Origin of the sequence: Mycoplasma sp. 06067-C1-B144P-99-0482-3, assembly GCF_051053925.1 — a bacterium.
Classification (GTDB): domain Bacteria; phylum Bacillota_I; class Bacilli_A; order Mycoplasmatales; family Mycoplasmataceae; genus Mycoplasma; species Mycoplasma leachii.
Genome location: NZ_CP144017.1, coordinates 403,701 through 519,043, shown reverse-complemented (window position 1 = coordinate 519,043; position 115,343 = coordinate 403,701). Strand labels below are relative to the sequence as shown.

The following is a 115,343-nucleotide window of genomic DNA, read 5'->3' as shown; positions in this document are numbered from 1 at the left end:
AATATTTCTATGTCTTCCTTCAAAAATAAATGGTTTAGTTACAATTCCAATTACTAATGCTCCAGATTCTTGAGCAATTTTAGCAATTACAGGAGCAGCACCAGTTCCAGTACCTCCTCCCATTCCAGCAGCAATAAAAATTAAATCAGCACCCTCAACTACTTTTCTTATTTCTTCTTCACTTTCAATAGCTGCTGCTTTTCCTACTTCAGGATTTCCTCCAGCTCCTAGTCCTTTAGTAGTTTTTTCTCCTAATATAATTTTGTTTGGTACTGGTGAAGATTCTAAAATTTGTGCATCAGTATTTATAATATAAAATTCAACACCTTGAACATTTTCTTCAAACATTCTTCTAATGGCATTGTTTCCAGCTCCACCAACACCTAATACTTTAATTCTTGCTATTTGTTTAAATTGGTTTGTCATATTTTAGCCCTTTCTAATAATAATGATATATTGATTTTTAAAAATATTTTTATCTTAGTAGTGCTTTTTGGAATTTATAAAAAAACCTTTATAGAAATAGTATTTTTAAAGAATTTTAACTAGTAAATTCGTTATTTTTAAAATATAAACTAGCTGCTATAAAAGCACTTGAATCTTGTTCAAAGTTTAAATCTCCTAAAAAATTGCTAGTTATAAAATGATCATTTTTCAAATCTTTTAATATTGTTTTAATTGCTAAAATTTTATTAATTAATCCAAAATTATAAACTTGATAAATATTTATGTCTTGATCTTTTAAAACATTTTGTTTAATTGCTAAATAAATTTCACTGATAATATTTTTAATGTTATTTCTTAATTGTTTTCCATTAGTTATCTCTAATTTATTTTCTGAATTATTTCATAAACTTAAAACATTTAAATTATCTATATTAAAAGAAGAAAAATCTAGATTATTAAATAAATAATCTTTACTCATTTCTAAACTAATGTTTAATAATTGACTAAGATTTTTAATAATTTTATTTATTCCAAAAGAAAATTTTAAAATTTTTAATAAAACATTGTTTTGAAAAACACCAACTTCAATTTGATCTAAATTTCAATCAATTATTAATTTATGATCTTTACATTGATTTTTTACTAGTTGATTTAAACACAAAATTCTTGGTTTAACAAAAGCAATTTGTTTATTTAATTTTGAAAAAAGCTTTTCTAGTGAATAATAAAGATCATAAGTAATTGATAATTCTAAAAAAATCATTATTAATTTATTATCAACACTATTAATGTAATATTTATCTAATTTTTGATAATCAATTATTTTATTATTAACTTGTAATTCTACTAATTTAGAATCTAATAATTTTAAATTTGAATCTTGAGTTTGTAACTTATTTATTTTTTTAATAATATAGTCTAAATTTGTATTTAAAATTGTTTTTTTGTCTTTAGATTTTAAATCAAAATTTGTTATTTTTCTAGTAATATTAACTGAGTTTGAAATCATCAAACCAACTTGTTTGATCTTTGAAAAATTAGAGTTTTTTTCAAATTCATTAAAACAACTAACTAAAAATTTATAAATATTTAAATTATCTTTAATTTGATATTTATCTAGAATTTCAAATTCATCTGATATATAAGTATTTTTATACATAATAATAGCTTGGTCATTAAAATATTTTACAATTTGAAAATTAATAACATTTTTATTAAATTCAATAATTGGAAATATTTGCTTATCCATAAATACCTCTAATTTTTTTCAATAACTCAAAGTTTTGCACTATGAGAACGATGATTATTTTCTAACTCTAATAAACTTGGTTTAATCGGTTTTTTGATTACTAATTTAAATTGAGAATTTAAGTTTGCTTTAATTGGCAAATTATTAAATAATTGTTCTTGAAAATAATTTGTACTATTATTAAAAATATTTTTAACTATTTTTTCTTCTAAAGAATGAAAAGTAATAACACAAATTCTTCCCTTACTATTTAATAATTCTAAAGCTTGTTTTAAAGAATTTTCTAAAACTATTAATTCATTATTTATAAAAATTCTTAATGCTTGAAAAGTTTTTTTAGCTGGGTGTTTTTTTTGTTTTAAAACTTTTTGAGGCAATGCGGATTTAATTACTTCAACTAATTTTAATGTTGAATTAATTGGACGGGATAAAACAATTTTTTTAGCTATATTTTTTGCAAAACTTTCTTCACCATATTTAAATAAAATATCTGCAATCTGAGTTTCTGGATATTGATTAACTATAATATCTGCTGTCAAACTGTTGTTAGTAATATCCATTCTCATATCTAATGGACCATCAATTTTATAACTAAATCCTCTAGATCCAATATCTAACTGGGGCGAAGAAACTCCTAAATCATATAAAATACCATCAACATTAAATACATGATTAATAGCTAGCAAAGCTGATAAATTTGAAAAATTACCTTGAATTAGAAAAAAATTGTTACTAATTTTTTCTAATTTTTCTTTTGCTTGATCAATTGCAACTTTATCTTGATCAATTGCATATAAAAAACCATTCTGACTAAGCTTTTGTAAAATCTCACTAGCGTGTCCAGCTCTTCCAAGTGTACAATCAACATAAATACCATTAGGCTTGATATTTAAATATTTAATACTTTCATCTAATAAAACTGGAATATGTTTATCCATATAATTTCCTAACTATTTTTTATTTTTTATAAATTCTTTTTTATGTTGATTATATTTATTTTTACTTCATATTTCTAAGTGATTTACTAACTTTAAAATAAAAACATCTTTTTAAATGTTTAAACTTTGAATTAGATAGTAAGGAATTTTAATTCTTCTTAAATTATCAATATCAATTTCAACAGTATTTGATCAAATAATTCTTTCAAGATTTCTAATATCTTTTTAATCGCTCATTTTATTTAAATGTTTCTTTATTTGTAATAAAAAATCATCTTTTGATCAAATTTCTAAATCAGCATCAAATCCTTTGGTTAAATAAATTGGATTTGAAAGTTTATTTCTTAATTTAGCTAGTATAGTTAAACGTTATTTTGCATCAATACAATGTTCATATGTATCAAATAACATTTATTTATCACTTTTATACACTGTTCATTATTAATATACCACTTTAGATAAAAAATAAAAAAAGGTTGTATCAAGTACAACCAAATTAAAAGATATGTTATTATGCTTCTACTACTTTAACTTCTTTGTTTTTGTAAAATCCGCATTCTTTACATACATGATGAGGTTTAATCATAGCCCCACAATTAGTACATGACACTAAACTAGCAACTGAAAGTGCTAAATGACTTCTTCTTTTATTTTTTGCAGATTTACTAGTTTTTCTAAATGGTACTGCCATGTTAATACACCTCCTTATTTAGTTTTATCTAATTTAAAATTATCAAGTTGTTCTCATCTTGGATCTATTTGATCATTTTTAGAATGTTGAAAGTCATCTTCGCTTTCTAAACTTCATCCAAGACCATACTTTTTAAGTATATCATTATTTAAAGATAAATTGAAAGGAATATTAAGATTTATTTGCTCAATTATATAATCTAATAAATTAAATTGATCACTAATAATAATGTTAGTATTAAAATCACTATTATTAGTAAAACTATACTCATCATTTCAGTCAATAGAATTATTATATTTAATCTCATTTCCTATTCTTGAATCAATACCAGTAATTGTATAATTAATTATTCCATTAATATAAATAGTTTTAATTGATTCATTATAATCAAGATCTAAATCATAACTAATATAATCATATGACTTGATTAAAATATTATTTGATTGGTAACTATTTAAATCAGTTAATTCATCTTTAAGTTTATAATGTTTTTTAGTTTTAAAATCATTAATACTAAAAACTAATTTCATTATCTAATCACTACTTTCATTTTTTTAACATTAGAAATAATTTTTTCAAATTCTGTATTAATTTCAGCTTCAGTTAATTGATGTTCTAAGTCATTAAATATAAATTGAATAGTTAAAGCTTTTGTATTATTTTTAGCTAGTTTATCATCTAAATATAAATCTACAACTTTGTTACTAGTTATATATTTAACATCCCTAATAGCTTTTAATAAAATGTCTTGATAATTTAAATCATTTGAAATTTCTATTGTTAAATCTCTTGAAGAACTTTGAAATTTACTTAGTGTTTTTGCTTCTATAATATTATTTTTTAATTTATTTAAAATATCTAAATTAATTTCACAAACAAAAGTTTTATTTAATTTATTTTCAGCTTCAAATTTGGGATTTAATTGATAAATAAAGCCAATTAATTGTTCTTGATAATAAATAGATGCATTAATATAAGGATGAATTTCTTTAATAACATCCAAATTATTAACATATTTAATTTGACTAAAATCTAAATTATATAAATCAAAAATATTTTCTAAAATTTCTTTATTATAATAAAAATTATTTTCAATTAATTGATGATTTAAGACATTTTTATAAATATGATGACTTGTTAAAAATACTAAATGTCTTTGTTTTGATTGATTTAAATTATAAATATCTGCAATTTCAAATAATTTTAATTCTTTGTTATTAATAGAATGATTATAAATAGCAGTATCAATTAATGATTTACTTAAACTAGTTCTATAAGTTTGTCTTAAATTTGATAATGGTGATAATAAATTAATAAAATCTGAGATATTAAATAAGTTTCAATGACTTGCATCAATTTGATTTGTTAAAGAATAAGTTTTAGTATTATTAAACCCTAAACCAATTAAATAATTAGTTAATTTATTTTCTAATTTTAAACTTAAATTTTTAGGTTTTTTAAAACTAATAAAACTTAAAGCAACTTCTTGAATATTATCATATGAATATAATCTAGCAACTTCTTCACATAAATCATTTTTACTTAGTATATCAATTCTGTTTGGATCAATACTAAAAGTTAATAAGTCATTTTTATTATTAATTTTAAAATCTAATTTTTTAAATAGATTTTTAATTTGATTAATAGTTAAATCAGTTCCTAGTAAATCATTAATTTCAGATATTTTAATTTCAAATTCAGTTTTATTTTTATAAGTTTGTTTTAAAACTTTGACTTTATAAGCTTTATTAACTAAATTATAGCTATTTAATAAATTAGCTAAGTTCGAATTAGCTAGATCAAATAAATTAGGGTTAATTGGTTTAATGTATCTTTGTAAATTAATATTAGAAGTATTTAAAAGTTTTTGTTGTTTTCTCATTAAATTAGGTTTAATATTTAACATAATGTTTAAAACATTTTTAGAATTACTATCAATACTAAAGTTAGATTCAGTTTGTAAACCTATAATATTAACTATTTGATTATCACTAGTTAAACACAAAAGTTCTTTATCATTATGATTAATTAATTCTAATTTTAAATTAAAATTTTTTAATTTATCTAAATCAATTAAAATATTAGCTTGAGCTGTTGCAAGTGTTGAAAGTAAACTTAGATCATTTATCAAATTATTAGTTGAACTAATTTGGTTTAATTTTAAAAAAATATCATCAATTGAGTCTAATTTGTTTAAATGATTGTTTAAAACAAAATTTGAATAACTAATAGTTCTTATTTGTTCTTCAATCTTTTTATTAATTGTTATTTTTAAATCTAAATTATTTTCTTTAAAATCATTAAATTTATTATCATAATTTTTAATTTCTAAATCAAAATAATTTGCAAGTTCTTTTAAAATTTGAAAACTAGCTAAACAATCACTTCTATTTAAAGTTAAATCAACTTCAAATAAATAATCATCTAAACCAATAATTTGTTTAACATCTTTTCCTAAATATTTTTTCAAATCTAATTTTTTATCAAAAAGATTATAAATTTTTAACTGGTCTTCTTTATTAATAACAGATTGGCTAATACCAATTTCATTTAAAGCACAAATCATTCCTTGTGATTCATAATTTTGAATTTTTTTATTAGTTAAAGTTAAACCATTTGCAATAGTTGCATTGATTGGGGCTACAACTACAAATTGATCAACATCGACATTACTAGCTCCACAAACAATTTGTAAACTTTTGGTTCCTATATTAACTTTATTTAATTTCAAATGAGTATTTAAAATTTGTTTTGATTCTTCTATATAACCTAAAATTAGTTCAGAATTTAGTGAGTTTAAATCATAAACATTATCAACTTCAAATCCTAAAGAATTTAAAGCCATATTAATTTGATCATTTGAAATGTTATCTAAATTAAGATATTTTTTTAATCAATTTCTTGTAATAATCATACAAAATCCTATTCTGAATAAAATTTAAATTGCTCTAAAAATTTAACATTATTTTCATAAAAGTTTCTAATATTTGAAATACTAAATTTTAACATAGCAATTCTTTCAATACCAATACCAAAAGCTAGTCCTGAGCATTTAGTTGGATCTAATCCGTTTAATTTCAAAACTTGTTCATTAATCATCCCAGCACCTAGTATTTCAATTCAACCAGTTTTTTTACAAATAAAACATCCTTTAGAATCACATTTAAAACAACTTACATCAACTTCAACACTTGGTTCAGTAAAAGGAAAATAACTTGGACGTAATCTAATATTAATATCTTTGTTAAATAATCTTTGGCACATATATTTTAAAATTCATTTTAAATTAGCAAAGCTTATTTTATTTCCAACAACAAATCCATCTATTTGCACAAATTGATGAGAATGAGTAGCATCATCATCATCTCTTCTATAAACATTTCCATAACTAATTACAGCTAAATTATTTTCATCAGTTTTTAAACTAGCTAATTTAGTTAACATTCTTGAAGTCATATTAGTACAATGTGTTCTTAAAACCAAATTATTATCTAAATAAAAAGTATCTTGCATATCTCTTGCAGGATGATCTAGTGGTAAATTTAGTTTTTGAAAATTATATAAATCAGATTCGATTTCAGTTCCACTAACCATTTCAAAACCAATTTCAGTAAAAATATCACTAATTTCTTCAATAACTATATTTAAAACATGTTTTGAACCAAATTTTAAACTAGAATTTTTTAAACTAACATCAATTTTTTCTTTTTCTAATTTTATTAATAATTCTTTATTTTTTAATTTTTCTTGTTTGTTGTTTAAATTATCAATAATAGTAGTTCTAATTTGATTTGCTAATTTACCAATTTCTTGCTTTTGTTCATTACTAATAGTTTTAATTGATTTTAAAATTGTAGTTAAACTAGAATCTTTTCCAACAAATTCTTTTTTTAGCTCTTCTAAATTATTTAGATCTTTAACTGATTTTAATTTAGTTTTAAAACTATTTAAAATTTCATTTAATTGTTCTATCATATTTTTTTCTTTCTAAACACATTTTATATTTTATATTAATTTTTTTTGAATTTGATTTAAATAAATTTGCTTATTATTAATATCTTCAATATAAGCTGAAATTAAGATTCTAATTATAGGATCATCTATTTTTTTATTAATTGCTTTAATAATATTAAATAAGTTTTTTTGAAAATCTAATTCTAGTCTTTCAAACTTATATTTAAACATTAAATTATTATCATAACTTTTGTTAAATTCAATTCAATGATTTTTTAAAGCATCATTAAAAATTCAATAAATAAAAACTTCATTAATAAAAGTTTTTAATAAAGTATAACTTGTTAATAAAAAGTTTTTATAGTTAATTTCTATAAAATTATCATTATTTGTTTTTAATAAATATTTAATACAAGCATCATTAGTTTTATTAAATAAATCTCTAATTTGATCAATTTTTTGTTCAATTACATTAATCATCAAATAAGAAAAAATTAATTTAGATGAGTTTTGTAAATAAGTAATAAAATCCGGTTTATTTAAAATTTTATTAAAATCAAAAAAAGTTCAATTAATATTAATATTTAAATATTTAGTTTTTTGTTTTTTAGAAACATTGTTTTTAAAAAAGTTTTTTTTAATTAATATAAAATCAACCATATTTACCTACTTTATTCAGCTTGAGTTATTTGAGTTAAAGGAGTTTTTTTAACTTGTTTATTTGAAAATACTCAACCTATAAATAATATAAGAGCAATCACAATAAATGTAACAAATAAAGTTTTAAAATCAAATCCTAAAAAAATATAAATATGTCATTTATGACTTACATAATATAAAAATGATCATCAAATTAAATTAGATAATAAATAAGCAATAATAAATGAAACAATAACCCCAATTATATAACTACCCATAACAATTCAATTTACTTCACTATTTTCATACCCAATAGCTCTTAGTGTTAAAATAGTTTTTTTAGCTTCATCAACAACAATATTCATCACAACTACTAAAATAATTGTTAATAACAAACTTACTAATAAAATAAATAACAACATTACTTGATTTGTAATTTTTGTAATTTTATCAATTGTTTGTTTTATTAAATTAAAGTTAAATAATTTTGAATTTAATCTACTTAAATTTTGAATAGCAGGATTTGGAGTATTATAAATATCGTTTGCTAAATCTAAAGTTTTGTATTTTGAAATAAAACTATTAAATTCAGTAAATATAGTTGAATACATTGATAAAAAAATTGGCGCAGATTTGTTAATATCAATTGCTAAATTGTTTCCATAGTATTTAATTGTTTTAAAAGAATCATCTAATTTAGAAAAATTAATTGTTCCTTCTAAAATTTTATTTTTACTTCACAACTGATTAAAAATTAAAGGATTGTTATTTTTATATAAATCTTGAGAAAACATTTCACTAGCAAATAAGTCATAATCTAAAAATATATTAGGAGTTTTTGAAATTGATAAAGTTTCAGATTTATTAATCCCAACAACATTTAAAACAAATTTTTTTACAAAAGTTGATTTAGTTTCAACAACAATTTTACTATCAATTACTAAATTATTTGCTTGTGCATAATAATAAGGAACAATAACATTAAATGTCGGTAAATTTTTATATCTTTTTGGTAATTTTCTTAGATCTTGAAAAGCTTTTAAACTTACTCCTTTAAAATTTAAAAATTGATTAACATCACCAAACTTATGATCTTTTAATCTATATAATACTAAAGCATAAGAACCAGGATTTAAAACATCACTATTTGAAGCAAGCACTGTAGCTGATAATAAATCTGTAGTTGAATCATAAAACATTTGATTAAAGCTAACAATAGGATTTTTTTCAAACTTATTATCTAGATTTTGCATAATCATAGAAGCTAATAAAATACTTTGACTAGCATTTGATAAATTTGTTGAATTTAATAAAGAATCAATTGAAAAATTAGGATTAGAATCTAAAACATTTTTTTGTTCTTTTTTATTTTTATTATTTTTTAAATTATCATTAATAATTTTTTCTAATAAGGGATTATTTGCAATAGTTCAGTATTTTTGATCATTTGGATTAAATTTTAATAAATCATTATCTTTAATTAAAAGATCTCAAGCTTTTTGTATATTATTTTTTGACTCTTTATAATTATTAAATATTTTATAAAAACTATAAGCTTGTACTAATTTATAAGAAAAAATTTTAGCAAATGAACTTAAAAAGATTGAATTATTTAAATTATTTTTATTTGCTTGTAAGCCTATAATAGTGTTTTGTAATTGTTCATCAGTAGCTGAATTTAAATCATAAAATATTTTATTAAGATGATTATTGTCATTTAATAAATCTTTTATTGTTAAATTGATTTTTTTATTATTTTTAAAATCATTTAAAGCAGTTATTCATTTTGGATTTTCATTATACAAATTAAATTTACTAATATAACTTAAATAATAATCATTTTCTTTAGTTAAAACTTCATAATCATTAGTTTCTGTTTTACCTGGTTGTAAAAATGGAACTAAAGTTTTTTTAGCATACTCTAGTGGTAATATCATTGAAATTTTTTTGTCATTTGAAAGTGAATTAAAAGTATTATTTAAAATTTTTAAAAATAATTCTACTCTATATCTACTATCAGTTTGTTTAGGATCACTATTTAAATAATTATTAATATTTTTTTTACTTAAATCATGATAAGTTAAAGTTTGTCTTGTATTAGGATCATTTGGATTAACATAAGCTAACTTATCATTTTTACTAGTATTATCAATTTTTTTATTAACATTTCAAGCTGACTTAGTAATAACATCATCTTTAATTACTAATAAACTTTGGTTAATTGATTGAAATAAAATAGCTTGAGCAACAAATAATAAAGTATAAGTTAGAGAAGCAAAACCAAAAAGAATTTGAACAACTGCAAATTTACCCTTAGCATTTTTAATAAAAGATAAACGCATTCTATAATTAAACCCAATATTGTGTTTGGATAATAAGTTTGTAAATGCACCACTTTTTGTTCTTTTTAATTTTTTAGAATTATTCATTAATGATAAAACCTGTTCTTTAATATAAATAATTGAAGCTAAATAAGAACCCATTAAAAATATTAATGGAATAATTAAAATCAAAAAAATTAATAATAATGGTGAAATATAAATATTATTAAAAGTAAATGTTATAGAGTTAATAAAATTTGAAGATGAATATATTTGAATTGGAATTGATAAAATGTATCCAATAATTAATCCAAAAAAGATTGTTAATCAAGTCTTAAAAGCAAATATTCAAGAAAGTTCAACTACTTTATAACCAAAAGATTTAAAAATTCCAATTTGTCTTCTTGTTTCGTTCATTTCTTTTTTTAATGCAAAATTAATAAAAACAAATGAAAGTAATAAAACAAATACACCTATAACAATATAAATTATTACTTGAACTTTTATAATACTAATTGCTTGAGAAGTTCTTAGTGAATATCATTCAGTAATTAAAGAATTAGTTTTGTCAAAAACTGAAAAATTTTGACTAGAATTATTATCAAATTTAATAATAAAATGTTGATTTAATTGACTTGTTGAAACATTATTTAAATTTTTAACTCTAAAGTTTACTTGATATGAAGTATCAATTTTGTTTGCAAAGTTTCATCTAGAGTTTCTTATTGAATTAATAAATTCTTTACTAGTATATCCAACTACATAACTAGTTTTATTTTGAAAATAGTCAGTAGCTGAGTTTTTAGAAACTATATCATCAAAAGTTGAACCAATTCCAACTATTTTGCTATTTATTGAATTTAAATAATAAGCATCTTTTTTGTTAATTAAATTTAAATAAATATCAGAAATATTAGAACTTGGAATAACAAATTTAGCATTAATTTTTAAATTTCTTGCTTTTGCATATGAAGATGAAATAACTATTTCAGTTGGATTCACTTTTTTTTGATAACTAATGTTTGGATTTCATTTATTAGCTAATTTAGAATTTTTATGGTTTTTATCAAACTGAATTTCGTTAAAGTCTTTTTTAGTATTTTTAAATACTTGATTATCTGAGGTTAATTGTAATGTTAAAAAGGGTAGTAATTGTCCAACTGAACTTTGTTGAATTTTAAAACTTTTTTTGATTTGTAATGAAAAATTATCAGTGTTATTTAATAACTGATCAACAATATAAATACGATCATCATATAAAAATTTTTCATCAGCTAATTCTCTTGTAAATTCTTTTGAAAAAACTAAAAAAGAAGGCAAATAAGTTTTTTCTTTTTTATAGTTTTTGATTTGTTTTTTTAATCATCTAATTGTTTTTTTAAAAAGCTTATTATTTCATCTATTTTATTATTATTAAACTTACTTAAAATATCAGTAAATTTTAAAGTTAGAATAGGTTTATCAATTAATTTAATTTCATTAATTGTTAAAAAACTATTAAAACGAGAATAAGCTTTATAAAATTCTGAAATAACATAATCATATTTAGATTTATCATCTAAATAAAACCCATCAGTCATACTTTGATGAAAATCAGCAATTATTCTCTTTAAAATTTGATTAGAAATATTTAAAAAACTATTTTGGTTATTATTACTTTCATAATTTTTATTTAATATATAAGATTCAATTTTAATTAAAGCGCCATTTCTATATCTAAATAAATCACTATTAATTAAATTACTAATGAAATTAATTTTAATTTTATCATCAGTGCTATTAACATCATAAATATACAAATTATTATCTTTTTTATCACTACTAGTATCAAAATTACTTTCTAATTGAGAATTAATAGCTTTAATATAAAGATCAGATAATTTTGTACTATTAGTGTCTTTATTATTAATTTCTCTATTTAAATAAAAAAAATTATAACTAAATTCAGGATTATAATTCATTGATTTTGTATCTAATACTGAATCATAACTAGTATTGTTTTTTGCTAAATAATTGATTCTATTATTTAATTGCAATGGTGTAGCAAGCATTCCTATAATAACAGTTACTAAAGTAATAATAAAAAGAAGAATCCCAAATGTTGAAACATAATTTTTTTGAAAAAAAGTTTTTAAATAGCTTTTAACTATATGTTGCATTTATTTTCTCTTTTCTTTTAGTCTAATATTATTATAAAGTAAGAGATTAACCTATATAAATTATTAATAAAAGATTAGTAATTTTAAAAAGAAATAAAAAAAGAACCACTAGGGTTCTTATAAACTGGCAGCTTGCTATTTTCTCACATAAGTAATATCTTCACCGTAATAGAGCTTAACTTCTGTGTTCGGCATGGGAACAGGTGTGACCTCTATGCTATAACCACCAGATTATTTTTTGATTGTTCTTTGAAAACTGATTATTAGTTTGAAATGTAAGTTAAAATTGCTTTTTTCTAAAATTCTCTCGATCTATTAGTAATGGTTAGCTTAATGCCTCGCAGCACTTACACATCCATCCTATCAACCATGTGGTCTACATGGGATCTTACATCTTATGAATGGGAAAATTCATCTTAAAGGAGGCTTCTCGCTTAGATGCCTTCAGCGATTATCCTTTCTGCACATAGCTACCCTGCTATGCCACTGGCGTGACAACAGGAGCACCAGAGGTGCATCCATTCCGGTCCTCTCGTACTAGGAACAGCTCTTTTCAATTTTCCAACGCCCACAACAGATAGGGACCAAACTGTCTCACGACGTTCTGAACCCAGCTCGCGTACCGCTTTAATGGGCGAACAGCCCAACCCTTGGAACCGACTACAGCTCCAGGATGCGATGAGCCGACATCGAGGTGCCAAACCTCCCCGTCGATGTGAACTCTTGGGGGAGATAAGCCTGTTATCCCCGGGGTAACTTTTATCCGTTGAGCGACGGCCCTTCCACACGGGACCGCCGGATCACTAAGTCCTACTTTCGTATCTGTTCGACTTGTAAGTCTCGCAGTTAAGCATCCTTCTACCTTTACGCTCTATGTATGATTTCCAACCATACTGAGGATACCTTTGAGCGCCTCCGTTACTTTTTGGGAGGCGACCGCCCCAGTCAAACTACCCACCAGACACTGTCCTTAATCCAGATAATGGATTCAAGTTAGAAATCCAATATAACGAGGGTGGTATTCCAAGGTTGACTCCACTAGAACTAGCGTCCTAGTCTCATAGTCTCCCACCTATCCTCTACACGTTATACCAAATTTCAATATCAAGTTATAGTAAAGCTCCACGGGGTCTTTCCGTCTAGTTGCGGGTAACCGGCATCTTCACCGGTACTAAAATTTCACCGAGTCTGCAGCCGAGACAGCGAAGGGATCATTACACCTTTCGTGCGGGTCAGAATTTACCTGACAAGGAATTTCGCTACCTTAGGACCGTTATAGTTACGGCCGCCGTTCACCGGGGCTTCAATTCAAAGCTTTGCTTACGCTGACTTCTCCTTTTAACCTTCCGGCACTGGGCAGGTGTCACCCCCTATACATCGTCTTGCGACTTAGCAGAGAGCTGTGTTTTTGTTAAACAGTTGCCCCTCCCTCTTCACTGCGGCTCATCATAAATGAGCACTCCTTCTTCCGAAGTTACGGAGTTATTTTGCAGAGTTCCTTAGCTACAGTTATCTCGCTTGCCTTAGGATTTTCTCCTTGACCACGTGTGTTCGTTCTAGGTACAGGCAGTTAATTATTAAGTTAGAAGCTTTTCTTGGAAGCGTGGAGTCATATACTTCGTTACTAGGCGAACCGTTCACTCCCCTATTTTCACACTTCAATGTTAATACAATGCGGATTTGCCAACATTGCCATCTTTGTGCTTAGCCCGGGATATCCAGCACCCGGGATATACTATCCTTCTCCGTCACTCCATCACTAATTAACTGGTACAGGAATATCAACCTGTTGTCCATCGACTACGCTTTTCAGCCTCGCCTTAGGTCCTGACTAACCCTGGGTGGACGAACCTTGCCCAGGAAACCTTGGTCAAACGGCATGGAAGATTCTCACTTCCAAACGTTACTCATGCCGGCATAATCACTTCTAAACACTCCACCAGTCTTCACAGTCTGACTTCATTGTATTTAGAACGCTCCCCTACCACTGTATTTACATACAATCCGTAGCTTCGGTGGTAAACTTAAGCCCCGGTACATTTTCGGCGCAGAATCACTCGACTAGTGAGCTGTTACGCACTCTTTAAATGATGGCTGCTTCTAAGCCAACATCCTAGCTGTCTGTGCAGTTCCACATCCTTACACACTTAGTTTACACTTAGGGACCTTAACTGACGATCTGGGCTGTTTCCCTCACGAGCATGGACCTTATCACCCATGTTCTGACTGCTGTGCAGAAATTATGGCATTCGGAGTTTAATTCTAATCAGTACCGCTAGGTGCAGCCATCATAGATTCAGTGCTCTACCTCCATAACAATTCACACAACGCTATCCTTAAAGATATATCGGGGAGAACTAGCTATCTCCAGGTTCGATTGGAATTTCACCGCTAGCCACAAGTCATCCAAAGTCTTTTCAACGAATACTGGTTCGGTCCTCCATTAGGTTTTACCCTAACTTCAACCTGCTCATGGCTAGATCACCTGGTTTCGTGTCTACTACTACATACTAAACACCCTATTAAGGCTCGCTTTCACTACGGCTCCGTTTATATCAACTTAACCTTGCATGCAATAGTAACTCGCCGGCTCTTTCTACAAAAAGCACGGTATTACCCATTAACGGGCTCTACCTTCTTGTAAGCATATGGTTTCAGGGACTATTTCACTCCCCTTTCGAGGTGCTTTTCACCTTTCCCTCACGGTACTGGTTCACTATCGGTAAAATGGTAGTATTTAGGCTTACCAAGTGGTCTTGGCAGATTCCGACAAAATTTCACGTGTTTCGCCGTACTCAGGATACTTTATTGAGATCATTACATTTCATATACGGGGCTATCACCCTCTATGGCGCTACTTCCCAGTAGCTTCTATTATATAATGATTTTCTAACTCGAACAAAAGTCCTACAACCCCATTCCGTAGAATGGTTTGGCCTGTTCCGTTTTCGCTCGCCGCTACTAACAGAATCATTATTATTTTCTTTTCCTCTAGGTACTAAGATGTTTCAGTTCCCTAGGTTCCCATCATATAAGCTATGTATTTACTTATAGATAACATGAGATAAATCATGTTAGGTTTCCCCATTCGGAAATTCCGGGATCAAAGCTTACTTCCAGCTCCCCCAGACTTATCGCAGGTAGTCACGTCCTTCTTCGGCTCCATTTTCCAAGGCATTCACCATATGCCCTTACTATTTTTTAGAAAATCTTTCTAGCAATTTGTAACTCAATTAATTTTAGTTAATTGTTTTTGATGTCATTACGAATTTAATATCGTAATAATTATCTAATTATAAATATTGTTATAATCAGAAAATTGCATTTCATCTAATATTCAGTTTTCAAAGAACAATCTATATTTTTAGAGATGTGTGACGATCTCTGAAAACTAAATAGAATTAAATAGTCAGTAATGTAAATATCTCCATAGAAAGGAGGTGATCCATCCGCACGTTCCCGTACGGATACCTTGTTACGACTTCACCCCAATCGCTAGTCCTACCTTGGGAAGCGCTCTCCAAATGGTTAAGCTACCTACTTCTGGTATTACCAACTCTCATGGTGTGACGGGCGGTGTGTACAAGACCCGAGAACGTATTCACCGCGACATAGCTGATTCGCGATTACTAGTGATTCCGGCTTCATGAAGTCGAGTTGCAGACTTCAATCCGAACTGAGACTGGTTTTTTGAGATTAGCTCCCCTTCACAGGATTGCAACTCTTTGTACCAGCCATTGTAGCACGTGTGTAGCCCAGGACATAAGGGGCATGATGATTTGACGTCATCCCCACCTTCCTCTAGCTTACACTAGCAGTCTCGTTAGAGTTCTCAACTTAATGTTAGTAACTAACGACAAGGGTTGCGTTCGTTGCGGGACTTAACCCAACACCTCACGGCACGAACTGACGACAACCATGCACCACCTGTCTCAATGTTAACCTCTACTATATCTCTATAGCTTTGCACTGGATGTCAAGCCCTGGTAAGGTTCTTCGTGTTGCTTCGAATTAAACCACATGCTCCACCACTTGTGCGGGTCCCCGTCAATTCCTTTGAGTTTCACTCTTGCGAGCATACTACTCAGGCGGAGTACTTAATGCGTTAGCTGCAGCGCTGAGTTACCCCAACACTTAGTACTCATCGTTTACGGCGTGGACTACTAGGGTATCTAATCCTATTTGCTCCCCACGCTTTCGTGCCTCAGCGTCAATAACAAGCCAGTAAGCCGCTTTCGCCACAGGTGTTCTTCCATATATCTACGCATTTCACCGCTACACATGGAATTCCGCTTACCTCTCTTGCATTCTAGTAATACAGTTTTCAAGGCGAACCGGAGTTGAGCTCCGGACTTTAACCTCAAACTTGCAAAACCGCCTACGCACCCTATACGCCCAATAAATCCGGATAACGCTTGCCACCTATGTATTACCGCGGCTGCTGGCACATAGTTAGCCGTGGCTTTCTGGTAAGGTACTGTCAAGATAAAGTCATTTCCTACTTTATTTTTTCTTCCCTTACAACAGAGCTTTACAACCCGAAGGCTGTCATCGCTCACGCGGCATTGCTTCATCAGACTTTCGTCCATTGTGAAAAATTCCCTACTGCTGCCTCCCGTAGGAGTCTGGGCCGTATCTCAGTCCCAATGTGGCCGATCAACCTCTCAGTTCGGCTACGTATCATCGCCTAGGTGGGCTATTATCTCACCTACTAGCTAATACGCCGCATCCCCATCTCATAGTGAACCAAACGGTTCTTTTGATCTTTTTTCATGCGATAATAAGATCTACATGCGGTATTATCTTTCGTTTCCAAAAGTTATCCCCCGCTATAAGGTAGGTTAGATACGTGTTACTCACCCGTTCGCCACTGAGGTGCAAGCACCCCCGTTCGACTTGCATGTATTAGGCATGCCGCCAGCGTTTATCCTGAGCCAGGATCAAACTCTCATTTTAAAATTTTTGTTAAATAAAAGTGATTCTGACTATTTTTATTGTTATAAGTTTTTTATTACTCAAATAAATCTTTTGACAAGATTTGTACAATAATTATTCTATTTAGTTTTCAAAGATCGTCTCGTTAAGAAGCAAGCTTCTTAACACACAATGATAAGTATATAAAATCAAGAATAGATATGCAATATTTTTTGCTATTTTTTTTAAAAAATTTTTACATTTCTATAACTGGTTCAATTCCAATAATAAAAAAGGCATTTTTTAATACTTGTAAAACAGCTTTTATAAAACCTAATCTCAACTTAGTTAATTGTAAATTATTTTCATCAATAATTTTAATTTCTGCATAATAAGAATGAAAAATCTTACAAATGTTTTGAATATAATCGCAAATTTGCTGAGTTGAACGGTTATTTGCACTATTTTTAATGACTTCTTTAAAATTATCTAATACTAATAATAATTCAATTTCTTTAGGATTATTTAATAAATCAGTCTCTTTAACTAATGGTGTTATTTTTTTAGTTTTAGCTTGATTTAAGATTGAATGACATCTAGCTGTAGCATACTGAGCATAATAAATAGGATTTGATGAATTTTTTAAAGTAATCAAATCTAAATCTAAATCCATATGTGAATTAGAAGACTTACTTGCTAGCATATATCTTAATGCATCAACACCGACTAATTCTAAAATATCAACTAATCAAACAGCAGTTCCTTTTCTTTTAGACATTTTATACTCACTACCATTTTTAATTAGTCTTACCATTTGAACCATTTGAATTTCTAAAATATCTGGATCATTTCCTAGTAATGCCAAACCAGCTTGCATTCTTTTAATATAACCATGATGATCTCCACCTCAAACATTAATTAACTTATCTGCTTTAGTTCTTTTAATTCTCAAATGATGAGTAGCAAGATCTGGAAGTATGTAAGTATAAGTCTTATCTGATTTAACTAAAACGCGGTCTTTATCATCACCAAATTGAGTAGTTTTTAAAAACACAGCACCATCTTTATAATATGTAGCATCTTTAGATTTATATAGTTTTAAAACTTCTTCTATTTGATGAGTATCATAAACTTCTTGTTCACTAGATCAATGTCTAATTTTTACATTAAAATCAGCTAATTGTTGTTTAATAATTTTTAAAAAATAATCAATTGAAATTTGTTTAAATAATGAATGTACATCATCATCTAAAATTTTATTATCAGTATAGTTAATATCTTTAAATTGATCATTATATTTATTAATAATTATTTTTGCTAAATCATCATACATATCACCAGCATAACAATTTTCTGGTTTTTTAGCATCAATATTTAAAGCTTGTAAATAATGAACAAACACAGTTACAGCTAAAACATTGATCTGATTTCCAGCATCATTTACATAATATTCAGTTTGTACTTTATATCCAGCCTTTTTAAATAAGTTAACTAACACAGAACCAATCACAGCATTTCTAGCATGACCAACATGTAAATAACCAGTAGGATTAGCTGAAACATATTCAATATTAATGGTTTTATTTTGTTTTTCTAAATTTCCATATTTAGACTTTAGACTTAAAACATTATTAATAACACTTGATAAAATTTCAGGTTTAACTAATACATTTAAAAATCCAGGAGTAGCTATTTGTATACTAGAATAATTATTTGTTAATAATAATTGTTCTTTAAAGTCATTTGCTAGATCTAGTGGTTTTTTATTTACTTGTTTACTACTAATCAAACATATTGAACTTGATAATAAACCAGGAGTATTATTTTTATTAATTTCAATGATTGGTTCTTTTGATATATTAAATTTTTGACAAATGTTTTTTAAATCATCATAAAACATTTCAATAATAGTTCTATTCATATTAAATTTTCATCAACTCTTTTTCTTTTTCTTTTGTTAAATCATCTAATTGTTTAATAAATTTATCAGTTATTTGTTGGATTTTATCTTCGTTATCACTAATTAAATCTTTTGAGATGTTTTCAATTTTTTTAATCTCATCAATAGCATCTCTTCTAATGTTTCTAATTCTAATCTTATAACCTTCTAATTCTTTATGAACTTTTTTAACTAAATTTTTTCTCACATCTTCAGTTAATGGTGCTATTGGAATTCTAATTAAAGTAGCATCACTTACTGGGTTTAATCCTAAATCAGCTTTATGAATAGCTCCAACTGCTTCAGTAATTACATTTCTATCATATGGTTTAATAATAATTAAATTAGGTTCAGGAGTTGTAATTTGAGAAATTTGGTTTAATGGCATTAAACTTCCATAATAATTTACCATTACTTTATCTAAAATAGCTCCACTTGCTTTTCCAGTTCTAATTTGTCTTAAATGTATTACATATGCATCAATAGTTTCTTTCATTTGTAATTCAGCATTTTTTAAAATTAAATCAGTCATAAATTTGTTCCTATTCTATAATTGTTGATTCTAATTTATTTTCTAATACTTTTATAATATTGTTATCTCCACTCATATCAAAAACTTCAATCTTTAAGTTAGCATCTTTTGCTAAAGTAGCTGCTGTTAGATCCATAATTCTTAATTGCTTATCAACAACTTCTTGATGAGTAAGACGTTTAATAAATTTGGCATCACTATGTTGTTTTGGATCTTTATCATAAACTCCTTTAACACCATTTTTTGCCATTAAAATTACATCAGCTCCAATTTCAATTGCTCTAATTGTTGCATTAGTATCAGTTGTAAAATATGAATAACCAGTTCCACCTACAAAAATAGAAATAAAACCTTCATTCATTTTAATTCTTGCTTTTTTAAAATTATAATCATCAGTTACTGTTTTAATTGGTAGTGAAGAATAAACTTTAATTTTGTCATAACCCATTTTAGTAATAGTGCTTTCAAGTGCTAAACCATTCATAACGGTTGCCAACATACCCATATAATCAGCATTAATAGCATCCATTCCAATGTTTTCACCTAATTTGCCTCTTCAAATATTTCCTCCACCAATTACAATTGCTAGTTTTAAACCATTTTTAGCAAGATGAACTATTTGACTTGCAATATTATCTAAGCACTTTTTATCATAAACTTCAGCATCACCTTTTAAAGCTTCACCACTTAATTTTAATAGCACCGTTTTATATTTATAATTCATTTTTCACCTCAAAATACTTCAAAATAACTCTTTATAATTATACAAAAACCTAAATACTCTTTAGTATAAGATTTAAAAAATATTAATAAGTTGTTTATAAAAAAAGTATAATTTATAATCATACTTTGCTGGATTACAAATTCAAGTGCAACACAAGTAAATAAAGTAAAATTTATTTGTAAGAACACTTGTTTTTCTTTTTTTAGAAAATAAAAAAGAGCTCTCACAAGTGGATCTAGAGAACTCATATGAATTATATAAAAAAATATAACCATTTAACAGAATCAGAACGTTATGTTGGATTATTAAACAAAATCAGAACGTTATATTATAGAAAAAATGCATAATGACGGTTATTCTATATCTAATATTTCTCGTTTTTTAAAGAGAAATAAATCTACTATTAGTCGTGAACTTAGAAGAAATTTAAATCACAATCTTGAATACACTCAAAGGTATGCAAGTTATAAATATAAAAACAGGAGAAATCATAAACATCTATTTAAATTTACAGAAAACAGTCCGTTTAAAGAATTTACAGACATTTTCTTTAAAATCTATAACAAAAGATTCTTTGGTGTTAAAGCTACATATAATTTTATTAAGATTAATCACAATGTAAAAACACCTTCAATTAGAACTGTGTTTAATTGAATAAAAACTAATAAATGATCTATTAAAAAGAAAATAGATTAAGACAATACTATAAAAAAGGTGGGAAAAGAAGTGGGTCTGTCATAGATAGACTTATTAATACAGAGTATGTTTTTCCTATATGAGCAAGAGAAAAATCTATTGATCTTAGAGAAGAATTTGGTCATTGAGAAACTGATTTAATAATAGGTAAAAGGGCTAAGAATTTTGATAATATATTAGTTTTGACAGAAAGAAAAAGTAGAATAGGTTTTTCTGTTAAAGTTAGAAGTAAGACTCCTATGAAAATAATTGACTAAGAAACCTTATCAATAGCAACAATTTATATGTAAAAACAATAACTATTGATAATGGTATCGAGTTTGAGAAAATAGGAATTTTAGCAAAATGATTAGATATTAAAATTTATAGAGCTGAGCTTATGCCTCTTTTAAAGGGATTCAAATGAGAATTGAAATGGTATGGTTAGAAGAGTATTCAAAAAAGCTTTTGATTTCAATACAATAACAAATGATGAATTAAATAAAGTTGTTGAACAAATAAATAAAATGCCTCGTGAAATATTTAATTGAAAATCTGCCCAAGAAGTTTTTGAAACATTAACCAACTCATTATAAAAGCATTTTCCAATAAAATTTCTCACTTTTTTAATAATAAAAGTGCTTTTTCATTGTGTCTAAAAATCTATAGAAAATAACTTTTAATGATTTTTCAGAATTAAAAAAGTATAATAAACTATTTTTTAGAAACTTTAGATTTGAATCAAGATCATCCTTCTTTAATTTGGTTCCAAGTTCTTTTATATCAAGGTTGTTTTAAATTCTTCATGCCTTCTTCTTTAGTTTTTGTTTTTTCTTTTTGTTGTTGTTGATCATCACTAGACTTATTACTGTCATCAGGTTTCATACTATTTAATTGATTATTTCCAGCTTTTGTAGTATCTGGTTGACCTTGATTTTCACTTTTTTGTGTCATTTCATCTGAACTGCTAGAATTTGGTTCTTTATCAGTTTGTTGTTGATCATCACTAGACTTATTACTGTCATCAGGTTTCATACTATTTAATTGATTATTTCCAGCTTTTGTAGTATCTGGTTGACCTTGATTTTCACTTTTTTGTGTCATTTCATCTGAACTGCTAGAATTTGGTTCTTTATCAGTTTGTTGTTGATCATCACTAGACTTATTACTGTCATCAGGTTTCATACTATTTAATTGATTATTTCCAGCTTTTGTAGTATCTGGTTGACCTTGATTTTCACTTTTTTGTGTCATTTCATCTGAACTGCTAGAATTTGGTTCTTTATCAGTTTGTTGTTGATCATCACTAGACTTATTACTGTCATCAGGTTTCATACTATTTAATTGATTATTTCCAGCTTTTGTAGTATCTGGTTGACCTTGATTTTCACTTTTTTGTGTCATTTCATCTGAACTGCTAGAATTTGGTTCTTTATCAGTTTGTTGTTGATCATCACTAGACTTATTACTGTCATCAGGTTTCATACTATTTAATTGATTATTTCCAGCTTTTGTAGTATCTGGTTGACCTTGATTTTCACTTTTTTGTGTCATTTCATCTGAACTGCTAGAATTTGGTTCTTTATCAGTTTGTTGTTGATCATCATTTGAAATTTGAATATTATTCTTATCACTTTGTTTAACACAAGAAACTGCAAAAACAGCAGATCCGGTTATTAGACCAAATGATGTTAATAGTGTTAATTTTTTTTTCATAATGTTTACTATTTTTCTTTTGAATTTTAAATTATTTTTTTAATACCTTTTTATATTTTATACATTTTTATTTAAATTGGTATTTTCTTTATATTTAATTTAAAAAAAGTATGATTTATAATCATACTTTTTATTCTAAGATAATTCTTTAATTTTTTTAAAATATTCATTAGCATTTTGATTAGAAATTTCTAATTTAATATTTTTAGAATTATCTAAAATTAACTGCTTAAATGAACAAGTATTTGAGTATTTAATTCTTTTATATGTTCTTTTAGTTGGTTTGTAATTAATATATAAAGCTTGAGAATCATTATCTAAAATAATTTTTGTAATTGCTTGAAAATCAATTTTTTCACCTAAATATAAAATTTCATTTTCAGTAATTTTAATAGCAAATTTAGGTAAAAAGATAAATAAAATAATAATTTTACTAATTAAAAATACAAAAGATATTACATTTAAAATTATAGTTGGATATAATTTTTGATTTTCAGTACTAGTTTGACTAAAAATTTTATCTTTTAAATTAAATAAAATTAAACTAATGATTGCTAAAGCTAAACTAATAAAAGAAAGAATATAAAAGACCACAAAATAAATTTTATTATACTTTGTAACTAATGCTTGTTTTTTATTAAATTTAAACAAATAGAAATTAAACATCAAGTTAATTAATAAAACAAAAGTAACTAATAAACCTGAAATAATTCCAAAATATTCTGTATTAAAACTAATCATTGTTATTTTAATTGAGCAGCAACTTCATCAGCAAAGTTAGTTACTACTTTTTCAATTCCTTCTCCAACTTCATATCTAATCATTTTAACTAATGAAACATGTTTAGATTTTAGAAAATCTCCAACTTTAAAACTTTCATCAATTACAAATAATTGATCTAATAAACTAACTTCAGCTAAACGTTTTGATAACTTTCCTTTTAAAATATTTTCTAAAACATTTGCAGGTTTTGCTTGTAATTTAGCATCATCTTTAGCTTGTTCTTTAATAATATGCATTTCTGCATTTTTAAAATCTTCAGGGATTTGATCCATATTAATGTATTTTGGAGCCATTGCAGCAACGTGCATTGCAACATTATAAGCATCAGTTGAATCAAGTTTATTATCAAAAACTAATAAAGTAGAAACTCTTTTATTAGCATGATTATAAATTACTGAACTACCAGATGTTTTATTAACTAATTCAAATCTTCTTAAAGCAATTTTTTCACCAATTGTAGCAGTTGCTGAAATTAAACTTTGTTCAATAGTTAATCCAGAATCAGCTTTTACTTGTAAACCTTCATTTAAATTTGAAGCTTGAGAATTTAATAATGCATTAGCAATTTCATCAACTAAATTTAAAAATTTTTCATTTTTTGCAACAAAATCAGTTTCTGAATTAACTTCTAAAATTACAATTTTTTGTTCATTTTCTTTAGCTAAAACGATTCCTTCAGCTGCAACTCTATCAGTTTTTTTAGCAGCTTTTGCTAAACCATTTTCTCTTAGTCAAACAATTGCATTATCAATATTATTATCACTTGCTTCTAAAGCTTTTTTACAATCCATCATCCCTGCTTGAGTGATTTCACGTAATTCTTTAATTAATTTTGCATCTACTGCCATATTTTTTCTCCTTACTCAGCTTTTGGTTCACTTGGTTTTTCAGTTTCAACTACTTGAATAGTTGGTTCACTATTCATTTGTACATTTTCATTTGCTACACTAACTTGTTGTTCAGTTTGATTTTCACTAGTTACTATTGGTCTATTAATTTGTCTTGGTTCTCTTTTTGGAGCAACAGTTCTTAATACTGATGGGTTCATTTTAATTTGTGCACCTTCAGCATATGATTCAACTAAAATATTAATAATTAAATTTACTGATTCTTGTAAATCATCATTTCCAGGAATTACATAATCTACCATATCAGGATCAGCATTAGTATCACAAATAGCAATTATAGGAATGTTTAATTTTTTTGCTTCTTTAACTGCAATTTCATCACCTTTTGGATCAACAACAACAATAGCTGCTGGTAATTTATGCATTTGTTTAATTCCACCAAGTGCTTTTTCTAATTTAGCTTTTTCTTTTAAAATTTTAATTTGTTCTTTTTTAGTTCTTAAAGATAAACGACCTTTTTTTTCTTCTTCTTCAATTTCTCATAAAGCTTTAATTCTAATTAAAATAGTTTTTAAATTAGTTAAAGTTCCACCTAATCATCTATTATTAATATAGAAGTTTCCACTTCTTAAAGCAGCTTCTTTAACAGCGTTTTTTCCAGAACGTTTAGTTCCTACAAATAAAATTTTTTGTTGTTTACTTCCTAAAAATTCTAATAATTTTTGAGCTGTATTTAAATGAGTAATAGTTTTTTCTAAATCAATAATGTGATTTTTATTTTTTACTCCATAAATATAAGATTTCATTTTAGGATTTCATCTTTTAGTTTGGTGTCCATATTGAACTCCAGCTGCAGATAATTCTTCTCTTGTTATTTCTCTTGACATAATAACCTTTCTTTATTTGTTAAACTTCAAAATAATTCGAACATTTTCCACTCTTTTTATTTAATTTGAGCACTAGGAAAATGAATCCTTATTTTTGATTGAATAATTTTTTTAAATTAACCAACTTTTATATTTTATCAATTTTTTCTAATTTTACAATCAATAAACAAAAGCATTAATTAAAAAAGCAGAAATTAATCTGCTTATTGATTTATATTATTTTCTGGATTAAATGAAGTTTGTTCATAAATTTGTTCAATTAATTCTTTTTCTTTTTTAGTTAAGCTTTTAGGAACTACAATATTTACTTTGATTATTAAATCTCCTCTTTTATCTTTATTTATAGATTTATATAATCCTTTGTTATTAATAATAATAACTTCATTAGAATTAATTGATTTTGGTAATTTATATTTAATATCACCATCTAAAGTTTTGATTATAATCTCATTTCCTAAAATTGAATCTAAATAACTAATATTATAAGTCATTAAAATATCATTATTATTAACAATTTCAAATACCTTAGATTCTTTTAAATAAATATCAATAATTAAATCACCATTAACTCCATTATTAGTTGAAGCATGACCTTTTTGAGAAAGTTTAATTTGTTGATTTGGTCTAATTCCTTTTGGAATATTAACTTCAATTTTTTTTCTTTCTAAATATTTACCTTTACCTTTACAGTTTCTACACTTATTTTTAATAATTTTTCCAACACCATTACATACATTACATTTAGCTGATTGTTGAAATTGGAAAAATCCCATATTTTTTTGAATTAAAACTTCTCCAGATCCATGACAATTATTACAAATGCTTATATCATTATTTGACTCAGCACCACTTCCAAAACAAACATTACAATTTGTTAATAAATCTAATTCAATTATTTTATCAACACCAAATAAAAGTTCTTTAAATGTTAAATAAATATCTATACTGACACTTTGTCCTTTAGTTGATCTTTGATAATCAGATTTATTAGATCCAAAAAAATCAGAAAATATATTAGTAAAAGATGAAAATCCAGAAGAACCCATATTAGAAAATAAATCTTCAAAATCAGTAAAATTTGAAGAAAATCCAGATGAATTATCAAAGGCACGATGACCAAATTGATCATATTGTTTTCTTTTATCTTTATCTAATAATACATCTGCTGCTTCATTAATTTCAACCATTTTATCATGAGCATCAGGAGATTTATTTAAATCAGGATGATATTGTTTTGCAAGTTTTCTATAAGCTTGTCTGATTTCTTGTTCACTAGCAGTTTTTGATACACCTAAAACTTCATAATAATCCTTTTTTTTCATATTCTCTCTTCTTTTCTATAAAAACAAAAACTAACTAGTGTTAGTTTTTATATATTTAGTGTGATTAATTATTTTGTTCTGGTGAATTATTATTTGAATCTGAATCATTGTGTTTGTTAGCAAATTCAGCAGCTGCAGCCATTGCTTGTTCTAATTCAGTCATTTTTTGTTCTAAAGCTTCATAGTTTTCATTTTTAACTAGTTCTTTAATTTCATCAACCATTTTTTGTGATTGTTCTTTTTGCTCAGCACTAATTTTATCACCAGCTTGTAATAATGAAGTTTCAATAATATTAATATAATTTTCAGCTTTGTTTTTTAACTCAATATTTTTTTTCTTAGCTTCATCATTTGCAGCATTTTCTTGAGCTTCTTTTATCATTCTTTCAACTTCAGCTTCACTTAAATTCCCTGAATTTGAAATAGTAATAGTTTTTTCTTCATTAGTATTTTTATCTTTTGCTGAAACACTTACAATACCATTAGCATCAATTTCAAAAGTAACTTCAATTTGTGGAATACCTCTAGGAGCTGGTTGAATTCCTGTTAGTTGGAATTGACCTAATGATTTATTATCAGCAGCCATTGCTCTTTCACCTTGTAAAACATTAATATCAACAGCTGGTTGATTATCTGTTGCAGTTGAAAAGATTTGAGTTCTTTTTGCTGGAATTGTAGTATTTCTTTCAATTAATTTTGTCATAACTCCACCCATTGTTTCAATACCTAATGATAATGGAGTTACATCTAATAATAAAATATCAGTAACTTCACCAGCTAAAACTCCACCTTGAACAGCAGCACCCATAGCAACAACTTCATCTGGATTAATTGATCTATTTGGAGATTTATTTAATAAACTTTTTACTAATTCTTGAACGGCTGGTATTCTTGTTGATCCACCAACTAATAAAACTTCATTAATTTCACTTGGAGTTTTTTTAGCAGCACTTAAAGCATCTTTAACTGGTTGAATAGTTAAATCAACTAAATGTTTTGTAATTTTGTTAAATTCACTTCTTGTTAGAGTTGTTGCAAAAGAAATTGGACCACTTTCATTCATTGCAATAAATGGTAAATTAATTTCAACTTCTAATTGACTAGATAAATTAATTTTTGCTTTTTCTGCTTCATCTTTTAATCTTTGTAAAGCCATTTTTTCTTTAGATAAATCAATATTGTATTCAGCTTTAATTTTACCTAGTAATCATTTGATAATTTCTTCATCAAAATTATCTCCACCTAATTTATTATTTCCACTAGTTGCAATAACATCAAAACTTCCACCACCAATAGCTAGAATAGAAACATCAAAAGTTCCACCACCTAAATCATAAACTAAAATTGTTTCTTCTTTATCTTGTTTATCTAATCCATAAGCCAAAGCAGCAGCAGTTGGTTCATTAATAATTCTTTCAACTTGTAATCCTGCAATTGTTCCAGCATCTTTTGTAGCTTTTCTTTGCGCATCATTAAAATAAGCAGGAACTGTAATAACAGCTTTAGTTACTTTTTGTCCTAATTTAGCTTCAGCATAATTTTTCATATATCTTAAAATTTCAGCTGAAATTTGTTCTGGACTATAATCTTTTCCTTCTAAATTAACTTTAGAAGTAGTTCCCATTTTTGATTTTATTGATTGAACAACATTTGGATTAGTTACAGCTTGACGTTTAGCAGCACCACCAACAATAATATCTGAATTTTTAAAAGCAACAACACTTGGTGTAGTTCTTTGACCTTCAGGATTTTCTAAAATAATAGGTTGTCCACCTTCAATAACTGAAACAACTGAATTAGTAGTTCCTAAATCTATTCCAATAATTTTTTCTTTTGCCATGATTTTATTTCTCCTTGTATCTTTTTTACTGTTTATCTATTTATTATTGTTTTATTTATTTTGCAACTTTAACTATTGCATAAACTAGTACTTTATCATGAATCATATATCCATCACTTAAAACACCAACAATTTGATTTGTTTTATATTCATCTGATTCAACTGCTTCATTAGCATCATGAAGATGTGGATTAAACATATCACCAACTTTAACATTCATAGCTTTAATATGATGTGATTCTAAAATGTTATCTATTTGATTAACAATCATTTCAAACCCTTTAACATAAGCTTGAACTACTTCATTATTACTAGGAGCATTAACAACTTTTTTTAAAATTTCTAAAGGTTGAATTAAGTCTCTTGCTAATTTACTAGAACCATATTTTTTAATTTCTAATTCTTTTTGATTATACTTTTTAGTCAAATTACTAATTTCAGCTAAATTAAATTGTTTTTCAGATTCAATATCTTTTTTTAAAGTTTCATTTAACTCTTTTAAATTTTGAACTTCTAATAAAACAGTATCAAGTTTTGTTTTTAACTTTAAATATTGATTTTTTTTAACATGAGGTTTTTGAAATTCAGCTTTAGTTTTATTTTTATTTTGACTATAATAGTTTTTATTATTTTTTTTATTTTTTAATTCTTCAGTCATTTTAATTCTCCTTTGCATTAATAATTTCAATAATTAAGTTCATTAACTGGTTTACTTGGTTATAATCTACTCTTTTTGGTCCAACTAAAGTTAAAACAGTAGAAGAATTACCAATTTTTAATTCTGTAGCAATCATTGAAATATCATCATTTATTTGATCGATTTCATTACCAATTTTAATTGCTATTTTATTCATATTTTTATTAGATTCATAAGCAATATTAAATCAATCAAAAGGAGATAATTGTTCAACTAACTTAACTGCATTTTTTAATTTATTAGTATCATTAAACTCAGGATTTTCTAACATATATCTCATTCCATGAGTTTCTTTTTGTTCATTTTTTGATTCTAAAATAGTATTTATAAATGTATTTAAAACATAATCATATTGTTTAATACTTAAAGATAATTGATGTTTTAAATCATTTAAATATCGATCTATTTCATCTAATTTAACATTAACTAAAAAATCTGAAAATAATTTAATAGCAATTTTTAAATCAGATAAAGAAATATCTTTTAAATTAAACATTTTATTTTGCACATCACCATCAGAAAAAATAAATAATACACTTGCTAAAAATTCTGATAATAATATTAGTTCAATTTTTTTTAACTTTATATTTTTTATATTTTGTTTTTTAATTATAACTGCTGTCATTTTAGTTAATTCACTAATAATTTCACCAGCATAATTAATCGTTTTATCAATATCATATTTTCTTAAATCTAATAACTGGTTTAAATAAATTTTTAATCTAGTATAATCAGCTGAATCTAATTTCATAATATTATCAACATAATATCTATAACCTTTAGTTGAAGGAGTTCTTCCACTTGAAGTATGTTGTTTTTCTAAATAACCCTCATGTTCTAAAATAGCTGATTCATTTCTAATTGTTGCTGAAGATATTTTAATATCTAATAGTTCTAAAATTCTTTTAGATCCAACTGGTTGATTAGTTTTAATAAATTCTTCAACAATAGTTTGTAAAATTTTAACTTGTCTTTTAGTTAACATAAAACTAATTAAATTGTTTAAATTCTTCTAAAACAAATTGGTTATTTTCAACATCAATTAGATATCTAGTACTTTCACTTATCAAACCACTAATAATATAATGTGCTATTAAAGTTTCAATATTTTTTTCAATATATCTTTTAATAGGTCTTGCTCCAAATAATCTATCATAACCTTCATTAATAATTTTGTTTCTAGCTTCTTCTGAAAAATTAATAAAGTAGTTTTGTTCATCTTGTAATCTTGTAATTAATTCATCTAAAAGTTTATCTACAATTTCACCAATTGTCTGCACTGATAAAGCATTAAAATAAACAATATTATCAATTCTATTTAAAAACTCAGGTCTAAAAGTTTGATTTAATTCTGCTTGAATTTTTTGATCATCAATTTGCACATAATCATCTGAAGTTAGTAAGTATTGACTAGCTATATTTGAAGTCATAACAATAATTGTATTTTTAAAATCTATAGTTTTTCCTAATGAATCTGTTAATCTTCCATCATCTAGTATTTGTAATAAGATGTTAAATACATCACTATGAGCTTTTTCAATTTCATCAAATAAAATAATTGAATAAGGATTTCTTCTTACAGCTTCAGTTAGTCTTCCTCCTTCTTCATACCCAACATACCCAGGAGGAGCACCAATTAGTTTAGCAACAGAATGTTTTTCCATATATTCACTCATATCAAGTCTGATCATTTTTTTAGGTGAATTAAATAAAATATCTGCTAAGCTTCTTGCAACTTCAGTTTTTCCAACTCCAGTTGGTCCTAAAAATAGAAAACTACCAATTGGTTTATCTGGATTTTTAATTCCACTTCTACTTCTCATAATTGCTGAAGTAACTGCTTTAATTGCTTGATCTTGACCTTTAACATATTTTTTTAGTAGATCTTCAAGATTTAAAAGTCTTTCTTTTTCTGAAGAAATTAGTTTATCAACTAAAATTCCTGTTGATTTAGAAACAACTTTTGCAATTTCTTGCTCAGTTACTTCTTCTGAAATCATTTTTGTTCCAGATTGTATTTCAAATAAAACTAAACTTTTTTCAAGTGATGGTAATAATGAGTATTGAATTTCTCCAGCTCTTTTATAATTTCCATCATTTTGAGCAGTTTCTAATTCTTGTTTTAAGTTTTCAATATTTGATTTTACTGAATTAATCTTATTCAATTGTTCTTTTTCTTTTTCTCATTTTTGATTTAAATTAGCTTGTTCAATTTTTAAACTATCTAATTCTTTTTTAGCTTCTTGTCATCTTTCTTTAGATTTATCATCTTTTTCTTTTTCTAAAGCAGAAGTTTCAATTTCTAATTGCATTACTTTTCTATTTACTTGATCTAGTTCAATTGGGACACTTGCTAATTCTGTTTTAATAGAAGCACAAGCCTCATCAACTAAATCAATAGCTTTATCTGGTAAATATCTATCAGTTATATATCTACTAGATAGCTTAGCAGCTGAAACTAAGGCATTATCATGAATTCTTACTCCATGATAAGTTTCAAATCGATCTTTTAAACCTCTTAAAATTGAAATAGTTTGATCAACAGTTGGTTCATTAACTAGAACTCTTTGAAATCTTCTTTCTAAAGCAGCATCTTTTTCTATATATTGACGATATTCATTTAAAGTAGTTGAACCAATTGCTTTTAATTCACCTCTAGCTAAAGCTGGTTTTAATAAGTTAGAAACATCCATTCCACTATTATTTCCAGTTTTTCCAGCCCCAACTATTAAGTGTAGTTCATCAATAAATAAAATAATTTCACCATTAGATTTTTGAATTTCATTAACAACTGATTTAACACGAGATTCATAATCTCCCATATACATAGCTCCAGCCATTAAACTACCCATATCAAGTTCTAATATACGTTTGTTTTTTAATAATGTTGGCACATCACCTTTAACAATACGTTGAGCTAATCCTTCAACAATAGCAGTTTTACCAACTCCTGGTTCACCAATTAAAACTGGATTATTTTTTGTTTTTCTAGATAGTATTTGAATAACACGAGAAATTTCTTCTTCTCTTCCAATAACAGGATCTAATTTATTATCTTTAGCATCTTTTGTTAGATCTCTTGTATATTTTTTTAAAGCATCAGTTACTTTTCCTTTTTCTTGAAATTCCACTATCTCAGCTCCTTTAAGTTAAAATCTGTTTTTAACTATTTCTATTGTAACACATTTTTAGCAATTGCATATAGTGAGTGCTAAAAAAATAAAAAAGACCTTTTGGTCTTAAATTATTAAAATATTTTCAATTAAGTATACTAATCAAAAAGCTAAAAATAAACCTATTTTTTATTTTGAACTTCTTTAATAATCTGTTCTATTTGTTTAGCTACTCCATCATTTTCTAAACTATCACAAATTTTAAATGCAACTTTTTTAAGTTCATCAACACTATTTTCAACACAATATCCTTGTTTAACACCTTTAACCATTTCAATATCATTATGATTATCTCCAAACACAATAATATCTTTGTAATTAATATCTAAAGCTTTGGCTAGATGTTTTAATCCAGATAATTTATTAACTTTCTTTTTCATAATATTAAATAATTTTGGTAATGATTGAACTAGATCAAATTTATCTTTAATACATTCTTTAATTAGGTTTAATTTTTCATTTGCTATTTCATCTGAAAGGTTTTGTAAACTAATAATTACTTCAACAATTTTTAAATTGTTATTTTTTAATTCATTTGAAATTTCTAATAAATCGTTATACTTTTTAATTTCTCAGTGATATTTTTTCTTAGTTTTATTCATATAATTTTGTCAAGAAATTCCTCTTTCAGAATTAAAAGTTCCAATCATTGTATTATGAGTATATCCAACAATATCAATATTATGTTCATAAGCTAATTTAAATAACTCACTTGCTAACTTATTATTTAAATAATCAGCATGTAAAACTTCATTAGTCTTTAAATTAGAAATTAAAGCTCCATTACAAGAAATTACAGGTAAATTAACTTTTAGTTGTTTTGCTATTTTTTTATTAGCACCATCAACTCTTCCTGTACAAAATGAAAAACGGTTATTACTTAATTTTTGATATTTTTTAATTACTTTAATAGTTTTTTTACTAATAGAAAAATCTTTTAAACAAATAGTTCCATCAAGATCAGATAAAATATATGGATAATTATTCATTATTCTTCAATTCCTTTTCAACGTTCACTTAAAATATAATCTTTACCTTTTTGAGTTTCGTATTTAACTAAATCTAAATAATCTCATTGTCTTAATACTTCATAACTAGCAATTCCAACAGTATTTGCAATATTTAAACTTCTAGTCTCACTCATCATTGGTATTCTAAAAGTTGTATTGTAATGTTCTTTTAAAATTGGTTTTGCAATTCCAGTTGATTCTTTTCCAAATACTAAATAAACATTATCATTAATTTTTGAAAAATCAAAATCAGAAATTGGTTTTTGACCATATCTAGATAAACAAAATAAGGTGATATTTTTATGTTTAGTTATAAAATCATTTCAATCATCATATCTAATACAATCAACATTTTTATACTCATTTGCACTTGATCTTGATAAATGGCGATCATCAAAAATAAAACCTAATGGTTCAATTATATGCAATCTTGCATTAATAGCTACACAAGTTCTCATAATTGCTCCAACATTTTGGGCAATTTCTGGTTGATATAAAACAATATTAATTTTTCTTTTATTCATATAAATCCTTAATTATTTTACAGTATCAATATATTGTATTAATCTATCTATTGCTTTTTTTCTAGCTGAAATTTGATTTTTTAACTCACTATTCATTAATGAATAAGGTTTATCATAACCTTTAGGAATAAAAATAAAATCATAACCAAATCCAAAATCACTTTTTTTAATATCAAAATCAATATAACCTTTAGCTATTGATTGATAAACAAATTGTTTTTTAGTTATTGAATCATATAAAGCAATAGCTGTTGTCATATAAGCTTTTCTTTTATGTAATTGATTTATATGTTTTAGTTTATCTAATAATTTATTGCATATATCATAATGATTAGTTAAAGGATAAGCTCATCTTTTAGAATAAATTCCTGGAAAATTATTTAAAGCTTTAACACAAATTCCAGTATCATCTCCAATTGCCACTCCATTGATATATTTAGCTAAGTGTTTTGCTTTTAATAAAGCATTTTGTTTAAATGTTTTTTTATTTTCTTCTATTTCAACATATTCTGGTATATCTAATAAACTTTTGATTTGATATCCTTTTAAAATTTCACTAAACTCTTTTACTTTATTTTTATTAGTTGTAGCTAAATAAATTACTTTATTCATAAAACCTCTTTATCATCTTTACTATATTAATTTTAAAATATTAACAATAAAGTTAATCATTTTATTTTTTAAAAGTTAATCATTTTATTTTTTAAAACTTTAATTAATAAAAAAGTTTTGCATTTTTTTCTGTTTTATTGTAAAACAACAAGGTATAAAACTTTTATCCTAACCGATTTTAAGTTTTATACAGGAGGAATTATGAAGAAATTAATTGCGATTTTATCATCAATGTTGATGATAAGCACAGCTAGTTTACCAGTAATTGCTTGTCATAAAAAAGAACACAAATTTGAGTCTAACAACTCACTAATAAATACAAAAACTGCCGCTAGTTTATTTGCTAAAGATTTTATTTTAGCAGATCAGCTACAACTAAATTTTCAAGAAATTAAAGATTTAAATAAAAATAAAGATCTAGAATTATTAACTAGTAAAAATAACTTATTAATTGATAAAAATGAGTTGACTTCAAGTTCATTAAAATCAACTAGTCAATTTATTAACAAATATTTTGATGAAAATTCATATAAAAAAGTTATTGATAAAAGTATAAAACTTGACTCTAATAAGAGTTTAAAAAATCCTATATTAAATGAAATTTTTAAATTACTTAGCTTAGATATAAGTGATACTGAAAAAACTAGTAATGATATTAGTAGAATCTTAGAATTAACTTCTAAACTAAATCCTATGTTTATGTTTAGTCATTTTTCAAATATCAATTCTTTATTAAAAGAAATGTTTGAAAAACTTAAACCTAATTTAAAAACTTGATTAGAATCATTATCTAAACCAGATCAAAGTCTAATTAAAAACATTAAAGATTTTCAAGAAAAAGTTGATGTTAATAAAAAGTATAAAGATCTCAAATTAGAAGATCTTGATAAAGCTTTTTATACTAGTTTAATTAATGCTATAGGTTTAGGGTTATCTTCTAAAACTTATAAAACAATTGAATTAGATGTTAATAAAACTAATGAGTCATTACAAAAAGCTAGTGAAAATTTAGCTTTTATTTTAAATAATAAAAAAGAGTTTGAAAAAAATAGAGAATGAGAAATTGTTAGATATGTTTTACAAGCTCTTCAATTTTTACAATTAAAACTAAGTTTATTTGATAATACTAGAGAATATGAACCTATATCACCTAATAACTTATTTAGTAAAGACAAAACTAACCAAGAATTTATTAAAGAACTTTATAAAGATAAAACAATAGGTAATATAACTGAAAATAGATCATCATCTATTAATTTAAAGTACCTACTTTCTTTTTTTAAAAAACCAGTTGATGAATTAAAAGATAGTTCTAAAAAAGATGGATATCAATTGCAAAAATTGTTAGCAATGTTATTTTTATCAACTGAAAAAGTTGAATATACTTCACAAAGTTTTAAAGTTGATGATCCAACAGAATATTACAATAATAAAAAAGCACATCCATCAATTTATTTACTATCTATTTTTTCTAAGGATTTTCTAATAAAAAAACTTAGTCCTTTATTAATCAATAAAACAATTAGAGAAGAAAATGTTAAAAGATTGATTGAACGTTCAATTCCATATTTTTATAAATGGTTATCATATACAACAGTTAATTTATTAACTGGAACAAAGAGTGTCTATGAATCATTAAGCGCTTTATTTGTTAAAGTATTACCTTCTATAGTTGTAATACTTCAAAATGAAACAAAACTTTTAAGTGATGAAATAATAAAATTTAAAGACTTTGCCTTCCCTATATTGTTTCAACAGATAATAACACCAACTTTAAACGTTGCTTTACCAATAACAGTAGATAATAAAACTGATAAAAATTCTTTTAAAATTCTTTATAGCGGAGATGTTTTTTTAGTTAACAAAACTAATCACATGTTTAAAACTTTTAAAGAAAAAATAGAAGGTCTTTTAAAAACATTTAGTAGTTATATACCAATAAAAGCCAAAAATATTCCATTTTCTCTAATCCAACATTACTTTACTAGTTTTGCAAATAACTACGAATCAATCTTTAAAAATATTCAACACTTTAATTTAAAAACTCTATTAACTACTCCACTTAACAAAATGAATGAATCTTGATGAAAAGATAAATCATTTGCTAAAGAATATCAAAACAAATCTATTGCTGATAATTTAGATAAATTATTAAAAGATTTAGATGTTAAAGGTAATGAAAAATTAGAAAATCTACAAAGTACAAATATAAATCTAACTAGTTTAACTGACATAATTTCAACTATTGAAAATTATAAATATCAAGTATCTAACATTAATTACAATAAAAAAACTAATTTAATTGATATTTTAAAAGAAAATCCAGATAAAGCTTTACAAATTCTGGGGTGAACTTCAGATAAAAATAAACCAATAGGACAAAACTCACTACTAGATATAGTATTTTCTAAAGGTTTAAATATTAAAGTTAATGATAAAAGCGATAATTCTCAAAACACTATTAATTTATTATCAAAATTCTTATTATCTGTTAATAATTCATTAAACACTGAATTTAACGAAAAGAAATTTAATATTTCTTATACATTTTTAGATGATAAGAAAAATAAATTTAACCAATTAGTTTCTCAACAATTAGAAGCTAAATTTGTAAATAATAAAAATAAATCTACAACTAAATATATCTTTAACTATTCTAGAAATAGTAAAGATGATAAGTTTAGATTTACAAAAATTACTAAGAATTAATAATTAATAAAACATTATTTTTTGTTAAAAAACTAGTTCAAATGCAAAAAAAGGCATTTGAACTTTTTATTTACTTTTGCTTTTTTGTGATTTTATTGGCATTATTTAAGTGTAGAGTACTTATTTATTAAGTGCTTTACATAGGAGAAATTATGAATAAATTAATTGCAATTTTATCATCAATGATAATGATAACAACTGCTAGTTTACCAGTAATTGCCTGTCATAAAAACCAAAAAGAAGAAAAAGAAATTAAATTTGAAAATAATAACTCGATAACAAATGCTCACTCAACTGTTAGTTTATTTGCTAAAGAACTAATTTTAGCAGATCAATTAAAAGTTCAATTGAGTGAAATTAAAAATAAAAACAATAAAAAGTCACTTAGTGATTTATTAAAAGAAAACAATTTAACATTAGAAAATACTGATAAGAGTATCAGTAATATAAACACATTTGAAAATCTTTTAAATCAATATTTTAAAAAAGATTCATACAAAAAAGTGTTGGATTCTAAAATCAAACTAGATTTAAAAAATAACTCATCTAATTTTTTATTTAAAGAAATTTTTCAATTAGTTGGATTAGGTGAAACTGAATTAAATAATTTTAGTGATGATATTACAAAACTTTTAAATTTAACAATTAGTTTAAACCCAATGTTTGTTTTTACTAATTTTAAAGAAGTTGATAGTGCTTTAAACACATTCTTTGAAAAACTTAAACCAACTTTTTCAAATTGAATAAAAACTTTAAGCACTCCAAAAGAAGGTTTAGCTAAAAGTATTAAAGCCTTTCAAGATGAAATTGATGTAAATAAAAAATATAAAGATCTAAAAGCCGAAGATCTAGATGTTGCTTTTTATGTAAGTTTAGTTAATGCTGTAGGCTTAGCATTATCAACAAAAGGTTTTAAAGAAGTAGAATTAAAAACTAATAATGTATTTGATTCACTAAAAAACGCTGGAGATGCATTAAACAAAATACTAAGTTCTTCAGCTCAACCTAATAAAGTAAATGGATCAAAAGTAGTTTCTTATGTTCTACAAGCACTTCAATTCCTGCAATTAAAATTAAGTTTATTTGAAAATACTAGAGATCATAAACCAACATCTGCAGATAAATTATTTGATAATACTAAGCAAAATCAACAATTTATAAAAGATCTTTATAAAGATCAAAATATAGAATCAATAAGCAAGAAAAAACCATCATCTATTAATTTAAAATACTTATTATCTTTTTTTAAAAAACCAGTTCAAGAACTAAAAGATAAAAACCAAAAAGATGGTTATGAATTACAAAAATTATTAGCTATGTTATTCTTAACTGCTGATGAAGTTACTTATAAAAAATACAATAGTACTAATGAATTTGTAGAAGATTCTAAAAAATTTGTTGAAGAAAACAAAAGTTCACCACTTTTTTATCTATTACAAAGAGTTTTAGAAAGTCAATTAAATAACAAATTTAAATCTAAAAAAGATAAAATAAGTGTATTAACTAAAAGTTTAGATATTTTAACTAAATGATTAACACTAACAGCAAATGATCTTTTAAATGGTAAAAGTTTAGCTAAATCTTTTAATGAAATTTTTAAAGAAAATCAAATTTTTCAAACTATATTAGAAAAATTATTTGAAAGTGAAATTATTGATAAAAATGTTATCCCTGCTGATTTTCAATTATTTATACCATTTTTACCAGCATTAATTAGTAGTTTTTTATTAACATTTTTAACACAAGGTGATGAATTATCTTCACTAATAAAAGAAGTTATTCCAGTAGTAGAATTTAAATTAGATTCAAAGCAAAATGCATTTAAAGAAATTTATTCAGGATCAATATTTAATATTAATAAAGTCAAAACTTTTATTAATAACTTAAAAGGAGTTTTAGATAATATAGCTAAAAACCCTGATGGAGCAATATTTGCTGAAGTCTCTAAACAATTTGATACTAAAGTTGTTACAGAATATGCTGAAAAATTTGTAATTAAACCATTTAATGAACTATTTGGTAATGTTAAAACTTTCAATTTAAAAACTTTATTAACTACTCCACTTAATAAAATGGATGAATCAAAATGAAAAGATAGAAGATTTGCTAAACCATTACAAAGTAAATCTGTAGCTGATATTTTAGATACATTACTAACAACTTTAAACGTTCAAGGTAATGAAAAACTAGAAAGCTTAGAAAGTTCAAATATTAATCTAACAGCTTTAACTGAAGTTGTTTCATTAATTAATAATTATTCATACAAAGCAAAAGGAGTTAATAGTAGTAAAACTCAACTAATTGAGCTTTTAAAAGAAAATCCAGATAAAGCTTTACAAATTTTAGGTTGAACTTCAGATAAAAATAATCCAATTGGTAAAGGCTCACTGTTAGATACTTTATTATCTAAAGTCTTTAATTTTAAAATGGATGATAAAAAGAATAAAACAGAAAATGCTTTAAACCAATTTACAAAAGTTACTAGTCTACTAAACAAATGACTTGTTACTCAACTAAATGAATCTGATCTATTAATTACATTTAGCTTTACTAATACTAATAAAAATAGTTCGAACCAATTATTATCTGAAACTATGATAGCTACAGTTAAAAATAAAGTTAATAACTCTCAAACTAAATACACATTTAGTTATGCTAGAGATAAAGAATCTAAATTCAAATTTACAAAAATCTCAAAAAATTAATTAATAATCATTATTAACTAAAACTGCAAGATCTTAAATATTATAAGATCTTGCTTTTTTATTGCTTATTGTTGTTAAATTGATGGACTTATTAGAAAATAAAAAATTTCTTAAAAATGAATTATGTTATGAAATGTAGTTCATATTCGATAAAAACTATTGAATCTTTTTTATATTTATGTTATTTTTTACTTTTAGACTACTTTTATTGGCAATATTTTAATGTAAAGCATTTTTTATATTGTTTTACATAGGAGAGATTATGAAGAAATTAATTGCAATGTTATCTTCTTTTATGATGATAACAACTGCTAGTTTACCAATAATTGCCTGCCATGTTAAAGAAAAGAAATTTGACACTAATAATTCGATAACAAATACTCACTCAACTGTTAGTTTATTTGCTAAAGAAATTATTTTAGCAGACCAACTAAAAGTTAACTTAAAAGAAATTAAAACCGAAAATAATAAAAAATCGCTAACTGATTTATTAAAAGAAAATAATTTAAAACTAGAAGATACTGATAAAGATATCAGTAATATAACAACATTAAATGGTCTTGTTGATCATTACTTTATAAAAGATTCATATTTATCAAAAGATGTTTTAGATTCAAAAATTAAATTAGATAATCAAACTAAAAAACCTTCTATTCCATTATTTAATGAGGTGTTTAAACTATTTGGAGTAGATACAACTGATTTGGATAAATTAAGTGATGATATTTTAAAAATATTAGATCTAACTACTAGTTTAAGTCCAATGTTTTTATTAAGTGGTTTTGATTCAGTTAACAGTACTTTGAAATCGTTCTTTGAAAAAGTTAAGCCTTATTTAAAAGATGGACTAGAAAAATTGTCTAATCCAAGTATTAAATTTGAAGATGAAGTTAAAGCTTTTCAAGAAAAAATTGATGTTAATAATAAATTTAAAGACTTAAAAGTTGAAGATTTAGATAATGCATTTTATGTAAGCTTATCTAATGCTATAGGTTTAAGCACAGTTGGATCTAGTTACACACCAATTGAATTAAAAACTAGTGAAGCTTCCAAGTCATTAAAGCAAACTAGTGAAGCATTGACTAAAGCATTAAATGGTCCTGCTAAACCTAAAAATGGACAAGAATGAAGTATTGTTACTTATATTCTGCAATCTCTACAATTCTTACAAATAAAACTTAGCTTATTTGAAGAAGCAAGAGACTATACTCCTAACTCATATACTAATTTATTTAGCGCTTCTAAGAAAAATGAAGAATTTATTAAATCTATTTATAATAGTAAAACTATAAAAGAAATTACTAAAGATAAACAATCATCTATTAATATAAAATACATTTTTTCATTTATTAAAAAAGCTGTTAATGAACTAAAAGATGAAACTAAAAAAGATGGGTTTGAATTACAAAAACTACTAGGAATTTTATTTTTAACATCAAATAAAGTTGAATATTCAGAAGATAGTTCTAAAGATGATTCAAAAGAGTATTATGATAATAGCAAAGCTCATCCATCATTAACTATACTAGCTGACTTAGCAAAACAAGCATTAAATGAAAAACTTAAACCTTTGGTGGCATTAATATCAAAAGAAACTACTGATGATCAAATTCAAAAAGTTGTAGATACTTTAATTCAACAATTATATAAATGAATTTCGTTCACTTTAAATAGTTTATTAACAGGAGAAAATAACTTAAATAAATGTCTAACAACATTATTTGCTAAGGGTTTACCTGTAATTATAGAAAGCATACAAAAAAATACTAAACTACTTCCACCTGAAATAGCAGCACAATTAGGTTTCTTACCATTTTTACTTATTCCATTAATAAATGAAGTTTTAGCAGTTGCATTTCCTATTTTATATAGCGGAAGTGAAAAACCTGCTGTAAATTCATTTAAAGATTTATATGCAGGACAAGTATTTTTAGTAAATAAAGTTAATGAAATGTTTAAAGTCTTTAGAAAAACATTAATTAAGATATTAACTGAAGTAAAAGTTGATACAAAAAGTATTCCGTTTGCTACAATTAGAGGATTTTTAACTACATTAGAAAATGGTTATGACAAAATCTTTAAAAATGTTAAAGAATTTAACTTAAAAGGTTTACTAACTACTCCACTTAATAAAATAAATGAAATTTGATGAAAAGATCAACCAATTTCTAAATCATTACAAGAACAATCAGTTACTGATATTTTAGATTCATTACTAAATGATTTAGATGTTAAAGGTAATGAAAAAATAGATCAAGTTAAAGATTCAAATATTAACTTAACAAGTTTAACTGAAGTTGCTAAATTAATGGATAACTATACTTATAAAGTTAAAGACATTAATACTAGTGGTAAAATACACTTACTAGAAATCCTAAAAAATAATCCAGAAAAAACTTTAGAAATTTTAGGTTGAACTTCAGATAAAAATAATCCAATAGGAAAAGATTCTTTAATTTACGCATTATTAACTAAAGTGTTTAATGTTAATTTAGATAAAAAAGATGATAAATCACAAAATGCTATAAACCAAATTTCTAAAATTATTTCAACAGTAAACAAATCAATAGAAATTAAAACAAATTGAAATAGTGTTGAAATTAGTTTTGAATTTAAAGATCAAAAGAAAAATAAATTTGAACAATTATTAAGTGAAACTTTAATAGCTAAAGTTAAAAATAAAAAAGATAATAGCCAATCAACTTATTCATTTACTTATCAAAGAGATAAACAAGACAAGTTTAAATTTACAAAAATTACAAAAGAATAATAAATTAATTAATATAAAAAGCAAGACATAAAGTCTTGCTTTTATTATCTAAAATTATAATCCTAACTCTTCATCAGTTTTTAAATCTAAAGCTGATCCAATATATGAAAAGATTTCAGGAGATTGTTTAATATACCTACGTTTCCCAGTTTAAGCATAAAACAAGAAAACATACTTATGTAAATTTTTGATCTCATAAGTTATGTTTTTTATAATGTAATGTCTAAGTGACTTTTTCTTTTGTTAAAAGCTCTAATAATATTTGATAAGTTTGCCAACTTTCTTGTAACTCATCATTATACACTTGTATAGTTTCGATTTTTTGTTTATTTACAAATACTTCAATTTCTTTAACTTCTTTGATAACATTAATCACTTTATGCTCAGTGATTTTGCTTTTTCCAGTCAGTCCTAATTTTGAATTTAGAATGTAGATGATGTAGTTTAAAAACACTAATGAAATGAAACATAAACAAATGTAACCAACAATATGGTTTCAAGTTGATAAATACATTGGACGAAGAGATAATTTACCTTTTAATGTCTTGAAATTAGACTCAATTTGTCATTGTTTTGAATACAAATTAATAACTTCTTTTACTGATAAATCTGTTCTGTTTGTTTCATAAACATAGTATCCATCATATTTTTGATCTTCTTGTATTTTTTCTATGTCAAGTTCATAAAATGCACCTTTGTTTATAGGTTTAAAGAATCTATATTTTTTAGATCCCGCTAAATCATCACAAGAAACAAGATTATCTTTATTCATTTTCTTAGTGAAATTTTGAATTAAAATGTCTCTATCATTTTTGTCTTTAGTTGCTCGTTTTTGACTAAAACTAATTATTTGTCTTCTAAAATGTCCATTAATTCTTTTTTTATTGTATGAAGATGCAATATCACGAGTTTTGTATATCAAACCACCATCATTTATATAATCTTTTTCATCTAATATATACTCTTTAAATTGTTTGCTTCCAGCTTTCATTCTGTATGAGATTATGTATTTTCAATTCTTAGATTCTAAAAATCTAATATTTCTATTAACACTCATTCCTTTGTCAGCAATTATAGTTACACTGTTAACTTCATAAATATCTGCAATTTCAAGCATAAATGGTATTAAAGTATTTGAATCAGCAACATTTCCTGGAAATATTTTGTAGTGTAACGGTATTCCATTTTCATCAGTTGCCATACCTATAACAATCTGGTCTTCTTTAAATTTTCCATCTTTTGAATAACCAGTTTTTTTATAACCTTCACGAGAAAATGTTTCAAAATAAGTAGCTGTTGCGTCAAATCATAATACATCAATTTTTCTATTGGTATTTGCACAAATTTTTGCATTTAAATTTCTTAAAATTTCATCTTTGTTTTTTGCTATATAGTCTAATGATCTATAAAATGAATTTTTTGAATGAGTGTCTATTTTTTCTTTTTTTGCTGTCTTATAAGTGTTAAAAACACTTATTGGATTTTTAATTCTTTGATAAATCAACTGTAAAACAACATCTTTTAATGTTGTCGATTTTGTGGGAGAACAATCATTAAAAATATTGAAATAATCAAATAGTTTTTCAACTACTTCGTAACCTTTAAACCTTTCTAAAACTTCTTTTTTGGTTTCTTTTTTCTCTTTAAAAATTTCATCTAATTTAGTTCTTGCTTGTTCTTTTGTTCAAGACAATGGAAAGTTTGCAATAATTGCTTTGATAATTGCTAGCGGATCATCATGATATTGTTTTAATTCATGTAAATATCCATATCCTAATCTATATACAAAACCTTTGTTATCTGGTCTTGGCACTCCAATTGATAAGTATTCGCCTTTTTTAACTCTTGCTATTGATGTTCTTCATTGTCTTTTTACATCATTTCTTGACTTCTTCACGTCTTTATTATATCATATTTAAGCATAAAAGCATAATAAATTATATTTTTTTATAAAAAAAATATAGTCGCTGAAAACTGAGTGTTTTCGCGACTAAGTGGGAAACGTAGGAGAATAATAAATTAATTAATATAAAAAGCAAGACATAAAGTCTTGCTTTTATTATCTAAAATTATAATCCTAACTCTTCATCAGTTTTTAAATCTAAAGCTGATCCAATATATGAAAAGATTTCAGGAGATTGTTTAATATATTTACCTTCAATAATTCTAATAACACTATCAATTGTTTCGTTTAAAGGTACATATTGACCTTTTTGTTTTGTAAATTGTTCAGTCATAAAGAAATATTGAGTAAAGAAGTTTTCTAATTGTAAAGCTTTTTTAACTAAGATTTTACTTTCAGCATCTAATTCATCAAATCCTAAAATTAAAATTACATCTTCTAAATCTTTATAAGCTTTTAAAATTCTTTTAACTTCAATAATTGCATTAAAGTGTTTTTTACCAATTAAAGTTTCATCAACTGAACTAGAAGAACTTGCTAGTGGATCAAAAGCTGGAAGAATGTTTTTTGCAGCTTGATCTCTTGATAAAACTAGATTTGAATCCAAGTGATTAAATACAGCTACAGCTGATGGATCACTTAAATCATCCATTGGTAAGAACACAGTTTGAAACGAAGTAATAGCTCCGTTTTTATTTTTAAATAAACGATCTTGAATATTTGCAACATCACTTTCTAATGTAGATTGATATCCACCAACTGAAGGTTTTTTACCAAGTGTAGCACTTACTTCATTTTCTGCTTGAATAAAACGATAAATATTATCAATAAATAATAAAACATCTTCTTTTTTAACATCTCTTAAATATTCAGCAGCAGTAACTCCAATTGGAACAATTGACATACGTGCTCCTGGAGATTCGTTCATTTTAGAAACAAACATAGTTGAGTTTTTCATTAAATTAGATTCAGTTAGTTCATCATAAAGTTCAATACCTTCTCTTGAACGTTCACCTGATCCAATAAAAATGTTTGAAGTCTTTTTATATTTATTATTAACGTTAAAAATAATTTCTTTCATTAAAACTGTTTTACCAACACCAGCTCCACCAAAAATTCCTAATTTAAACCCTTTAAAAATAGGAATAAAAAAGTCAATAGCTTTAATACCAGTTTCAATTAATTCAAATTCACTATTTAATTCTCTTTTATTATTAATAGTTGAGTTCATTTCAACATATTCTTGTTTATCATTATGAGGATTATTTAATGAAATTCCTGTAAAACTAAAAATATTGTTTTTAGCACTACTTCCAACTGGAACCATAAAGCTTTTTTTAGTATTAATAATAACATCGCTTAATGAAATTTGTTTATATGCATAAATGATGATTGCTTTAATGTTAGTGTCATTAATAACACTTTTTACTAGTAAATATGTTTGATTATCGTGAGTTGTTAGTAAGTGATTAATTGAAGGTAAATTACTTGATTCAAATTGAACTTCAATTACATCACCTGATATACTTAAGATTTTTCCGTTCATTATTTATCTCCCAACTTTTTAGCAGTTTTTTCTAAAAAACTTTGATCTAATGATAAGAAATCATATTCATTATCAATTTCTCAGTTTAATCCAACATAATCAGAATATTGTTTTAAAGCAAATAAGAAGTAATTTTTCATCATTTTATCATCATAATTATTTCCTGATTTGATAATTTCAAATTGTTTTTTTCCATCATTACTATTATTAATTAATTCATCAATAAATTTTAAAGCTTTTTGTTCGTCTTTAATATCCTTGATTAATGATCAATTAATGATTTTAGTCATTATTAAAATAAAATTGTATGAAAATATGCTAAATCCCTTTGAAGTAAACAATTTATCAATCATTTTACCTTTATACATTAAATCGCTAACTTCACTATTTAAGTTATAATCTAGCATCGATAATTTTAATTGTCTTTTATATTTTCTATATGTCTTGTTAATTTCACCAGCTATTTGGCGTATAGTTTTATCTTGTACACTTCCACCAGTTCTTGAAACTGAAAAATCAATATCAACAGCGGGTAAAATTCCTTGAGAAAACAATTTACTACTTGTAACAATTTGACCATCAGTAATAGAAATTACATTTGAAGCAATTAAACTAGTAATATCATTATCAATAGTTTGAATAATTGGTAATGCTGTGATAGTCTTTTTATTTTTATATGATCCAGCACGTTCTAGTAATTGAGAATGAGCAAAAAACATATCACCAGGCATTGCTTCTTTTCCAACAGGACGATTACTTAATAAAGCAATTTCTCTAAAAATGTTTGCATGTTTTGTTAAGTCGTCAAAAATAATTAAAACATCATTAGTATTTGAAATATTTTCAGCATGTGTCATTCCAATGTATGGGGCTAAATATTGTTCATAACTACTATTAGCAGGTGCATCAAGTATAATTGTGTTTTTTAAAGCATCATGTTGTTGTAAAATGTTATAAATTCTTGAAATACTTTCTTTTTTTTGACCAATAGCAACATATACACATTTAATATTTCTAGCAGATTGATTAATAATAGTATTTAAAGCTATATGAGTTTTACCAGTTTGACGATCTCCAACAATCAATTCACGTTGACCCTTTCCAATTGGAATTAATAAGTCAATAGCAGCCAAACCAGTATATAATTGTTCATTTAATCTTTGAACTTTCATTAAATCATGACTTAATTTAAAAACTTCACTTGAAATATCTTCAGGTTTTTTAACTACTGTTTTTTGTTCAGGTAAAATGATATTTCCATAAATATCAATTACTTTTCCAAAGTATTCACTTGAAGTAAAGATTTCATTTGTACTATCTAATAATTCTAATTCATCATTAATAGTTAATTTTAAAGCTTGCAAATTAGCCAATAAATATGCAGTGTCACTTGTAGCACTAATTAAAAATAATCTTGCTTCTTTATTTTTTTTAGAAGTAAAAATTTGTTGTTGTTTATAGTCAAACTCACCTTTAACTTCGACAATGTAATCATAAATTGCACTAATTTTAGGTAATGTATGTTTGCTATTTGTTTTTAAATTCATTGTTTTATCCTTTCAATCCTATTATTAATAAAATAATTGAAGATATAGTAATAATTGTTGAAATTGTAGTTGAAATAATAAATGTTAATTTAGCATTTTTATTATTAATACGTTTTGCTTTAATTAGAAATACTAAAGTGTTTGCTATAATAAACAATAATGAAAGAGCAATAAATAATGAACTAATAATTATTAAAGGTCTTTTATTTTCTCTATTATTATCTTCTAGTTTTTTAATAGCACTTTGATAACTTTCTTGAAACTCTTTAACTTTTTCTTCATTATTTTTAATTTCTGAAGTATCAGTTAAAACTTTTAATAAAGCTGAGTGTTCAGAAGTATCTTTAATATGATTTGTAAAATCATCATATCAACTTAAAATATTTAAAGCCTTACCAATTTGATTTGCACTAGTTTGTGCTTTTAATATTGAAGTGTCTAAATAGTCATATAATTGGTCTAGATGTTTTAGGTCTATATTAAATTCATTAGCTTTTTTAATAATTGCTTCTCTAGTACCACTAACTCTTGCTAGTTCTTGATAAATTTCTTGAACACTTTTAAATCCAGCTGTAAGAACTGTTCATGGATTATTTTGATTATTTAATTGTGAAGCACTAATTGCATGTAATAATCTTGAAAACGCTTGATTTGAAACTTTATTGATTCAACTAGCATAATCATCATCACTACTAATATCACTTAGCGATTGATATTTATTATTTGCTATATTATATAGAACATTATGTAAATATTTAGTATCACTAACTATTCTAGTAGCTAAATTTACTAAACCAAATAAACTAGTTTGCAAATGATCATTGTTTAGCTCTACATAATTGATTTTTTCATCCAACAATAAAGCTTTATAAAGTTGTAAGAATTTTGCTTCAATTTTTTTAGATAGATTTTCTAAAATAAAAGCAAATCTAGGATCAGCATTATAAGTTAATTTAGATGTATAATAAGTTCTTTCAACATCTTTTACTTGATCTTTAATTTTAACAGTAGCTCTACCACTATTATCTAATGAAGTAACATGATACTTAAATCTTGTGTTAACTGGGTTAATAAAGAAGAAAATAGGTTCTTTTTCTTCATTTTCTGGTTTAAAAGTACTTTTTATATAACCTTGATCTTTATTTGCATATTGTCATTTTAAAATCGGTTCTAATCTTGGTAATTGTTCAGCATATTCAACTGAATTTTGGTCTCTTTTTTCTGTTGGATCTAATGGTTTCCTATTTATGTCAGGAAGATTTGGTGGGGTTGGTTTACTTGAATTACTAGTTTGAGTGTTAAACTGAAAAGCTTGATTTTGATTTAAATCAAAATCAACAAATCTATTTTTAATTTTAGTTTTAATATAATCTTGTCAAGTTTTGTGCTCTTTTTTCAACACAATAGTATAACCATCAATATTTGTTGTATTACCAGATTCATTTGTTGAAGCATTGGATTCATTTGAATTTTTTTGACTAAAAAATATGTCTTTACCAAATTCTGGTAAATCCTGTTCTTCTTTATAAATAATATCTTTTAATTTAGATAACAAACTTTGTGAATAATTACTCAATAAAGCATCAAATCTATGACTAGTTATAACATTTTCTTGTTCTTTTTTATTTTTTTCAACACCATCTTGTTTATCTTTTTCAACTACTTTTGTATAATCTCTTTCTGCTTTGTCAGGTGATACCTTTATATTATTGTATGTTTTACCATTAAATTTAACTATAGCTGTATCTACTTTTTTATCATTTGCTATAACTTTAGGAAAAGTAATATCAAAACCATATTTTGATGCTTCCTTCTCAAATGCATCTTTATTAATAAAATGCTTTTTTAATTCAGTTAAATAAACTCTTTTTTGCAAATTTTTAAAATATTGTTCTGATTTTTCAGTGCTTTCATCTAATTTTTTTAATTTGCCTAATTCTTGTTCAATAGTTTCAATTGCCTTTTTTTGAACTTTTTCTAAAGTTTCTTTAATGCTTTTTTCTGCTTTTTCTTTAAAAGTATCAAATTGATCTGAAATTTTAGGTGTTAATGGATCTGTAGAATTTGTAGTATTATCATTTCCATTACTTGTGTCATTATTTCCATTTCCACTAGCAGATCCACTACTTCCACTACCATCTTGATACAATCTAACAACAGTATTATCTTGATTAACATTTTTAATTAGTGTTGTTAAACTTAAACCACTAGTTGCTGTTAAAAGGAGAATAGCTATTTTATATGATTTAGATAATAATTTATTTTTTTTCATATTATTCTCCTTTTAACTGTAATAAATTTTTTAATTTTAAAACATAATATTTATTTTTTAATCTTTTTAATTCTAATAAAAAATCTATAGTTAAACCAATTGTTTGATTTGCTTGTAATATAGTAATTTGTTTATGTAATTCTTTTAACTGTTCTTGATATTCTTTCCTACGATTTGTTTTAACTAAAAAGTTTTGTTTTGAAAAAGTATTAATTACAATATGATTATTTTTAACCATAATGTTTACATTATTTACAAATAAATATTTTTCTTGATTATTAGATAAATCTAGGATCTTTAATAACATAATTTCATAACCTAAAATAGAATTATTAGTTAATGAAATTCATTCATTTTCTTCATCAGCATTAAAATAAACAATTGCTTTATTAAAATTAATAGTTTGCTTATTTTCAATAAAATTAATTTCAACACTAAAAGCCATTATTGATCTCTCCTGATTAAAAATCTTTTATTATTACTTGTTAGTAAAACAATTTCTTCAATTTCTTTTTCACGTTTAATTCTAATAATCTTTTTATTTAACTTTTTAACTTCTTCATCTACTTCATTAATAGTTTTATTAGTTTTAATCAATTCATTTTTAGTTTTATAAAATGATGATTCAACTAATAAAGATTGAATTGAATTTTCTATAAAGTTATCAATTTGAGTTTGAATATAATTATCAATATCTGGAAAGATTTTAAATTCTTTAATATTTGTTAAGTCGAATTTATTTTCAGTTTCACTTAAACTATTTACATTAAATTTAGTTAATGGAAGAATAGTAAAATTGTTATCTTTATTTTTATTAGAATTAATTACAAAATGTAAGCTTTGATAGTTATATTGAGAAAATAAAAATTTTACAATTAAAGTTAAAATTCAAGAAAGTTTTGAAATAGCTTGCTTTTGATCAACATTATAAATTACATTTAACTTATTTTGACTACAAAACTCTTTAGCACGATCTCCAATAGTAATAAAATCAGCACTACTTTTTTTAATGTTATTTAAAATATGTTTTTCATATCTTGAATAAGAATCTGTTGAATATTTTTGCTCTTCAGTAACATAAATTCATAATTCTTTTGGTTGAGAAATAAAATCTTTTAATTTATTAATTAGTTTATTTTTACTAATTTTTATCTCACTAATCAAATTATTTTTGATTTTATATTCATTTTGTAGTAATGAAATAATGTTTTGATTTCACAAAGCATTTTTAACATAATAATTTAATAAAGCGTTTTGTTTAATCATATCTATTAATAAAATGTTTTTTTCATTACTTAGTCTTTGTTGAATAGTTTTTAAGTTGTTTAACTTGGTTTCTACTTTTTTTAAATCCATATTAACCTCTAGTTAAAACTTTAGTTTTATCAAATACTATTTTTAAATGATCTGTGTTTTTTGATTTAAATAAAATAACATTTGGAAAAATTTCAACACAAAAACCTTGTTTAATTAGTGAAATAAAGTAGTTATTATAAATAGTTAAAAACTTTTGATATTGTTCATTATTACTTGTTTTTAAATTAATTGCTTCAGTATTACTACTTTCAGTTTCACTTAACATTGGTACTAATAAATCACTACTAATTTTTAAATTAACATTAAAAGTAATTACAAAATCATTTAAAACAATATCAAAATGATTTTTAAAAGCTAGTAAATAAGAGTTTTCAAATTCTTTATAAATTTTTGAATCAAATCCGATTTGATTTTCTAATAATACTGTTGCTAGTAGTTTTTGATAATCAATGTAATTATTAGCATTAACTATTTTTTCATATAAATCAAAAACCATAAAAGATTGATCGCTAGTTTGTTTGTTTTTGTGTTTCATGATTTAGCTCCTTTTTAAAAGTTTTAGAAATTTTAATACTTGTAATTAACATATAAGTTAATGGATAAATTACATTAATAATTTGAAATGCTACTATAAAAATACTTATAATTTGTAATAAATTAGCTTTTAAAGGAATAATAAATAAATTTTTATTATTATGTGATAGTAATATTTGATTAAATCCAAATACTAAACTTATTATAAAAATCATTATTACATTTAAAGTAATTAATAAGTAATTATAATAGTTGTTAAATCTTGATGATTTAATATGTCAATAATAACTAATAGCAACTAAAACAATAGTAATTAATAAGTTAATCATACTTACAGTTGTATTTGTTGTTAAAAAACTAGCAACCATAAATACAGTTCAAATAATAAAATGAAAAATAGTTAAATAACTGATTTTAATTAAAGGACTATTTAATCTATTTTTAAATTGTTTAAATCATAAATAAACAATAGTAATAATAATGTTTAATAAAGAAAATAATAAATATAAATATTCTAAGTTATCATTTTTTACAAATACTTCATGAGTTGATGGTATTTTTAAAAACACTAAACTTATTAATCAAATAAATACAACAATTACTCCAGTTAAATAAAAATTCAAATTATCTCTAATAATTTCAAAATTAAATTGCTTATAAACTATTTTTAAAATAGTATAAATATTTAATCCAATAAACAATAAACCAATAAATATAAAACTAGTAATAATAATTAAAAAGTTTAAAAAGCTTTTAATTCCAAATAAATTTAGTACATACTCATAAAACTTATTATTAGCTAGCATTTCATAAGCTTCTCCACCTTGATTTATTCAAACTAGAAAAATAGCTAAAACTAAACTAACTAAAATTGTTCTACTAATTAAATCAACAATTAAACTTCATTTGTTTTGATATACTAATGGGTTTAATTTTTTTCTTGTTTTATATTTAAATAACACATAAGAAATATCTATTAATAATAAACCGATTAAACTATAAATTAGATTAATTATATTTTGTGCTTCTAATGGTGAGTAAGTAAAAAATAATATAAATGCAGAAATACTAGTTATTAAATATAAACTAAATCAAATCGTGTATTGTTTTAAATATGGTTTGTTTGGTTCTATATTTATATAAGCTTTTTTTAATCCATAAAAATATAAAAATCCTAATAAACAAATTCTAAAAAGTACTACTCAGTTATATTGTTCAAATGCTGGTTGAGAAAAATTAAATAGAAATTGGTATGAATTTTCTATATTTTTATTAAAGATTGAATAATTTGATAAAAATAGTAACAATGACATTGATACAAAAAAGAATGAAAGAACAATAGTTTTATAAATAGATACTATTTTATTCTTTTTTGTTTCTAAAATTAAGTTTGAACCATCATCATAAAATTTTTGTTGTTCAACTTTTAAAGAAATCATTTATTTTGTCTCCTTGAAATAGATGAAAAGTATATTTATCAGATTACTTTTCTTTATCATTTTTAAATTGAAATTCAGTCGGAACATCCTTTTGTTCAAATCCTTTATCAAATAATGCACTTTTTTTACCCTTATACATAGAATTCATAACTTCTCTATATGACTTACCTTCAGCTTGGTCTTTTCCTCCACCATAAATTAAATCATATTGCCCTAATTTATAATTACCAAATAAATTATTATAGTCATAACCATTAGATCTAAACGCTACAGCTAATCCTGTTCTTGCTGTTTCATTTGACGCGTGATATGTGGCTAATAGCTTATTATCTTTTGTTCTAACACTAGAACCAGAAGCCCCACCAGCTGGTGCGTAAAATCTTGGTAATATTTCTAAACCATAGTTAAAGTATTTCTTTGATTGTCCATTATTTTTTTCATTTAATGTATATAGCTTTTTACCAACTCTATGTGCTGCTAAAAAAGCATCAGTTAGTCCTGGTTTATCAATAAATGAACGGTAACCAATTTGATATGAAAAGAAGTTTCCCTTTTTAGTTTCATAATCTTTAAATGAACTAGTTGATCCTTCCTTATTAATTAGTTTATTATAGAATTTGTACTCACTATTAATTCATAATGAAAAATCATATTTTTTATTTTTTAGCTGTTTTTCATCTTCATATCTATCTAAATAAAAATCTTTATAGGCTGTAGGATAACCGACTATAAATAAACTATCTAGATCATTATATTTTTTCAATTCTTCTTCTTTATTAGGATTAAAATCAAGTGGTCTATCAAACTTTTCATAATTTTCTTTTTCTAACAATGAATCTGAAACAAATTTAATTTTTTGCCCACTTTTAGCATAATCATTGGTTATTTTACTAATTAATTTATCTTGTTCTTTTTCATATGTATTTGATATATCATTAGAAGAACTTCATACAGAATGTGAATATTTACTTGTATTTAAAAGCTTTTTAAAATCAACTTCAACAACAGCAAAATCAGCAAATATTCCGACATCACTATATTTAGTTTTTTGGTCATCTTGCAACAATTTTACAGGACTACTATCTTCTTTTATAAAATCAGTAGCATGAAAAATTGCAGTAACAGCATCTTCAAGTTTATTATTATTGATTGGAGAAAATGTAAATTTTGTAAAATTGCTATCATGTCCATTTAAACCAAAAGTTTGTCCTACTTTAACATCTGAATTTATTCTTGTTAAAGAAAATGAAACCATCCCATCTTTAATCCCTTTAGCAACGTGTGAGTTTGTTCCAAAATAGAATTTGGTTGGGCTTTTATCATCATCTTCATTTAAGTAATCCATTATTCACATAGTTCCAGATTCAGAAGTTTGAAAAATCTTTTCTTCTTTTTTCTTTTTATATTTTTCAATTTCTTCTTCTTGTCATTTTTTAAGACTTTGTTTATCCATACCTGATATTTTAGCTACATTTTTTTGATATTCTTCTTCAATTTTTTTTCTCTTTTCTTTAAGATTAGACAATATGGTAGTTCGATCATCTTGAGTTTCTAAAATTTGTTTATCTATTTGAGAAACTTCATCCTCATAATTTAGCCTTAATTGTGTTAACTGTTCTGAAATATAACTTTGAATTTCTTGTTCATTTCAAGAATCAAATAATTTTATATTATCTTCTGCTTCTTCTATTTCTTTTTCATAATCCTTATAGATAGTAAAGTTGGTTTGAAAAGTTTGAATAGCTGCTGTTTTATACATATCATTAGGTAATGTTCTAGCTAAACCAACAGTTCTAGCTTTTTCATTTCTACCAAGAGAATCCAACTCTGAAGGACCTTTTCCTACTTCTTGACCATCATTAATTTGTAAACCTTTAACATTTCCATCTTCACCATATACAGGTAAAGTAAATCCCTTCAAAGCAGCGTTATAATAAGTGTCGAAATTACTATTTTTAGCTTGATCATCAAATTTTTTAATATGTTCTTGCTTAGTATTTAGACCTCTATATTTTTTTAAATCTATTGAACCCGAACTATCGCCAAATTGTCTCTTTAATCTAGTCATATATCTTTCATTATCATAATCAAATCTTTGTTTTTGGTTTTTTTTAGCATATTGATCGTAACCGTCAGATCCACCGAAGTATGCTAAATCATCAACTACTCTATTTCCAGAAGCATCGAAGTTACCTTTTTGATTTAATCCTTTAATAATAAAATTTATAGATCTAGTTGTATCTGTTTTAAGATTTTTAAATTGAACAAATATTGTAGCTTCATTTTGTACTGCAAAAGGGTTTGTTCTATCAACATCTACATTTGTAACTACTGCACTAATCTGACCTTTATATTGACCTTTAAAAGTTATACTTATATCTTCATTTTTTAGTTGTGAAGGTATAATGTCCTCTCTTTTAGTTTCTACACCACTAGGATTTTTAAATTTAATATCAGCATATTTTAAAAGATCATTTTCAGTTTTTATATAATCAATAAGTTTATTAAACTCATCATCATTAATTGCTTTAGGAACTACTTTAGAAGGAGTACAAGCAACTAATAAAGTTAAAGGTAATGCTAAAGTTGTTGAAGATAATAATACTAATAATTTATTCAATCTCTTCATAGGTTGTATATTCCTTTTTTTGATTATGTAAACGATCTATCAGAAGCAGTTGAAACTTTATAACCTCAACCTTCTAATTGTTTTTTTAGTTCATCAGATCCGCTTGGTATTTGAATTTGTTTTCCTGAATTTCTAAGTGATTCATTATATTCCAAGTATTTATCTAAGTTTTTTCTTCCTTCATCAGATAATAGAGTTTTTCCAGAAATTCTTATACTTGTTGTGTTATTTCCATTACTAAAATGAATTTTTGGTTTTTCAGGATTTCCTTCTCCAGTTGATAAATGTTGTAAGTTAGCTTCATTTAATTCATCAGAAGAAATTTCAAAGTAAGATTCATTATTATATAAGGTTAATTCAGTAATTTTTCTTGGTTCATTTGAAGTATCTAAATCATCATCAAATCTTAGTCCTTTTAATGATTTAATACCTATAACTCTAGAAAAGTCTAAACCTGTTGGGTAACTATTTTGTCCTAATTTTTTATCAGGCTCTAATCCAGGTCCATGTCCACCTTGGAAGAATGGTTCATTATTTCTTGCATAATAAACCATTCTTAATCCATCATTGATTCTTTCATAACTACCATTTTTAAAGTCTTCTTGATCAAATGCTAAAGTGTTAAAAGTAATTCTAGTTGTAATTTTGTCATAACTAGAATATTGAGCGCTTACATTATAATCTATTGTATTAATTCAAGTTGTATTTCTTAAAGCTAATGGATTATATGATCAAGCTTTTTTTAATGAATTTCCACTAGTGTATAATGATAATTCTTTAATATTTTTATTTTCTAAAGCAATTAAACTAGCTGTATTTGTTGCTTTATCTGAGAAGAACAATTCTAATTGTTGAATGTTTTTTGGAAGTGCAGCTAATATATCTTTAAATGCTTGATCTGAGTTTTTCTCACCCATATTTTTTATTCTATAAGAAGTGATTTGTTCACCATCTTTTTGAAGTTTTTCTATTAATTCTTTAGATCTTCTATAAGCTTCATCATTTGAAACATCTAAATCTAATACTAGTCCTGAGTTAAGTTTACCTTTTGTTGGGTTTGGATTTATTCTTTCTAATTTACTAAATCTAATTCCATCACTTGCTTTGAAATTATACTTTTTAGCATACTCATCACTAATGTCTTTTTTAACTCAACCTGGATAAGTTCCATTTGCTATTTTATCTGATGATCTATTATAGTATTCATCATAATCAAAGACTCTATATTCAGAATTATCTCTTCTTAATCTTGAAGTTACAGTATTATATTCATCTGGTGGTCCTCAACCATTAGAATCAATTTCACCAGCTTCGTTAATAAACGCACTTCTTGGAGAGATTGTTAATCCTTTTTCTAAATATTTTTCTGAAGTTGATGCTATTTTTGTGAATTTAGACTGATCTAAATTAGCAATTAATCAAATATATTCTTGATTTTTAGTTTGAAATTTAGATTTTAGTTTTGGATATTCTTTTTGTGCTTCAGATTTTAAGAAATTTATAACATTTGGTGAATCTAACAATTTTTTATAACGTTCTAAAGTATTTTGAAAAGCACCAGAGTTTTGACGTGCTACTGATTCAAGAGTGCTTAAAATATCATTTAATTCTTTACCAGAATTAAATTCTTTTTTAAGTACATTAAAAATACTATTGTTAAATAATCCTGCACCTTTATCATAACCCTCACCACCATTTAAAGCGTCTTTAGCAACTTGTTCTTTTAGTTTATCAGTTACTTTAACACTAAGTATTTTATTAACAGTGTGGTTTTGATATGGTTTTGTTGGATTTGATATTTTTCTGTCTTTATCTCTTTGATGAGTTATAAATCCTGGTGGTCCTTCAATTTCGGCTTCAACTTCAATTCCAGCAATTATAATAGTTTGTTTTCTTCTAGTTATTTTTGGTGAAGTTATTTTTGTTTCAGGCTTTCTCACTACTGGTTTTGGTATTGGTTTTGCCGCTTCTATTTTTTCTTCTTTTTTAGCAGGTGGTATTATTATTTTTTCTTCAATTTTCTTTTCGGTTTCTTTGATGATTTTTTCTTCACTTGGTTTTAATTTATTATCTCTATTTGAAACTATTGCATCATTAATTGCATTATTAATTGGAGCTAGTTCAGCATCAGTTATTCCATTCGAAGATGTATCAAAGGAAATATGATTATCAGAAAATGAATAATAAAAAACAGAACCAAATGAAACAGAAGCAGCTAAGCTAGCTACTAAAGTTATTGTTAAAATTTTATTTTTTTTCTTTTTTAAAAAATACATAATTTCTCTCCCCAGAAATAGAATTATTAATTGTATGTAATTTGACTAATTATAAAGTCACTTAAAGGTATTGTAAATAGACAATTTTTATTATTTTTATATCTTATTTTAAGCAAATTTACACAAAGGCAATATTTAACAATTAAATAATAAAGTATTTTTTCTTATTTTTGAACAAATAAATTTAAAATTGTCATTTAATAGTAAATGTAGTTAAAAAATCCTTTAGATATAATCTAAAAGATATTATTTGTTTATTTATTAATATTTATTTTATTTGGCTTGTGTTTTGAATTTAAATTCGTCAGGTACATCATCAAAGCCTTTTGAGAATAAGGCGCTTTTAGCATTGCTATATTTAGATTTCATTACTTCTCTATATGATTTTTCTTTTTGTTGGTCTTTTCCACCACCATAAATCAAGTCATATTGACCTAAATTATATTTACCAAATAAACCTTTGTAATCATAACCATTGGATCTAAATGTTGCAGCTAACCCAGTTTTTGCAATATTATTAGCTGCATGATATATAGCTAATAATTTATTATCTTTTGTTCTAACACTAGATCCACTAGCCCCACCAGCTGGTGCATAAAATCTTGGTAATATTTCTAAACCATAGTTAAAGTATTTCTTTGATTGTCCATTATTTTTTTCATTTAGTGTATATAGCTTTTTACCAACTCTATGTACTGCTAAAAATCCATCAGTTAATCCTGGTTTATCAATAAATGATCTATATCCAATTTGATATGATAAGAAATTTCCTTTTTCTAATTCATCTTTACTAAATGAACTAGTATAACCTTCTTTATTAGCAAGTTTTTTATAATATTTAGATTCACTATTTACTCATAATGAAAAATCATATTTTTTAGTACTTAATTGGGTATGATCTTCATATTGATCTAAATAATAATCTTCATTTGCTGTTGGATAACCAACTATGTATAGACTTTCTAATTTTTTATATTCTTCTAATTCACTAGAATTGTTCTTATCAAAATCTAATTTTCTGTCATATTTATCATAATAAGTTTTATCTAGCAATGAATCAGAAACAAATTGAACTTTTTTAGAATTATTACCTGCATAATCATTAGTAATCTTAGAAATCAATTCATTTTGTTTATTTTCATAACCAGAAGTTATATCTCTAGATTCAGTTCAAACTGTATGAGTATATTCACTATCATTTAATAGCTTTGAAAAATCGACTTCAATAACAGCAAAATCTGCAAATATTCCAGCATCTTTATATTTTTCTTTTTGCTTATCTTCAAGCATTTTTAATGGATTTGATTCCTCTTTTATAAAATCAGTTGCATGAAAAATTGTAGTAATTGCATCAGTTATTTTTTTACTATTTTTTGGAGTAAATACAAATTTAGTAAAGTTTTTATCATAACCATTTAAATTAAATGTTTGACCAACACTAATATTTGAATTTAATCTAGTTAATGATACTGATAATAAATCATCTTTAAGTGCTTTAGCAACGTGAGAATTTGTTCCAAAATAGAACTTAGTTGGATTTTTGCCACCATTTTCAGTTAAATAATCCATTATTCACATTGTTCCTGATTCAGAAGCTTGAAATTGCTTTAATTCTTTTTTCTTTTTATATTCTTGAATTTGTTCTTGTTGTCATTTAACTAAACCATCTTTGCCTAATTTAGATATCTCATCTTTATCTTTTTTATATTTTGACTCCAATTCATTTTTTTGTTTTTGAAGATTATCTATTATACCTGTATTTTCTCTATTAGTAGTTGCTATTTGTTTATCTATTTGTCCAGATTCATCTTCAAAATTCAATTTTAACTGTTTTAGTTGAATATCGATGTAATTTTCAATTTGCTTATCATCTCATGATTCAAATAATTTTATATTATCTTCAGCTTCTTCAATTTCAGCAGCATAATCTTTATGAGCTGTAAAACTTACTTGAAAAGTTTGAATAGCAGCAGTTTTATATGTTTCATTTGGAATGGTTCTAGCTAAACCATTAGTTTTAAATCTATCTCTTCCTAATGAATCAACTGTTGAAGGACCTTTATTTATTTCAGGACCATCATTAATTTGTAAACCATTAACTTCACCTTTATCATTATAAACTGGTAAAGTAAATCCTTTTAAAGCAGCGTTATAATAAGTATCAAAATTACTTTCATTAGCTTTTTGATCAAACTTATTGATATGTTCTTTGCTAGTTTCTAAATCTCTATATGTTTTTAAATTAATAGGTTTTTTATCAGGACTAATTTGACCTTCTAATGAATTTATATATTTTTCATTATCATATTTAAATCTATCTTTTTGGCTTTTATTAGAATATGAATCAAACCCACCAGCACCATCAAAATAACTTATAGTATTAACAGAACTATTTCTAAAAGGATCAACAACACCTTTTTTATTTAATCCAGTAACTACAAAGTTTATAGATTTAGTTTTGCCTGTTTTATTATTTTTAAATTCAACATAAAGTCTCACACTACTTGAAGATCCATTATTATTTAGATCATTATTTATAGTTGTAACTTCTGCACGAATTTGACCTTTATAATTACCTTTAAATGTAATTTCAACTTGGCTTTTTTCTAACTGACTAGGTATGACATCACCTTTATTAATATAAGAACCTCTAGAATCTTTAAACTTAAGATCAGCATATTTTAAAAGATCTTCTTCAGATTTAATAGAATCAACTACTTTTAAAAATTCATTATCATCAATAGATTTTGGTGCTGATTTTGTTGAAGTACAAGCAACTAATAAAGTTAAAGGCAGTGCTAAAGTTGTTGAAGATAATAATACTAGTAATTTATTCACACGTTTCATAAAATATTACTTCCTTTTATTATGTAAATTCTCTTCCATTAGATACATTTACATTAAATCCTCATTGTCTTAATTGGTTTTGTAATTCAGTAGCTCCAGATTCAACTTTAACTATGCGTGGTCTTCCTTTAAAACTTTCACCATATTCAAAGTATTTTCTTAGATATTCTCTACCTTTATCAGTAATTGTACCTTGTCCAGTTATTTTAATGCTTGTTGTTTCATTACCATTACTAAAGTAAATTTTTGGTTTTTCAAGATTTCCTTCACCAGTTGATAAATGTTCTAAGTTTGCATTATTTAATTCTTCAACTGATATATTAAATGCTGAATCAGTATTATATAAAGTTAATTCTGTAATTTTTCTTGATCTATTTGATGAATTATATTCATCATCAAATCTTAATCCTCTTAATGATCTAATTTTTGGTATTCTTGTAAAATCTAGTCCAGTTGGATAACTATTTTCTCCTAATGATTTATCAGGACTAAGTCCTGGACCAAATCCTCCTTGGAAGAATGGTTCATTGTTTCTAGCATAATAAACCATTCTTAAACCATCATTAATTCGGTCATATTTACCATCTTGAAAGTCTTTTTCATCAAATGCTAATGTGTTAAAAGTAATTCTAGTTGTAATTTTTGCATATTTAGAATATTCAGCACTCACATTATAATCAATTGTATTTATTCAAGTAGTATTTCTTAAAGCTAATGGATTATATGATCATGATCTTCTTAAAGAATTACCATTTGTGTATAAAGATAATTCTTTAATTTTTTTATTTTCTAAAGCAATTAAACTGGCTGTATTTGTTGCTTTATCTGAAAAGAATAATTCTAATTGTGGAATTTCATCAGGAAGTTCAGAAAGAATATCTATAAAGTTTTGAGATGAATTAACTTCACCCATATTTTTAATTCGATATGAGATAATTTTTTGATTTTTTTCTTTAAACTTTTTAATCAATTCTTTAGTTTTACCATAAGCATAATCTTGAGAAGCATCAATTTCTAAAACTAAACCAGAATTAATTTTATCTTTAGCATTAGTATGTTTATCTCTTGTTAATTCACTAATTGTAATTCCTTTTCCTGTTTCAAAACCATATGTGGATATATAATTACTAGTTACATCTTTTTTAGTTCATCCAGGATAATTTCCACTTTCAATAGAATCAGAAGGTCTATTATAATATTGGTCATAATCGAAAACTCTATATGTAGAATTATCTTTTTGTAATCTTGAAGTTACAGTATTGTATTCAGCTGGTGGTCCTCAACTATTTGAATCAATTTCACCATTTTCATTAATAAAAGCGCTTCTTGGTGAAATTGTTAAACCTTCTTTTAGATATTTTTCAGAAGTTGAAGCTATTTTTGTGAATTTATTTTTATCTAAATTAGCAATTAATCAAATGTATCTTTGTGTGTTAGTTTTAAACTGAGATTTTAATTGTTCATATTTTTCTTTAGCTCCAGGTTTTAAGAAATTTACAACATTTGATGAGTCTAATAATCTTTTATATCGTTCTAAAGTATTCTTATAAACTTCAGAATTTTGATTAGCAACAGCTTCAAGACTTTCTAAACTTTTATTTAAATCAGTTGTTTTTGATAACTCTTGATCATATACATTAAATAAGCTGTTATTAAATAATGCAGCACCACTGTCATAACCTCCACTTGAACCTGTTAATGAATCATTTATAACACTATTTCTCAATTCATCAGTTACTTTAATGTTAAGTATTTTATCAACTGTGTGATTTTGATAAGGTCTGGTAGGATTTGCAATTTTTCTAGTTACATCTTCACTGTGAACATGAAAAGCTGGAGAACCTTCAATTTCTGCTTCAACTTCAACACCATTTATATAAATTTTTGTTGAAAATCTACTAGATCTAGGTTTAGATCCACTATTTGGTCTTATAATCTCTGGTTTTGTTTCTGGTTTTGCAGCATCTATTTTTTCATCTTTTTTAACTGTAGGAATAACTAATTTTTCAATATTTTTATCAGTTTCTTTAATAATTTTTTCAGTACTTGGCTTTAATTTATTATCTCGATTTGAAATTATTGCATCATTTGTTGCATTATTAATTGGAGCTAATTCAGCATCAGTTATTCCATTTGAAGAAGTTTCAAAAGAAATATTAGCATCTGAAATAGAATAATAAATTACTGATCCAAATGATAAAGAAGTAGCTAAACTAGCTACTAATGCCATTGCTAAAATTTTGCTTTTCTTCTTTTTTAAAATATGCACAATATCTTCTCCTTAAATAAAAAAATAAGTTCTTAATAATCAATATTAATAATACCATCATAAAAAAAATTATTGTCAGGAAGATACAAATCTAATATAAGCTAATAAATTTTATATAGTTATTTAAAATAAATATTTTGCAATTATTAGTAAAAAATCCTTTAGTTTTTACTAAAGGAGTATTAGAATTATACATTATTTTTATTATTTCTAAATTGAAATTCAGTAGGTATTTTATCAAAACCTTCTTTTAATAGAGCACTTTTTTTATCTGGATATTTTTTCTTCATAACTTCTCTATATGACTTACCATCAATTTGATCTTTTCCACCACCGTAAATTAAATCATATTGACCTAAATTATATTTACCAAATAACTTATTATAATCTTTACCATAAGATCTAAATACAGCCGCTAATCCGGTTTTTGCTGAATTATTTGCTGCATGAAATACTGCAATTAATTTATTATCTTTTGTTCTTACACTAGATCCAGAAGCTCCTCCAGATGGAGCATAAAATCTTGGTAATATTTCTAATCCATAGTTAAAATATTTTTTAGTTTTACCATTATCATTTAAAGTATATAATTTCTTACCGATTCTATAAACTGCTAAAAATGCATCAGTTAATCCAGGTTTATCTATAAACGATCTATACCCTATTTGATATGAAAAGAAATTACCTTTATCTGTTTCATATTCTTTAAATGAAGGTGGGGTTCCTTCTTTTTTAACTAGATTTTTATAATATTTAGATTCACTGTTTACTCATAAGGAATAATCATATTCTCTACTTTGTAATTGTTTATAATCTTCATATTTATCTAAATAATAATCTTCAACTGCTATTGGATAACCTACAATATAAAGACTATCTAGATTTTTATATTCTTCTACTTCTTTGTTTATTTTTGGATTAAAATCTAGTTTTCTATCAAATTTTTTATATTTATTCTCATCTAACAATGATTCAGATTCAAATTGAATCTTTTTATCACTTGTAAAGTAATTATTAGTTATTAAACTAACTAATTTATTTGTGTCTTTATCATACTTATTAGACACTTCATTTGATTCGTTCCAAATTGAAAATTTATAATTCGAATTATTTAAAAGCTTTTTAAAATCTATTTCAATAACAGCAAAATCTGCAAATATTCCAGCATCTTTATATTTTTCTTTTTGAGTTTGTTCTAAAAAGCTAAGCGGATTTGCATCATCTTTTATAAAATCAGTAGCGTGAAAAATAGTTGAAACTGCATCATTTAATTTAGTTCCATTATCATTCTTTTCAAAAGCAAATTTAGTAAAGTTTCTATCAAAACCATTTAAATTAAATGTTTGACCAACACTTATATCTGAATTAAGTCTTGTTAAAGAAAATGAAACTAAATTATCTTTTATAGCTTTAGCAACGTGTGAATTTGTTCCAAAATAAAACTTGGTTGGGTTACCATTGCTTTCTTCAAGATAATCCATTATTCACATCGTCCCAGATTCAGATGATCTAAGTGTTGTTTGATTTTTTTTACTTTGATACTCTTCTATTTCCTTTTTTTGTCAAGCTATTAAACCATTTTTATCTAATTTATTAAATTTTTCAAAATCTTCTTTATACTTAATTTCTATTTCAGCTTTTTGCTTATTAAGAGTACTTATTATACCTTCTCTATCCTTAGGTGTTTCTCTTAATTGTTTTTCTATTTCTCTAGTATCATCTTTAAAATTTAGCTCTAATTGATGCAACTGTGTATTAACATAATTTTTAACTTGTTCTTCAGTTCAGGAATTAAACAATTCAATATATTCTTGAGCTTGTTCTATTTCTTCACTATAATCTTTTCACCAATTAAAAGTTACTTGAAAAGTTTGAATAGCAGCAGTTTTGTATGTTTCATTTGGTATAGTTCTAGCTAATCCATTAGTTTTAAATGGATCTCTTCCTAAAGAATCAACTGAAGAAGGTCCTTTAATTACTTCAGGAGCATCATTAATTTGTAAACCTGTTACATTTCCTTTATCATCATAAACTGGTAAAGTAAATCCTTTTAATGCAGCATTATAATAAGTATCAAAATTATTTTCTTTAGCTAATTTATCAAATTTGTCTTTATTTTCTTGCTTGGTATCTAAATTTCTATATGCTTTTAAATCAATAGAATAACCATTTCCAACTTGACGTTCTAATAAACTAATATATTTTTTATTATCAAATTCAAATCTTTCTTTTTGACTTTTTTGAGTATATAAAGCATATCCAGCTTCTCCACCAAAATAATCAAGATCACTATGAACGATACTATGACCAGAAGCATCTACTGTATTTTTTCTATTTAGACCAGTAACTTTAAAATTAACAGATTTAGTTTTACCTGTTTTATTATTTTTAAATTCAACATAAAGTGTAGCTTCATTTATACTTGCAAACCCATTAGATCTATTAGTAATTACATTTACAATCTCTGACCCAATTTGATTTTTATATTTATCCTTAAATATTATTTCTATTTGATTTTTTTCTAACTGTGTAGGTATCACATCAGCCTTACTAATATAAGAACCTCTAGAATTTTTAAATTTAATATTAGCATATTTTAAAAGATCATCTTCAGATTTAATTGAATTAATTAATTCAAAAAACTCTTTATCATCAATAGGCTTACTAATTATCTTTTTATTAGCTGGAGTACAAGAAACTAATAATGTTAAAGGTAGAGATAAGCTTAAAGAAGATATTAATATTAATAGTTTATTTAATCTTGTCATAATTTATATTTTTTCTATTAAGTAAATTGTTTATCTGAAGCTTGAGTTACATTATAACCTCAATCTTTTAATTTATTTGCAAGTTGTCCACTTGTATCTGTTACTTCAATTTGTTTATTACCAACTTTTAAACTATCACTATAATCAAAATATTTTTCTAAATTTTGACGACCTTTTTCTGTTATATTGTTTCCTGTAATTCTAATTTTTGTAGTAGCATTACCATTACTAAATTTAATTTTTGGTTTAATTGGACTATTTTCTCCAGTTGATAGATGTTCTAAATTAGCATCATTTAACTCATCAGCTGAAATTTCAAAATGACTATTATCATTAAATAATGTTAATTCAGCAATTTTTCTAGGTTTATTTGATGGGTTATATTCATCATCAAATCTTAACCCTTTTAATGACTTAATTCCTGTTACTCTTGAAAAATCTAAACCAGTTGGATAACTATTATCACCTAATGATCTATCAGGACTAAGTCCAGGACCAAATGCTCCTTGGAAAAATGGTTCATTGTTTCTTGCATAATAAACCATTCTTAATCCATCATTGATTCTTTGGTAACTATTATTTTCAAAATCTTTTTGATCAAATGCTAAAGTGTTAAAAGTAATTCTAGTTGTAATTTTTTGATGCGATGAATATTGAGCGCTTACATTGTAGTCAATTGTATTTATTCAAGTTGTATTTCTTAAAGCTAATGGATTATAGGATCATGAGTTTCTTAGTGAATTTCCATTAGTATATAAAGATAATTCTTTAATTTTTTTATTTTCTAAAGCAATTAAACTGGCTGTATTTGTTGCTTTATCTGAAAAGAATAGCTCTAGTTGTGGAATATCTTCTGGCAGTGCAGATAAAATCTCAATAAATTTTTGATCTGAACTAATTTCACCCATATTTTTAATTCTATAAGAAATAATTTTTTCAGAATGTGATTTAAATTTTTCTATTAATTCTTTAGATTTTTCATAAGCTTTTGTATTTGAGACATCCAATTCTAAAACTAATCCTGAATTAATTTTTCCTTCAGCATTAGTTTTGTTATCTCTAGTTAATCTACTAATTGTGATTCCATCGTCTTTTGAAAAACCAAAACTAGAAGTAAAATCATTTGTAACATCTTTTTTAGTTCAACCAGGATAAGTTCCATTTTCAATTCTATCTGATGATCTATTATAATATTGATCATAATCAAAAACTCTATAAGTAGAATTATCTCTTTGTAATCTTGATGTTACTGTATTATATGCATCAGGTGGTCCTCAACCATTTGAATCAATTTCACCATTTTCATTAATAAAAGCACTTCTTGGTGAAATTGTTAAACCTTCTTTTAAATATTTTTCTGAAGTTGAAGCAATTTTGGTAAATTTAGAATGGTCTAAATTATTAATTAATCAAAGATATTCTTGTGTTTTAGTTTTAAATTCACCTTTTAGTTTAGGATATTGTATTTTTGCTTCTGGTTTTAAATATTCTATTACATTTTTAGAATCTAATAATCTTTTATAACGTTCAATACTTGAGTTAAAAAAATCTGAATTTTGTTTTGAAATAGCTTCTAGATTTTCTAGGGCCTTATGAATATTATCTTTATTTTCTTCAATTTCTCTAGAAATGACATTAGTTAGTGTATTTTGAAATAATCCAGCACCTTTATCATAACCTTCACCACCAGTTAATGAATTTTTAACAACACTATCTCTTAATGCTTGTGTTACTTCAATACTTAATATTTTTTCAACTATATGGTTTTGATAGGGTCTAGTTGGATTAGCAATATTTCTAGATTTGTCTTGATCATGAACAATAAATCCAGGAGGTGCTTCAATTTCAGCGTTAACTGTAACTCCATTTATAACAATTTGAGATTTTACTTTAGCTCTACTTGGTTTATTTATAGTAGTTTCAGGCTTAATAATTTCTGGTTTTGGTTCGGGTTTTGCCACTTCTTTTATTTCTTTTTCTTCTTTTTTAGGAATTATTAGTTTGTCTTGATCTTTTTTATTAGTTTCTCTAATAATTCTTTCATGATTTGGTTTTAGTTTATTATCTCTATTTGAAACTATTGCATCATCAATCGGATTATTTATTGGGGTTAATTCAGCATCAGTTATTCCATTTGAAGAAGTTTCAAAAGAAATATTAGCATCTGAAATAGAATAATAAATTACTGATCCAAATGATAAAGAAGTAGCTAAACTAGCAACTAAGGTATACGTTAAAATCTTATTCTTTTTCTTTTTTAAAAAATACACTTTTATTCTCCTTAGAAATAAAATATAGTTTTTCTTTTTGTTTAGCATTTTATAATAATATAAAAAATTAAAAAAAACACATAAGCTAACTTAAGATATTCAATATTAAAATTTTAATTAAAAAATCTTTTGGTAATTAACTAAAAGATCTTGTGATTTATATTATTTTGCTTTGCTATCTTTAAATTTAAAATTTTCAGGAACTTCATTGAATCCATTACTAAATAATGCGCTCTTCTTATTATTGTATTTAGTATTCATAACTTCTCTATAAGATCTTCCTAATTGTTGATCTTTTCCACCACCATAAATTAAATCATATTGACCTAATTTATAATTACCAAATAGATTATTATAATCATAACCATTAGATCTAAATGCAGCAGCTAAACCAGTTTTTGCAACATAATTTGCTGCGTGAAATACTGCAATTAATTTATTATCTTTTGTTCTAACACTAGACCCAGAAGCTCCACCAGCTGGCGCATAAAATCTTGGTAGTATTTCTAATCCATAATTAAAGTAATGTTTAACTTTCTTTTCTTTTTCATCATAAAGTGTATATAAATCATTACCGATTCTATGAACTGCTAAAAATGCATCAGTTAATCCTGGTTTATCTATAAATGATCTATATCCAATTTGATATGATAAGAAATTTCCTTTTTCTAGTTCATAATCTTTAAATGAACTAGTATAACCTTCTTTTTTCACTATATTTTTATAATATTTATATTCACTATTTACTCATAATGAAAAATCATATTTTTGGTAATCTAATTGCTTTTGGTCATAGTATTTTTCTAAATAATAATCTTCTTTTGAAGAAGGATAACCTAAAATATAAAAACTATTTAAATCTTTATAGTTTTTTACATCTTCAGGTTTGTTATGATTAAAATCAAGTTTTCTATCAAATGTATTATAGAATTGATCTTCTAACAGCGAATTAGATTCAAATTGAACTTTAGATTTACTATTTTGATAATCATTAGTAATTTTTTTAATTAATTCTTCTTGATCACTTGGAGATTTATCAGAAATTTCAGTTTTTTCATTTCAAATAGAACGTTTGTAATCATCTGTTTTTAATAGTTTTTCAAAATCTATTTCAATAACAGCAAAATCAGCAAATATTCCAGCATCTTTATATTTTTCTTTTTGTTCTTTTTCTAGCAATTCAACTGGGCTACTTTCTTTTTTTATAAAGTCAGTTGCATGATAAATAGCAGTAACAGCATCACTAATTTTGCTTTTATTTTCTTGTGCTTCAAAAGTAAAAGTTGTAAAGTTTTTATCAAAACTGTTTATATTAAAAGTTTGACCAACATTTATATCAGAATTAATTCTAGTTAATGATACTGAAATTAGATCATTTTTTATAGCTTTAGCAACGTGTGAATTTGTTCCAAAATAAAACTTGGTTGGAATTTTACTATTATCTTCAGTAAGATAATCCATTATTCACATAGTTCCAGATTCAGAAGTTTGAAAAATCTTTTCTTCTTTTTTCTTTTTATATTTTTCAATTTCTTCTCTTTGCCATTTAACTAATCCATCTCTTTTTAAAGAAGACAAAGTTTCTTTTTCTTTTTCATAATCTTTTTTTAATTGTTCTTTTTTATCGTTAAAGCCTTTAATTACTGTAGTTAACTCAGGATCAGTTGTAGCAATATCTTTTTCTACTAAATTTAAGTCATATTTAAGATTTTGTTCTAATTGTCATAATTGTCTAGCAATATAAGCTTCAATCTGTTTATCACTTCACTTATTAAATAGATTTATATAATATTCAGCCTCAGCTATTTCTTGAGCATAATCTTTTCAACCTTTAAAACTTACTTGAAAAGTTTGAATAGCAGCTGTCTTATATGTTTCATTTGGTATAGTTCTAGCTAGTCCATTAGTTTTTGCTTTTTCAATTCTACCTAGTGAATCAATTGGCGAAGGACCTTTTATAGTTTCTGAAGCATCATTGATTTTCAATCCATCAACTTTACCATCTTTATAAACAGGTAAGGTAAACCCCTTTAATGCAGCATTATAATAACTATCAAAATTGCTTGATTCAGCTTGTTTATCAAAGCTTTTAATATCATTATCACTAGCTTCTAAACCTCTAAATCTTTTTAAATCAATAGAACCTTTAGATCCACCAAATTCGGCTTCCAGTCTAGAAATGTATTTATCATTATCAAATTTAAATCTTTCTTTTTGACTAATATTTGTATATTTAGTATAACCTGTTTCACCATTAAAATAAGCTAACTCATCAACTACTTTATGACCAGATCTATCAACTGTATTTTTAGTATTTAAACCAGTTATTTTAAAATTTTTAGTTTTCGCTTTATTTGTTGAAGCATTTTTAAATTCAATAAAAACAGTAGCATCATTTACTACAGAAAATGGATTATCAGAATCTTCAATTTTTATATTAGTAACACTAGCATTAACTTGCTTTTCATATCTATCTTTAAAAGTGATTAATATATCATTATTACTTAATCTTGTAGGTAAAACACTTTCTTTACTAATCAAATCACCTGATGGATCTTTAAACTTAATATCAGCATACTTTAGAATATCATTTTCATTATTAATAGAATCAACTAAATTTATAAACTCATTATCACTTAAAGGTCTATTAATAGTTTTTTTAGTTTGTGGTTTGCAAGAAATAAGTAAAGTAAGTGGAATAAGTAAAGTTGATGAAGAAATTAACATTAATAATTTATTAAATTTTTTCATTATTTATCTTTCCTTTAAAATTAAGTAAATGATCTAGTGTTTGAATCTGAAACACTATACCCTCATGATTTTAATTGTTCTTTTAATTGATTTGAACTTGAATCAACTTGAATTTGTTTACCAGCAAATTTTAAGCTTTCACTATATTCAAAGTATTTTTCAAGATTTTTTCTACCTGATTCAGATAACTGATTAGAACCACTTATTCTTATTCCTCTAGTTGAGCTTCCGTTACTAAAGTTAATTTTTGGTTTTTCAGGACTTCCTTCTCCAGTTGATAAATGTTCTAAATTAGCTTTATCTAATTCATCTGCAGATATTTCAAAAAAATCTTCATTATTATATAAAGTTAATTCAGTAATTTTTCTAGATCTATTTGATGAATCATATTCATCATGAAAAATTAAACCTCTTAATGATTTAATACCTGTTACCCTAGAAAAGTCTAATTTAGATGGATAACTATTATCTCCTATTTTTTTATCAGGAGTAAGTCCAGGACCAAATGCTCCTTGGAAAAATGGTTCATTGTTTCTTGCATAATAAACCATTCTTAATCCATCATTGATTCTTTGATAATTTTGATCATTTTTATAATCATCTTTATCAAAAGCTAATGTATTAAAAGTGATTCTTGTTGATATTTTTTCGTGCTTAGGATAATCATAACTAACATTGTAATCTAAATTGTTAATATATGTTGTATTTCTAAAGGATAACGGATTATATGATCAAGAATTTCTTAGTGAATTTCCATTAGTATATAAAGATAATTCTTTAATTTTTTTATTTTCTAAAGCAATTAGGCTGGCTGTATTTGTTGCTTTATCTGAAAAGAATAGCTCTAGTTGTGGAATTTCTTCAGGAAGTTCATCTAATATTTGTTTAAAACTTTGAGAGGTATCAACATCACCCATATTTTTAATTCTATAAGAAGTAATTTTTTCAGTATGACCTTTAAATTGTTTGATTAAATTTTGAGCTTTTTTATATGCATTTGGATTAGAAACATCTAATTCTAAAACTAAACCAGTATTTATTTTTCCTGTTGATTCAGTTTGTTTTTCTCTAGTTAATCTACTTATTGTAATTCCTTCTCCATCAGAAAAATTAAACTTACTTGTAAATTCAGAAGTTACATTTTCTTTTTTTCAACCGGGAAAATTGCCACTATCAATATCTCCAGGACTTCTTGTTTGTCATGCATCATAGTCAAAAACTCTATAAGTTGAATTATCTCTTTGCATTCTAGCAGTTACAGTATTATATTCTCCAGGTGGACCTCATGAATAAGAGTCAATTTCTCCATTCTCGTTAATAAAAGCATTTCTTGGTGAAATTGTTAAACCTTCTTTTAGATATTTTTCTGATCTAGAAGCTATTGTAGTGAATTTTTTCTGATCTAAATTATGAATTAATCAAATGTATTCTTGTGTTTTAGTTTTGAATTTACCTTTTAATTCTGGATATTCTTTTTGACCTTTTTCAGTTAAAAATTCTGACACTCTAGAAGAATCTAATAATTTTTGATAGCGTTCTATATTATTTTTAAAAAATTCTGAATTAACTTTTCCAATTGCTTCTAATGTTTCTAAAGCCTTTATCACATCTGAAGCATCTTTCAGCTCACTATCAAATACCTGCATTAATGTGTTATTAAATAAGCCTGCACCTCTATCTTCATGACCGTCAGGAGCAGATAATACATTATTTAAAACACTCTTTCTCAATTCATCAGTTACTTCAATACTAATAATTTTACCAACTGTATGATTTTGATAAGGCTTAGTAGGATTTGTTATTTTTCTATCTATATCTTGTTTATGAACATAAAAACCTGGAGGTCCTTCAATCTCAGCTTCAACACTTACTCCATTTATTGTAATCCTAGTTTTTGATCTACTAGTAGTTTGTCTAACTGCGGGACTATCAGGTTTATTGATTTCAGGCTTAGGTTGAACTTTTGCTACATCTTGTTCTTTTTCTTTTTTAACAGGAATTATTAATTTATCTTCTTTAGTCTTATCAGATTCTTTAATGACTTTTTCTGAACTTGGTTTTAATTTATTATCTCTATTTGAGATTAGTGCATCATTGGTTGCATTATTAATTGGAGTTAATTCAGCATCAGTTATTCCATTTGAAGAAGTTTCAAAAGAAATATTAGCATCTGAAATAGAATAATAGATTACTGAACCAAATGATAAAGAAGTAGTTAAACTAGCTATTAATGCATACATTAAAATCTTGTTTTTTTTCTTTTTTAAAAAATACACCATTATTCTCCTTGAATAGAATTTAATTTATATTACTAATTTGTTATTTAACTATAATATTTTAAAGCATTTTTTTTCATATACAATAAATTAGTCATTTTATAAGTAATGAAAAATAAAAAAAATGTTAATATATCAAGCTATACTTAAAATACATATCATTATAAATAATTTATTTAGTAAAGTTTTGAACAATGAAAAAGTTGAAGTATATTTAATTCATTCGATATTGTATAAATATTTCTTATCAACCAATTTAAAATCTATTAGAAACTAAAAAAACAACAAACACTAAGTAATTTTGTTAAATGAATTGATGATAAAAAACAAATTAAAAATACAATTATTAGTGGCAGTGTCTAATAACTAAACAATTTAATAACTATATTGAACTGTTATAAGTGGTGTTATATTTTATTTAATTACAACTCAAAAACGCTACTATGATATTATTAATGATTTAAATGAAGAACTAATTAATGTCTTATAATATAACTAAATTTTTTTTAAAACTAATTGAATCACTAAAAAATAAAAAACTTTATTTTGACAACTTCAAATTCTTTAATGTATTTTGTCTTTATATGTCTTTTAATTTATTTTTACATCTAATAGATAAAATAAGAAATTTATCATTTTTGCCACTATAGGTTTAAAATATCAATAATATTGTCAGTATATTTCTTTTCACTTGTATAGTGTCATTTTTTAGTTGTACCATCTAAATACTTATTAGCTGAACTTAATCTTTCCATTATTTGATTAAACGAGAATCTCTCTGTTAATCCTTTTTCTTCAAATTCTTTTTTCATTCTTGAAGTGATTATAGAACTTATTAAGTTTATAAATTCAGTAGCAATTACACTTGTGTTTTGCTGTACTCTTACAAAATCCAGTTCAACAATGTTTTTATAGAAGTTGAAAAATTCTTCAATTTCTCATCTTGTTTTGTAAAGATCATATATTTGTTTTAAAGATAAATCTTCGTTGGAAATAAAAGTAATTGTTCCAAAAAGATTTTCTTTTTCTTGTAAAAGTTCGTTATTAAAACTTTGTTCACGATTAACTTTATCTAAATAAGCTCTTCTTTCTTGGCTGTAGTCATTTGTGCTTTTAAATGAATATAAAAATTCGCCTTGATCTAGTTTTGCTTTTTTACATAAAATAATATCTTCATCAGAATTGAAAGTCATTTCATATTTAGATAACTCTAAAGCTTTGATTCTTTTATCGTTTCTTTTAATAGGGAAAAGATTTTTAACATTTTTCTTTTGAGTATTTAATTTATCTAAACTTTCTTTAGAAAGAATTCCTTTATCTCCCATGATTAAGCAATTATTTAGTGAAAATTCATCAATAAATCTATTGAACGCCATTGTATCTAGTGTGTTTCTTTGAAAAACCTTACTTGCAATGGGTTCTTTTTTGTTTAGGTCAAAAGCATATAGAACAGAAATGTTTTGCACCCCTTTAGTTCTAGCTTTTCACAATCATTTTGTAAAATCAGAACTTTTAGAACTACATTTTTTTAACATACCATCAATTACAATAGTAGACCCAGGAGAAACAGTATCGATTCTATTTTGAATGAATTGTTTGATGCATTTGTAGTTATATCCTAACTTTTCTAAAAACCTTGAAATGTTACTAGATGAAAGTCCTATACCTGGAAATTGTTCAGAGAAAAATGAACATTGATATTTTCTATTAATTTCTCGATTAGTGATATTTCCATAAGCTGCTCTAATAATTGCTATTGCATAAATTATTTTTGCATCTGAAGGATTATAAACTTTGCAAAGATCTTCAAATACATCTTTTGATAATTTATAAGCAATTTCAGTTCTTCCGAATTGTTTTATGTCACACAAAGCAAAGTTGAGTCTACTTGTTTTAGTTTCTACATATTCAAAGTTTATTATTTCACCGATTTTACCCAGTTCTACAGGAACAGATTTTCCATTTTTTCAAACACTTGTTCTTTTAATAACATCATATCTATTTCCATTTTTCTTTACTCTTGTATTTTTTGGTCTTTCGACAGCTAATATCTCTTTTGGTATAGGCATTTTCCTTCTCCTTATGTAGTGCTTTAGTCACTATAATTGTATTATATTTTTCGTTCTTTTTCTATAGTTTTTAGCTGTTTTTTTATATATTTTTTTCTATAAAAATCCTAGGTTTTATCGATATTTTAGCAAAATAGGCAAAAAAAATAGCATTTCAGCTATTTTTCATATATTTCTATAGTGGTTTTAACGGAAAGTTCTTAATAAAATAATTTTTTATATAAAAAAGTCCTAAATGGACTTTCAAGTTATTTGGTAGTTAAATTTTAATATAATATCCTTCATATTCATAAGATTTAACTATACCTTTTATAAAAGTTTTTCTATCATTAATTTTATCTGTTAAATGCTTTTTTAATAGTTCTTTTAATTCAGCTGGATTAACAGTTGATCTAATCATAGCTGAAAGATAGCTATATTTATCAATAAACTCTCAATTAACTACTAACTTTAATCTTTTTTTTAATATTAAATCTAATCAAATTCTAGTTGATCTACCATTACCCTCTCTAAATGGATGACAAATATTCATTTCAACATATTTGTTAATAATCTCATCAAAAGTATTTTCAGGTAGTTTATCTATTTTTTTAAATTATCATCTAAAAATAATAAAGAAGCAAACATAAAATTATTTTTTGAAATATTAACTTTTCTCATTTCTCCAGCAAAATCAAATACATCTTGAAAAATATATTTATGAATTTGTTGTAAACCTTTTCATGTTCCAATTTCAAAAGTAGAGATAATATCTTTATTTCACAATTCTTGACAACGTTTTTTAGAAAGTTCAATTTCATATTCTTTTTCAATAAAATTTAATTTCATAATAAATCTCTTTTTAAAACAAATATCTCATAAACAAATTATATAGTTTATATAAAAATAAATTATTCTTTTATATTTCTAATTCATTAATTTGTAATACTCTCTTGTTTTTATTTTTATTAATAAACACTTAAGATATTTTAAATCTTTTAGTTTTTTAAAAACTACTATTAGTATTAAGTTTAAATAATTAAAATAATCCTAATAACTGTTTTAATTAATAACTAAAAAATAAAAGATTTTATAAATAGTTTTATATAATCAAAATATGGAAAATACAATAACTAATTTAATTGATATTGAAAATCTATTAACACTTGATTATGATACTTGTGTTGTTTTTTTGCTAATAAAATATGGAGAAGTTAAAGGTAATTATATTGTATATAGTAGATTTTTTAACACTATCAGTGAGAACTTAGAAATTAAAAAGTCTTGATATGGCTTAGAAATACATCATATAGATGAAGATAAAATTCCTAATTTATCATCAAAAGAAAATAGAGAATTATATATAAATGAACAAAAATCTGATCGTTTAGTTTATTGTAATTTAATTGAACATTTAGTTTTACATATAAAAATTTATCAAAAAACTAAAAACAATTTATCTAAAAACGGAATTAGGTTATTGATTAGAAAAATTAATGACTATTATTCTTATCATGAATTTGAAGATGAGAGAAACAAGTTGTTTTTTCACTCAGTTAAAGATAAAAAACTAGATTATTTTAAATGTCTATCTTATATTAATGATCATAAAATTTTAACTGGAAAGAACTGATTTGCTTGCTCTTTATTAGAAGATAAACATAATAATTTATATCAATTAAGTATTTTATATGATGAAATTGATACTTATTTAAAAGCAAGAATTTTACCAAAAGAAGTTAATGATAATATTAACTTACCACCAACTTTTAAACTAAATAAACTTTATGATTTAGATCATTATTTAAAACAAAGAAAAAGATTACTTGAACAACAAAAAGCTTTTCAAAAATTTAATCAACAATCTCAAGAAAATAAAAATAATGATAAGTGTCCTACTAATAGTTCATATAAACCAAGTATTTGATCTAAATATAAATGAGAATTTATTTTGATCTTTTTAATTTTAATTATGATCATATTTATTATTTTTATAATTACTCATTAAAAAAGAACTTAAATAATTTTCTACTATAGTTTAATCCCATTAAATTTTGTACTTTATTAAGTTTTTTATTAGCAATATGTCTAGCTTTATTAGCACCAAATTCTAATCATTGTTCAACTTGTTTTGAATTATATAGTTCTTTAAATTTTGTTTGAATTGGGATAATTTCATCAATTAAAGCTTGAGTTACATCATCTTTTAAATCTTTATAGTTTTTATTTTTTCAATGTTCTTCAGCTTGTTTAATTGAAATATTTTTTAACTGACAATAAATAGTAATTAAATTAGAAACTCCAGGTTTATTAATCAAATCATATTTAATTAAATTTTCTGAATCAGTAACTGCTGCTTTAATTTTTGTCTTAATTTCATCAATTGAATCTAATAAAGTAATTATTGATTTTGGATTATCACTAGATTTGCTCATTTTTTTACTAGGATCTTGAAGATCCATAATTTTAATTTCACTATTAATTAAAGGTTCTGGAATTTTAAACATTTCTCCATATTTATTATTCATTCTAATAGCAATATCTCTAGTAATTTCAATGTGTTGTTTTTGATCAATTCCAACTGGTACATATTTTGGATCATATAATAAAATGTCTGCTGCCATTAAAGCTGGATAAGTAAATAAACCTGTTGGAATATATCCTTTTCCATTAATTGATTCAGCTTTTAAAGATTTGTCTTTAAATTGAGTCATTCTAGATAATTCACCCATACTAGTGTTAGTTGTTAAAATTCAACCTAATTGAGCATGTTCTAAAACATCTGATTGTAAAAAAATAGTAGTCTTATTAATATCTAATCCACAAGCAAAATATAAAGCAGCAATTTCTTTAATATTTTTTTTCAATTTTTCTTTTTTTTGAGGTAGTGTAATTGCGTGTAAGTTAGCAATAAAAATAAATAAATCATATTCACTTTGATATTTTATAAAACGTTTTATTACTCCTAAGTAATTACCCAAAGTCATAGTTCCACTTGGAGTAATTCCTGAAACCATTATTTCTTTTTGCATATTTTTTCTCCTAAAAAGCAATTGATTAATATTATTCTATAAGAGAAATTGATTAAATAAAAATACTAAATCAATCTTGATGTTTTTAACTAAAACTAAATATTATCATCTCAAATTAATATAATATAATATTAAAAAATAAAGAAATGAGGACTATTATGACTAAACATGAAATAATTAATGAATTATTAGAAAAAAATAATGCTGATGCCATTCTTTTATATTCTCCTGAAAACAGATATTGATTTTCTAAATTTCACTCTTCTTTAGGTTATTTAATTATTAGTAAAACTGAAAGTCATTTATTTTTAGATGGAAGATATATAACTGCTGCAAAAAATAGTAAAGAAATTAATAAAGATGTTCAATTACATCATTTTTCAAGAAGTTTAAAAGATGATTTAATTGAAATTTTAAATAAAAATAATATTAAAACTTTAGCATTTGAATCTGATTGAACTTATTTTAGTCAATATGAAGCATATAAAAATCATTGATTTAAAGACTTTAATTTAGTAGGAATTAACTGTTCAAAAATGAGAATGATTAAAGATGAATGAGAAATAGCAAATATTAAAAAAGCTTGTGATATTACAGATCAAGTATTTCAAGCAGCACTAGATTTTATAAAACCAGGAATTAGTGAAAAACAATTACAAAGATTTATTGATGACAAATTTTTAGAATTTGGTGCAGATAAAATTAGTTTTGACACTATTATTGCAAGTGGTGTAAATGGAAGTATGCCTCATGCTGTTCCTAGTGAAAAAATTATTCAAAATAATGAATTAATCACTATTGATATGGGTTGTTTTTATAATGGATATTGTTCAGATCAAACAAGAACAATTGCAATAGGTGATGTTGATCCAAAATTAGTTGAAATTTATAATATTGTTTATGAAGCTCAAAGCTTAGGAATTAGTTTAGTTAAAGAAGGAGTAGTTGCTGGAGATATTCATAAACAAGTTTATGATTATATTGATAAAAAAGGGTATGGAAAATATTTTGATCATGGACTTGGACATGGGATTGGTGTAGAAATTCATGAAGAGCCAAGTGTTGGTTCAATAGGTGGTGAAGTCTTAAAAGAAAATATGACTATTACTATTGAACCAGGAATTTACATTCCAAATCTTGGAGGAGTAAGAATTGAAGATGATGTTTTAGTAACTAAAACTGGGTGCAAACTGCTAACTTCATCACCAAGAATTTTAATAAAATTACAAAAATAAATTAATAATTTATAATATTAGTAGTTATAGTTAAAATTACTTCTAACTATAACTATGATTATTTAAATAGTGAACAAAATTAATTAAGAACACTAAGTTAAGTGTTCTTTTTTATTTTTATCTTTTACTTATAAGCTAAATTAAAAATATATAGTAAGATGATAAAATATAATCTAGTTAGAAAGACAAATTAGATATGAATACAATTATTACTAAAGATGAAAATAGTATTAAGCAAATTAAAAAAAATTTAAAAACAAGATTAATTTCAGCAACTATTTTAGTATTATTATTAGGGTTTTATTTATCTTTTCCAATATTGTATTATTTTACTAATAATAGTTCTTTTCGTCTTTTAACTGCTTATAATTTAATCTCACTAATTTTAAGTAGTGCTGTTTTATTTTTATCAATAAGAGAATTATTAATTTCATTTGACATAAAAAATCTTGACCAAAAGTTGTTTCTTGAAATTTTAACAGTAGTTTTGTTTTGAATTCCTTTTAGTAGTATTGAATCTAAAATTCCAGTTTATAATAATTTAAACTTAAAAGAATATTGATATTTAATAATAATTGGTATTATTTTATATTTATTTTTAACAACATTTTTTTTAATGAAGTTTTGTAATAAAAATATTATTCAAGTGACTAAAATTTTATTTGTTTTATTAATTATGATTTTTGCTTTTAAAGCAATTAATTTTTTAGGTTTTTTAAAAACAAATGGTGTAATTTTGTATGGATTTAGTTCAATTATTTGAATTTGAGCAACTATTATTCTAACAGATAGTTTTGCTTATTTATTTGGTATTAGATTTGGTAGACATAAACTAGCTCCAATTATTAGTCCTAAAAAAAGTTGAGAAGGAGCAATTGGTGGATTTTTTTTAAGTACTATAATCAACTTGATTTGAGTTTTAACAATCTTTTTTGTTCCTTGGACAAGAAATTTCGCTCCTTTTATAGGAATGTTTGATTTACTTTTAAATAATAATGTTACTTTAATGTTATTAGTCTATATTTTTTTAACTATTTTAATTTCTTTATTTACTCAATTTGGAGACTTAGTTTTTAGTTATATTAAAAGAAGTATAGATGTTAAAGACTTTTCTAACTTAATTCCAGGACATGGTGGAATTTTAGATAGATTAGATTCGTTTTATTTTGTATTTTTTATAATTTATATAATTCTACATATTAGTCTAACTTTTAATAGAATATAGGAGGTTTTATGCAAACAAAAATACTAAACATCTTTAAAAAATTGGATATCAAGTTAAGTGAAGCTGATTATATTTATTTTAAAGATGCTATTTTAGTAGAAACTCCTAGAATTTCTAAAATTAAAAACAAAGGTTATTTGCATATTCAAATTAAAGACTTTTTACCAATAGAAGTTTTAAAACAAATTGACAATAAACTAAAAAATAATAATTATTTTAATTTTAAATTAATACTTAATGTAGAAAATCAAGATATTAATAAACAACTAATTAGTCAATATTTAGAATTTATTAAAATGTATAAATCTTTATTTAATAATCGAATTTCTTGAAAATTGTTAGATATTTATAATTTTGACTTAGAAAATAATCAATTAATTTTTACAGTAAGTAGTCAAACAACTAAAAATGATATTAGTCAAGAATTAGATTATTGTTTAACTAAATTAAACCAATTTGGGTTTAAAAATCTTAGTTATTTAATAAATGTTAAAGAAATTAGTTTAGATGCTTTAGATCAACAAGAACAAAAATATAGTACAAATATAGAACAACAAATAGTAATTAAACAAGTTGAAAAAAAACCAAGTTTACCTACTAATAGTTATAAAAATAAAAGAACTAATTTAGATAAACCTAGTTATCAGTCATTACTAGATGTTGAAGATGATGCACAAAACATTGTAATTCAAGGTGTTGTGATTAATAAAGAGTTTAAATTATCAAAAACAGGTAGAAAGATTTTTTATATAGATATAACTGACTATCAATCATCAATTAGATGTATGTATTTTGCAAAAAGTGATGCATTATGTGAGTTTGATGATTTAACTGATGAACAATTAAATTCTAAAAATGTTGAAGAAATTAAAGAAAGTAAAATAAAAATAAATGATTGAATTAGTGTTAAAGGAAAAACTAGTTTATCTTTATATGATCAAGAACAAATTTTTTATATTGATGATTTTAAAAAAATTAATAAACAAATTATAAGTAGAACTGATGATGCTAAAACTAAACGTGTTGAACTGCATGCTCATACTAAAATGAGTGTAATGGATGGAGTTAGTGATCCAATTGATTATTTAGAACTAATTAGTAATTGAAATCATAAAGCAATTGCTTTTACAGATCATACTAACGTACAAGCTTTTCCAGATATTTATAAAGCTTTAAATTCAGTTAATAAAAAGCGTGATGATCAGAATAAAATTAAAGCTATTTATGGTTTAGAAATCAATATGCTAAATAATGATTTATGGTATGTTAAAAATCCTAAAAACCAAAATTTAAAAGATGCTAAAATGGTCTTTTTTGACTTAGAAACTACTGGACTAAGTCCTGAATTAGATGAAATTATTGAATTTGGAGCTATTGAATATAACTTTAAAACTGGTGAAAGAAAAAAAATAGATATTTTAATTAAACCAAAAGCAAAACTAAAAGATTTTACTAAAAAACTAACTAATATAAATGAAGAAATGTTAGAAAATAAACCAGGAATTGAAGTTGCTTTTAAACAAATTAATCAAATAATAAAAGATGCTATTTTAGTAGCTCATAATGCTAATTTTGACTATACTTTTTTATCACATTGATCTGAAAAACTAGGTTATGGAAAATTAGAAAACACTATTATTGATACTTTAACAATCTCAAGAATTATTTATCCTGAATTAAAATCACACAGATTAGGTTCACTAGCAAAAAGAGTAAATATTTCATATGATCCAAGTGTTGCTCACCGTGGAGATTATGATGCTGATATATTAGCTGATATTTATGAAAGAATGCTAGATGAAACTAGAAAAAAAACTAAAATCACAATCGATAGTGATTGAGATAAAATAAATCCTTTAAATAATATCAATAATCTAAATTATCACAAAAATAAAGGTTTTCATACAAACATTTTAGTTAAAAACCAAGCAGGATTAAAAGAGTTATATAAATTAGTAACAAAATCACATACTACTAATTTTTATTCATCTCCAAAAATTTTTAAAAGTGATTTAATTGAAGTTAAAAAAAATAATAATTTATTATTTGGTTCAAGTTGTGTTAATAGTGAAATTTTTGAACTAGCTAGAACTAGTACACTTGAAAATTTAAAACAAGCAATTAGTTTTTATGATTATATTGAAATTCAACCAATTAGTGTTTATAAAAATTTATTACAAAATGATTCATTAGATTTAGATCAATTAAAACAAGTAATTACAAATATTATTAATATAGCAAAACAAGAAAATAAACTAATTGTAGCAAGTAGTGATTGTCATTATACAAATCCTGAACTAAAACAAATTAGAGAAGTTTATATTAATGCTAAAGGACTTGGTGGAATTAGACATCCATTATTTGATTTTAATAACAAAGTTAAAGATTATCCTGATCAATATTTAAGAACAACTAATGAAATGTTAGAAGAATTTAGTTGATTAGAAGATGAAAACTTGATTTATGAAATAGTTGTTATTAACTCTAATAAAATTAATGAAATGATTGATGTCAATGTCATTCCTATTAAAGATGGATTATTTACTCCAAAAATTGCTAATGTTAATGAAAAATTAAGAGATAAATGTTATCAAACAGCAAAACAAATGTATGGAGAAAATTTACCAGATATTGTTGAAAAAAGATTAGAAAAAGAATTAGGCTCAATTACAAAACATGGATTTGCTATTGTTTATTGAATTTCTCATTTATTAGTTAAACAATCATATGATGATGGATATTTAGTAGGATCACGTGGTTCAGTTGGTTCATCATTTGTAGCAACTATGGCTCAAATTACAGAAGTTAATCCTTTAAAAGCTCATTATAGATGTTTAAATTGCAAATATTCAGATTTTGATACTGATCCAACTTATAAATGTGGATATGATTTACCTACAAAAAATTGTCCTAATTGTAATGAAAAACTAATTGGGGATGGTCATGATATTCCATTTGAAACTTTTTTAGGTTTTGATGGTGATAAAGTTCCAGATATTGATTTAAATTTTTCTGGAGAATATCAAAACCAAGCTCATAATTTCACTAAAAAAATGTTTGGTGAAAATAATGTTTTTAGAGCAGGAACAATTTCAACAGTTGCTGAAAAGACAGCTTTTGGTTATGTAAAAACTTATTTTGAAGAAACTAAAAAAGATACAAATTTACCAAGAAAAACTGAAATTAATAGATTAGCAAAACTAGCTCAAGGAGTAAAAAGGACAACTGGTCAACATCCAGGTGGAATTATTATTCTACCAAATGAGTATGAAATTGAAGATTTTACTCCAGTTAATTATCCAGCTGATGATTTAAGTTCAACTTGAAAAACAACTCATTTTGATTTTCATTCAATTCATGATAATTTATTAAAAATGGATATTCTAGGTCATGATGATCCAACTGCTTTAAGAATGCTAAGAGATTTGACAAATATTGATCCAATTACTATTCCAACAGATGATAAAAATGTTTATTCACTATTTTCATCTTTACAGGCTTTAAATTTAACTTCAGATAAAATTAATGATGAAATCACTGGAGCTATTGGAATACCTGAATTTGGAACTGGTTTTGTTAGAAATATGTTAAGAGAAACAAAACCAAAAACTTTTGCAGATCTAGTACAAATCTCTGGTCTTTCACATGGTACTGATGTTTGGTTAGGTAATGCTAGAGATTTAATTAAAGATAATAAAGCTAATATTTCTACAGTTATTGGATGTAGAGATGATATTATGGTTTATTTAATAAACATAGGATTAGAAAGTTCTTTGGCTTTTATGATTATGGAATCAGTTAGAAAAGGTAAAGGATTAAAAAAAGAATGAATTGATATTATGAAAAAACATAATATTCCTGACTGATATATTGATTCTTGTTTAAAAATTAAATATATGTTTCCAAAAGCACATGCTACTGCTTATGTATTAATGGCTTATAGAATTGCTTGATATAAAATTTATTATCCAACCGAATATTATGCAACTTATTTATCTACAAAAGCTGATGTTTTTGATTTAAAAACAGCTCTTGGTGGCTATGAATCAGTCTTATTAAAACTAAAATCTCAACAGCAAAAAGTAAAAAATGGAGAAAAGCTTTCTAAAAAAGAAGAAGATTTAGAAGTTGTGTATGAAGTTTTATTAGAAATGTTTGCTAGAAATATTAAATTTAGTAATATTGATTTTGAAAAATCTGAAGCTACTAAATTTAAAGTAGATGTTTTAAATGATAATACTAAAATTATTATTCCACCATTTAATGTGATTGATTCACTAGGAGAAGCAGTGGCACTTTCTATAATTAATGCTAGAAATACAAAACCAATTACTTCAGTTAATGATTTAAAAAACAGAACACAAACTACACAAACTCAAATTAAAATTTTTGAAGAATTTAATATTTTAGACTCATTATCAGTTGATGAACAATTAACTTTTGATTTCTAATAGAAGGATAATATGCAAAAAGAATATATAAAAGAATTGATGATAAATAGAAAAAGCGCACGTGATTTTGATCCTAATCAAAAAATTAGTGATGAAGATTTAAAAATAATTTTAACTGCTATGAGAATGTCTCCTAGTGCTTTTAATTTAATGAACTTAAGATTGTTAATTATTGACAGAGATTGTAGTTTTAAATCTGAACTTAGTCCGTTATTTTATAATCAATTAAATTTTATTAATGCTGATAAAGTAATTTTGTTTGTTTCTGATAAAGCTAATAAAATTTTAAATCATACTATTAATAAAACTGTTAATAAAATGTTTAATGAAAATCAAATTGAAATTGCTAATAAGTTTAAAAATAATGTAATTAATGCTACAAATAGATTAGCTCAATTAAATGAATTAGATCATTGAAGTAGAACAACAGCTCATATTGCTGCTGGAATAGCTACAGTAGCCGCTGCTAGTTTAAATGTTGATAGTTGTATAATTGGTGGTTTTAATGCTAAAGTGTTAGAAAGTTTTTTTATTGACAAGCAATATATAGTTGAAGATGAGCAAATAGTTTTAACAATGAGTTTTGGTTATATAAATAAATCAGTTAAACCTAAACCAAAAATTAGAATTGATGAAAATGAATATATTACTTTTATCAAATAATCCAACTAATATTAAAGTATTTAATAAAACATTGACTAGTGTAGATGATAAAATGCAATACAGATTAAAAAATCAAAATAGCACTTGAATTAATATAACTAATAATAAAATACAAAAATTAGAATCAGGAACTTATGAAATTAGAGTTAAACCAAACAAAACTGCTTTAGCTTCTGAAATTATTGAAATAACTATTAATTAATTAAAAATATTATGTCAATTATTTATGATTATGATTTTGTTTTTAAAAACAACAATAATGATCAAGAAAATATAATATTTTGTCATGGTTTTAATTCTAAATTAACTGCTTTAAGTGCATTTAGTAATTTTTGAACAAAATCAAATTATTATGCATTGCAATTTCCGGGTTCTAATTTAATAAAACCTATTAAAGATCACCAAGTTAGTGTTGAACAATTTGCTGATTTACTAATTGATTTTATTAATAAAAATAAGTTAAAAAATGTGATTTTAATTGGTAAATCACTTGGAGCTGGTGTAGCTAGTTCCTACGTTTCCCAGTTTAAGCATAAAACAAAAAAACATACTTATGTAAATTTTTGATCTCATAAGTTATGTTTTTTATAATGTAATGTCTAAGTGACTTTTTCTTTTGTTAAAAGCTCTAATAATATTTGATAAGTTTGCCAACTTTCTTGTAACTCATCATTATACACTTGTATAGTTTCGATTTTTTGTTTATTTACAAATACTTCAATTTCTTTAACTTCTTTGATAACATTAATCACTTTATGCTCAGTGATTTTGCTTTTTCCAGTCAGTCCTAATTTTGAATTTAGAATGTAGATGATGTAGTTTAAAAACACTAATGAAATGAAACATAAACAAATGTAACCAACAATATGGTTTCAAGTTGATAAATACATTGGACGAAGAGATAATTTACCTTTTAATGTCTTGAAATTAGACTCAATTTGTCATTGTTTTGAATATAAATTAATAACTTCTTTTACTGATAAATCTGTTCTGTTTGTTTCATAAACATAGTATCCATCATATTTTTGATCTTCTTGTATTTTTTCTATGTCAAGTTCATAAAATGCACCTTTGTTTATAGGTTTAAAGAATCTATATTTTTTAGATCCCGCTAAATCATCACAAGAAACAAGATTATCTTTATTCATTTTCTTAGTGAAATTTTGAATTAAAATGTCTCTATCGTTTTTGTCTTTAGTTGCTCGTTTTTGACTAAAACTAATTATTTGTCTTCTAAAATGTCCATTAATTCTTTTTTTATTGTATGAAGATGCAATATCACGAGTTTTGTATATCAAACCACCATCATTTATATAATCTTTTTCATCTAATATATACTCTTTAAATTGTTTGCTTCCAGCTTTCATTCTGTACGAGATTATGTATTTTCAATTCTTAGATTCTAAAAATCTAATATTTCTATTAACACTCATTCCTTTGTCAGCAATTATAGTTACACTGTTAACTTCATAAATATCTGCAATTTCAAGCATAAATGGTATTAAAGTATTTGAATCAGCAACATTTCCTGGAAATATTTTGTAGTGTAACGGTATTCCATTTTCATCAGTTGCCATACCTATAACAATCTGGTCTTCTTTAAATTTTCCATCTTTTGAATAACCAGTTTTTTTATAACCTTCACGAGAAAATGTTTCAAAATAAGTAGTTGTTGCGTCAAATCATAATACATCAATTTTTCTATTGGTATTTGCACAAATTTTTGCATTTAAATTTCTTAAAATTTCATCTTTGTTTTTTGCTATATAGTCTAATGATCTATAAAATGAATTTTTTGAATGAGTGTCTATTTTTTCTTTTTTTGCTGTCTTATAAGTGTTAAAAACACTTATTGGATTTTTAATTCTTTGATAAATCAACTGTAAAACAACATCTTTTAATGTTGTCAATTTTGTGGGAGAACAATCATTAAAAATATTGAAATAATCAAATAGTTTTTCAACTACTTCGTAACCTTTAAACCTTTCTAAAACTTCTTTTTTGGTTTCTTTTTTCTCTTTAAAAATTTCATCTAATTTAGTTCTTGCTTGTTCTTTTGTTCAAGACAATGGAAAGTTTGCAATAATTGCTTTGATAATTGCTAGCGGATCATCATGATATTGTTTTAATTCATGTAAATATCCATATCCTAATCTATATACAAAACCTTTGTTATCTGGTCTTGGCACTCCAATTGATAAGTATTCGCCTTTTTTAACTCTTGCTATTGATGTTCTTCATTGTCTTTTTACATCATTTCTTGACTTCTTCACGTCTTTATTATATCATATTTAAGCATAAAAGCATAATAAATTATATTTTTTTATAAAAAAATATAGTCGCTGAAAACTGAGTGTTTTCGCGACTAAGTGGGAAACGTAGGATAATGATCAAGAAAATATAATATTTTGTCATGGTTTTAATTCTAAATTAACTGCTTTAAGTGCATTTAGTAATTTTTGAACAAAATCAAATTATTATGCATTGCAATTTCCGGGTTCTAATTTAATAAAACCTATTAAAGATCACCAAGTTAGTGTTGAACAATTTTCTGATTTACTAATTGATTTTATTAATAAAAATAAGTTAAAAGACACCGCCACCAAAAAATGTGATTTTAATTGGTAAATCACTTGGAGCTGGTGTAGCTAGTTTGGCTTATTATAAATCTTCTTTACTATTTAAAAAACTAATATTAATTACTCCTATTAATCAAACTCAACTAAGTTTAGATTTTTGAAAAAATAATTATGTTTTTATAAATTCATTTGATGATTATTTAACTAAATTTGTTCCATATATTTACTATAATTATGATCAATTATTAAATAATCAAAATTGAGTTAATAATGCTAAGTTAAAGTTTAATTTAAATTACTATAATAACAAATATATAGTTAATTTAGCTAAAAGTTTACATAATAAAATCACAAGAGCTTATCAATCAATTAAAATTCCAACTTTAGTAGTTTTAGCAAAAAATGATAGAATAATTGATTGTAATAATTCTTTAGATTTTTTTAATACTATTAAAAACGTTAAAACAGTTATTATCAACAATGCTTCTCATATGGTTTATAAAGATCAATCAGAAAGACTAAATCAAATCATTGATGACTTTATAACTATCACTGTTAAAAATCAGAATGATAAATACCAAGGTCAAGTTGAAGTTACATTTACAATTAAAACAAAACTAAATACAGTTATAACAAAACTTCATTTAGACAAGTTTGATAATCCAGATGAACAACAAATCATCACTAAGGTTAATGAACTTAACCCAGATTTAAATTTAACTAAAGATGATATAACTGTTGAAATAAAAACTAGTGAAAACAAAGCAGTTATCAAAGCAAAAGATAGTAGTTCTAAATATCAAGGTCAAGTTGAAGTTACATACAACATTAGACCTACAATTGCTTCAACAATTAAAACAACTAGTTTAGGTGCTTTACTAGATAAAGATAAAAATTCAATTCTTAATGCTATAAATAAAGCAAATGGCATTGAGTTAACCTTAGACCAAGTTGATATTATTGATGTAACCCCAACTAGTGCAATTGTTAAAGCAAAACCAAACAATAACTACCAAGGTGAAGTTACGGTTAATTTCACCATTAAAACAAAACTTCAAAACATTATTAGAAATACAAATTTAGGTTATATAAAAGACAATACATCAAGAACCTTACTTGACCTAATCAATTCTAAAAATGATTGATCAATGAATGAAAATCATATAAAACTTAATAATATAACTAATACTTCTGCAACTATAACACCTAAGTCAAATGGTTCAGAAAATAAATATCAAGGACAAGTTATAGTTAACTTCACCATTAAAACTAAACTTCAAGATATTATTAAAAACACAGATTTAGGTTATATAAAAGAAAAAAACTTTAATTCTATCTTAAAAGCAATTAATGAAAAAAATCCTGGAATTAATTTAACTAGCTCTGATATAGCATGAAGATCACTACAAAGAGGTCAACAAGTTGAAATATACCCAGAAACAAATAGCGAGTGAAATCCATCTCACAAATATCAAGGACAAGTTATAGTTAACTTCACCATTAAAACTAAACTTCAAGATATTATTAAAAACACAGATTTAGGTTATATAAAAGAAAAAAACTTTAATTCTATCTTAAAAGCAATTAATGAAAAAAATCCTGGAATTAATTTAACTAGCTCTGATATAGCATGAAGATCACTACAAAGAGGTCAACAAGTTGAAATATACCCAGAAACAAATAGCGAGTGAAATCCATCTCACAAATATCAAGGACAAGTCCGATTAACTTTTATTACAAAACCACCAATGCAAGAAAAACAGCATGTTTATGTTGGTACAAAAGTTGTCAAAATAGGTTGAAAAACTCTTGATAATGGTACAGTTCGAATTCAAAGATTTAAAAAGAACACCACCGAAGTTCCTGTTGAACTTCCACCATGAATAACTAGTTTATATGGTGCATTTGGCGGTCTTGAATCTAGCAGTGTAAAAAATCTTGATAAATGAAACACCTCAAGTGTTACTGATATGGGTGCAATGTTTGGCTTTGCCAAATCATTCAACCAACCACTAAACAATTGAAAAACAGAAAATGTAGTTGATATGAATCATATGTTTTTTTGAGCTAGTTCATTTAACCAAGATATTTCAATGTGAAATACTTCAAATGTAACAAATATGGAACGTATGTTTTCTTGAGCTAGTTCATTTAACCAAGATATTTCAATGTGAGATGTTGATAAAGTAACTAAATGAGATAATTTTGGTTGGGGGATATTTTCATCTAAACTTTGACAAATCCCAGAAAAATTTAGATAGTGTTGACTCCATCTTAAATTAGAGAAAAATATAATAAATAATAAATTTTCAAAAAATATATATAATAAAAATGAAAGGATTATATATAATGAAAAAAATATTAACACTACTAACAATTTCAACATTAACATTGTCTGGAGTTGCTGTGGGGGGTTACTTATTAACCAATAATCTTAACCAAGTTTTATCAACAAACAATTATCAGAAACAAAAACAAAAAGAGACAAACCCTCAATTAAAAGAAAAACAGCATGTTTATGATAAACACAACCCAACTAAAGTTCTTGAAATAGGTTGAAAAACTCTTGATAATGGTACAGTTCGAATTCAAAGATTTAAAAAGAACACCACCGAAGTTCCTGTTGAACTTCCACCATGAATAACTAGTTTATATGGTGCATTTGGCGGTCTTGAATCTAGCAGTGTAAAAAATCTTGATAAATGAAACACCTCAAGTGTTACTGATATGGGTGCAATGTTTGGCTTTGCCAAATCATTCAACCAACCACTAAACAATTGAAAAACAGAAAATGTAGTTGATATGAATCATATGTTTTTTTGAGCTAGTTCATTTAACCAAGATATTTCAATGTGAAATACTTCAAATGTAACAAATATGGAACGTATGTTTTCTTGAGCTAGTTCATTTAATCAAGATATTTCAATGTGAGATGTTGGTAAAGTAACTAAATGAGATAATTTTGGTTGGGGGATATTTTCATCTAAACTTTGACAAATCCCAGAAAAATTTAGAAATTATAATCCTAACAATACAAAAACACTATCAATTGTTTTAGGGATTATAGGTGGTATTGCAGGTATAGGTATACTAGGTTCTGCAATTTATCTATATAAACGTAAAAAATCTAATCAATAATTTTAATCAAACACCTATTTAAAAATTCCCCCGAACCCCATATTCCGGACTAAAAATCCAGGAAATGGGGTTTTTATATGTCCAAATTAGATTTAGAAAAAAAGTTAAAAATTGTTAAAGAAGCTAAAAAACTTAATGTAAAAAGGAGCACTTATTTAGCAAATAAGTATAATATTTCAGATTCAACTGTAAAAAATTTAATTAATAGATTTGAAGCATTCGGAATTGAAGGACTTATTAATAAGGATAAAAAACCTTATTATAGTCCAAAATTAAAACTCAAAATTGTATTATATAAACTTAAAACTAATCAGTCTTATGATGAAATTGCAAGAAAATTTAATATTGTTTATTCATCAACTATAGCTGGATGATTTAAAAAGTATAAAGAATATGGATTTTTAGGGTTAAATAATAATATAGGGAGACCTAAGAAAAATATGAAAAACCCTAATAAAAAACCAACTAAAATAAAGAAATCTCAAGTAGAAATTAACAATGAACAACAGATTAAGGAATTAAAAGAACAAGTTGAATACTATAAGTTGGAGGCTGAATTCTGAAAAAAGTTCCACACCTTGTTGACAAAACAAAAATCAACAAGGAAAAAACAAAAGTAGTTTTAGAATTACTAAAAACACACAAAAAAGTTAAAATTTCTATTCTCTTAAAAATAGCCAAGCTGCCTAAATCTTCTTTTTATGAATGAAAACATAAGTTAGAAAATACAATAGATAAAAACAAAGAATTAAAGGAAATGATTGTTGATATTTTTAACAAATCATTTGAAACATATGGGTATAGAAGGCTAAAAATAGCTTTAGAATCAAAAGGATATATTGTTAATCACAAAAAAATTTTAAGGTTAACTAAAGAGCTTGGTGTTCAGTGTATCAAATTTAGAACAAAAAATGGAAGATATAGTTCTTATAAAGGAACTGTTGGAAAAATTGCAGATAATGTTTTAAAAAGAAATTTTCATTCTTTACAAGAAAACAAAGTTTGATGCACTGATGTAACAGAGTTTAAAGTTAATGGTCAAAAGTTATATTTATCACCAATTATTGATCTTTACAATGATGAAATTATTTCGTATTCGATTCAAACTAATCCTAACTTAAACTTAACAAATTCAATGCTAGAAAAAGCACTTAAAAAGGTTAAAAATACAAATGGTTTGTTAATTCACTCTGATCAGGGATTTCATTATCAACACATTAGCTGAGTTAAAAAACTAGAAGAAAATAACATAACATAAAGTATGTCTAGAAAAGGTAATTGCTTAGATAATGCTATTATAGAAAACTTCTTTGGTTTATTAAAACAAGAAATTTATTATGGTGAAAAATATAATTCAGTAGAAGAGTTAACTAAAAGGATTCATAAATATATTTATTGATATAACAACATAAGAATAAAAGAAAAATTAAAAGGATTGTCTCCTGTACAATTCAGAAAACAATCCTGTTATAATATTGAAAAATTTTAGTCCGTGTTTATGGTAGCGGGGGGAATTAGGTGTTTTTTTTAATACTATTTTGTTTATACTTTAAAAACTAATTTTACAAGATATTTTACTATGAGTTGATGTAAACCGCCTACCAAAGTAAAACACCTCCTTATTTTGATTATTAAACCCCTTAAAACATACTTTAATAATTATTAGAAATTAAAAGTATGTTATTTTATTTGTTTTAATAAATATAAAAAAGTCTAAATAATTAAATTAAATTCCGACACTTTATTCTAAAGTACTTTATTAATCCTATATAACTAAATATACACCTAGATATACTTCTATATACCTTGTGATTAGAGTTGTTATTTTATGTATTTAAAATAAGTAAAAACTTATATTCAAATATTATAATTAGTCAAAAATAGTATAAATAGGTGATATTAATGAAATATAGCTTAGAATTTAAACACAAGGTATTTAATGAATTTAAATTTAAATCCTTAAAAGAATTATCTAGTATTTACAATATAAACTACAACACACTTAAATATTGAAAATATCAAACACAAAAAATATTATTAAAGAAAATTAATCATCAATCACAAGTTTTATTCAAACACCAACAAAATTTGAATGGTTTATTAAAAATAAAAGAGATTTGACAAAAACAAAACAAAAAAAGCATTTCTGTTTTTCACCAAATATATCAAATTCAAAAAGAATTTAATATTCCAATAAATAAAATATTAAACACTATTAGTGTTTCAAAGAGTTTATATTACAAAAGATTAAAACAAGTTGAAGTAAATATAAATAAACCTAATAAATTAGAACAATTAATTATTAAAATATTTGTTAATAATCATAATTTAATAGGTTATAGAAAAATAAAACAAAAACTTTTTGAATTATATAACCTAGTTGTTAATCATAAAGTTATTTTAAAAATAATGAGAAAGTGAAACCTAGTAGTTGGTTGGTTGAAAAACAAATCAAAAACACCACATCATAAATCAGGTAAAAATAAATTTAATATACCAGATTTAGTTAATCGTGATTTTAATCAATTTAAACAACAAGGACAAGTAGTTTATACAGATGTTACATATATAACTTTAAATAAGCAAAAATACTATCTTTCTACTACTATTGATGGTTTTTCAAAAGAAATTATAGATTATAGAATAAGTAATAAAAATGACACTCATTTAGTTGTTAAAAACCTAAAACACACAATTAAAAAATATCAACAATTAAATATTGATATATCAGGTTTAATCATTCACTCAGATCATGCATTAGTTTATGAATCAAAACAGTTTAGAAAACTTTGTTTAAAATACAACATTAGACAATCAATGGGTATCAACTATTCTTGTTTAGATAATGCTGTAATTGAGAGTTTTCATGGACAACTTAAAAAGGGAACAATTCACTCAAATAAAAAGTTTTATAAATCAATATTTGACTATTTAAAAAATATTGATATTTGGTGTAAGTGATATAACAAATCTAAAAACTCAAGCATTAAGTTAAACAAAAGAAAATTACTAATCTGTTAATATTTTTAAATACCCTATACAACCTTAATAGTTATAAGGTTTAATAAAATCTTGATAAATTAAAAATTACAAAATCTAAAAAAAGTGCTTATAAAATAAGAGCATAGTTTTTGTTTTGCAAAATTTTTAATTTTTTTTAAATTTGGGTTTATAATTTTTAAAAAATATGTTAAATTAAAAGTAACTAATCAATATTTAATTGATATTTTACTTGTTTTTGCTTAAGGTAGCAGTACTCTAATAATTAATTACTATTAATTTGTAAATAAAAGCTTAAGTTTAGCGTTTTTTTTTTATAAATAATATAAAAGAATAATTTTATAATTAGTATATTTTCATTGTTTAAATATATAAAAAATTGTGTGAATATAATTAATCTCATTAGAAGGAATTAGTTATGAAAAAATTATTAACTTTATTTGGTTTATTAGGTTTAGTTGCATCAACTGCTGTTGTTAGTGTTGCATGCAAAACACCATCACAAGAAAAAAAACACTAATGAATCTGACAAAGCTAAAGAAAAAGAAAAATTAGCTACAACATTATCAACAGTTGTTAAAAAAGAAACAAAAAAAGTTAAATCACATGAAGAAGCTGCTTCAGATTTAACTAAAGAATTATTTTCTATAATGGGTAGTTCAAATCAAAAAAATCAACTTAAAAAAACCAATGAAACTGAAGAAGTTTTAAAAAAACAAAAAGATAAAGCTGATGGTACTGTTTCAATATCTAGAGCACCAAGAAATATTAATGATAGAAGCAACTCTTCGTTAGTTAGTGGTTGATTAAATTCTTTAAGTAAATAAAATATAACTTAAGCTTGCAGCAGCGCAAGCTTTTTATATAAAACAATTATGCTTTTTATAATCTCATTAAAATTTAACATAGTAAACACATTTATTCACTTTTCGTCTTTAATATTATTAATATTTTTTAAATTAATAGATACAAAATTCTAGTTTTTTTGTTTTTTTGAATATTTATATGTAATTAAAAATTTAGTTTCTATTTTCTTGTTAATCAACCTTTGTCTTTTTTTAAAATCTTGTTAATAAGTAAATAAATTATTTTAACCATTAAAGTAATTTAAATTTAGATATTTATTAATTTTCTTATAATAACAAATATATTCTTTTGTCTAAATTAATTTTTTATTTCAATTTATGTGAGCAAAAAATTTTATTCATTAAAAAACCTACTTGCTATATAAGTAGGGAAATAATTTTATTAAATACTTAAATTTTAGTATTAATTGTAAATTGTGTAAGTATATATAATTTTCTCAGAGTTATAAATAGAACATTAAGTCTAATTTGTGTCGATTGTTATTTTTCATTAAATTTTTATTGATATATATTTTATGTAATTAAAGTTTAGTTAATGTTTTGTTATATTGCTGAATCAAATGTAAAGAATTATTTGCTTTGTATATTAAAACTAAAATTATAATATTACTTATGTTTAATGCTACAAGATTAAGAATTATTAATAAGACAAAATTCTTTTTATAAAGCACTACTCCTCTGAGTATTATGATTAAATTTATATTAAATATTGATCATAGTATAAGAATTAATAATATTTTAGGCTCTCGTGCAATGTGTAAGAAAAAAAATAAAAAAGCTCCAACCAATAAAAGATTAACAAACATAAATAGAATATAAACTTTAATTAATCAAAATATATTTAAATTAAAAACCTTTAAGTTTTTTTGTTTCGTAAATTTATTACATATATTTATGTGTTCTTTTTTACTGTTATTTTTTCTAATTAATGTTTCTATTTTTTTCTTTTCAACATTAAACATTTCTGCTAATTTTTTTTCAGTATATTGATATTGCCAACATAAGTATTTTAATATATTAATTTTTGTTTCTTTTTTGCAATCTATTTTCTTATATAAGTATTTTAAAATAATAAGATTAACTTCTTTTTCTTCTATATTAAATTGTTCAGCAATTTGGTGAATGTTTTTTGGATTTTCTTTTATTAGATAAGTTATTATGACACTCTCTGTATTTTTATTGTTTGAGTTTATAGTTATGAAAAAATTTTCTATAATTTCAAATAATCAATTAAAAACTAATTTAACCAAAAAGCTTAGTAAATATATAATAAATGCTATTGGATTATAAATTGCAGCTTCATAAATGATTATAAATACCCATATTGTAATAAGTATAGTAATGATAATTTTTACTTTATAATCAATTGACTCAAATCCTACTACAGATTTGAGTCAAAAACTAATACCTATAAAGAATGATAGAACAAATATAGGAATAAATACTTTGTTAAAAACAATAATAACTGTTATTTTCTTTTCTTTTCTCACTATTTCTATAAGAGATAACAATCAATAAAACAGCAAATTTACATATAAAATGTGGTATAGAATGAAATCCAATTCTTTAGAAAATAATGGATTAGTTTGTTTTATAATTAGTGAAGAGAACAAATCCAATTTTAAATATAATGCAATAGGTATAGAAGTAAGGATAACAAAAAATATAATTTTAACTGTAATTTTCTTAACATTTTCTAAGATATTTTTTAAATTTTTGATTTTATCTTTACAATTAGCAGAATTATTAAATTTATTATTATTTTTTGAAATAAACAAATATATGATACTTGATGAAATTGTCAAAATAGTGAAGGTTAATCATATTGAAGAATTGATAAATCATAAATTATTTGATTTATCATAAACTACTAAGTAAACAATTGCATTAAGGATGAAAACAATTACAGTACCAATTATTAAGTTAAGTAAAAAGATTGATGATCAAGATAAATAAGTAAGTCAAATAGTTAATATTTTTGCTATGCCAGAATTTTGATTAGCATTAATGCAATAAAATAAATAATAAGAAGAATTTTTTGAATAGTATTCTATAGTTCTTTTGATTAGTGGAAATAATTCGTGTGGCATTTTATATTCTAAACTATGAATTTCTTTTTTCTTAATTTCTCTTATAAAATCAATAACTAAATCTATTAGATTTTCATAATAGGATAATTCATTTTTTAAACTTTTTGTTAATAAAGAATTTCTAATATCATTAATTAATCTAATTAAAAAAACGGGTTTATAAGTTAGTTTTGGAAATGAATTAATAGAGTAAAAAACTTTCTTTATATTATGATCTTGAATCCTTGTTAACATTTTATTAAGAAAAATTAATGTTTCATTCATTTTTGAAGAAACAAAAACATCTCTATTTTTTTGATATTTTCAAATATCTCTAAAAGGATTAAAAATAGTCTTTTTACATAACGTTATAAATAAGGTAAAACATAAAGAACCAAACCCAATTTTTGTTAAATTTATTAAATAGTAAATTAAAGAATTATACTTAACAAAGCCTTGAAGCTGAAAACCCTTATGTTCTATATGTTCCTTTCAAATTTTTATGCTTGTGTTGGAATAAAAATGAACTTCTAATAGTCTATTTCATTCTTCTAATCATCTATAAGAACCCATAGTAATTTTAAAAAAAATACCATCTTTTTTACCTGATATACTGTACAGGACTATATCATCAATATTAAAATAAAATCATATAAAAATTACTATACATATAGATGTTAGGACAAATAATTTACTTTTTCTTATCATTTCTTCCTTTCTAAAAATAGAAATTCTTTAGTATAAAAGTGATTTATATTCAAATTATTGCAAAAATTCAGCTCTATTTCTTGTAAATCATTTTTTAAATTTAATATCTCTTCAAATTAAAATTATCTTTTTTTTGAAATTTTAATATTTTTTATCTATATTTAATTTACATTTATCTAAATTTAAATTAGAAATATAGATAAAGACTATCAAGGTAACAAAATATATAATGCATATTAATAACTATTTATGATGCATTCTAATATTTTATTAAATAATAATCTCATTTTTATTATATAAGTGAGAGTGTTTTTTAAGTTAATAATTTTATTTGGCAATACCTTTACACTTTATTAATATTATGAATATTACAAAGATAATTGATATTTTGATTATCATATCATTAATATTTAACTCTAAAAAACTGGATTAAATCATCATTATAAATTTATTGCTTAATAATTTTTTGTTTATTTTAATTTCTATCTTTATTAAATTGATTTTCTAATTTTTAAATTTTTTAGTTTTTCTAGTAGTATTTTAATAATAAACATTTTTGCGTTTTTTAATAACACTTCTTAAATTTAAAGTAAAATTCTTTTTTATAAACTTTAGCTTATAATTATTAATTATTTATAAAATTTTTTTAAATTTATAAAACTTAGTTTTTATAGATAATTTTAAATTTTATTTATATGCTTTTATTTATAATATAAATAGTTAATTAGAGAAGTGGTGAATAAGTTGTTTAGATGAGATTTATATATAGTAAATCCTTTATTAATAATTATTTGACTAATTGTTGCTATTTATTTATTTTATAAAAATAGTATTTCTAAACAAAAAGGATTATTTTATCTTGAAATTAGTAGTTTTTGAATAGTTATTAACTTTTTAATTCAAATAATTACAAATAGTGTTGATTCACCAATTTTAAAAACTTTACCAAGTTCAATACTTACTGTTTTACTTTTTTTAACTAGTTATTTTTTATATGCTACTATTTTAAATCCACTAGCTTTATGACTAACTTTAAAACTACAAAGTAGAAGAATTTGAATTTGAATTGGTTTATTTAGTTGTTTTATAAGTATAATGATTGCTTTTTTATCTAGTATAAATATAGTTTCTCTTATTTTTATAACTTTATTTATAGGAGTTGGAATTTCATGTCAAATCATTTATTTTTTATTTTTTAATGAACAATTTAATGAAAGATTATTTCCAGTTTTTAGTAGTATAAAAGCTGGATTTGTTGTTAGTTTTGCAAGTTTTATAAGTTATCAAATTTATAGTTTATTAAACTTAAATTTAATATCTAATCAAACTAGTTTTACAACTTGACCAATTTTTGTTTTAAGTTTATTTTGTTTATTTACTTGTTTAATTGTTTCAATATTTATAAAAGAAAGAAAAACTAAAGTAGTTAAGTATAAAGATGAGATTATTGAACAATTACAAAGATATGATTATAAAGTTTTAATTTGTTTAATTGTAATGAGTTTTTTAATTATAAGTGTAAATGTAATTATTAGATCAGATATTTTTGAATTATTTTTAGTAGCTAAATTAAAGCAAAGTTCTGTTAATAATTTAAATATTTGAAATTATTTACAATCATTTAGAATTTGTTTTATTTTAGGTGAAATGTTATTAGGTTATTTATTTTATAAAATAATTATTAAATCGATTGGAATAGTTAAATCAGTTTCTATTTTAACTAGTTTAACAATGTTTGGTGTAATTTTAATGACTTTTATTCATAATATTTACTTACTAACAATAATGATGTTAATTTTTGGTTTATTTTTCTTTGTAATGTTTTATTTATGATTTGGTATTAGTTTAATGTGAGACTATAGAAGTTCAAAAACTTCAGTTTTATCTATTTTTTTAACAGTTGTGTTTTTAACTTTATCAGTTTGATATTTAATAATTAGTATTTGTAAAGTTAATAATATTGGAATATTTAGTATTTTTAAATCAGTATTTGAAATTATTAATAATACTGATATTAATAAAAATAGTTTATTTATTAATAAAATTAGAAATGTTTATTATATTTGTTGTTTATTAATTTTTAGTATTTTAGGAATTTATCTAGCAACATTTATTTGAATATCAAATTATATTATTGCTGAATATAATGATCTAAAAGATATTAAATTAAAAATGATAAATTTAGCAAAAAAAGACATAGAACAAAAAATGATAACTAGATTAATAAGAGAATAAAGAGAAATATTATGAGTGAATATGAATTAATTACTAATAAATTAAATGAACTAATTAAATTAAGTAGAAAAAAAGAACTTTCTCAAGAGCAATTGTTTGACATTTGTATTTATTTAACAAATGTTATAGATGATTTATTATTAAAAGAAAGTTTAAAAACTAATTTAATTAATCAAAACGAGCAGTTTGATTACTTGTTGTACTTATTAAAAACACTACTAGCAATTTTATTTTCAAGAAGAGCTTTTTTTAATTTTGATATTTTTGACAAGTTAAACCCAATTTTGTTATTTTATATAAAACAAAGTTTAGAATATAGTTTTTATGATGATCAAAATCAAAAATATTTATTAGAAAATTCTGAATTACATAGCTTAACTAGTATGTATTTGTATATGTTTAATATTTTTAATCAATTAAATAAAATTATTAATACTTTAAACTTAGCTTATAATTTAAAACCAAACCAACAAGAATACAAAGAATATATATTTATTAATGATTTTACTAATTTAAGCTATGCTTTTTATAAAACTAGAGGTACACAAAACAGAAGTGAACAGTTTTTCAAACTTTTAGACCAATCTTGATTATTTAATCATTTATTAAAAACAAAAACTAATTTAGATAATTTAGATTATTTAGTAAATTTAGTATTTGAATTAGAGTGTTTATTTATAATTATTTGTAGGATTTTTATTCAAATTACTTTAGATTTTAAGACAAACAAAGATATTAATAAATTACTTGAAATTAATTCAAATAATTTATAGAAAGAAAAAATGAAACACTGACAAGGATTAACAATTGACCAATTTTCAGGACCAATTGAGTTATTGTGATTAATGATTAAAGAAAAAAAACTTGATATTGTTGAATTAAGTTTATTAGAAATTGTTGATCAATACTTAGCATATATTAAACAAAACCAACAACTAGATATAGAAATAGCTAGTGAATATTTAATTATTGCTTCTCAACTAATTGAATTAAAATCTCGATACTTATTAGTTAAAGACCAAAAAGATGAACAAGTTGATCAAATTGATTATGATGATTTAGTTTATCAAATTAGTCAATACAATCAAATAAAAGAGATTTCTGATCAATTGTTTAATGCTCAAGAAGTTTATTTACAAACTTTTTCTAAAAAAAAATCAAAACAAACATTTAAAAAAGATTTAATTTTTGAAAATCCTGAACCTTTAATTGACTTAAATGATCTAGATTTAGATAAATTAACAGAAATTTTTTATAATGTAGTTACTAATTCAAAATCACTTAACTATCAAGCTGATTTTGATTTAGAAACTGAAATTTATCAAACTTTAACTACTCCAAGTTTATCTGTTCATGAAGTAATTTTAGATATAATTAATAAAGTTACTTCAAATAAATTAAAAGAGTGAAAACTTGAAGAATTGTTAGAAATTTTAGAGTTTAATTTAAAAAACTTTATTGTTATTTTTTTAGCGATTCTAGATTTAGTTAGATATCAAATTTTAGAAATCGATACTAGAGATGAATGTATTTATGTTTGTTTAAGAAAAGAAGTAATCAAAAATGAAAACTTAATTACTCAACAATTAGAGGTGATTGCAAATGAATCTACAATATAGTGCTATTATTGAAGGATTATTATTTATTTATGGAGATGATGGTCTTTCTTTATTAGATATTCAATCTGTTTTAGAAAATTTAAAGCCAACTGAAATTAAGGAAATCATAATTGAGTTAAACAAAAAATATTTAGCTGACCAATCTACTGCTTTTTGTATTCAAACTTATAAAAAAAATAATTACAGATTACAAACAAAACCTGAATTACACCCATATTTTGCTAAATTAGAACAATATAATGAAAATAAAAAATTATCTCATTCTACTATAGAAGTTTTATCAATTATTGCTTATAAACAACCAATTACAAAACAAAGTATTGAAGAAATTAGAAATGTTGATTGTAGTTATCAACTTCATAAATTAAGAGAAAAAAAATTAATTAAAGTAATTGGTAAAGATTTAGAAAATAATAGAAGTAATTTGTATGCAATTACTGATAACTTTTTTAAAGTTTTTAATATTAAAGGCGGAATTGAAGAATTACCAGTAATTAGTGAACAAGATATTAAACAAGCAATCCAAAACAATAACGAACAAAAACAAGCTCAACAAGCAGTTGATTTGTATGGTAATGTTGAAGATTTTAATTTAGATAATCAAAATAATTAGTATTACTTGTTTTATTTGATAATATAAAAAATGCACCCAGTAACTTTTGTTATTGGTTTTTTTAAGGAGAAAAATGAGCTTAGAAAGGTTACAAAAAGTCATTAGTAGTAGAGGATATTGTTCAAGAAGAACTGCTGAAAAACTAATATTAGAAAACAGAGTTAAAGTTAATAATCAAATTATTAATAAATTAGGAGTAAAAATTGATCCTAAAGCTGAAATTATTATAGATAATAAATTAGTAACATCTGATTCAAATAATCAAAAATATTATTATTTATTTTATAAACCTAGATTAGTTTTAACTACTATGTATGATCCTAAAAAAAGAAAAACAGTAGCTGATTATTTTAAAGATTTAAACCATCGAGTTTATCCAGTTGGACGTTTAGATTATGATGTAAGTGGTTTATTAATTATGACAAATGATGGAGAATTATCTAATTTTATAATGCATCCAAAGTATGAGTTTTTAAAAACATATCAAGGTCTTTGTCAAGGCCAAGTTAGTAAACAACAAGTTAATCAACTAATCAAAGGTGTATATATTGATAATAATTATTTAACAAAAGCTTATAATGCTAAATTAGTAAAATATGATAAATTAAAAAATGTTTCAATTGTAGAACTAACTATTAATGAAGGTAAAAAACATCATGTTAAAAAAATGTTTGAATCTATTCAAGCTCAACTTTTAAAACTAAAAAGAACTAAAATTGAATTTTTAGAAATAGATAATTTAAGACCAGGTCAATATCGTGAGTTAAAAATTCATGAAATTAAAAAACTTTATGGTATTTATTATTCTTTAAAACAAAACAATAAAAAATAAAGGAGAAATTATGAAAATTGCAATTTTTGGTACTGTAGGAGCTGGAAAATCAACAATTTCTCAAGAAATTAGTAAAAGACTAGGCTATGAGATTTTTAAAGAACCAGTTGAAAAAAATCCTTATTTTGAACAATACTATAAAGATTTAAAAAAGACTGTTTTTAAAATGCAAATTTATATGTTAACAGCTAGATCAAAACAATTAAAACAAGCAAAAAATTTAGAAAATATTATTTTTGATAGAACTTTATTAGAAGATCCTATTTTTATGAAAGTTAATTATGATTTAAATAATGTTGATCAAATTGACTATAATACTTATATTGAATTTTATAATAATGTTGTTTTAGAAAATTTAAAGATTCCTGAAAACAAATTAAACTTTGATATTGTTATTTATTTAAAAGTCTCAACTAAAACTGCAATTAGTAGAATAAAAAAAAGAGGAAGAAGTGAAGAATTGCTAATTGGTGATGAGTATTGAGAAACTTTAAATAAAAACTATGAAGAGTTTTACAAACAAAATATTTATAATTTTCCTTTTTTTGTTGTTGATGCTGAATTAGATGTACAAACTCAAATAGAATTAATTATGAATAAATTAAACTCAATGAAAAATCCAAATTAGAGGTATTAATATGGGAAGAGCACATGAAGTAAGAGCCGCTTCAATGGCTAAAACTGCTGCTAAAAAATCTGCAGCAAATGGAAGAGCAGCAAAAGAAATTTATATGGCTGCAAAACAAGGTGGAATTGATCCAAATTCAAATTTAGCTTTAAGATCTGTAATTGATAAAGCTAAAGCTAATCAAATACCAAGAGATGTAATTGAAAGAGCAATTAAAAGAGCTGCTGGTGGAGATGCTGAAAATTATGTATCTAATAGGTATGAAGGTATTGGACCTAATAATGTAGCAATTTTAGTTGATACTTTAACAAGTAATGTTAATAGAGCAGCTGCTATGATTAGAGAAACTTTTAATAAAAATAAAGGTAATCCAGATGGAAAAGTAAGTTTTTTATTTGAAGATGTAGCAATGTTTGCTTTTAAAAATAAAAAAGAAGATGAAGTTTTAGAAACTTTAATGAGTGATGAAGTTGAAATTAATGATTTAATTTGTGAAGATGAGACTATTATTATTTATGCTCCTTTTAAAGCTTATAATAGTGTTAAACAATCATTAGATAAATTAAATATTGATGAGTATTTAATTTCAGAAATTAGAGCTATTCCAATTGATAAAAGAATTGAAATTAAAGATGAGCAAATTAAATTGCAATTACAAACTTTATTAGATAAATTAGATGAACTAGAAGATGTACAAAACGTCTATCATAATGCTGAGTTGTAGAAATACAACTTTTTTATTTACAAATATTAGATAATTAATAAATAATACTAATAAAATATTAGTAAGTTTAAAAATTAAATAATTAAGTCAGGTGATTTTATGAGCTTTAGTTTAGCTAATTTCATACTTTTAATAGTTAATACTTTAACTATTTTTTTAATTCTATTAATTTATTTAATAACTACTAGAAGTTATTTAAATCACCAAGTACCTTTTATTAATTCTAGTAATTTAGTAATTAATTCAACAGATATTAATAAAGCAATTAGACAATTTCAAATTATCTTTAATTTAACTGATTATGAAATTATTTATACTGATACTGATAATATGATTAAAGTTTTTAAAAATATTAATAAAAATAAAAAACAAATTATTATTAGTAAACGTATATTTGAATCAGTTGGTTATGAATTAGATTATTTAATTTCTAGATTATGAATTTCAGCAAAGCAAGTTAAAAAAGATAGTTTATTAAAAGTTTATAGACTAACTATTTTAACTATTCCTACTTTTTTAATTATTATGTTAAGTTTATTTATGTTAGCAAATCTATTCTTATTTATTTATAATTTTTTTACAAATGTATTTGAAGTTAATAGTTTAAATAATCAAAATAATATGAATATAAACTTTTTATACAAATTATGAAAATATATGATTTTTAATTATTTAAGTTTTTCTATGATTATATGTTTATTTATTAATTACTATATTTCTATTATTATTAAAAATAAAATTGAATTATATTATAATGATGAAGTTAGTAAGCTAGTTTCTTCAGCTTTAGAAATGTATGAATATGATTTTAAAGCAGCTAGAATTTATGCATTAAATATTAAATGAACTTATATACCAGTTTTTAAAATAAATAACTTTTGAACTAATCATTATAAGTGAACTGGTCCTTTTACAATAGTTTAAGTTTTACTATTATTATTTATATTTAGTTAGTTGATTAAGTATAGATAATAAGATTTTTTTATATAGATTTTTTTAGTAAAAAATCAAATTCTTAAAAAATAAATTATTTTAAAAATAAGTATAGATCTTATTCCAACTATAAAGTTTAGACAAACCCTGCTAAGTGCTTGACATTATCGTGGGTTATTATACAAAATGGTACTATAAGTTATAATTATATTATCAAAGAAATTAGAGAATAATAGATCTATTCTAACAAGCCTAATTTATCTTTGAGTTCATGGGAAAACCTTGAACAATCACTTTTAACCCTCAATACGATTCCTGAGATCTCGTCAACTAACTCACTAGGTAATCCATTGGAGTATTTTTTTATGTATAAGAGTGTTTTGTCTAATCCACTGTGAATTCTTCTTGTTTGGTTTATCATTGTTAGTATTTTTAAATCTTCTTTTCTACTTTCATCTAATTGTTTTCTTCTAACAAAATCAACTTCAACTCAATCAGTTGAACCAATTTCTAATGGCTTTGCAATATAGCGTTTAGTATCTGCTCTAAAGTAAAGTTGTTCATCTGAACCAATTACAAGTTGAATATTTTCTTTTTTATAAAATCTAAAACGTTTACCAAATTCATCGTATGGAGCATAAATTTTAGTTTTATACTCTGCTACACCATTTGCAAATTTTCTAGGTATAGGTAGGTCAAAGAATTTTTCAACTTCATTTTCACCTAGTTGTCTAAATGCATTATCTCTTTTTCTTTTTTTACATTTACTATTAACAAAATCTATTAATTTGTGTTTTATTTGATTTGCTTGTTCAATTGTTTTTATATCATTTTGTTTAAAGAAGAAAGGTGCATTTTTTTGGACTGTATCTCACATTCTTTCAACATGTGGTTTTGCATTAGCATTAGATGAAGAAATCACCTCTATACCCCTATTTTCAAGCTCTAAACGCGTTCTAGCGTTATTTCTTTCATCTTTTTTAAAATTAGCTCTATTATCAGTAATAATTCTTTGAGGATAGCCATAAGTTCTAAATATTGTTTCAAAAATTTTTTGATAAGAATTTAAAGATTCTTCGTATTCTTCAAAACACATATCAAGTATTTGATTAGTTCCAACATCAACAGCCATAACACATGTTGCTATTGTGTTATTTTGAAAATAATAATGAGTACATCCATCTACTTCTATTACCTGTCCAAATTTATAATTGTTTGCTACTGCTAGTCTGTGTTTTTCTACGTTTTTAGGCACATAAAAAACTAGCTCATTGCTATACCTAATTAATTTTCCTTCTTCTTGTTGTCTTCTTATTTTTTTAACTTCTTTTTTGGTTTTACGTTTGCAATAAGGGCTTGCATAACCTTGTTGTATTAGTCTCCTATTTAAAGTTGAATAAGAAATTTTATTTTTAGTGTTAGTTGACATAAGAGTGCTGTGATAGTTTTCTAAAGTTAAATAAGAACAACTAGCATTATTTACATCTCCACCAGTTATTTTTACTTGTTCTTGGTATTTTTCACCTAAATTATGTATTATCTCATCACTATATTTTTGAGCATTTTTATTATTAGTGTTTTTATGTGAAAGAATTAGCTCTGCTTCCTTGTTCTTTCATTTAATATATTCACTTTTATATTTTTTTACAGTAGAAAGTGATTTTTGAAACTGTATAGCGATTGATAACAACTTTCTGTTAGGCTCTTTTTCAAAAGTATCTATTATAAGTTTCTTTTTTTCATTAAACTTTTTATTTTCTTGGATAACAAACATTAGACCTCCTGTTCAATTATAAGACCACAGATCTGTGGTCTTATAATTGGTCTGGTACCATTTTGTTTAATAATCCAACCAAACCCTGCTAAGTGCTTGACATTATATATATATATATATAATGAACTTCAGCTATATAGAATACATAATATGTAGCTAAAATAACCGGTTTTTGAAAGGATAATTAATGAAAAAATTATTAACTTTACTAGGTTCAGTAGGTTTAATTGCATCAACTAGTGCTGCTGTAGTTGCATGTGGTGATAGATCAAATACTGAAATAAATAATAATGGAACTTCTGAAAAACCATCAGATATGACAGAAGAAAATAAAGATAAAAAAGAAGAAAAACCAGGAACAAATTCAGGATCAGAAGCAGCTCCAAAACCAGGAACAAATTCAGGATCAGAAGCAGCTCCAAAACCAGGAACAAATTCAGGATCAGAAGCAGCTCCAAAACCAGGAACAAATTCAGGATCAGAAGCAGCTCCAAAACCAGGAACAAATTCAGGATCAGAAGCAGCTCCAAAACCAGGAACAAATTCAGGATCAGAAGCAGCTCCAAAACCAGGAACAAATTCAGGATCAGAAGCAGCTCCAAAACCAGGAACAAATTCAGGATCAGAAGCAGCTCCAAAACCAGGAACAAATTCAGGATCAGAAGCAGCTCCAAAACCAGGAACAAATTCAGGATCAGAAGCAGCTCCAAAACCAGGAACAAATTCAGGATCAGAAGCAGCTCCAAAACCAGGAACAAATTCAGGATCAGAAGCAGCTCCAAAACCAGGAACAAATTCAGGATCAGAAGCAGCTCCAAAACCAGGAACAAATTCAGGATCAGAAGCAGCTCCAAAACCAGGAACAAATTCAGGATCAGAAGCAGCTCCAAAACCAGGAACAAATTCAGGATCAGAAGCAGCTCCAAAACCAGGAACAAATTCAGGATCAGAAGCAGCTCCAAAACCAGGAACAAATTCAGGATCAGAAGCAGCTCCAAAACCAGGAACAAATTCAGGATCAAGATAAATAAATATTTTTATTAAAAAACTCACTTGTTGTTCATAAGTGAGTTTTTTTAACATCTATTTATAATTAATTATTTCTATTTTATTTATTTTGAATTGCCGAAATTCCTCGTAATTCTTTTCCTTCCATAAATTCAAGTGAGGCTCCTCCACCTGTTGAAATTCATGAAAAATTATCTTTAAACCCCATATTAATAGCAGCAGAGGCACTATCTCCACCACCAATTAAAGTAAAAGCTCCAGTTTTAGTTTGTTCAACAATTGCTTGACATATAGATTTTGTACCAGTTTCAAAATTTTTAAATTCAAATACACCAACAGGACCATTTCAAACAATAGTTTTAGCTTTTTTAATTTCTTCTTTATACATTTCAATTGTTTTTGGTCCAGCATCTAATCCATCTCATTCATCAGGAATATTAGTTTCAAAAATAGTTGGCTTTACATCAGCAAATTCTTTTGCGCATGCTGTATCAACTGGTAAAACAATTTTATCTTTTGCAATTTCTAAATAATGCTTAGCTAAATCAATTTTATCTTCTTCTAATAATGATTTACCAATACTACAACCTTGAGCTTTTAAAAAAGTATAACTCATTCCTCCACCAATTAGTAATTTATCAACTTTTGGTAATAAGTTCTCAATAACACCAATTTTGTCTGAAACTTTTGCGCCACCTAAAATTGCAATAAATGGTTTTTTAGAATCATTAACTGCTTGAGACAACATTTTTAATTCTTTTTCAACTAAAAAACCAATAGCTGAAACTTTAATATTTGAAGCAATTCCAACATTTGAAGCGTGTGATCTATGTGCTGTTCCAAAAGCATCATTTACAAATATTTCACCTAAACTAGCTCAATATTTTCCCAATTCAGGATCATTTTTTGATTCATACTTAACAACTTGATCATCTAATACATCTTCAAATCTAGTATTTTCAACTAAAATAATTTCTTTATCTTGTAACAAGCTAACAGCTTTTTCTAATTCTTTTCCTCTAGTTTGATTAATGAATTTAACTTCTTTATTTAACAATTCTTCTAATCTTTTTGCAACTGGAGCTAAAGATTTTTTTAATTTATCTTCTTTAGTTTTAATTCTTGATAAATGTGAAAATAACACTATTTTTGCATCATTTTCTATTAAGTAATTTATAGTAGGAAGAGCAGCAATTATACGATTATCATCAGTAATAACTCCATTTTGAATTGGTACATTAAAATCCACACGAACTAGTACAATTTTATTTTTAACATTTATGTCTTTTAATGTTTTTTTGTTATTATAATTCATATTTTCTCCTTTTATAGTAGTTATTCATATTCTACTATATTTAAATAAATTCATAAATTAAAAAAAACAAAATCTAAACTTGTTATTAATTAATAATAAAAAGTTTAGATTTTAAATTTAATATTTTTTTATAAAGACATAAAGTAAATAGTAGTTCTAACTAGTTGTGAAACATAAGAACTTTCATTATCATATCATGAACAAACTTTAACTAATTGTTTTCCATCAACATCCATAACTTTTGTTAAAGTAGCATCAAAAATAGATCCATATTTAGAACCAATAACATCTGATGAAACAATTGGTTTAGTTTCATATTTCATAGCTTGTGCTAAATCAGTATCTTCTTGTAATGCTTTTTTTACTGCATTATTAATTTGATTAATAGTTAAATTTTGAGTTTCAAATTCAACAGTTAAATCTGTAATTGAACCAGTAATAGTAGGAACACGCAATGCATATCCATCTAATTTACCTTTTAAATGAGGTAATACTAAACTAACTGCTTTTGCAGCTCCAGTAGTTGATGGAATAATATTTCAAGCAGCAGCTCTTCCTCTACGTAGATCTTTATGATTTAAATCTAATAACCTTTGGTCATTAGTTACAGCATGAACTGTAGTCATAAACCCTTTTTTAATAGTAAATGCATCATCTAAAGCTTTAGTAAATGGTGTTAAACAATTAGTTGTACATGAAGCTCCAGAAATAATTACATCATCACTTGTTAGTGATTTATGGTTAACTCCATAAACAATAGTTTTTAAATCTCCAGTTGCTGGTGCTGAAATAATAACTTTTTTTGCACCTGCTTTAATATGGGCTGAAGCTTTTTCTTTATCTGTATAAAATCCAGTTGACTCAACAACTAAATCGATTTTTAAATCAGATCATGGTAAGTTAGCAGCATCTTTTTCAGCAAATACTTTGACTTCTTTTCCTTTAACTATAATTGAATTATCAGTATATGAAATTTCACCTTCGCAAAAAATTCCTTGAGCTGTATCAAATTCAAGTAAATAAGCTAGTGTTTTAGTGTCAGTTAAATCATTAATTGCAACAATATCAACACCTTTTTCAAACAAACGTCTAAATGTTAATCTACCAATTCTACCAAATCCATTAATTGCAACTTTTTTTGACATATTGTTACCTTTCTTTTGTTTTATTTGTATTCATATAAAATACTAATAACATTTTAAATTATACAAATAATAGATAAATAAAAGTAAATTAATTAGTTTTTTCTTTTATTACTTCCTATAAAAAATAGTTCTTTAGATAGAGTTTTAATTCTTGAAATTAATCTTTCAATTTTAATTTTTTCTAATTCAAATACATCTTTTGAATTTAAAAAATTATTATATTGTCTTGTAAATTGTAAGTTTTTTTCTAATAAATCAATAGAAAAATTAGAAGTAAAAAATGTAGGTCTTTGATTTTCCATTCTATAATTTAAAACTTCAAATAAAAAGTCATCTCTAGCTCATAAAGAAAGATTTTCTCCACCAATATCATCTAAAAATAAAAAATCAACTGTTTTTATTTTTTTCATTAATTCTAAGGAATTAATTTCAGAAGAATTAAATGATTCTTTTAATTTATCTATTAAAGATCTTAGTGTTGAAAAAATCACTGTTTTATTTTTACTAGCTAAAGTATTTGCTAAAACTTTAAACATATAAGTTTTACCAATTCCAGAATTACCATATAAATAAATACCTTTTTTAGAATTTTTTTGAACAAATTTTAAAATATTACTTAAAAGCTTTTTTCTAATATCTTTTTCTTTTTGACCTAATAAACTAAACTCTGAATTATTTAATTCATTTTTAAAATACTCATCATAAGTTAAAGAAAATAAATTAAGATCAAAATCACTAAATAAATAATTTTTTTTAATTATAAAAAGTTTTTCTGTTTGTTTACCATGAATACATAAAACATTTTTTAAGTAAAATAAATGATCTTTAAATACTAAATCAACTTGATAATTTTTAACTATTTGATTACACTTTTTATCTAAACTACATTCTTTATAATTAAATAAAAACTCATCTAAGATATTTTTATTATCCAATAAAACTTGATCTGTAATTACATCATTTGAATTTAAAGAATCATCAATTAACTTTTTAATTTTAGGATTATTTTTATAATCATCTAGTTTCATAAATACTTTCTATACCAAACATTTTAATTCTTCTTCAGTAAACTCAAAAATAGGTTCAGCTTGTAAATTAAAATCATCAGATTTAAAAATTGTTTCATAATTAGTTGTAGTTTTATTTTGAATATTTTTTAAAAACTGCATTGCTTTTAAAGTAGTGTTAATGTTTTTATCAAATAAAGTTTTTGCAATTTTAGCAATATATTTAACTATAATTTGCTCATTGTTTTTTTTATAACTAAAATCAATTAAGCAATTAATAATTCCATTAGATAAGCAATAATTGTTTTTTATATTTTCAAAAACAGTAGTGTATTTGCTTAAATCAATATCATATTTTTGTTTACTATATTCAAATCAATTTGTTTTATTAATTAATTCAATTAACTCTAAATTAGTATTATTAGTATCTTTTTTTGTTGTTAGATCAATTAATAGGTTTTTAAATAAATTAAGATCAATGTTTTTATTATAAGAATTATAAGAATTAATAATTAAATTAATAATTTGTTCTTCAGTTAATTTTTTAATAGTTAAAAGTTCATACAAACTTTTAAATGTATTTTGATCTACAAAATCTAAACTAATATTTTTATTTTTTAAACTAGTTATTAAATAATCTAAATTTAAAAACTCATTTAGTTTTTCAAAATAATTAGATGCTTTTTTAATTTCAAAATCAAAACAATTAAAATCACAAATTAAACTTTCATCATAAACATCAGTTAAATCAACTATTATTTCTTGATATTGATTAGTATTAATTTGAGCTTCACTAATTAGCATAAATCTTGTAATTTCATAATCATTTGCTTCTAATTTGTTTAATAAAAGGTTATTTAAATATTTGTGATTAAAAAACTCATTACTTTTTAAAGGCTCTAAAATTTCAAATTTAATTAAGCTATAATCACTTTTTTTAACATAAACTTTAATTAATTTAAAAGCATTTAATAAATCAAGTGCTTTTGATAATTCTTTAAAAGAAAAATTAGTAATATTTAATAATCTTTTAGATTCTAATGCTTCTTCTTTTAAGATATTACTAATTTTTACTTCTTGAATTAAAGTTAAATATAAGCTTATAGCTTGAGCGCTAATAAGAGGTTGATATAAACAAGTTAATGATTTGTACTGTTCTTGAGATAGTTCAAAATTTAGGCTTACAGAATAAGAAAAATTCCTACTTAACATAGCTTTAACCTCTCTTCTAATAGTTATAATACCTAAGTTTATAATTTTTTTTAAAAGAAAAAAGCAATTATTTTTAATTGGTAATTAATTGCTTGTTAGAAGTTATAAATAGTAGTTTTAAATAGTAGTTATGTATATCTTATCCACTTATCCACAATTATTTTTGACAATTAGAACAATAATAAGTTCCTCTTCCATTAACTTTTATTTTAGAAATTTTAGTATTACACAATTTACAATTTTTATTATTTAAATGTACAAAAAGTTTATTCTGATAACTTCCAGTTACTCCTGGTAATGATTCAAAATCACTAATTGTAGTGCCTTTTAACAAAATCGCTTGGCTTAAAACATTTTCACAATTTTTAATAATTTCTTTAGTTTGATCTTTTGTTATTAAATTAGCATTAGTTAAAGGGTTGATTTTTGATAAAAACAACACCTCATTAACATAAATATTTCCTAATCCACTAATAATATGTTGATCTAGTAAAACTGTTTTAATAGCTTTATTAGATTTTTGCAATTTATTAAATAAATAATCAACACTAGTTTGATTATTTAAAGGAATCGGTCCTAGTTTATCAAGATGTGAATCTTTTAAAAAAGTTGACTTATTGTAAAGATTTAAAGTACCAAATCCACGCATATCATAAAATCTTGCTACTAAATTATTATCTAATAAAAATTCAGCTTTTAATCAAGATTTCTTATAAGCATATTGGTCAGGATCTTCAATTACTCATTTTCCAGTCATTCTTAAGTGAGAAATAATTACATATTCTTTTAGTTCAAAAACTATATATTTAGCTAAATTATAAATATCTAATATTTTTTGTTCTTTAGTTAGATTGATAAATTGTTCAACACTAATTGAAGAAACTATTTTATTAGAAAAAATTTCTGATTTTATAATTGTTCTATTTATTAAACTTGGTTTTATTGTGTTTGTAACTGTAACAACTTCTGGTAGTTCTGGCATATTAACCTTTCTATTTTAGATCAAATCAAGTTTTACCAACTGATTCTCCAACTTTTAATTTAACAACTACTTGATCTTTTATGTTTAAATCTAAAAATAATTTTTCTAAAGCATTTTGTAATTCATTAATAACAATTTTTTTAGTTTGTTCTAATTGATTATTATCAACTTCTAAAATAATTTCATCATGAATTTGACAAACAATTTTAGCATCTAAATTTTGCTCTTTAATTTTTTTATAAATGCTTATCATTGCTACTTTTAAAATATCTGAAGCAGTTCCTTGAATTGGTGTATTTACTGCTATTCTTTTTCCAAATTGTCTAATATTATGATTTGTTGAATTTAATTCACTAATATATCTTCTTCTATTTGATAAAGTTGTAATATAGCCTTGATTTGTTGCAATTTCTACTTGTTTTTCTTTAAAATCTAATAAACTTGGAAAAGCAGAATAATAATCTTTAATCATTTGTTTTGCTTGATTAACATTCATATTTAAATCATTTGCTAAACCAAAATCAGTTAAACCATATAAAATTCCAAAATTAAAAACTTTAGCTATTCTTCTTTGTTCACTTGTAATTTGATCATCACTAATATTAAAAATTAGTTTAGCAGCTTGTAAGTGAATATCAGCATTTTGATTAAATGCCTTAATTAGATTTGACTCTTTAGACATTTGTGCTAAAACTCTTAATTCAATTTGAGAATAATCATAACTTAAAAATGTCTTATTATTATTTGTAATAAAAATTTTTCTAACTTCTTTTTGTTCATTATCTCTAATAGAAATATTTTGAATGTTTGGATAAGAAGAGCTTAATCTACCAGTATTTGTTAAAGTATGATTAAAAATAGTGTGAACTTTATTATCATC

General features: G+C 24.2%; 76 protein-coding genes, 3 rRNA genes and 5 pseudogenes (2 of these 84 cut by a window edge). 27 read left to right on the top strand and 57 right to left on the bottom strand.

Annotation, left to right across the window (positions count from 1 at the left end):
- The 16 genes and pseudogenes from ftsZ to pyrH form a co-directional block, all read right to left on the bottom strand.
- Window positions 1–426: the beginning of a cell division protein FtsZ gene (gene ftsZ / locus V2P32_RS02260; RefSeq protein ID WP_434343910.1), read on the bottom strand. It extends 717 nt beyond the left edge of the window; only the first 426 of its 1,143 coding nucleotides appear in the window; its start codon is at window positions 424–426; its stop codon lies beyond the left edge, outside the window.
- Between the two features lie 115 nt (window positions 427–541).
- Window positions 542–1,696 carry a hypothetical protein gene (locus tag V2P32_RS02255; RefSeq protein ID WP_434343909.1) on the bottom strand — a complete coding sequence of 385 codons (1,155 nt, stop codon included), beginning with the start codon at window positions 1,694–1,696 and terminating at the stop codon, window positions 542–544.
- Between the two features lie 8 nt (window positions 1,697–1,704).
- The gene (gene rsmH / locus V2P32_RS02250) at window positions 1,705–2,634 is read right to left on the bottom strand and encodes a 16S rRNA (cytosine(1402)-N(4))-methyltransferase RsmH (RefSeq protein ID WP_434343908.1); all 930 of its coding nucleotides are present in this window, start codon (window positions 2,632–2,634) and stop codon (window positions 1,705–1,707) included.
- A gap of 12 nt (window positions 2,635–2,646) precedes the next feature.
- Window positions 2,647–3,000 (bottom strand): annotated as a pseudogene (locus V2P32_RS02245) (division/cell wall cluster transcriptional repressor MraZ).
- 145 nt (window positions 3,001–3,145) lie between these two features.
- Window positions 3,146–3,325, bottom strand: a complete 180-nt coding sequence (gene rpmF, locus V2P32_RS02240; protein WP_013447700.1) for a 50S ribosomal protein L32 — start codon at window positions 3,323–3,325, stop codon at window positions 3,146–3,148.
- A gap of 14 nt (window positions 3,326–3,339) precedes the next feature.
- Window positions 3,340–3,855 (bottom strand): YceD family protein, encoded by a 516-nt coding sequence (locus V2P32_RS02235; protein WP_434343907.1) that lies wholly within the window; start codon window positions 3,853–3,855, stop codon window positions 3,340–3,342.
- Window positions 3,855–6,239, bottom strand: coding sequence for a phenylalanine--tRNA ligase subunit beta (pheT, locus tag V2P32_RS02230; protein WP_434343906.1), 2,385 nt, complete (start codon window positions 6,237–6,239; stop codon window positions 3,855–3,857). The genes V2P32_RS02235 and pheT overlap by 1 nt, the downstream gene beginning before the upstream one ends.
- 8 nt (window positions 6,240–6,247) lie before the next feature.
- Window positions 6,248–7,300, bottom strand: a complete 1,053-nt coding sequence (gene pheS / locus V2P32_RS02225) for a phenylalanine--tRNA ligase subunit alpha (RefSeq protein WP_434343905.1) — start codon at window positions 7,298–7,300, stop codon at window positions 6,248–6,250.
- Between the two features lie 30 nt (window positions 7,301–7,330).
- Window positions 7,331–7,939: a hypothetical protein gene (locus V2P32_RS02220; RefSeq protein WP_434343904.1), complete on the bottom strand. Its 609-nt coding sequence runs from the start codon at window positions 7,937–7,939 to the stop codon at window positions 7,331–7,333.
- 11 nt (window positions 7,940–7,950) lie between these two features.
- Window positions 7,951–12,398, bottom strand: a pseudogene (locus V2P32_RS02215) (ABC transporter permease).
- 122 nt (window positions 12,399–12,520) lie between these two features.
- Window positions 12,521–12,629 (bottom strand): 5S ribosomal RNA (gene rrf, locus V2P32_RS02210).
- 63 nt (window positions 12,630–12,692) lie between these two features.
- Window positions 12,693–15,603, bottom strand: a 23S ribosomal RNA gene (locus V2P32_RS02205).
- 228 nt (window positions 15,604–15,831) lie between these two features.
- Window positions 15,832–17,354, bottom strand: a 16S ribosomal RNA gene (locus V2P32_RS02200).
- Together the 16S, 23S and 5S rRNA genes form the textbook arrangement of a ribosomal RNA operon.
- Window positions 17,355–17,568: 214 nt before the next feature.
- Window positions 17,569–19,233: an arginine--tRNA ligase gene (gene argS / locus V2P32_RS02195; RefSeq protein ID WP_434343903.1), complete on the bottom strand. Its 1,665-nt coding sequence runs from the start codon at window positions 19,231–19,233 to the stop codon at window positions 17,569–17,571.
- Between the two features lies 1 nt (window position 19,234).
- The gene (gene frr, locus V2P32_RS02190; protein ID WP_013447693.1) at window positions 19,235–19,783 is read right to left on the bottom strand and encodes a ribosome recycling factor; all 549 of its coding nucleotides are present in this window, start codon (window positions 19,781–19,783) and stop codon (window positions 19,235–19,237) included.
- A gap of 10 nt (window positions 19,784–19,793) precedes the next feature.
- A complete protein-coding gene (gene pyrH, locus V2P32_RS02185; RefSeq protein ID WP_013729684.1) occupies window positions 19,794–20,507 on the bottom strand; it encodes a UMP kinase in 714 nt (237 codons plus the stop codon).
- A 339-nt stretch (window positions 20,508–20,846) separates the two neighbouring features.
- Here pyrH and V2P32_RS02180 point away from each other — a divergent pair, with 339 nt between their 5' ends.
- The gene (locus V2P32_RS02180; protein ID WP_434343902.1) at window positions 20,847–21,203 is read left to right on the top strand and encodes a helix-turn-helix domain-containing protein; all 357 of its coding nucleotides are present in this window, start codon (window positions 20,847–20,849) and stop codon (window positions 21,201–21,203) included.
- A 419-nt stretch (window positions 21,204–21,622) separates the two neighbouring features.
- Window positions 21,623–21,778, top strand: a complete 156-nt coding sequence (locus V2P32_RS02175; protein WP_434343901.1) for a hypothetical protein — start codon at window positions 21,623–21,625, stop codon at window positions 21,776–21,778.
- Between the two features lie 118 nt (window positions 21,779–21,896).
- Here V2P32_RS02175 and V2P32_RS02170 read toward each other — a convergent pair whose 3' ends face one another.
- The 12 genes from V2P32_RS02170 to rdgB form a co-directional block, all read right to left on the bottom strand.
- Complete coding sequence (locus V2P32_RS02170) at window positions 21,897–22,898, bottom strand: lipoprotein (protein WP_434343900.1); 1,002 nt, start codon at window positions 22,896–22,898, stop codon at window positions 21,897–21,899.
- Window positions 22,899–23,033: 135 nt separating this feature from the next.
- On the bottom strand, window positions 23,034–23,639 hold the full coding sequence (locus V2P32_RS02165; RefSeq protein ID WP_107670306.1) for a hypothetical protein: 606 nt from the start codon (window positions 23,637–23,639) through the stop codon (window positions 23,034–23,036).
- A gap of 2 nt (window positions 23,640–23,641) precedes the next feature.
- A complete protein-coding gene (tsf, locus tag V2P32_RS02160; RefSeq protein WP_434343899.1) occupies window positions 23,642–24,529 on the bottom strand; it encodes a translation elongation factor Ts in 888 nt (295 codons plus the stop codon).
- 11 nt (window positions 24,530–24,540) lie between these two features.
- Entirely contained in the window at window positions 24,541–25,416 is an 876-nt protein-coding gene (rpsB, locus tag V2P32_RS02155) for a 30S ribosomal protein S2 (RefSeq protein ID WP_434343898.1), read from the bottom strand.
- A 203-nt stretch (window positions 25,417–25,619) separates the two neighbouring features.
- Window positions 25,620–26,738, bottom strand: a complete 1,119-nt coding sequence (gene dnaJ, locus V2P32_RS02150) for a molecular chaperone DnaJ (protein ID WP_434343897.1) — start codon at window positions 26,736–26,738, stop codon at window positions 25,620–25,622.
- Between the two features lie 64 nt (window positions 26,739–26,802).
- A complete protein-coding gene (gene dnaK, locus V2P32_RS02145; protein ID WP_434343896.1) occupies window positions 26,803–28,578 on the bottom strand; it encodes a molecular chaperone DnaK in 1,776 nt (591 codons plus the stop codon).
- A 55-nt stretch (window positions 28,579–28,633) separates the two neighbouring features.
- Entirely contained in the window at window positions 28,634–29,236 is a 603-nt protein-coding gene (locus tag V2P32_RS02140) for a nucleotide exchange factor GrpE (protein WP_434343895.1), read from the bottom strand.
- Between the two features lies 1 nt (window position 29,237).
- Window positions 29,238–30,260: a heat-inducible transcriptional repressor HrcA gene (gene hrcA, locus V2P32_RS02135; RefSeq protein WP_434343894.1), complete on the bottom strand. Its 1,023-nt coding sequence runs from the start codon at window positions 30,258–30,260 to the stop codon at window positions 29,238–29,240.
- Between the two features lie 4 nt (window positions 30,261–30,264).
- Window positions 30,265–32,406, bottom strand: a complete 2,142-nt coding sequence (locus V2P32_RS02130) for an ATP-dependent Clp protease ATP-binding subunit (protein ID WP_434343893.1) — start codon at window positions 32,404–32,406, stop codon at window positions 30,265–30,267.
- 164 nt (window positions 32,407–32,570) lie between these two features.
- A complete protein-coding gene (locus V2P32_RS02125) occupies window positions 32,571–33,437 on the bottom strand; it encodes an HAD family hydrolase (RefSeq protein ID WP_434343892.1) in 867 nt (288 codons plus the stop codon).
- Complete coding sequence (locus V2P32_RS02120; RefSeq protein WP_434343891.1) at window positions 33,437–33,982, bottom strand: tRNA (cytidine(34)-2'-O)-methyltransferase; 546 nt, start codon at window positions 33,980–33,982, stop codon at window positions 33,437–33,439. Before V2P32_RS02120 ends, V2P32_RS02125 begins: the two co-directional genes overlap by 1 nt.
- 12 nt (window positions 33,983–33,994) lie before the next feature.
- The gene (rdgB, locus tag V2P32_RS02115) at window positions 33,995–34,594 is read right to left on the bottom strand and encodes an RdgB/HAM1 family non-canonical purine NTP pyrophosphatase (RefSeq protein ID WP_434343890.1); all 600 of its coding nucleotides are present in this window, start codon (window positions 34,592–34,594) and stop codon (window positions 33,995–33,997) included.
- A 201-nt stretch (window positions 34,595–34,795) separates the two neighbouring features.
- Between rdgB and V2P32_RS02110 the strand changes: the two genes are divergently transcribed.
- The 3 genes from V2P32_RS02110 to V2P32_RS02100 all read left to right on the top strand — a co-directional run bounded on the left by V2P32_RS02110 (window position 34,796) and on the right by V2P32_RS02100 (window position 42,778).
- Window positions 34,796–37,303: an MOLPALP family lipoprotein gene (locus V2P32_RS02110; protein ID WP_434343889.1), complete on the top strand. Its 2,508-nt coding sequence runs from the start codon at window positions 34,796–34,798 to the stop codon at window positions 37,301–37,303.
- Between the two features lie 152 nt (window positions 37,304–37,455).
- Window positions 37,456–40,008 carry an MOLPALP family lipoprotein gene (locus V2P32_RS02105; RefSeq protein ID WP_434343888.1) on the top strand — a complete coding sequence of 851 codons (2,553 nt, stop codon included), beginning with the start codon at window positions 37,456–37,458 and terminating at the stop codon, window positions 40,006–40,008.
- A gap of 262 nt (window positions 40,009–40,270) precedes the next feature.
- Window positions 40,271–42,778, top strand: coding sequence for an MOLPALP family lipoprotein (locus V2P32_RS02100; RefSeq protein ID WP_434343887.1), 2,508 nt, complete (start codon window positions 40,271–40,273; stop codon window positions 42,776–42,778).
- A 223-nt stretch (window positions 42,779–43,001) separates the two neighbouring features.
- Here V2P32_RS02100 and V2P32_RS02095 read toward each other — a convergent pair whose 3' ends face one another.
- From V2P32_RS02095 to V2P32_RS02005, 19 genes are all read right to left on the bottom strand, one after another.
- Entirely contained in the window at window positions 43,002–44,675 is a 1,674-nt protein-coding gene (locus V2P32_RS02095; protein ID WP_434343886.1) for an IS1634-like element IS1634 family transposase, read from the bottom strand.
- A gap of 172 nt (window positions 44,676–44,847) precedes the next feature.
- Window positions 44,848–46,227 carry an MSC_0618 family F1-like ATPase beta subunit gene (locus V2P32_RS02090; RefSeq protein WP_434343885.1) on the bottom strand — a complete coding sequence of 460 codons (1,380 nt, stop codon included), beginning with the start codon at window positions 46,225–46,227 and terminating at the stop codon, window positions 44,848–44,850.
- A complete protein-coding gene (locus V2P32_RS02085; RefSeq protein ID WP_046784001.1) occupies window positions 46,227–47,774 on the bottom strand; it encodes an MSC_0619 family F1-like ATPase alpha subunit in 1,548 nt (515 codons plus the stop codon). The genes V2P32_RS02090 and V2P32_RS02085 overlap by 1 nt, the downstream gene beginning before the upstream one ends.
- 4 nt (window positions 47,775–47,778) lie before the next feature.
- Window positions 47,779–50,046, bottom strand: a complete 2,268-nt coding sequence (locus tag V2P32_RS02080; protein ID WP_434343884.1) for an MSC_0620 family F1-like ATPase-associated subunit — start codon at window positions 50,044–50,046, stop codon at window positions 47,779–47,781.
- Window position 50,047: 1 nt separating this feature from the next.
- Window positions 50,048–50,491: an MSC_0621 family F1-like ATPase epsilon subunit gene (locus V2P32_RS02075; RefSeq protein WP_434343883.1), complete on the bottom strand. Its 444-nt coding sequence runs from the start codon at window positions 50,489–50,491 to the stop codon at window positions 50,048–50,050.
- Window positions 50,491–51,402 (bottom strand): MSC_0622 family F1-like ATPase gamma subunit, encoded by a 912-nt coding sequence (locus V2P32_RS02070; protein WP_434343882.1) that lies wholly within the window; start codon window positions 51,400–51,402, stop codon window positions 50,491–50,493. Before V2P32_RS02070 ends, V2P32_RS02075 begins: the two co-directional genes overlap by 1 nt.
- A 1-nt stretch (window position 51,403) precedes the next feature.
- Complete coding sequence (locus V2P32_RS02065; RefSeq protein WP_434343881.1) at window positions 51,404–51,898, bottom strand: DUF2714 domain-containing protein; 495 nt, start codon at window positions 51,896–51,898, stop codon at window positions 51,404–51,406.
- A complete protein-coding gene (locus V2P32_RS02060) occupies window positions 51,873–53,336 on the bottom strand; it encodes an MSC_0624 family F1-like ATPase-associated membrane protein (protein WP_434343880.1) in 1,464 nt (487 codons plus the stop codon). The genes V2P32_RS02065 and V2P32_RS02060 overlap by 26 nt, the downstream gene beginning before the upstream one ends.
- Window positions 53,337–53,379: 43 nt before the next feature.
- Window positions 53,380–55,965 (bottom strand): Ig-specific serine endopeptidase MIP, encoded by a 2,586-nt coding sequence (gene mip, locus V2P32_RS02055; protein WP_434343879.1) that lies wholly within the window; start codon window positions 55,963–55,965, stop codon window positions 53,380–53,382.
- Window positions 55,966–55,988: 23 nt separating this feature from the next.
- Window positions 55,989–58,241: a putative immunoglobulin-blocking virulence protein gene (locus tag V2P32_RS02050; RefSeq protein WP_434343878.1), complete on the bottom strand. Its 2,253-nt coding sequence runs from the start codon at window positions 58,239–58,241 to the stop codon at window positions 55,989–55,991.
- A 273-nt stretch (window positions 58,242–58,514) separates the two neighbouring features.
- Window positions 58,515–61,088: an Ig-specific serine endopeptidase MIP gene (gene mip / locus V2P32_RS02045; protein WP_434343877.1), complete on the bottom strand. Its 2,574-nt coding sequence runs from the start codon at window positions 61,086–61,088 to the stop codon at window positions 58,515–58,517.
- 19 nt (window positions 61,089–61,107) lie between these two features.
- The gene (locus tag V2P32_RS02040; RefSeq protein ID WP_434343876.1) at window positions 61,108–63,357 is read right to left on the bottom strand and encodes a putative immunoglobulin-blocking virulence protein; all 2,250 of its coding nucleotides are present in this window, start codon (window positions 63,355–63,357) and stop codon (window positions 61,108–61,110) included.
- Window positions 63,358–63,545: 188 nt separating this feature from the next.
- A complete protein-coding gene (gene mip / locus V2P32_RS02035; RefSeq protein WP_434343875.1) occupies window positions 63,546–66,125 on the bottom strand; it encodes an Ig-specific serine endopeptidase MIP in 2,580 nt (859 codons plus the stop codon).
- Window positions 66,126–66,142: 17 nt separating this feature from the next.
- Window positions 66,143–68,395: a putative immunoglobulin-blocking virulence protein gene (locus V2P32_RS02030; protein ID WP_434343874.1), complete on the bottom strand. Its 2,253-nt coding sequence runs from the start codon at window positions 68,393–68,395 to the stop codon at window positions 66,143–66,145.
- Between the two features lie 162 nt (window positions 68,396–68,557).
- Entirely contained in the window at window positions 68,558–71,146 is a 2,589-nt protein-coding gene (gene mip, locus V2P32_RS02025) for an Ig-specific serine endopeptidase MIP (RefSeq protein WP_434343873.1), read from the bottom strand.
- Between the two features lie 20 nt (window positions 71,147–71,166).
- Complete coding sequence (locus V2P32_RS02020) at window positions 71,167–73,422, bottom strand: putative immunoglobulin-blocking virulence protein (RefSeq protein WP_434343988.1); 2,256 nt, start codon at window positions 73,420–73,422, stop codon at window positions 71,167–71,169.
- Window positions 73,423–74,066: 644 nt separating this feature from the next.
- On the bottom strand, window positions 74,067–75,491 hold the full coding sequence (locus V2P32_RS02015; protein WP_434343872.1) for a transposase: 1,425 nt from the start codon (window positions 75,489–75,491) through the stop codon (window positions 74,067–74,069).
- 259 nt (window positions 75,492–75,750) lie between these two features.
- Window positions 75,751–76,023: a hypothetical protein gene (locus V2P32_RS02010; RefSeq protein ID WP_434343871.1), complete on the bottom strand. Its 273-nt coding sequence runs from the start codon at window positions 76,021–76,023 to the stop codon at window positions 75,751–75,753.
- 50 nt (window positions 76,024–76,073) lie between these two features.
- Window positions 76,074–76,319: a cell division protein gene (locus V2P32_RS02005; protein WP_434343870.1), complete on the bottom strand. Its 246-nt coding sequence runs from the start codon at window positions 76,317–76,319 to the stop codon at window positions 76,074–76,076.
- 268 nt (window positions 76,320–76,587) lie between these two features.
- Between V2P32_RS02005 and V2P32_RS02000 the strand changes: the two genes are divergently transcribed.
- Window positions 76,588–77,478 carry a hypothetical protein gene (locus tag V2P32_RS02000; RefSeq protein ID WP_434343869.1) on the top strand — a complete coding sequence of 297 codons (891 nt, stop codon included), beginning with the start codon at window positions 76,588–76,590 and terminating at the stop codon, window positions 77,476–77,478.
- Here the strand turns inward: V2P32_RS02000 and trpS are convergent.
- Entirely contained in the window at window positions 77,468–78,502 is a 1,035-nt protein-coding gene (gene trpS, locus V2P32_RS01995; RefSeq protein WP_434343868.1) for a tryptophan--tRNA ligase, read from the bottom strand. The two genes, V2P32_RS02000 and trpS, sit on opposite strands and share 11 nt — an antisense overlap.
- 158 nt (window positions 78,503–78,660) lie before the next feature.
- On the opposite strand from trpS, the gene V2P32_RS01990 reads away from it, so the two are divergent.
- The 6 genes and pseudogenes from V2P32_RS01990 to V2P32_RS01965 all read left to right on the top strand — a co-directional run.
- Window positions 78,661–79,737 carry a M24 family metallopeptidase gene (locus V2P32_RS01990; RefSeq protein WP_434343867.1) on the top strand — a complete coding sequence of 359 codons (1,077 nt, stop codon included), beginning with the start codon at window positions 78,661–78,663 and terminating at the stop codon, window positions 79,735–79,737.
- 196 nt (window positions 79,738–79,933) lie between these two features.
- Window positions 79,934–80,962, top strand: a complete 1,029-nt coding sequence (locus tag V2P32_RS01985) for a phosphatidate cytidylyltransferase (protein ID WP_434343866.1) — start codon at window positions 79,934–79,936, stop codon at window positions 80,960–80,962.
- Window positions 80,963–80,970: 8 nt separating this feature from the next.
- Complete coding sequence (locus V2P32_RS01980; RefSeq protein WP_434343865.1) at window positions 80,971–85,413, top strand: PolC-type DNA polymerase III; 4,443 nt, start codon at window positions 80,971–80,973, stop codon at window positions 85,411–85,413.
- A gap of 12 nt (window positions 85,414–85,425) precedes the next feature.
- Entirely contained in the window at window positions 85,426–86,076 is a 651-nt protein-coding gene (locus V2P32_RS01975) for a nitroreductase family protein (protein ID WP_434343864.1), read from the top strand.
- Window positions 86,057–86,278, top strand: a pseudogene (locus V2P32_RS01970) (hypothetical protein); the annotation flags it as partial. The gene V2P32_RS01975 and the pseudogene V2P32_RS01970, both read left to right, overlap by 20 nt.
- 11 nt (window positions 86,279–86,289) lie before the next feature.
- Window positions 86,290–86,586, top strand: a pseudogene (locus tag V2P32_RS01965) (alpha/beta hydrolase); the annotation flags it as partial.
- An 89-nt stretch (window positions 86,587–86,675) separates the two neighbouring features.
- On the opposite strand, the gene V2P32_RS01960 reads toward V2P32_RS01965, so the two are convergent.
- The gene (locus tag V2P32_RS01960) at window positions 86,676–88,349 is read right to left on the bottom strand and encodes an IS1634-like element IS1634 family transposase (RefSeq protein WP_434343863.1); all 1,674 of its coding nucleotides are present in this window, start codon (window positions 88,347–88,349) and stop codon (window positions 86,676–86,678) included.
- 338 nt (window positions 88,350–88,687) lie between these two features.
- Between V2P32_RS01960 and V2P32_RS01955 the strand changes: the two genes are divergently transcribed.
- The 6 genes and pseudogenes from V2P32_RS01955 to V2P32_RS01930 all read left to right on the top strand — a co-directional run bounded on the left by V2P32_RS01955 (window position 88,688) and on the right by V2P32_RS01930 (window position 95,620).
- The gene (locus tag V2P32_RS01955; protein WP_434343862.1) at window positions 88,688–90,916 is read left to right on the top strand and encodes a BspA family leucine-rich repeat surface protein; all 2,229 of its coding nucleotides are present in this window, start codon (window positions 88,688–88,690) and stop codon (window positions 90,914–90,916) included.
- An 88-nt stretch (window positions 90,917–91,004) separates the two neighbouring features.
- Entirely contained in the window at window positions 91,005–91,793 is a 789-nt protein-coding gene (locus V2P32_RS01950) for a BspA family leucine-rich repeat surface protein (protein WP_434343861.1), read from the top strand.
- Between the two features lie 77 nt (window positions 91,794–91,870).
- Window positions 91,871–93,282 (top strand): annotated as a pseudogene (locus V2P32_RS01945) (IS3 family transposase).
- 413 nt (window positions 93,283–93,695) lie between these two features.
- Window positions 93,696–94,814 carry an IS3 family transposase gene (locus V2P32_RS01940; RefSeq protein WP_434343860.1) on the top strand — a complete coding sequence of 373 codons (1,119 nt, stop codon included), beginning with the start codon at window positions 93,696–93,698 and terminating at the stop codon, window positions 94,812–94,814.
- A 397-nt stretch (window positions 94,815–95,211) separates the two neighbouring features.
- The gene (locus tag V2P32_RS01935) at window positions 95,212–95,313 is read left to right on the top strand and encodes a lipoprotein (protein WP_434343859.1); all 102 of its coding nucleotides are present in this window, start codon (window positions 95,212–95,214) and stop codon (window positions 95,311–95,313) included.
- Complete coding sequence (locus V2P32_RS01930) at window positions 95,273–95,620, top strand: lipoprotein (protein WP_434343858.1); 348 nt, start codon at window positions 95,273–95,275, stop codon at window positions 95,618–95,620. The genes V2P32_RS01935 and V2P32_RS01930 overlap by 41 nt, the downstream gene beginning before the upstream one ends.
- 560 nt (window positions 95,621–96,180) lie before the next feature.
- Here the strand turns inward: V2P32_RS01930 and V2P32_RS01925 are convergent.
- Window positions 96,181–97,983, bottom strand: coding sequence for a hypothetical protein (locus V2P32_RS01925; RefSeq protein ID WP_434343857.1), 1,803 nt, complete (start codon window positions 97,981–97,983; stop codon window positions 96,181–96,183).
- A 1,188-nt stretch (window positions 97,984–99,171) separates the two neighbouring features.
- Here V2P32_RS01925 and V2P32_RS01920 point away from each other — a divergent pair.
- The 8 genes from V2P32_RS01920 to V2P32_RS01885 all read left to right on the top strand — a co-directional run bounded on the left by V2P32_RS01920 (window position 99,172) and on the right by V2P32_RS01885 (window position 106,011).
- The gene (locus V2P32_RS01920; RefSeq protein ID WP_434343856.1) at window positions 99,172–100,671 is read left to right on the top strand and encodes an MFS cation transporter; all 1,500 of its coding nucleotides are present in this window, start codon (window positions 99,172–99,174) and stop codon (window positions 100,669–100,671) included.
- Between the two features lie 11 nt (window positions 100,672–100,682).
- Window positions 100,683–101,444, top strand: a complete 762-nt coding sequence (locus V2P32_RS01915) for a hypothetical protein (protein WP_434343855.1) — start codon at window positions 100,683–100,685, stop codon at window positions 101,442–101,444.
- 9 nt (window positions 101,445–101,453) lie between these two features.
- Window positions 101,454–102,290, top strand: a complete 837-nt coding sequence (locus tag V2P32_RS01910; protein WP_434343854.1) for a segregation/condensation protein A — start codon at window positions 101,454–101,456, stop codon at window positions 102,288–102,290.
- Window positions 102,274–102,903, top strand: coding sequence for an SMC-Scp complex subunit ScpB (gene scpB / locus V2P32_RS01905; RefSeq protein ID WP_013447883.1), 630 nt, complete (start codon window positions 102,274–102,276; stop codon window positions 102,901–102,903). Before V2P32_RS01910 ends, scpB begins: the two co-directional genes overlap by 17 nt.
- A 73-nt stretch (window positions 102,904–102,976) precedes the next feature.
- Entirely contained in the window at window positions 102,977–103,735 is a 759-nt protein-coding gene (locus V2P32_RS01900) for a pseudouridine synthase (protein ID WP_434343853.1), read from the top strand.
- 10 nt (window positions 103,736–103,745) lie between these two features.
- Window positions 103,746–104,363 carry a deoxynucleoside kinase gene (locus V2P32_RS01895; protein ID WP_434343852.1) on the top strand — a complete coding sequence of 206 codons (618 nt, stop codon included), beginning with the start codon at window positions 103,746–103,748 and terminating at the stop codon, window positions 104,361–104,363.
- 10 nt (window positions 104,364–104,373) lie between these two features.
- Window positions 104,374–105,087, top strand: coding sequence for a YebC/PmpR family DNA-binding transcriptional regulator (locus tag V2P32_RS01890; RefSeq protein WP_434343851.1), 714 nt, complete (start codon window positions 104,374–104,376; stop codon window positions 105,085–105,087).
- Window positions 105,088–105,186: 99 nt separating this feature from the next.
- Entirely contained in the window at window positions 105,187–106,011 is an 825-nt protein-coding gene (locus tag V2P32_RS01885) for a hypothetical protein (protein ID WP_434343850.1), read from the top strand.
- Between the two features lie 247 nt (window positions 106,012–106,258).
- Here the strand turns inward: V2P32_RS01885 and V2P32_RS01880 are convergent, their stop codons facing one another.
- Window positions 106,259–107,794, bottom strand: a complete 1,536-nt coding sequence (locus V2P32_RS01880) for a hypothetical protein (protein ID WP_434343849.1) — start codon at window positions 107,792–107,794, stop codon at window positions 106,259–106,261.
- 187 nt (window positions 107,795–107,981) lie between these two features.
- Between V2P32_RS01880 and V2P32_RS01875 the strand changes: the two genes are divergently transcribed.
- Window positions 107,982–108,821, top strand: coding sequence for a lipoprotein (locus V2P32_RS01875; protein ID WP_434343848.1), 840 nt, complete (start codon window positions 107,982–107,984; stop codon window positions 108,819–108,821).
- Between the two features lie 81 nt (window positions 108,822–108,902).
- Here the strand turns inward: V2P32_RS01875 and V2P32_RS01870 are convergent, their stop codons facing one another.
- From V2P32_RS01870 to polA, 6 genes are all read right to left on the bottom strand, one after another.
- On the bottom strand, window positions 108,903–110,117 hold the full coding sequence (locus tag V2P32_RS01870; protein ID WP_434343847.1) for a phosphoglycerate kinase: 1,215 nt from the start codon (window positions 110,115–110,117) through the stop codon (window positions 108,903–108,905).
- A 128-nt stretch (window positions 110,118–110,245) separates the two neighbouring features.
- Entirely contained in the window at window positions 110,246–111,262 is a 1,017-nt protein-coding gene (gene gap, locus V2P32_RS01865; RefSeq protein WP_434343846.1) for a type I glyceraldehyde-3-phosphate dehydrogenase, read from the bottom strand.
- Window positions 111,263–111,354: 92 nt separating this feature from the next.
- Window positions 111,355–112,290, bottom strand: coding sequence for an ATP-binding protein (locus tag V2P32_RS01860; RefSeq protein WP_434343845.1), 936 nt, complete (start codon window positions 112,288–112,290; stop codon window positions 111,355–111,357).
- A 9-nt stretch (window positions 112,291–112,299) separates the two neighbouring features.
- On the bottom strand, window positions 112,300–113,481 hold the full coding sequence (locus tag V2P32_RS01855; protein WP_434343844.1) for a DnaD domain protein: 1,182 nt from the start codon (window positions 113,479–113,481) through the stop codon (window positions 112,300–112,302).
- A 157-nt stretch (window positions 113,482–113,638) separates the two neighbouring features.
- Entirely contained in the window at window positions 113,639–114,463 is an 825-nt protein-coding gene (gene mutM, locus V2P32_RS01850) for a DNA-formamidopyrimidine glycosylase (protein WP_434343843.1), read from the bottom strand.
- A 10-nt stretch (window positions 114,464–114,473) separates the two neighbouring features.
- A protein-coding gene (gene polA, locus V2P32_RS01845) for a DNA polymerase I (RefSeq protein ID WP_434343842.1) crosses the window boundary here: on the bottom strand, window positions 114,474–115,343 show its end. It continues 1,866 nt past the right edge of the window; 870 of the gene's 2,736 nt are visible here — the last part of the coding sequence; the start codon falls outside the window, past its right edge — the gene reads right to left on this strand; the stop codon is at window positions 114,474–114,476.